The organism is Streptomyces sp. NPDC051452, assembly GCF_044454765.1.
Classification (GTDB): domain Bacteria; phylum Actinomycetota; class Actinomycetes; order Streptomycetales; family Streptomycetaceae; genus Streptomyces.
The window spans coordinates 1-111,182 of record NZ_JBITEB010000015.1; the positions used below are offsets into that span (position 1 = coordinate 1).

The following is a 111,182-nucleotide window of genomic DNA, read 5'->3' on the forward strand; positions in this document are numbered from 1 at the left end:
GCGCCTCACGGTGCCCGGCCGGCCCCCCCCGTCCCCCCCTCCCGGCGGCCCCCGGTGACTGGGCCCGGCCCCGCCGTCCACCCCGTGGTGCCCCGCCCCGGGGGGGCGCCCCCCCGGGGGGGGCCGCTCCACCCGGGCCGGGACACGGGCCTCCCGCAGGACCCGCTCCCGTGGCCTCCGCGCGGCGTCCGGGTCGTACTCGGCAGGGTCCGGATCGGGCGGCCGGACCCCCTTCACGGCCACACCGCGGGAGCTTGGTCGCGGCCACCGACAGCGACCGCACGGCCCCGCCTGCCGGGCGTCCACCGGGCATCCGGTGCGCCGCACGCGCGGTCACCGACCGGCCGGAGTCGTGCCCGCGGACCGACCGGAATGAGGCCTCGCGGTCTCTTGACGGCTCACACCGACTCTCGTACGTTGCACCCGCACTGACGTATTGAATCGTTTCAATCGAGGCCGCTCCACTGCCTTCCTGCTTCGCCCCCCGCGTGAAGGAGTACTCCGTTGGCCAGTCAGCCCCCTCCCGCCGCGTCCGGCTCGCCCGCGCCCGAAGACCGCGCCCCGCTCAGCCGCCGGCACTTCCTCGGCGCGGGTTCGGCGCTGGCCGCGGGCGCCCTCGCGGCGGGAGCCGTCGGCGCGCTCGCGGGCCGCGCCCAGGCCGCCGGCGGCACACCGCACGCCGCTCCCGTCGGTCTGTCGCCGGCCCGCTGGATCTGGTATCCGGAAGGCGATCCGCGCACCGACGCCCCCGCCGGACACCGGTACTTCCGCCGCGGACTCACCGTCGCCGCGGGCGAGGTGACGGACGCGCAGCTCGTCGTCACGGGTGACGACACGGTCGACGTCTGGCTCAACGGAAAACCTCTCGCGGCATCCCCCAGGGCCGCCCACTCCTGGCGCCAGGCCCTCTACGTGGACCTGCGCCCCGCCCTGGCGGCGGGCGCCAACACCCTCGCGCTGGCGAGCCGGAACCAGGGCGGCCCGGCCGGTGTCATCGCGCGCGTGCGGATCGTCACCTCGGGCGGCACGACCGAGGTCGTCACCGACGACGGCTGGTCGACGGCCAAAACGGTGTCCGACGGCTGGGAGCAGCCCGGCTCCGGCGACGACGGCTGGTCCGCCGCCCGGGACCTCGGCGCCTACGGAACGGCCCCCTGGGGCACCGATGTCGCCGCCCCCGACCTCGCGGCGGCATCGCCGCTGAGCGTGGCCGCCGGCACCGTGGAGCGCCGCACCGCTCCGCTGGGCGTCGGCTCCGCGCGGCCGCGGTTCGGCTGGAGACTGGACTCGACGGCACCGCAACAGCGGCAGGCCGGCTACCAGATCCAGGTCTCGTCGACCCCGGGCGGCACCGGGGACCTGTGGGACAGCGGCCGCGTCCCGTCCGACCGGCAGCTCGACGTCGCCTACGCCGGCGCCCGGCTGGCAAGCCTGACCCGCTACTTCTGGCGCGTGCGCGTCTGGGACACCCAGGGCCGGACGGGCTCGTGGAGCGCACCGGCCTGGTTCGAGACCGGGCTGCTGTCGGCGGACGACGAGTGGCGGGCCGCGTTCATCGGCCGGCCGCAGGGCCCGGACCTGTCGGGGGCGGCATGGATCTGGTACCCCGAGGGCGATCCGGCGGGCGGGCGTCCCGTCGAGACCCGCTACTTCCGGCGCACCTTCGCACTGAGCGGTGCGCCCGCCGGTGCGGCCCTGGTGGTCTCCGGGGACGACACGGCGGACGTCTGGGTCAACGGGACGTTGGTGAGCGCCTCGCCCCGGGTGACCGACTCGTGGAAGAGCGCCGCCCTGGTCGACGTCACGGCCCAGCTCACCGACGGCGCCAACACGATCGCGATCGCGAGCCGGAACTCCAGTCCGTCCCCGGCCGGGATGGTCGCCAAGCTGACGGTGGCGGGCGGCCCGACCGTGGTCAGCGACGCCTCGTGGAAGGCGTACCAGGACGCGCCGGCCGGCTGGCAGGCTCCCGGGTACGACGACGGGGACTGGCCGGCGGCGCGCGCGGTGGCGTCGTACGGTGCCGGCCCGTGGGGGTCCGGTGTGCGCGTCGTCCGGCCCGCGCCGCTGCTGCGCAAGGGCTTCACCGTGCGCGGGCCGGTGGCCTCGGCCCGGCTGCTCACGACCGCGCTCGGCCTCCACGAGACCCGGCTCAACGGCGCCAAGGTCGACGATCACGTGCTGGCCCCCGGCTGGACCGACTACACCAAACGCGTGCAGTACCAGGTCTTCGACGTCACCGCCCGGATCCGGCAGGGAGCCAACGCGCTCGGCGCCTGGCTGGGCAACGGCTGGTACTCGGGCAGTCTTGGCTTCGCCGGCAGCCGGCGCTACGGCACCCAGCCCTGGTACGCCGCCCAGCTGGTCATCACCTTCACCGACGGGACCACCCAGCGGATCCTGACGGACGGGGGCTGGAAGAGCGCGACGGGCGCGATCACGGCGGACGACCTGTACCAAGGCGAGACGTATGACGCCCGGCTGCACGTGGCCGGCTGGGACGGCGCCGACTTCGACGACGCCGGCTGGTCCGCCGCGGTCGTCCGCGACGGCGCCGCGCCCCACCTGGTGGCCCAGGTCGACGCGGGCGTGAGTGTCCAGCAGGAGTTCACTCCGGTGCGGATCACCCAGCCCGATCCCGGGGTGTGGATCTTCGACCTGGGGCAGAACTTCACCGGCTGGAACCGGATCGCGGTCCGTGGCGACGCCGGGACCACGGTCACCGTGCGGCACGGCGAGGTCCTCGACGCCGACGGCCGCCTCTACACCGCGAACCTGCGGTCCGCCCAGGCGACCGACCGGTTCACGCTCGCCGGCACCGGGGACGTGGAGACGTACGAGCCCCGGTTCACCGTCCACGGCTACCGCTATGTCGAACTCGGCGGTCTACCGGCCGACTTCAAGCCGGACGGCGGCACGGTGACCGGGCGCGCGGTGTGGACCGACGTCGCCCGGCCCGGCACGTTCCGCACCTCCGACGCGCTGGTCAACCAGCTTCAGTACAACATCGTGTGGGGTGAACGCGGCAACATGCTGTCGATCCCGACCGACTGCCCGCAGCGGGACGAGCGGCTGGGCTGGACCGGTGACATCGCCGCGTTCTGCGCGACGTCCACCTTCAATCTGGACACCCACGCCTTCCTCGCCAAGTTCGTCGACGATCTCACGGACGCCCAGCGGGCCGACGGCGCGTTCACCGACGTCGCGCCCGCGGTGATCGACGGTGCCGGGACGGCCGGCTGGGGCGACGCCGGAGCGATCGTCCCGTACACGCTGTGGCAGCGCTTCGGCGATCTCACGGTCGCCGACCGGCACTTCCCGGCGCTGGCGACATGGGTGGACTACCTGCGCGGCACCGCCGGCGGCGACCTCATCCGCGACCGGCAGACCTTCGGCGACTGGCTCAACGTCGCCGACGACACCGCGCGGGACATCGTCTGCACGGCCTACTTCGCCTGGTCCGCACGCCTGGTCTCGCGCATGGCCGCGGCCACGGGCCGTACGGCCGAGGCCACTTCGTACGGGCGGCTCGCCGACCAGGTGGCGGCGGCCTTCACCGCGCGCTTCGTCACGGGCGACGGCACCGTGCGCGGCGACACCCAGACCGGCTATGTGCTGGCCCTGGCCTTCGGGCTGCTCCCTGCCTCTCTCGTCCAGCCGGCCGCGGACAGGCTGGCCGCTCGGGTCGCCGCGGCCGACGGGCACCTCAGCGTGGGCTTCCTCGGCGTGGAGAACCTGCTGTCCGTGCTGGTCGAGCACGGCCACACCGACACCGCCTACCGCGTCCTGCTGCAACGCGGGTTCCCCGGCTGGGGTTACATGATCGACCACGGTGCCACCACGATCTGGGAGCGCTGGGACGGCATACGTGCCGACGGCTCGTTCAACGACCCGGGCATGAACTCCTTCAACCACTACGGGCTCGGTTCGGTCGGCGACTTCCTCTACCGGCACGTCGGCGGGCTCGCCCCGGCGAGCCCCGGCTATGCCTCGCTGCGCGTCGCGCCGCGGCCCGGCGGCGGCCTGACCTCGGCCGACACCACGTACGACACCCCCTACGGCACGGCGGCGAGCAGCTGGTCGATCGCCGGCACGCGCCTGACACTGCGGGTCACCGTGCCGGTCGGCACCTACGCCACCGTCACCGTGCCCACCTCGCGGGCGGAGTCGGTCGTCGCCCCCGAACAGGCCGTTCCCGCGGGCTCGGCGAGCTACCACCTGCCCGCCGGGAACCACACCTTCACGGCGGCACTCTGACGGCGCCCCGCCGCGCGTCCGCTCCGGGGGGGCACGGCTCCGGGGCCACGGCGGCGGTGTGTCAGGGCGCCGGGAGGAGCACTCCGGGGTTGAGGACACCGGCCGGGTCCAGGGCCGACTTGGCGGCGGCCAGCGCGGCGGCGAAGGGCGCGGGGCGCTGGCGGTCGTACCAGGGGCGGTGATCGCGTCCGACCGCGTGGTGGTGGGTGATGGTGCCGCCGTGCGCCTCGATCGCCTCCGACACGGCTGCCTTGATGTGATCCCACTGGGCCACGGTGCTCCCCCAGCGGCCGGGGGCGTACACGCCGAAGTAGGGTGCGGGGCCGTCGGGGTAGACATGGGTGAAACGGCAGGTGACCACCCCGGTTCCGGTGACCTCGCGGATGGCCGAGTGCGCCGCCTCGGTGACGGCCCGGTGGAGCGTCTCGAACCTGTCCCAGGTGCAGGCCGTCTCGAAGGTCTCGGCGATGACGGAGTGCCGGGCCAGGGCGTCGCGCTGGTAGGGCATCCGCAGGAACGACGAGCGCCAGGCGTCCGCTGCGGACACCCCGGCCGTCTCCCCACCGGGGTCACCGGCCAGGCCCCGGCCGGCCGGGGCGCGGTCGCCACCCTCGGCCCGGGTCTCGGAGGGCACGGCGGAGGGTCTTCCGCCGTGGTCGCGGCAGAGCTCCAGGGCCTGCTCCAGGCTGTGGCGCACCGGGTGGTCGGCCGACTCGAAGGCGAGGACGAGCATCCCGCCGCGCACGTCGACGCCCGCGTTGAGCAGGGACTCGGCCGCGTCGAGCAGCCGGCAGTTCGCCGGGTTCAGGCCGCTCTGCGCGACGGCCCGGGTGGCCGCCACCGCCGCCGCGTAGTCGTCGAACAGCACGGAGGCTCCGGCGCGCCGGCGGGGCCGCTCGCGCAGCCGCATCCATGCCTCGGTGATGATGCCGAGCGTTCCCTCGCTGCCCAGGAAGAGGCGGTCCGGTGACGGTCCGGCACCGGAGCCCGGCAGCCGGCGCGAGGCGCTCACCCCGCTCGGGGTGACCACGCGCATCGACTCGACGAGGTCGTCGATGTGGGTGTACAGCGTCGCGTAGTGGCCGCCCGCGCGTGTGGCGAGCCAGCCGCCGAGCGTGGAGAACTCGAAGGACTGCGGGAAGTGACGCAGGGTCAGTCCGTGGGGCTTGAGCTGGTTCTCCAGATGCGGGCCGAACACACCGGCCTGGATGCGCGCGGCGCGGCTGGTGTGGTCGATCTCCAGGACCTGGTCCATGCGCCCAAGGTCGACGGTGACCACGCCGGGGTGATCGTCGCACCGCGGTTCGACGCCGCCCACCACCGAGCTGCCGCCGCCGAACGGGACGACGGCGATGCCCTCGCGGGTGCACCAGTCGAGGAGGTCGGTCACCTCGCTCTCGTCGCGGGGCCGTGCGACGAGGTCCGGCACATGGCGCAGTTCCCCGCGCAGGTTGCGCACCACGTCCCGGAACGCCTTGCCGTGCGCGTGCGCGGCACGGTCGGCCGGGTCGGCGGAGCACAGTACGGCGAGCGAGGCGGGCGCGGCCACCCGGGGCCGGGGCAGGTCCAGCGCGGCGATGTCCGGGGGCTCGTGGTCGGTGAGGTCACCCGGCGCCAGCAGCCGTACGCGTGCCAACAGCGCCTGGAGTTCGGCCCCGCGCACCGCGTCCTCGACATTGCCCCATCCCCACCACGACCGCGTCATGACTTCGCGCCCCCTCATTTGACCGCCGGGTAACTTACCGCTCGGTCACATCGTGGGCTAGAGTGCGCCCATGGGCAAGGCCGGCACCAAAGGAGTCTCCCGGGCGGACCGGGAGCGTCAGATCGTCGACGTGGCCGTGGAGGAGTTCGGCAGAGACGGCTACGCGGGTGTCTCCGTCACCGCCGTGGCGCGGCGCGCGGGCATCTCCAAGCCGCTGATCTACAGCTACTTCGACTCCAAGGACGGGCTCTACCTGGCCTGCGTCCACCGGGTCGGCGGGCTGCTGGTGGACGCCGTGGCCGCCGCCGGGTCGCACAGCGGCTCACCCGATCACGCGCTGGACACCCTCGAGGCGATCTTCACGGCGGTCGAGCGGTGCCGGCACGCCTGGTCCGTCCTGTACGACCCGGCCCTGCCGCCGACCGGTGAGGCGCGCGACGCCGTCCACCTCTATCGCGGGCGCCTGGCCGCCATGGGTGCCGCGGGCGCCACCGGGCTGCTGGCCGGGACGGGGGACGGCGACCCGCTCGACCACCAACTCCTCAACCACGTCTGGCAGTACGCCGTCACCGCGGTGATGCGCTGGTGGTCGGAACACCCGGACCAGAGCGCGGCCGAGATGACGGCACGCTGTGGCCGCCTGCTGACCGCGCTGGGGCGCGGGATGACGAACGGGTACGACGCTCAGCGGACGCGCGCGACACCCGCGTAGAGACCGCTGCCCTCGGGGGCGGGAGCCGGGGTGCCCTTGAACCACTCGGTGGCGGTCACCAGGCCCGGCTCGACCAGGTCGAGGCCGTCGAAGAAGCGCAGGACACCGGCGCGGGTCCGGAAGCCCAGCTGTATGCCGCCCTTGGCGTACTCGGCCGTGACCCGTTCCGCCAGCTCCGGGTACAGGTCGGACGCGGCGTGCGACAGCACCAGGTAGCTGCCCGACGGCAGTTCGGCCAGCATGTTCCGCACCAGCTCGTGGGGGTTCTGGTCGTCGCCGATGAAGTGCATGAGCGCGATCAGGGACAGCGCGACCGGCCGGCTGAAGTCGAGGGTCTGCCGCGCGTGCGCGATGATCGCGGCCGGGTCGCGTACGTCCCCCTCGACGTAGTCCGTGACACCCTCCGGACGGCCCACGAGCAGGGCTTCCGCGTGCCGCAGCACGATGGGGTCGTTGTCGGTGTAGACGACCCGGGCCGTCGGCACGATCCCCTGGACGATCTGATGCAGGTTCGGTTCCGTGGGTATGCCCGTGCCGATGTCGAGGAACTGGTCGATGCCCTGTCCGGCGAGCCAGGCCACCGCACGGTGCATGAAGGCACGATTCTGCCGCGCGGCGGCACGGGCTTCCGCGGGGAGTCGCTCCCCGACCGCCTCGTCCACCGGGTAGTTGTCCTTGCCGCCGAGCAGCCAGTCGTAGACACGGGCGGGGTGGGCCGTGCTCGTGTCGATCTGCCGGGTGGTGGGCGTGCCAGACGTCATGGCGGGCTCCGTCGCGCGTCGTGTGACCGGTGAATTGCTGACGATCATCGAGTGTGGCACACCGATATCCCTCCACCGCAAGGCCGTTGGCGAATGCGTTCGCCGGCTCGCGACGGCACCGGCCCGGCGGGCGTCCGGCACGAGACCGAAGGTCGGCAGCGGCCGGCTCGGCCATTCGGATGGGACGCGCAGGGCCGGGGACGTGCCGGGTAAATACCTTCACGTGTACCTATGTACGGGTGCTGTTCGATGAACCCTAGCCGCGGATGACGTCTTCAACGCGGGCCACGACAACACGGTGGGCTCCAACGACTGACGCCGTCACCGGTCCGCGGCGCGGGTCGCCCCCCGCGCCGCGGGCCGTCGGCGCCGCGCACCGGTGGTGCCCGCCCGGTGACCGGGGCCGTGTTTGGCAAGCTGTGCCGCATGAACAGTGCTGGTGAGCGGGCGAGGGCGGCAAGGATCCTGGTCGTCGACGACGAACCCGAGGTGCGCTACGCCGTACAGGACGGCCTCGCGGTGGAGGGCTACGACGTGCGCGGGACGGAGGACGGACTCGGCGCGCTGGCCGCCGTCGCCGACTGGGAACCCGACGCCATGGTGCTCGACGTGATGCTGCCCGGCCTGGACGGGCTGGCGGTGTGCCGACGGCTCCGGGAACTGGGCGACCGCACACCGGTACTGGTCCTGACTGCCCTCGGTTCGGTGCGTGAACGGGTGGACGGCCTCGACGCGGGCGCCGACGACTACCTGGTCAAACCCTTCGCCCTGGACGAACTGGTGGCCCGCGTACGGGCATTGCTGCGCCGCTCCGGGTCCGCCGAACCCTCGGCCGGGACGGAGCTGTCCTTCGCCGATCTCGTCGTCGATCCGGTCACCCGCACCGGGCGGCGCGGCTCACGTGCCGTCGAGTTCAGCCGCACCGAGTTCTCGTTGCTGCAACTGCTGCTCCGCCATCCCGGTCAGGTGCTGCCGAGGAGCGTGATCCAGGAGCGCGTGTGGGGCTGCGACTTCGGCCCCGAGTCCAATTCGCTCGCCGTGTACGTCGGCTATCTGCGCCGCAAGCTGGAGGCCGGGGGCGAGCCCCGGCTGGTGCACACCGTGCACGGCGTCGGCTACCGGCTGGACCTGCCATGAGGCACGTGCCGTGGCGCCGGAGCGCCCGGTCCGGCCGGCGGCCGGAAGGCCGGTGGCCGCGCCGTCGGCTGCGCACCCGGCTGACTCTCGCGGCCTCGGCCGCCGTGGCGGTGGTCGTGGTCGGCGTCTGTGCCGCCGCGTTCCTGGTCATCCGTCACCAGCTGCTGCACCAGCTCGACCTGCACCTGACCCAGTCCGCGCGGCTGGCCGCCCAGCAGTACCGGCGGGATCCGCCGGGCGTCGTCCAGGGAGAGTGCCGGTACCTCGCCGCCCCGGCCTGCACCCAACTGGTCCCCGTCCGGCCCGGCGACGATCCCGCCCAGCCCTATCTGCTGCCCGTCACCGGCGCCACCCGCCAGGTCGCGGCCGGCACGCGCGGCCCGTACTACAGCGAACTCCGCCTCGCCGATCACCGCGCCCGTATGCTCACCACCCCACTGAACGCAGGCCGCGCCCTCCAGGTCGCGGTGCGCGCCGACACCGTCGACCAGGGGGTACGGCAGGCCGCCGGGCTGCTCGCCGCCGTCGGTGCGGCCGGCGTGATCCTGGCCGGTGTGCTGGGTTCGTGGGTCTCCCGCACGGGCCTCGCCCCCGTCGCCCGGCTGACCGCGACCGCCGAACGCATCACCGCCACCCGCGACGCCCGCCACCGCATCGAGCTGCCCACGGGACGAGCGCGTGGCGACGACGAGATCACCAGGCTCGCCGCCTCCTTCAACACGATGCTCGGGGAGCTGGAGAAGTCCGTGACCGCCCAACGCCGTCTGGTCGCCGACGCCTCCCATGAACTGCGCACCCCGCTCACCGCGCTGCGCACCAACGCCGACCTCCTCATCCGCTCCGGCCGGCTGACCGAGGCGCAGCGCGAGCGGGCGGCCACCGCGCTCGGCCGCCAGCTGCGTGAGGTCACCGTGCTGGTCAACGACCTGATCGAGCTGGCCCGCGAGGAGGAGCCGGACCCGCTCGTCGAGGAGGTCCACCTGGCGTCGGTCGTCGCCCACGGGGTGGACTCGGCCCGCGGCCACTGGCCTAACGTGTCCTTCCGCCTGCGGATCGCCCCCGACGCGCACACCGGGACGGTCTCCGGCGTACCCGCGCGGCTGTCCCGGCTGCTGTCGAGCCTCCTCGACAACGCGGCCAAGTTCAGTCCGCCGGACCGCCCCGTCGAGGTCACGCTGGAGCGTGCGGCGGGCTGTCTGGTCCTCGTGATCCGCGACCACGGGCCGGGTATCGCCGCGGAGGACCTGCCCTATGTCTTCGACCGCTTCTACCGTGCCCGCACGGCCCGCGCCCTGCCGGGCTCCGGACTGGGCCTGGCCATGGCCCGTCAGATCGCCCGCGCGCACGACGCCGACCTCACCGCGGAGCACGCGCCCGGCGGCGGAGCGCTCCTGCGGCTGCGCGTACCGGATTCCGCCGCACCCGACGGTCTCTCACAAGTCTCTTATCCCGGGTGACGACAGTGACGGACCATGAAGGCGAGGAAGATCAGGAAAACCAGGAAGAAGATCATCGCGGTGAGCGGAGCCCTCGCGGTGATCGGCGTGGTCGGCACGGCCACCGCGTTCGGCAGCGGCACCGGTGACCGTCAGCGCGTCGAGGCGCGCGCAGGCCGGGTGACCGTCCCCGTGGCCGGCGGACGCGCGGTGGTGGACACCGCGTCCCTGGCCGTACGTGCCCAGGCCGACGACGGCCGCGGCTGGCAGCTGTCCGCGCCCGCCGCCGACAGCCTCGGCCCCGCCGGGGAGGTGTCGGTGCGCGGGGCCGAGGCCATCTGGCGCTACCCGGCGACGGGGTTCACCGTCACGGCGTCCGCGCGCGACGGGCGGCTGGCGGTGTCGGTGCGCTCCGACCGCGAGGCCACCTTGAACTGGCCGGTGACCGGCGGCGACCCGGCCACCCGGGAGCTGCAGATACCGCGGGGCGAGGGCCTGTCGGTGCCGGTCGCCGACCGGTGGTGGAACTCGTCGAGGGCCGGGCTCGCCGGCTCGGAGGCGGGCATGACCGACGGTCTGACCATGCCGTTCTGGGGCACCACCCTCTCGGGACGGCATGGTTCGAGCTACATCGCCGAGTCCGACATCGGCAGCACGCTGAAGTTCGTCTCCGCCGGCGGCCGCCTGCGCACCGAGGCGCGGCACGCGTTCTCGCCGCGGGAGGACACCGAGGAATACAAGATCACCTTCGCGCTGACCGACGGCTCGCCGGTGGCCGCCGCGCGCGACTACCGTGGCTGGCTGACCGGCCACGGCGGCATCACCACCCTGCGCGAGAAGATCGCCCGGAACCCCGGGGTCGGCAAGCTGGTGGGCGCCTTCCACGCCTACACCTGGGGCCAGGCGCGGACCGTCGAGGGTGTACGCCGGCTGCGGGAACTCGGCATCGACCGGATGTGGCTCGGCTACGACGCCGACGATTCCCCCATGGACGCCGAGGCCACGAGCCTCGCCGAACGCTCCGGCTACCTCGTCGGGCCCTACGACTCCTGGGCCAACGCGCAGGATCCGGACTCGGCCGACTCACCGGTGTCGAAGTGGCCGGCCCCGGTGTGGCCGGACGCCTGTGTGCGGGACGCCGACGGCAAGCCGGTCACCGGTTTCGGCGGCCGTGGCTGCTATGTCAGTTCCGAGGCGCTGAGGCGGGCCGAGCCCTCGAAGCACTATCTCGCCGACCGTACCCGGCAGATGACCGCGAACGGTGCCGACAGCTACTTCCTCGACGTCGACGCCGCCGGCGAACTGTTCACCGACCACTCCCCCGCGCATCCGACGACCCAGGCGCGGGACCGCCGCAACCGGCTGGAGCGCATGGCACGGCTGTCCGGCGACCGGAAGCTGGTGCTCGGGTCGGAGAGCGCCGGTTCCTGGGCGAACCGCGTCGTGTCCTTCAGCCACGGTTCCGGCACCCCGGTCGCCGACGGACTGTGGAAGCTGGAGCGGGACCGGGCCACCTGGGGCGGTTACGCGCCCTACGGCGCGCCCGCGATCTACTTCAAGCCCGTCCACCTCCCGGACGACCTCGCCAAGGCGATGTACGACCCGGAGTACCGGGTGCCGCTCTACCAGACGGTGCTGCACGACTCGGTGATCAGCACCGAGCGCTGGGAGCTGTCGTGGTCGAAGCTGCCGGACCAGAGCCGCACCCGCGCTCTGCTGGCGATGCTGTACAACGTGCCGCTCAATCTGGTGCTCGACCAGTCCGAACTGGACCGGCACGGCAAGCGGATCGCCGGGTTGCAGAAGTACTTCGAGCCTTTGCACAAGGCGGCCGCCACCCTGCCGATGACCGACTTCCGCCGGCTGACGCGAGACCACCTGGTGCAGCGGACGACGTTCGGCGACGGCGCCCTGACCATGACCGCCAACTTCTCCACCGCGACGCACGACGGCCTGCCCGGCGGGTGTGTCGACGCGGTGGTCAAGGGCGGCAAGGCCCAGCGGCTGTGTCCGTCCGGTCTGTGAGGCCCCGGTCCGCCGCTCCCGGTGTGGTCCGGCGCGACCGGGGTGTCTGCCTGCCGACGCTCAGGGGCCGCGGCCATGGCGCCGGTACCGGGATGTGTCCCGGTACCGGCTCCGGGTGCGGGTGCGTGGGCGCGGGCCGGTAGGTCCCGGGCGGGGCGGCGCCCGGCGCGTCCCGTACGCGCGTCCGCTCCAGCCACTCCCGGTAGGCGGGTGCCTCCCGGGCCACCGCACCGTAGGCCTGCTCCAACTCGGGGTAGACGTCGTCCAGTTCGGCCTCGGTGCGGGCCGCCAGCAGCAGCCGTACGCCTATCGGGTCGCCCTCCAGGGGGCGGATCGCGAGGTCGGGCCGGGGATGGGCGGTGGGCTGGCTGACGGTGACCACCTCGCCCGTGGCGGCCAGCGAGTAGGCGGTGAGGTAGTCGCCGTGCAGCATCTCGGCCTCCAGGCCCGCCGCCCGCAGCACCCGGCACAGGGCGTCCCACTCGCCGTCGACGGTGGAGTCGACCATCCAGCGTTCCCCGGCCAGGTCGGCGAGCCGCACCTGCCGCCGGGAGGCCGCCGGGTGATCGGCGGCGAGCGTGACGAACTGCGGTTCCCGCTCCACGAGTACGCGCAGGCACAGGCCGGCCGGGATGCGCAGCGGACTGCCCTCGACCTCGTGCACGAAGGCCATGTCGAGCCGGCCCGCGGCCACCATGTCCAGCAGGGCGTTGGCGGACACGTTCATCTGCAACGTCGGTTCGACGCGCGGTATCCGGGTCCGCAGCAGACGCAGCCAGCCCGGGATGGCCCGGCTGGCCGTGGCGCCGATGCGCAGCTGGAACCCGTCGGCGGCCCGGGCGGCCGCCGCCCTGGTCTCGGTGACGATCGCCGCGAACTCCGCCATCATCGGCCTGGCCCGGCTCAGCACCGCCAGGCCCAGCGGGGTGGGCCGGCAGCCCGTGCGGCCGCGCACGAAGAGCTGGGCACCGAGCGCGTGCTCGATGCGCCGCAGCTGGGTGCTCAACGAGGGCTGCGCCAGGCCGAGTTCCCGTGCCGCCTTGTGCAGACTGCCGGTGTCGGCGATGGCGCAGAGGACGCGCAGATGCCTCACCTCGAGCTCCATGGGGGGAGCGTAGGGCGGCGGGCGGCACATCACCAGATGTTCAAGTTCCAACGAAAGTGGACGAGTCGGCCGCCGATAGCCCCGAGCTATCCCCGATTGCCATCATCCGCGGGCCCGTTGCCTGTCCGAGACTCACTGGCAACCGATCGTTCAACCCCACAGGACGAGCAGGAGCCCCCACATGACGCAGTTCCGTACGAGCAGCCGGCCGAAGAACCCCCGGAGACTTCTGGCCCTCGCGCTCGGCCTCGGTCTGGCCACCGCCGCGCTCGGCACCGCGAGCCCGGCGAGCGCCCGGAGCACCGACCAGGCCTACGCCCCCACGAGCGCCGTCGGTTACGTCGGCTCGGCCGCCAAGAGCGGCGACAAGGCGTTCTTCGACGCCGTGCTGAAGTCGGTCGCGAAGCGGCAGGCCGCCCAGCCCTCCCTGAAGGTGGTGACCGTCTACTACAACGCCTCCCAGGCGCCGAGCTTCCGCTCCCAGATATCGAGTGCGGCCTCGATCTGGAACAGCTCCGTGTCGAACGTCAAGCTCGCGGCGACGTCGGGTGGCGGCGACTTCTCCTACTACGAGGGCAGCGACCCGAGCGGGTCGTACGCGTCCACGAACGGCCACGGCAGCGGCTACATCTTCCTGGACTACGCGCAGAACCAGCAGTACGACTCGGTCCGGGTCGCCGCCCACGAGACCGGCCACGTGCTGGGACTGCCCGACCACTACAGCGGCCCGTGCAGCGAGCTGATGTCGGGCGGCGGACCCGGCCCGTCGTGCACCAACCGGTACCCGAACGCAACCGAGCGCTCCCGGGTCAACCAGCTGTGGGCGAACGGTCTCGCCAAGGCCGTCGCGCAGCTGAACAAGAAGGGCTGACCCCACGGGCGTGACGGGCTGACCTCCCCACAGCCCAGCCCGTCCGCACGGTACGGACCGCGGCGCCGACCCGCGGTCCGTACCGTTTCGCATAGTACTGACAGACTGTCAGATACGGCCCTGGGTAAGGCGGGTGAGCGGCCCGTACGTGTGCCGCTCGGCACGGCGGCCCATGGCGTACGACGCGGCGGTCAGCGCGGTCAGGCCCGCGCCCACACCGGCGGTGACCAGCTTGCGGTGGGCGACCACCGTCCAGGCCGTCTTCGCGGTGGAGGCGACCTGGCCCGAGGCCGTGATCACGGCACGGCGGCCCGATTCGACGCCCCGGGCCGCCGTGCGGGCGGCCGAACTCGCCGCCCCGGCCGCCCGCTCGGTGCCGGCCTTCGCGGCCGACATGGCGTCGTCGGTGGTCGTCACGGCCTCCTTCGCCGCACGGCCGGCCGGTGCCGTCGCCTTGCCCGCGGACCGCCGGGCCTTCGCCGCGGTCTCCTGTGCCGGTGCGGACTTCTGCCTCGTGTTGTTGTTGGACTCAGTCATGGAGTTCGCGTTGCCCGCACCCGACCGGGCAAACGTGCCGTTCCCCGCGCGGTCCGCCGGACGCCGGTCGCCCTCGGCTACGACCCTTACCGCCAGGCCGTGGTGACAGCCCGTCAGTAGCCCCCATGACCGGTGACGTCGACCAGGATTGAGCGCCGGCCGAGCCGAGCCGGCCGGGCGGCCGGGCTTCGCCTCACAGGCCCAGATCGACGGCCAGACAGGAGAAGGTCGACCAGGCCCCCTCCGCGTGGAAGGCATCCCTCGTCGGATCGCGCGGTGCGGACATCTTCTCCTCGACCAGATCCTCGTACCGGACGCGCTCGGGCAACGTGCCGAACCGCGCGCGACGCCCGGCCGCGGCGATGTCGTTGACGCTCTGACTCTCCATGCCCGCCAGATTCCCAAGTGGGTGCGTCACCTGTCAAGGCGGTGACGCGACAGTTCTCACACAGAGAAGCGGCCCCGGCGCCGGATCGGGGTCCGGACGGGGCCGCTTCATGTGCCGCGCGCGGCGTGCGAGTGGGGGCGGGGGACGCGCACCGGGTCAATCCTGGTCGACGTGTTCCCGCGTGATCTTGCGGTTGACCGCGTCGATGCCGAAGGTCGTCTTCTTCCAGTCGCCGTTCGTCACGACATCGACGGACCACTCGGGTGTGCCCCCGTGAGTGCCCTGGAGTTCGAGGGCCGTCACCGTGCCCTTGGTCTTGTCGGTGGCGGTCTGGGCGGCCTGCTGGGCGGTCACCGTGGCCTTCTTCAGCCGGTCCGCCAGCTTGGCCCTGTCGTCGTTGTCCTGCTCCGTCTCGGCCTGCGCCTGATCGGCCTTGCCGGTGACCGCGTCGACCCGGACGGTGTGGGCGGTCCCGTCCGCGGTGGCCACCTCGGCCTCCCAGCGGGGACCCTTGCTCCCGCCCTTCAGCTCGATCGAGACCAGCTTCGACGCCGACACCTTCGCCACGGCGGCGCTCAGCGCGTCCCCGTAGCCGACCTTGACCTTCTCGAGCAACGCCTTGCGCTCGGCCTGGTCCCGGGCGAGATTGCCCCCGCTCGCCGAAGCGGACGGGGGCATCGACATCGACATCGAGGCGGACGCGGAGGTCGGCGCCGAGGCGGACGGCGACATCGGTGCCAGCTCGGCCGCCTGGACCGCGGTGGCGCCCGCCGCATTGTCGTCCGCCCGGCCGCAGCCGGTGAGCAGGGCGCCCGCCGCGGTCGCGACACATATCAGGCCGACGCATCGCGCTACGGGAAGTGCGCACTCTGAAGTCGAATCGTCCCTTTTTGTGAGCATACGGACACGTTAAGTGAGGCGCATAGCCTCGGCCACTTGGACCAAGATCCGGCCGCGCGAGAGTGGTTCAGAGCTTGGCCGTGGCCTGCCGCGTCTGCACCAGCTCCGCGGCCTCCTCCTCCGTCTCCACGGAAGGCGGCGAGCCGGCCAGCGGCTTGTTGGCGGTCTCCTTCATGCACAGCACGGCGACGACTCCGACCACCGCCGCGGCCGTGGCGTAGTAGGCCGGCACGAGGTTGGTACCGAAGACGCTGATCAGGGCGGTGATCACCAGAGGTGTCGTCCCACCGAAGACCGAGGTGGAGAGGTTGTAGGCGACCGAGAGCGAGCCGTAGCGGACATGGGTGGGGAAGATCGCCGGCAGCGCCGCCGACATCGTGCCCAGCATCATCACCAGCGAGAGGCCCATCAGGAGGAGGCCGACGGTGATGAGGACGACACCGCCCTGGCGGATGAGGAGGAAGGACGGCAGCGAGAGGAAGAGGAAGCCGAGCATGCCCGCCATCAGCAGCGGCTTGCGCCCGAAGCGGTCCGAGAGCCGTCCGACCTGGTTGATGACGCACATCTGCACGACCATCACCACGAGCAGGATCAGCAGCCCGTGGTTGGTGCCGTAGCCCAGTTCGTCGGACAGATACGTCGGCATGTACGAGAGCAGCATGTAGTCGGTGATGTTGTACGCCGCGACGAGCGCGAGGCACAGCACCAGCGGCCGCCAGTAGTGGGTGAAGATCTTGCCGAGGTCGCCGGTGGCCGATGTCTCCACGGCGTCGGCGGCCTCGGTCGCCTTGGCCTGGCCGCCCTCCAGCTTCTGGAAGGCGGGCGTCTCGTCCAGCTTGAGCCGCAGATAGAGGCCGATCAGACCGAGCGGAGCCGCGACCAGGAACGGGATGCGCCAGCCCCACTGGAGCATCTGGTCCTCGCTGAAGACACTGGTGAGGACGACGACGAGGCCGGAGGCTCCGACATAGCCGGCGAGCGTGCCGATCTCCAGGAAGCTGCCGAAGAACCCGCGCCGCTTGTCCGGCGCGTACTCGGCGATGAAGGTCGAGGCGCCCCCGTATTCACCGCCGGTCGAGAAGCCCTGCACCAGCCGGAAGAAGATCAGCAGGGCCGGGGCCCACAGACCGATGGCGGAGTGCGACGGGATGAGGCCGATGGCGAAGGTGCCCACCGCCATCATGATCATGGTGATGGAGAGGATGCGCTTGCGGCCGACCTTGTCGCCGAGCGGCCCGAAGACCATGCCTCCCACGGGGCGCACCAGGAATGCCACCGCGAAGGTCGCGAAGGAGCTGAGCAGCTGGGCGGTGTCGTTCCCCGACGGGAAGAAGACCTTGCCGATCGTCGCCGCGAGATAGCTGTAGATGCCGAAGTCGTACCACTCCATCGCGTTACCGAGGGCGGCCGCCTTCGTGGCGCGCTTGACCGCCGCCTCGTCGGTCACGGTGATGTCGCTGCGGCGCAGCTTCGGGTTGCGTCGTCTCTCGTTCGCGCGGAACAGCACCCGATGGCGCTTGACTGCGGCGAGATCCAGCGACTCGTCGTTGTCGGTCGCCGCCATGATGAAGTTCCTTTCGCCGATCATTGTCTCGCTGCACACCTGCACAGTTCCGGCCACTCCAAACGGCCCCCTTCGCACGGCGTCGGTACGACTACCCGGGGTGACGACGACCGGCCCTCCACCGGTATCGGACGCCGCCGCGGTGTGTGTCCGCACCCCGTGGGGGAACTTGAGGACTCCGCCAGGTGAACCGTTCGGCGGACCGGCGGGCTGGAGGACCGGCGAACTGGCGGTCCGGGCCGGCGGTTTGGGCTGGCGGTCTGGTTGGGCGGCCTGGCGAAGGGAGCGCGGTGACAGCGTCGGCGGCAGCGGCGGGCGGGCGGAACACGGGCGGTCAGGAGGCCGGGTACGAGCCGGATCCGCAGCGGTGGCGGGCACTGTGGGTCACGCTGGTGGCCGGCTTCATGAGCCTGCTGGACGTGACGATCGTGGCGGTGGCCCTGCCGACCATCCAGCGCGACCTGCACGCCTCCCCGGCCCAGGTGCAGTGGGTGGTGTCCGGGTACGCCCTGACCTTCGCCCTCGCCCTGGTCACCGCCGGGCGCCTCGGCGACGCCCTGGACCGGCGCCGCATCTTCCTGCTGGCCCTCAGCGGTTTCGTGATTTTCAGCGCGGCCTGCGGAGCGGCCCCCGACATCACGCTGCTGGCGGTGGCCCGGCTCGCCCAGGGCCTGGCGGCGGGCTTCATGGCCCCCCAGAACTCGGCACTGATCCAGCAGATGTTCCGCGGCGCCGAGCGTGCCCGCGCCTTCGGCTTCTTCGGCGCGACCGTCGGTATCTCCTCGGCCGCCGGTCCCATCACCGGCGGCGCCATCCTCGCCCTGGCCTCCGGTCCCCAGGGCTGGCGGTGGATCTTCTACGTCAATGTCCCCATCGGCATCCTCGCCGTCCTCCTCGGCCGCCGGCTGCTCCCCCGCACCCGGCGCTCCGGCCGGGGGCAGGTGGACGTGCCCGGCATCCTGCTCCTCGGACTCGGTGTGCTGGCGATCATGTACCCGCTGGTCCAGGCGGACTCCGGCGGGATACGGCGGCTGTGGTGGCTGTTCCTCGTCGGCGCGGCGCTCCTCGTCGTCTTCGCCTGGTGGCAGCGCCGCCTGGTGGCCCGGGGGAGCCAGCCGCTGCTCGACCCGCGGCTGTTCAGCACCGTACGCGGCTATGCCGTGGGCGCTGGTGTGGGCACGCTGTACTTCATCGGCTTCAGCGGGGTCTGGCTGGTCTTCGCGCTCTTCTACCAACGCGGCCTCGGCTTCTCCCCGCTCCGGTCCGGCCTGGCCGTGACGCCGTTCGCGGTGGGTTCGGCCATCGCCGCCGTGGTCTCCGGACGGCTGGTGGAGCGCTTCGGCCGTCTGCTCACCGTGTGCGGTCTGACGGGCGTCATCCTGGGGCTGGGCGGTACCGCGCTGCTGCTGCGTCTGGCACCCCTGGGCATGGCGCCCTGGGTCGCCGCCCCGCTGTTGTTCCTCGGCGGCATCGGCGGTGGCTTCGTGGTCTCCCCCAACATCACCATGACCCTGCGGGACGTACCTGTGCACATGGCGGGCGCGGCGGGCGGTGCCCTGCAGACGGGGCAGCGGCTCGGGGCGGCGGTGGGCACAGCCGCGCTGCCCGGCCTGTTCTATGTGACCCTCGGCAGGAGCGACTATCGGGGGGCGCTCGTCACCGCGATCGGTGCCGGACTCGTCGGCATGGTGGCGTCCCTGGCCCTCGCCACGTTCGACTGGCAGCGTGACCGGCTGAAGCGCGGGCCGCACCAGAAGTGCCCGGACGAGGTCGCCAACAACCCGGTGCACGCCCGACACCCCTGACCGCCCCTCCGCGGGCCGCGCCGGCGGACGATCCACTGGACGGTCTCCTCGCCGTGCGGACCGCACCGGCCACGCGCGACGACGACCCGGAGGAGTCCTGGCCCCATGGGACTGCTCCCGGGACGCTGAGGCCGCCCCTCGGTTCGCGCCGGTGGCGGAATGCTCGCTTCTGCTTCGATGCCAGGCGGGGGTGTTGTCGGCCAAAGTGGATGAGGCGTCCTCGCCGCCCCGGGGGCGTGTGTCCGTGGGGACCGCGCTCGCCCTCGGCCCGCTCCGCGGCCCGGGCGGACGTCCGACGGCTCCCACATCCGGGCGTTGAAGGGGGCCCAAGACGGGACGAAGCCCCGTCGATCGGGGCCGGACTGGCAGCAAGCACCACCTGATTACGGACGCCACCGGCATCCCCCTCACCCGCCCGGCCCCGGCCCTCTCTCCGCGCCGTGCGCCCGCCCCTCCTGACCTTCCCGAGGCACACGCGCCACCGGTTGCCTGGCAGGCGCGTACCTGGGCACTCGGTGCCGGTGCGCGTCACATGGACGCGCGGCGGACGGGAGGCACGAGATGTCTGCGGAATCGGTCGGAAGCATCACACTCCCCTCCGGTGAGGAGATCACGGCGCCCGGGCAGGCACCTGGTACCCAGGCCAGTGCCACCTGGGCCGGCGTGACTCCGAGGCCCCGGACCACGGCACCCGGGATCCCGCGTTCCGGATCACCCGACCACGTTCGGGAGAACCGTGACGCGGCGGATCTCCACCTTCCCACCGAGGCGCTCGACGCCCTCGACCGGGCCTTTCCGCCGCCCAGCGGACCCACGTCCCCGGGCATGCTCTGAAGGAGTTGACAAGATGGCGCGCCCTCCGCTCGTCGTCGGAATGGGGGGTTCACTGCGCACCCCGTCGACCAGCCTCACCGCACTGTGTGTGGCGGTCGAGGGGGCGGCCGAAGCGGGCGCCCACACCCAGGTGATCGACCTCAAGCGGCTGGATCTTCCGTTCTACACGTCCGAGTACGGGATCCCTCCGTCCGCCCGCCGGCTCGCGGACACCGTTCAGGCCGCCGACGCCCTGCTGTGGAGCAGCCCGACGTACCACGGGTCGGTCAGCGGCGCGTTCAAGAACGCGGTGGACTGGCTCGCCCTCCTGGCCGACCACGACCCGCCCTACCTGAGCAACAAACCCGTGGGGCTGCTGACGACCGCCGGTGGAGTGCAGGGTCTGCAGGCGATCAACGCGATGGAGTTCATCGTCCGGTCGCTGCGCGGGTGGGCCGTACCGCTGGTGTTTGCGGTGCCGCGGTCCTCCCGGGCCTTCGATCACGACGGACACCTCACCGACCAGGCGGTTACGGACCAATTGCGCGGCCTCGGCGCGGAGGTGACCAGAGCGGCCCTGCAGTTCCGGGCGGAGGGAACGTGCGACTACGCGCAGGAGCGGCCGTCCGGGGCCGCGCGGGGCTGAGCCCGGCCCTCTCACGCAGGGACCGCCGGGGGGGGTGTCCTTCCTCAGGGCCCGGTCCGCTCCACGGTCCGCTCACCGCGCGCCACGGAGCGCCCGGGCGGGAAGTGCGGCAGCACGTGTTCGGCCAGTTCGTCGATCACGTCGGCGACCGGGCGGCGGCTGTGCTTGAAGTTGATCATCAGCTGGTCGATGCCGATGTCCTGCCATGCCCGCATCATCGCCAGGAACGACACCCGGCCCACCGAGAAGCCCTGGTGGATGCGCCGGGGCAGGGCCAGCGGGTCTTCGGTCAGGTCCAGATAGGTGGCCTGGGCATAGGGCTTGAACCCACCGCCGTCACCGCGGGTCAGCTCCCGCCACCGCTCGATGTTCTCGGCCTGCTGCTGGAGCGGCGGGGTGTAGTACAGCCAGCCGTCCGTGTTGTCGGCGATCCACCGGACGTCCTGCCTGCCCCGTCCCGTCATGAGTACGGGGATCCGCCGGTACACCGGCTTGGGCAGCAGATCGGTGCCGCGCATCCGGCCGAGCGGCGACTCCACGTGCGGGAAACGGTGCTCGAGGACGGCATGGAAGTACGCCAGCGACTGCCGGAACCTCTCGGCCCGGCCGTCCAGGTCCTGACCGAAGGCCGGAAACTCCAAGGGCCGGTCACCGGTGGCCACCCCAAGCAGGAGCCGCCCCCCTGACAGCTGGTCCACCGAGGCGGCCGCCTTGGCTGTGTGCAATGGGTGGCGCAGCGGCATGACGATGCTGGCGGTCCCCAGGGTGATCGAGGTGGTGCGGGCGCTGAGCTGCCCCAGGTACACCCACGGGTCGAAGACCTGCCCGGCGTCCCCGAAGCTCGGATCCAGCAGCGGCACGTCACGGACCCACACGGAGGCGAAGCCGGCCCGCTCGGCCTGCTGGATCCGCTCGATGTGCCCGGCCAGGGACGGTACGGGCCCGTCGAAGCCCTCCAGGGGCGTGATGGCGCCCACCGTCATCCTGCCGCCGGGATACGCTCTGGCCATGGCCGCGTGCTCGGAGAACGGCCGCTGGGCCCCGCCTTCGACGTCCACGGGTGCGCCAGCTGAGGGAACTGTCGGTTGTGCCATGCGATCCTCCGGCGATTTCATGCCGTGTCCGGGTCCGCATCGGACGCGTGCTGAGGTTGCGTAACCGGGGCCCCGTGCATCCTCTCGTCGACGCGGGGTCGGTAGTGCGGCCGGTGAACCGTCCACCCGGATCTGCCGGTCGGAGATGACCCTGGTAGTGGCTCCTTCTAGCCCGGGGCGCCGACGAGAGCCTCGAAGTCCTGGGGCAGCTGGGACATCACGTGGCGGAACTCTCCGTCACTGACCGCGTCCCTCAGGGTGCTGAGCTCGGCCCGTACGCCCTCGCGGGCCTCGTCCGGGCTCACCTCGGCTCGCCTGCTCACCCGGTTGATGAACTCGTCGAGTCCGAAGGGCTCGGCCTCCGGAGTGGGAGAGACCAGCGGTTCCTGCAGCGGCTTGGGCAGTTCGGACGCGAGATCCTCCGCCTCACCCCTGGTGAGCCGCTCGGCCAGGGTTTCCAGAGTGGCGCGGGTGAGGGGCTCCGCCTTCTCCGGGGGCACAGGGGCGCGCCGGGTGATGGTGTCGAGGAAGGTTTTATAGTCCATGAGCGGTCCTTCTCTGAAGCGCTGCAACTGCCTGGCGGTGGGGGTGGGGGGCCGAGTGAAGTAGGCCATTTCCATGCTCCGGATGGGAGCCACACCCTGCCTGCTCCCGGCGGGAGGAAAGGCAGCGGGCTCGATAGACCTCCGAGTACAAGTGCGGACGGCCGACCTCCGCCACCGCGAAGGCGACGGCCGAGCCCTGCACTGGGGCACTCACGGGGCGGTGCCAGACGCCGGCCTCGGTCCACTCGCCCAGGCGACGCCAACACGTCATGCCCGAGCCGAACCCAGATCCTGCGGGGTCGGCCGAGTCACCCCTCCAAGAGGGGTCCTAGGCGTCCGGGGCCTCGTCGCCGGGGTGGACGGTGAAGATCTGGTCGAGGCCGACGATGGACAGTACGCGCAGCAGCGCGGGCGGGACGGCGGTCAGAACGACGTCGGCGCCGGCGGCCTGGGCGTGCTGCCGGGCGGCCAGCAGCGCGGTGATGCCGGTGGAGTCGCAGAACTCCAGGCCGGCCAGATCGAGCGTCAGCCGCTGGCCGGGTGCCAGGTCCAGCAGTTGCGCCTGCCGGCGCAGGGCGGCGGCCTGGTCGTAGTCGAGTTCGCCGGCCACGTGCAGAACCGGTCCGGTGGCGGCGTCGCGGTGCGTGATGTTCAACGGGGTCATCGTGTGTGATTCGTTCCCGGGCGGATGGGGGCGGGCGTGGCGGGCACGCCCAGGGCGAGCAGGGCGGTGTCGTCGTCCAGGCCCTCGCCGAAACCGTCCAGCAGTCCGGTGAGCGCCTTGATCACCTCGCGGGGTGTCGCGGGTGCCCGGGCGGCGGCGAAGGCGAGCAGGGCCTCCTCGCCGTACAGGCTTTCCCGGGCGGGGCCCGTGCGGGCCTCGGTGAGCCCGTCGGTGTAGAGCAGGAGTGTGTCGCCGGGGGCCAGGGTGGTCCCGGCGGCGGTGAAGGGCGCGTCGGCCAGGACGCCGACGAGCAGTCCGCCGGGGGTGGTGAGGAAGTCGGCGCGGCCGTCGGCGCGCAGGATGAGAGCCGGGGGATGGCCACCGGACGCGAGACGCACCGTCGTACGTCCGTCGGGGCCGGGCTGCAGGATGCCGAAGACGCAGGTGCAGTACCGGGGATCGCCTCCGGCGGTGTACCGCTCGTGCAGGACGGCGTTCAGCGTGGTCAGCGCGGCGACGGGTTCGGGGTCGTGGTGGGCGGCGGCGCGCAGGGTGTAGCGGGTCAGCGAGGTGAGCGCGGCCGCCTGCGGGCCTTTGCCGCACACGTCGCCGAGGAAGAACGCCCAGGTGTTCGCGCCGACGGGGAACAGGTCGTAGAAGTCGCCTCCGAGCCGGTCCGGGGAAGCCGTGTGGTAGTGGACGGCCGCCTCCATCCCGGGCAGGTCCGGGAGGATGTCGGGGAGCAGGGACTTCTGCAGGACGGCGAGCGCGTCGGCGAGCCGCTTCCGGTCGGCCTCCGCCGTCCGGCGCGCCTCCTCGGCCGCGGCTCGCTCCCGTTCGGCCGCCGCCCGCTCCCGTTCGGCCTCGGCGCGGGCGCGTTCGGCCTGCTGACGGCGGCGCAGCAGTTCCATCTCGTAGGCGCGGCGGTCGGAGGCGTCCGACACCGTGGTCCGGATCAGCAGGGGCTGGCCCGCGCCGCCGTACTTGACCTGGGAGGAGAGCAGCACCGGCAGCCGTCCGCCCTCGGCGGTCCGCAGCTCCAGGGCGATGCCCCGCACCTCCCCTTGCATGCGCAGCAGCGGCGCGAAGTGGGTCTCGTGGTACAGCTTGCCGCCGACGGTCAGCAGGTCGGCGAAGCGCGTCCGTCCGACGACGCTCTCGCGTTCGAGGCCGAGCCAGTCCAGCAGCGTTTTGTTGATCTTGGCGATGGTGCCGTCCATCAGCGTGGAGAGGTAGCCGCAGGGAGCCGAGTCGTACAGGTCCTCGGCGCTGTCCTCCAGCATGGCGGTGAAGACTGCGTCCGTACCCGCCTCGTCACCGGTGCCGGTCGGCTCGGGGGTGCCGCCGGGACTGCTCATCATGACCGGTTCGCGAGGAAGTCCAGGATCTCCCGGGCCGTGGCCTCGGGAGCGCTCAGCTGGGGGCAGTGCCCGGTGGCGTCGAGGGTGACCAGACGGGAGTCGGGCACCGCGGCGTGCACGAAGGCGCCGACCTCACGAGGGGCGATGACGTCCTGGGCGCACTCCAGGATCAGCGTCGGCACGGCGACGCTCTTCAGATCGTCCCGGCTGTCGGTCAGGAAGGTGGTGCGGGCGAAGACGCGGGCGATGTCCGGGTCGGTGGCGCAGAAGCTGTTGGTGAGTTCCTGCCCCAGCTCGGGCCGGTCGGGGTTGCCCATGATGACCGGGGCCATCACGGAGGACCAGCCGAGGTAGTTCGACTCCAGCGAGGCCAGCAGTTCGTCGACGTCCTCCGCGCTGAAACCGCCGCGGTAGCCGTCGTCGTCGATGTAGCGGGGCGAGGGGCCCACCATCACCAGGGCGCCGATCCGCTCCGGCACGGCCCGCGCCGCCAGCACCCCGACCATGGCGCTGACCGAGTGCCCGACGAAGACCGCCCGTTCGAGGTCCAACTCCTCGCACACCTCGGCCGCGTCCCGGGCGTAGCCCTCCAGCGACGAGTACCGCTCCCTGCTCCAGGCCGACAGGTCCGAGCCGCCGGAGCCGACGTAGTCGAACAGCACGACGCGATGGCGCTCGGCCAACGCCGGCACGATCAGGCGCCACATGTTCTGGTCGCACCCGAACCCGTGCGCGAGCACCACCGCCGGGGCGTCCGCGGGGCCTGTGAGGGTGACGTTGTTCCGGCGCCGGATATCCATGACCGCCATGGTGCCATCGAGCGCGGGTCGGCCGGACACCGATCTCGATCATCGTCCTCGGGGCACGGCCGTTCCCCTCACGCCCGGGACGTCGTCGTCGCCTCCGCTCATGGTCCGGCGGACACGCCGTCGCTCTCCCGGTCCGAGCGCGGCCAGACGTAGGGCAGGTCGTCGGGCACACCGGGGAACTCGTCGCCGTAGGCGTCACGGTCCTTGCGGACGAGCGCCGACTGGTGGCTGCGGTGGAACGCCTCGTCACCGAGCCAGGGCGGCAGTTCCCCGGCCGCCGAGAGGGCCGGCTGGTCCCGGACCGGGGCCCCGGGGCGGCAGCCGGCGTAACCGGCGACCAGGGACGCCGCGCAGCTGTCCTGACGGCCCTGCTCCCGCCAGACCCGGCAGATCTCCAGGCCGTAGCGCACGAGGGCCTCCTCGTAACCGCGCCACATGCGTACGGCGGGATGGTGGCGCCAGCCGTAACCGGGGACGGTCAGACCGCGCAGGACCTGCAACGCCTCGACGCGTTGTTTTCCCAGGCGCCGGCGATCCAGGAGGAGGGCGCTGCGGCGGAAGTCGGGATCGGGCAGGAAGGTCTGCATGGTCGCGTTCCTCGGGTGGCGTGCCCCGTGTTCACTTCTTGCGCAGGGCGGACGGCTTGTGGACGGCCGTCCTGCCGGACTTGGCGCTGCGGACCTCGTACTGCGGCTCCTCGGGAGAGGCGTCCACCGTGCGGCCTGCGGCCTCCGTCCGGCGGGTGATCTTGCGCTCGACCTCTCCCTCGGTGGTCGATCCGTGGCTCTTCCAGGCCACCTCGTCGCCCTTCGCCAGCTTCTCGTCGGAGCTCTTGCGCTTCTTGTCGGCCATGGCTGTGTTCCTTTCGCGGATGCCGGCCGGCGGGATCCGGCCGGCGGGCCTCAGCTGTCGCCTCCCGTCGCCGCGCGGTCGGCCTCGCCCCCGGCGCCGAGCAGCCCAGTGGAGACGAGGGGTTCCTCGGCCTCCATCCGGCGCAGATCACGGCGTGAGACGCGCAGCACGACCGGGGGCAGAGCCGCGCGGACGGGCTGGACCAGCCGCAGCCAGGGCGGCGCGTAGACGGCCGTGCGGCGCCGCTCGACGCCGTCCACGAGCCGGGCGGCGACCGTGTCCGGCCGCGCCACCCGGCGGGCGGGCGCGGGCATGCCGGCGCGCAGTTCGCGCAGTACCGCGTGCCGGTCGGCGTCGCGCACCATGTCGGTGTCGGTCCAGTTGAGGTAGCCGATGCCCACGGCGACGCCTCGGTGGGCCACTTCGGCACGCAGGGAGTGCGCGAAGGCCTCCGCACCGGCCTTGGAGGCGCAGTAGGCGCTCATCAGGGGCGCTGCGCCGAGGGAGGCGAGGGAGGCGATCTGCAGGTAGTAGCCCGCCGTCGCGTACAGATCGGGCAGGAAGACCCGTGCCGTCAGGGCGCTGCCGGTGACGTTCACGTCGATCACCCGCCGCCAGTCGGCCGGGGCGGTGGCGTCGAGGGGGCCGCCCAGCGCCAGGCCCGCGTTGGCGATCACCACGGACGGGCTGCCGAGCCGTCGGCGCACCTCGTGCGCCGCCGCCCGCAGGGCCGGCAGGTCGGTCACGTCGACCTCGACGGCCAGGGCCGGCGTGGGCATCCGGGCGGCGGCGTCCTCCAGCAGGTCCTTCTCGTGGCCGAGCAGCGCCGGTCTGGCACCTCGCCGGGCGACCTCCCGGGCGAGCGCGGCGCCCAGCCCGCGGGCGGCACCGGTCACCACGACCGTACGGTTCCTCAAGGGGCTGCTGCCGGTCACGGGTGCGCCCTTTCTGCTCTTGCCCGCCGTTCCCGCCGCGGGACGGGGGTCTGGCCCGCCGTTCCCGCTGCGGGGCGTGAGCCGGGAGCGGCGAGTCGGGAGCCGGAGGCCGCCGATCCGGCGTGGCGCGCCCGCCACCCGGGGGTGGTCAGTCCTCCGTGGCGGGTGGGCGGGCGGTGTGGTCGGGGTGGGCGGCGGTGCGGCGGGCCTCCTTCATCTCCGCCTCGTAGAGGTGGCCCCGGCCCTGGGCGAGCGCGTCCACCACGCCACGCTCCAGCTCCTGGAACGGCCGGTAGTAGGTGTCGTCGTAGGCCTCGACGATCTGGAACGTCCAGTGGCCCGGGATGACGTTGCGGCCGAGGATCTCGCGCTCCACCTCGTCCGCCCACCGGGCGTGCCCGGCCTCGCGCAGGAGCCGCACCGTGCGATCCAGCTCCAGGTCGGCGCCGCCGGTGAGCTGGTGGAAGCTGTAGAGGTGCCCGCGGGCGCGTTCGGTGGTCTCCAGTGCCTTCGACAGCGACCCGAGGGCTTCGACGGTCTTGTCGTCGACACCGGGTGGGCGCCGGTGCCGGTGGTCGGGACCGTCCTGGTACTCACTCATGCCGCTCTCCGCTGTAGGCCCGGATGCCGGCCTTCGCGGGCCGGTGGACGTCGTCCGTACCCTTCTGTTCCCCGGAGGCAGGGCGCCCGGATGCGGCGTCGCCCGAACGGGTGACCTTGCGGCCGGTGCGGTCCCTGCGCGTCAGCAGGCGCTGGGCGCGGGCCAGCGCGGGCGCCCGGTGCGCGCGCAGTGCGGCGCGGGCGGCATTGGCCCCGGGGCCGCCGTGCACGCCACCGCCGGGGTGCGCCCCGGCGGAGGCGAGGAAGAGGCCGGCGACGGGGGTCTCCGGGCGCCCGGTGCCGGGTACCGGCCGGAAGACGAGCTGCTGGTGGATGTTGGTCGTGCCCCCGTTGATGGCACCCTCCAGGAGGTTCGCGTCCAGTGCCTGGAGGGTGGGCGGGGCGAGCACGCGGCGGGCGCGGACCCGGTCGCGGAAGCCCGGCGCGAACCGCTCGACCTGCCGCTCCACCCGGTCGGCCATGCGTTCCTGGTCCGCCGGGCCCCAGTCGCCGGTGATGCCCTCGTCGCCCGCGTCTCCCCGGATCTCACGCGGCACGTGTGTGTACGCCCAGGCCGACTCGGTGCCCCTGGGCGAGCGCGTGGGGTCCGAGGTGGTCATCTGCCCGAACAGCGCGAAGGGACGGTCGGGCACCTGGCGCATGGCGATCTGCGCGGCGAACCGGGTGAGCTCGTCCACGCCGTCGGCCAGGTGTACGGTGCCGGCCGTGCGGGCGGCCTCGGCCCGCCAGGGCACCGGGCCGTCGAGCGCCCAGTCGACCTTGAAGGTGGCGAAGTCCCACTGGAAACGCCGCAGGTCGTCCAGCAGCTGCGCGGGCAGGTGCTCGGCGCCGACGAGTTCGCGGTAGAGGGCGGGCACGGCCACGTCGGCCAGCACGGCCCGCGCCGCCGGAACCGTCTCCCCGCCGGCGGTCCGTACGCCCACGGCCCGCCCGTCGCGTACGGCGATCCGCTCCACCCGCTCGCCGCAGCGCAGCTCTCCGCCATGCGCCCGCAGGCGCCGTACCAGTGCCTCGGTCAGCGCGCCGGAGCCGCCGACGGGCACGGGGAAGCCGTACGTCTGTCCCAGCATCGACATCAGCCAGCCGAAGCCTCCGCTGCCCGCCGCCTCGGGGGCGAGGTCCGCGTGCAGGGCGTTGCCGGCCAGCAGCAGCCGGCCGCCCTCGCCGCGGAACTCCTCCTCCCCCATCCGGCGCACCGGAAGGATCAGGGTCCGTGCGGTCCGCAGACCGCCCGCGGCCCGCAGTGTCCGGGCCAGCCGGGCGGTGGCCCGGACCGGCGGGAAGGGGGTGAACAGGGCGTCGAGCAGATCCGGGCGCAGGGTCTGCCACAGGGCGAACAGGCGCCGCCAGGCCGCCCCGTCGCCGGGTGCGAACTCCTCCAGGGACGCGGCGGTGGCGTCGATACGCCGGTCCAGCACGGCGCACCGTCCGTCGCTCAGCGGATGCGCCAGCACCTGCGGGGCGTGGCTCCAGGCCAGCCCGTGGTCCCCCAGACGGAGGGCGGAGAGCACCGGGGAAGCGGCGGCCAGGGGGTAGAACGAGCTGAAGAGGTCGCTGACGAAGTCGGGGTCCACCCCCTGGTCGTGGCGGACGGCGCCCCCCGGTTCGGGCTGTTCCTCCAGCACCTGGACGCTCCATCCCGCGTCGGCGAGGATGTTGGCGGCGACCAGCCCGTTGGGTCCCGCGCCGATCACCACGGCGTCAGGCATGACCGGCCGCCTCCTCGCCTCGCGGCTGCCGGGCCCTGTCGCGCTCACCGTCCTCGCATAGCCTGGCGAGCCGGGCGAGCATGGTGCGGTGGCGCAGCTGGATCAGCACCTCGAATCCGCTGTTGTGCAGGGTGCCCCCGGCACCCTGGAGCGGGTGTTCGTCGACGATGACGAGACAGTGCCGGCCCCACTCCCGCAGCTCGATCGCGATACGGGCGGTGCCGAGGAATCCCGCGCGTGCCTCCAGTTCGAGGACGGACTTCTCCCGGCAACGCCGTACGACCGTCTCGTTTCCGAGGCTGAAGGGGCCCAGCCGGATCTCGTAGCCGATGGACGACCCCTCCTGCGGCCACTGGCCGCGCTTGGGCTCGGAGGACGCGGTTCCCACCACCCAGTCCCCGTAACGGGTGCCGTCGGCGAGGACGTCCCACACCACGTCGGGACTGGCTTTGATCAGTCGATGACGTACGGCCACCCGTACCTCCCGGTTGGTCGATCGGACGCGGAGCCCACGACGAGTGCCCTGGTCGCGGCGGCCCAACCATCCGGCACGCCCCGCCCGCGGCGGGTGCCGGGCGGGGCTGCGCGGCGGTGGGCGGCACGGTGGCGCACGGTGGCCGATCAGGACCGTGCGCGGCCGCAGGACTTCTCGTCCCGCCACCTCAGAACGCCGCCCGGACCTCCCCCACTTCCCGTCCCCCGCCCAGCAACGGCACGCGACCGACCCGGGTCACCACGGGTGCCGTCACTCCCATCAGACCGAGCGCGCGTGCCACCACGGGCCGCAGGGCTCGCGCGACACCGTCGTCGACCTTGAGGGCCAGGGCACGGCCGTCGGGCAGGGCGAGGGCCTGGACGGCTTCGGCGCCCACCTTCGACAGGACACCGGGCAGCTCGCGCATCAGCCAGGTGTCGTGGCGGCGGGTGCCCGCGACGTACTCGGGGTGGGCGCGCATGGCGTCGGCGACCCGTCGCTCGGGGGTGCCGGGCCCGGCCAGGACGAAACGGCGGAAGGCACGGGCGAGTCCGGTGAGGCTAATGGCCATCAGCGGCGCCCCGCATCCGTCCGTCCCGACGGCGGCCACCGGCTCGTCCGCCGCCGACTCCACCTCCTCGCGGACGAGTCGCTGGAGCGGATGGTCCGGATCGAGGTACGTCTCCAGCGGCCAGCCACGCGACGCGGCGGCCGCCAGCATCGCCGTGTGCTTGCCGGAGCAGTTCATGACCACCCGGTCGCGTCGGCCGCCCGCCGCCACATAGGCCTCCAGCTCCTCCTCGTCCAGTGGGAAGGCGGGCGGGCACCGCAAGTGCCGTGCGCTCAGCCCGTGCTCGGCGAGCATGGTGCGCACAAGGTCGCGATGGAACTCCTCGCCGGAGTGGCTTCCGGCCGCGAGGGCCAGTCGTCGCCCCTCCAACGAGCCGCCGGCCCGCAGCACTGCGGCCGCCTGCATGGGCTTGTTGGCGGAGCGCGGGAAGACGGGGCGCGTCGCGTCGCCGAGCGCCAGTTCCACCGAGCCGTCGGCGGCGAGCAACACCAGACTGCCGCGGTGCCGTCCCTCGACGAACCCCGAACGGACGACCTCGGCGAGAACCGGGCCGGCTTCGGCTTCGGCTTCGAGCGGTTGCGGCATCGGCGGTGACCTCCGAACGAGTCGCCGCCACCGTACTGCGCGCCCCCACCGGAGCCGACAGTCCCTTCCCGGACAAGCCGGAGAAGGGGGCGAGGGAGCGAGGGAGCGAGGACCGGCTACCGGCCGATACGTTCCGTCATGCTCCTTGACGGGTGTCGACGGGTGCGAGCTTCGCGGTGACATGGCCGGGCCCGGCACCGCATGGCGCGGGACCGGGCCGGGACGTCTCCCCGCCGTCGTGTCTCAGCCCTGGCGGGCCTTGAGGCGGGGGTTCTTCTTGTTCACGACGAAGACCACGCCGCGGCGGCGCACCACCTGGGCGCCGGGCTTGGACTTCAGCGAACGCAGGGACTTGCGCACCTTCATGGCCGGGTTCTCCTCGCGGTCGGAGTGGGGAAGGCCGCCGTCAGTGGCGGGACACGGCCGGGCGGCCGTAGCGGCGCTCGAAGCGCTCCACACGGCCGGCGGTGTCCATCACCCTCGCGGTGCCGGTGTAGAAGGGGTGGCTGGCCGAGGAGATCTCGACGTCGATCAGCGGGTAGGTGTTCCCGTCCTCCCACTCGATCGACTGCGCTGCCGTCGCCGTCGAACGGGTCAGGAAGAGGGCGTCGGCCGCGCGGTCGCGGAAGACGACCGGCCGGGACTCGGGGTGGATACCGGACCTCATGGGTGTGCCTCCTTGCTCGTGGTGCTCTCGGACGGCGTGCGTGGTGCTCTCGGACGTCGGCCGCTGGGTCAGCGTTCCTCGCGGAAGGTGACGTGCCTGCCGACCACCGGGTCGTACTTGCGGAGCACGAGCCGGTCCGGATCGCTCAGACGGTTCTTTCGCGTCACGTAGGTGACGCCGGTTCCCGCCGTCGACTTCAGCCTGACGACGGGACGCACGGTCTCGCGTGCCATGAGGTTTCTCCCTTCACACACCCAGACTTGCCGTGGGCATGTCACTTCTGTCCAACACCGCGGAAGTCCGCGCTATTCCCGATTCCGCCGCACCCGGCCCGCCACGGGCGGCCGACCCGGCCGCTCCGCCAGGGGCCGTTGCCCCTTGTCGCGGCTCCCGTACGGCGACGCGGGCTATAACCAGCCGAGCCCCTCACGCATTCCCGCCCTCGAACCGGGAGGGAGCGCCGAGGTGTGGCGCGGTCCGGACGCGCGCTTCGAGCGGCTCGAAGCCTGCCCCGGGGGCGCCTCGCGGTACCGCCGTACGGGTGACGGCTCACCGGGTGAACTCCACCGAGGGACGGACCTGGCCTGCCACCCGTCAGCCCGGGCCGGCACCCTCGCCGACAGGCGGGCGCGCCGGTAGCGGCAGCGGTCGGGCGGGTTGTCAACGCGGCCGAGCGCGGCCGACGGGCGCGGCGGGCGGGAGCGGGGAGGCACCGCTATAGCAGAGGTATGAGACGGTCCCGAATAGTGTCGTGCGCGTCCGCCTTCCTGGTCGCGGTCGCAGCCAGTGCGTTCACCGGCCCCGCCACGGCGCCCGCGGCGCCGAGAGCAACCGCGCTGGACTACGTGGCCCTCGGCGACTCCTACTCGGCCGGTGTGGGTGCCGGTGACTACGTCACCTCCGACGCCGCCTGTTTCCGCAGCAGCCGGGCGTACCCCGTGCTGTGGGCCGCGACCCACGCCTCCTCGTTCAGCTTCACCGCGTGCAACGGCGCCCGGACCACCGATGTCCTGGCCGAGCAGCTGGGACCCCTCGACGCCCGTACCGACCTGGTCAGCATCAGCGTCGGGGGCAGTGACTCGGGATACGGCCGCGTCATGGCGACCTGCGTGCTGCCCGGCACCTCCGCCTGTCTGTCAGCGGTCACCCGTGCGCGCTCCTACATGGACGGGGTCCTCCCGGCCAACCTGGACCGGCTCTACTCGGCCATCAGGGCGAAGGCTCCCGGCGCCCATGTCGTGGTGCTCGGCTATCCGCACTTCTACCAGGTGCGGGGCACCTGCCAGGGCGGCCTGCACAGCGAGGAGAGATCCGCGCTCAACGCGGCCGTGGACCACCTCAACGGCGTGATCGCCGGGCGCGCCACCGCGCACGGCTTCACCTTCGCCGACGTCCGGACCGTCTTCACCGGCCACGAGATCTGCTCGTCCAGCCCTTGGCTGCGCAGCGTGGAGTGGCTGAACCTCACCGAGTCCTACCACCCCACGGCCTCCGGACAGGCCCTGGGCTACCTCCCCCTCCTCACCAGCGCGGCCTGACACCGCGTACCAGCGCGGGGGCCCGGGGTTGAATCGCCGGGGCGCCGCCGCGACCGCGGCGCCCGGGCCGCCCCCGGTCCACCGAGGAGTTCGGCACGCGAGGCCGACGAGGGCAGGTCCGTCACCCGGCGGCATCGCGCCTGACGGGGCGCTGCCCGGTGCCTGACGAGACGCTGCCCGGAGTCCGAGGGGGCGTCCCACTGTGATCCCTTTCATTGCGGTCGTCGCCCGGTGCGACGACCCTCTCGTAGAACACGCCTCCGAATAACTGTTATTCGGGGCGCGCCGAGCGGTCTCCCAGGTGTCGGACAGCACCGTCCGGCATCGAGGACAGGGACGCTTTCTGATGAGCACACAGCACACGGTGGACACGACGGCACTGGTGACCGCCGCCCGAGCAGGCGATGCCGCGGCTCAGGACGCACTGGTCGGCGCCTATCTGCCGTTGGTCTACAACGTCGTGGGCCGCGCGTTGAACGGCTCGGTCGATGTCGACGACGTGGTGCAGGAGACCATGCTCCGCGCTCTGGACGGGCTGGGTGAACTGCGTGCTCCGGAGAGCTTCCGCTCCTGGATCGTGGCGATCGCGATGAACCAGGTCCGCACGCACTGGCAGGCCCGGCAGTCCGTGCCGGGCGGTGTGGAGGAGGCCGAGGAACTCGCGGACCCCGGCGCCGACTTCGTGGACCTGACGATGGTGCGGTTGCAGTTGTCCGGTCAGCGCCTGGAGACCGCGCGGGCCACACGCTGGCTGGAGCCCGAGGACCGTGGGCTGTTGTCGCTGTGGTGGCTGGAGTGCGCCGGCGAGCTGACCCGCGGCGAGGTGGCGGCCGCCCTGGAGCTCTCGCCGCAGCACACCGCGGTCCGGGTGCAGCGCATGAAGGCACAACTGGAGGCGGCGCGCGTGGTGGTGCGGGCGCTGGAGGCGCAGCCGCCGTGCGAGGAACTGCGGGGTGTGCTGGCCTCTTGGGACGGCCGGCCCTCCGCGTTGTGGCGCAAGCGAATAGCCCGGCACGCCCGTGGCTGCGTGCGGTGTTCCGGTCTGTGGAGCGGGTTGATGCCCGCGGAGGGACTGTTGGCCGGTCTCGCGCTGGTCGCTGTCTCCCCCGCCCTGCTCGCGAAGTGGGGTCCCCTGGCGGACCGGATGGACCTGGCCGGCTCGGCGTCCGCGGCCGGCCCGTCCGCCGGGTCCGCCGGCACCGGTCCGGCGGGCGGGAACCGAGCGGTTCTCGGTCAGAGGGGTTCCCGGGGCGCGGCGCGCCGGCGCCGGCGCATCCGTCGCCGGGCGGTGGGCGGCGCGGTGGTGGCGGCCTGTGTGGCGTGCGGCGGCCTCTGGTACTTCGGGACCGACGACGGTGCGGGCGGCGACGCCACGATCACCGCGCGCGCCACCGGTGCTCCCGCCGTGGACCTCTCCGCGCCCAGTGCGTCCGAGTCCTCTTCCTCTCCGTCGGCCGGTACGGCGTCACCCAAGCCGACCTCGTCGCCGAGCAAGAAGGCGAGCAAGAAGGCGAGCAGCCCCGCGAAGACACCGCGCCCGGCGAAAAAGACCGCCGCCTCTCCCACGCGGACCCCGCACCCCTCCCGGCCCGCGTCCCCGCCCGCGCCGTCGGATCCGGTTCCCTCGGGCACCGTGGCCCAGGTGATCGCGCTGGTGAACAAGGAGCGTGCGACGGCGGGTTGCGGACCGGTCACCGAGGACGCGCAGCTGGACAGGGCCGCGCAGGGCCACTCCGACGACATGGCCGCCCGGAACTTCTTCGACCACACCAACCCGGACGGGGCCGACCCCGGACAGCGCATCACCGCCGCGGGCTACCGCTGGTCGACGTACGGGGAGAACATCGCCGAGGGGCAGCAGACCCCGCAGGCCGTGATGGACTCGTGGATGAACAGCCCCGGCCACCGCGCCAACATCCTCAACTGCTCCTTCAAGAACCTCGGCGTCGGTGTGCACAAGGGCGGCGGCGGCCCGTGGTGGACTCAGGACTTCGGGTCCAGGCTCTGACCCTTCCCGGCCGGTCGGCCGGCCGGCCGCGCGTCGCCTTCAGTGCCGTGACCGGGGCGGCCCGGCGATCGCCGGAAGGCGGTCACTGGCCCGCCATCGCTCTGCGCTGCCCCTGGTCGAACTCGGTCACGGGATCTCCACCGGCGCGCCAGGGCCACTCGGTGACGGTGCCGCCCAGCGCCTCGAACACCGGTCGTGCCTCGCGGCGCCGGTCGGCGGCCAGCAGCGCGTAGGCGAGCAGGTTGAGGTCGGCGAGTGCCCTGGCGTGCTGGAGGAATCCCGGTTGCGCCCAGGTGTGGGCGACGCGGTCGAGCGCCTGGGCGGCCATCGTCTGGGACCAGTGGTTGCGCGCCACCAGTGCCTCGAAGCCACCCCGGTCGAGGACCGCCTGGTATTGGACGACCTGTGCGGTGAGTTCGGTCGCGGCGCAGGGCGCGTTCGCCGGCATGCGTGCGCCCAGCGCGTCCACGAAGTCCAGGACCTGCATCCGTGAGCCCGCCTCGTCCGGCGAGAGGTAGCCCAGCATGTTCAGATAGGCCTCCCGGTTCCAGCGGTCACGGGCGAGCACCTCGTTCCACACCCCGAACGCCTGGGACTGCTCCCAGCGTTCCAGGCGGGCCACGCCCAGCAGGATCACCCATGGGGTGGGGTCCTGCGGGAGGATCTCCGCGGCCCGCAGACAGCTCTCGACGACGGCGTCCGCGCTCTCCAGCCGACCCTGGGAGCGTCCGACCGCGAGCTGCGTCCACGAGTGCAGGAGAAGCGCGTTCGCGTTGCGCGGCTCGCGCGCGGTCCAGGACCGCGCGAGGTGGGACGCGGCGAGGTAGTCCGCCAGCACGGAGATGCGGTGACCCTTGCGGTCCCAGTCGCCCTCCTCCTGGTCGAGGAGTCGGGAGATCTGGGCCACGCACAGGTCCGTCGTCGCGATCGTGCCCGTCCTGGTGGTGGCCAGCAGCGACTTCAGGAGTCTGCCGAGCTCCTGATCGTCGAGTTCCGGGGCAAGTCGCGCTTTTTTGCGGCGGCTCGAAAGAAATGCCATGCCGGGAGGCTAGATCGGACCTGGATTCGCACAAGGGATGAGTCAAGATCGTTACTGGTTACACGACTCAGCTGCGATTACCCGCCCGTATGGCGAGACGGGCGTACGGCAGGCGGCCGGATCAGGAGGCCGTTCACGGCACCGCGGCGGCGGCTCAGACGGTGCCGAGGAAACGCGCGAGGTGCGCGGCGACCTCGTCCGGGGCCTCGATCTGGGGATAGTGCCCGACGGCGGGCGGGTCCGCGAGTTCGACCACGGTCGCGGACGGCACGCGTCGCCGGATCCGCGCCAGCACATGGGCGCCGCTGATCGGATCGGCCGGCCCCCAGAGGAACAGTGTGGGACCGCCGTAGCCTTCCAGCGCGGGAATCCAGCGCTCCTGGTGCGTGCGCCGCTCGTCGATGTAGCGCAGCAGCCGGGGAGCCAGCAGACGGCCGCCGTCATGGCACACGTTCTCCCACATCTCGTGCAGGTCGCCGTCGGGGACGGATCTGCCCAGGATTCGGCGCATCGTCGCGCGGAAGCCGCGTTCGGTGACGGCATGCGTGAGCAGCGGGCCGAGCGGCCCGTGCAGCAGGCGCTGGACCCGGACAGGCCGGTGCAGGTCGGGGTAGAGGCCTCCGTTGAGCCAGACCATGCGGGTGATCCGCGCGGGATCGCGGGCGAGCAGCTCCTGTGCCACGCTCACGCCGTAGTCGTGGGCGACCAGCGCGGTGTCGCCGACGCCGAGGACGCGCCAGACGTCCTCCACCAGATCGGCCTGCTCCAGCACCGAGTAGGCGTGCCGGCGCGGTTTGTCGCTGTGTCCGAAGCCGAGCAGGTCGAAGGTCGTGACCCGGTGCCCCCGCGCCGCCAGCCGGGGCACGGTCGGCGACCAGTCGTGGGAGGAGGTGGGAAAACCGTGCACCAGCGTCACCGGTGGACCGTCGGCGGGGCCGTCCTGGCGGACGAAGAGCCTGTGCGGGCCGGTGCGCCCCCGCACGGTGATCCTGTTTCCCCCCTCGGCCCATCGCGCGCCGGTGGGCATGGCGGTCCGTGGCATCAGCGAGCCTTCCGTGTTTCGGCGATGCCGTCCAGCAGGCACCGCAGGCCGAAAGCGAACTCCTCGTCGGCGTCCACCGCGCCGAGCAGCGCGGAGTGGGTGGTGACCAGCGGATGCGCCCCGGGCGGCAGCGAGGCGAACAGGCCGGTCACGGCGGTACGTTCGCCCGGCGTGCGGACCGCTCCCCCGGCGTCCAGGAGCACCGCGCCGACCACGTGGTGGGTGACCGTGAGGTGGATCCGTACCGCGTTCCCGGGCGGACCAGCCCACCCCGGTCAGCAGCCCGAGTCCGCGTTCCCGGGCGCGCATGGCGTGGGGGCCAAGCAGCTGCCCGCGGGCCGGCAGGGGCACCAGCGCGCGGTGCGCCAACAGCACACGGCGGTACTCCCGTGCCCCCGCCTCGGTGCCGACGCGCCAGTCCTCGCCGGGCGTGGGCAGGGAGATCTCTCCCAGCACGTGGTCGACGAGTTCCACGAGCAGTGCCCCGCGGCTCGGGACGTGCCGGTACAGCGAGGTGTGCCGTAGGCCCGTCCGGTCGGCCACGGCTCGCATCGTCAGGGCGTCCAGGCCCTGTTCGTCGGCGATCCGGAGCGAGGCGTCCATGATGGGGTCGAGGGTGATGCCGCCGGGCCGGGAACGCCGGTGCACCCGGGCGGCGTGGCGCCCGCTCCACCAGGCGGCCGTGCCGACCTCGGCGCCGTGCTCGTCCGACGGCTCGTGCCGGGTGGTGGCGGGCTGGTTCATGGGTGGGCTCACCGTTCGGCGGGGCGGGGGCGTGGAGCGGTGGCGGGCCGGAGGCGCGACGGTCGACGGGATGGCCTCGGGTGGCGTGAACGCCGCGTCCACCGGCCGCACTTTATGCGTCCGGCCGACACGTCACAAGACGCGGGATCACCGCTCCTCGTAGCCGCTGATGACATACAGGGCCTCGTCGTCGACGGTGTTCGCGTCCCAGTCCAGCTTGATCAGCGTGGGGTGCCCGTCGGCCGCGTACTCGGCTCGCGCCGTGTGCGCGTCGGCACCGCGAGCGTGTTCCAGCTTCGCCAACAGCTGTCCGAGCGTGGGCACTTCGACGTGCCCCTCCCGCACCTGCCGTCGGCTGTCCGCGTCGAGCCCGGCCACCTTCGTCGCCGTACCGCCGCGGACCTCGACCCGGAAGGTTCCCGCCAGGACCTGGGTGGTCGAGGTCAGGGTGTAGGCGTAGGAGTCGGGCTCCCGCCAGCGGCTCGAGCCTTCACTCCGGGCGCCGTGGCGCCCCTGGGCGGCTTTGGACGACGTGGAACCTTCGGCGTCACACGCGGTGGCAAGCCACAGCAGGGCTCCGGCCAGCGCGGCAGCGGACAGGGTGCGGATCCGGTAATGCCCGGCGGTCATGGTGCTCCCCCTCGCGATCGGTCCCTCCCGTGACGCCGGGGAGCCGGTGAAGGTTCACCCGGCGAAGGACCAACCGGCACCGGGTCAGGGGGCTAGGCGTCCTTGTCGGCCTTGAGTTTCCGCCAGACCCTGCCGAGTGCCCGCAGGTCGTCCTCGTCGAGGAGGTCCGTGAAGACGGGGGCGAGACAGGCCCGGCGGGTGGCGTCGGCCGCCTCGAAGAGCCGGTGGCCGTCGGGGGTGAGCGAGACCTCGACGGAGCGGGCGTCGCGCGGTGAGGGGGTGCGGGTGACCAGGCCGCGGCTCTGGAGGGCGTCGACGACACGCGAGACCTGGCTCCGGCTGAGCATGGTGCTGTTGCCCAGGACGGAGGCCGGGACCGGGTCGGGGCTGGCGGCCAGCCAGAGCAGCACCTCGAACCAGGAGACCGGCAGGTCGTGTGCCTTGATCAGGGCCCGGTCCACGCGGTCCGTCAGGACGGTGCCCGCCCAGACCAGCCCGTAGAAGGCGTAGTCGGCGGCCGGCATCTCCGCCTGGGTGAGCTTCTTCTTCGGCACGTCGTTCGGCATGCCACCAGATTAGCGGTTGTGTGCACACGCACGGAAAGTCGAGTATGGTGTGTGTACACGCACTCAAATGCGTCGACCTCCGCCACCGAAAGGCCTCCTCATGTCCTCCCAGTCCCCCAAGGTCGTCCTGATCACCGGCACCTCCTCCGGTATCGGCCTCGCCGCCGCCGTCTCCGCCGCGCGCGCCGGCTGGACGACGGTGGCCACCCTGCGTGACCCGAGCCGCTCCGACGCCCTGCGCAAGGCAGCCGACGAGGCGGGGGTGGAACTCGACATCCGCCGGCTCGACGTCACCGACGAGGCCTCGATCACCGCCGCGATCGACGGCGTCATCGCCGACCACGGGCGCCTGGACGCCGTGGTCAACAACGCGGGCGCCGGGCACCTCGGCACCCTGGAGAACGAGTCCGTGGCCGAGGTCCGCAAGGTCATGGAGGTCAACTTCTTCGGCGTGCTCAACGTCTCGAAGGCCGCCATGCCCCATCTGCGCGCGTCCGGCGGCCGGCTGATCACCGTGACCAGCGTCGGCGGTGTGATCGGACAGCCGTTCAACGAGGCTTACTGCGCGGCCAAGTTCGCCGTCGAGGGGTACATGGAGAGCCTGGCCCCGGTGGCCGCGGCGCACGGCATGTCCGTCTGCGTGATCGAGCCGGGCGCCGTGGCCACCGAGTTCGTGGCCAACGCCGGCGTCGACCTGGAGGGGGCGGCCGCCGCTGCCGGGGTGTACGGGCCCCAGCTGGACACCTATCTCAACCGCACCGTCGGACAGTTCCTCGACGGCGCCCAGTCCGCCGAGGGAGCCGCCGAGTCGGTGCTGGAGGCGCTGACCGCGGCCGAGCCCGCCTTCCGGCTCCAGACCTCCGACTGGGCCCGCGACTTCGTCGGCACCAAGCTCACCGACCTGGACGGCTCCGCGGTCCTCGGCATGACCAACGGCTGGGTCGCCTGACCTGCCCCCACCCGCCGAGGGGCCACTCGTGCCGCTACGGCGCCCGGCCTTCGGTGCCGTGCGGGTTCGGCGGATAGGGTCGGTGTCGTGAGTGCGACATCGAAGCCCGGACAGGGGGGCCCGACCCCCGAGACTGCGGCCACCGCGGCCTTCCTCGAGGGCCAGGAGATCACGACGACGGGTTGCGGACGCTGCGGCACCGAGATCTCCGGCGTGAACGGCCGGTACGCGTGCGGCGTGTGCGGGTGGGTGAACTCGTGGACCGAGGGCCATTCCCCACTGCCCACCGCGGAAGACGACGTCACCGGCCATGGTCTGACCACACCGTCCGGGAATCGCGCCATGGGCAGGACCGACCGCGCCGGCCGGGTGATCGCGGCACCACCGGCCACCGTCTACGGCGCTCTCCTCGACCGCGAGTCCGTCGAGGCCTGGCTGCCGCCTGACGGCATGCGTGGGCGGATCGAGCGGTGGGACCCCCGGCCCGGGGGCGGGTTCCGGATGGTCCTCACCTATCTCGACCCCACGGGCGACCCCGGCAAGACATCGACCGCGACGGATGTCGTCGACGTCGCCTTCACCGCCCTGGTTCCGGCCGAACGCGTCGTACAGCGGGCGGTGTTCGAGGCCGACGACCCCGCGTACGCGGGCGTCATGACGATGACCTGGCAGCTCACGGCCACCACGGCGGGGACCGAGGTGTCCGTCACGGCCACCGACGTGCCCCCCGGCATCGACCAGACGGCCCACGAGGCCGGGATCGCCTCCTCACTTGCGAACCTGGCGTCGCACGTCGAAACGGCCGGCCGACGGGGTGCGGACGGCGGCGGACCCCGCTGAACGCGAAGGTGCGAGTAGCGACGGGCAGGCCGCGTCCGGCCGTCGCCGCCGTGACCCGCACGTGCGGGTCCTGACCCCGGCCGGGCGCGGAAAGGGCGTACCGGTCCGACGGCTACGGTCGGGGCGGGGCGGCCGTGGTGCTGCCGCGCACGAGGCGGCAGCCTTTCCGGACGGGCGTCGAAGGCCCGTGCGGCGCCGGCAGGCTGCCAGGTTCGGCGACAGGGAGCGCTGTTTCCGCTTCGCGGGCAAGGGGTGCTCTCGATCCCCACGGAACCAGACGCGGCCGTCCTCCAGCGGCCGACGCGAGCGATCCGACGTGGCCGCGTTCGTCCGTGCGGGGGTGAACGCTCCTGTGCGGGAGATCGCCGCCGAGTCCGGCCTCGGCATGACCGGAGCAGGCGCCGACGTCCGCCGCCGGCCACACCCGTGCGGACGTACTGGCCCGGCAACCTGTGCGTCGGCAACCTGTGCGTCGGCGTCGGCACCTTCCCCGACTACCGGGCCCGCCGGACGATCGGCCTACTGCTCGCCGGCCTCGCGCGGCCCTGGACGGATTCCCTGGCGGACCGCGGCCTCGGGGGGCCGTTCCCGTCGGGCGCCGTAGGCGATGAAGTACGCGGGCAGACGGCGCGTCCAGCGTGCGCCCCCGGCCAGGCGTGCGACACGTCCGGCGCCCCGTAGGCCACCGAGGGGCGGGCGGCCCTGGAGGACGGGCGCGATCAGGCGGGCGTGGGCCATCCGCTGGAGTGTCTGCGTGGCGACCGTCGTCGGGCCGCGACGCCGCTGGACACCGCGCACGTCCCGCAGGCGCACGGTCCCGACGCGCAGCGGCTCGGTCAGCCGGCGGGCGGCGGCCACGGCGTCCTGGACCGCCAGGTTGATGCCGATGCCGAACACCGGTGACATGGCGTGTGCCGCGTCGCCGATGCACAACAGGCCGGGACGGTGCCAGCGGCGCAGCCGGTCCAGGCGTACGTCGAGGAGTTTGACGTCGTCCCAGGAGTCCAGGGCGTCGGCGCGGTCGGCCATCCAGGGGACGGCGGTGGTGAAGTCGGCCAGGAAGCGGTCGAGGCCCGCGGCGCGGCGCCGATGGTCGGTGCCCTTGGGGATGAGGGCGGCACACTGCCAGTAGTCGCCGCGGTCGATCATGGCGGTCAGGAACCGGTCGCCGGCGCTGCCGAACAGGCCGCGCGGGTCGTCCTCCCGGCGGGGCAGACGGAACCACCAGGCGTCCATCGGGCAGGCGAAGTCGCGCAGCCCCAGTTCCGGCCGGGAGCGGGCCAGTGATCCGCGGCCGTCACAGGCGACGGTCAGCAGGGCGCGCAGCTCGCCGGTACGGCCGTCGGAGGTGCGGTAGCGCACACCGGTCACGCGGCCGGACTCCACCAGCAGGGACGTCGCCTCGGTGTTCATCCGCAGCTGGAAGCACGGCTCGCGCCGGGCCTCGTCCGCGAGCAGTTCCAGCAGGTCCCACTGGGGCACCATCGCCACGTAGTTGTAAGGGCCGTCGAGCACCGAGAGGTCCGCGACCGTGATCGTCGAGCGGCCGGCCCCCACAGGCATCTGCACGGTGTCCACCCGGCGTTGCGGCAGCCGGGCGAAGCGCTCGGCGAGGCCCAGGTCGTCCAGCAGTGCGAGGGTGGAGGGATGGACGGTGTCGCCGCGGAAGTCCCGCAGGAAGTCGGCGTGCTTCTCCAGCACCGTCACCTGGACGCCGGCCCTGGCCAGCAGCAGGGCGAGCACCATGCCCGCCGGGCCGCCACCCACCACACAGCACGTGGTCCGTTCCATCGCGGTCCCGCCCTTCCGAGGAGGAGAGGGGTGGGTGTGGCCACCCCTCTAATTCATCGACCGATGAATAGTCTACGCGCGTGCCCGGACAGGCGGCGTAACATGCCGCTGAGTGGAGCAATCGCCGGTGTGCCGCGTCGGGGCACAGCAGGCTGGAGATCTTGTCGGGGCCGTTTGACAGGAGTCCGGTGTGCGAAGGCCGCGTAAGCCCAACCGTCAGGCGTGGTGCCCCTCTGTCCGCGGGGCCTCGCGGGTCGCGGCACGCGGGCGCGCCGGGTGAGGCATCCGCGTACCGGACGGCGGCCAGCGATCGGCACGGCCGGCCGGATCGGACTGCCCGCGCCCCCGGGCTGGATGCGCTGGCTGCCGGTCCTGTACGTCGTGGTTCTCCTCCTGATCGAACCCCTGACGCCCGCGGACTGGCCGGTGAGCTTCGCGCTGATCGCCGTACCGCTGCTGGCCGCCTTCACCCAGGGGCCCGTCATGGTCGCCGCGACGACGATGTTCGCGGTGCTCTTCGAAGGCGTGCTGGCCGGCACTCCCTGCTGCGCGGGCCGGTCCGTCGGCTATCTCTGGGACCGGCACTACGTGGCCTCGTACATCTGCACCGCTCTGGTGGGCGCTCTCGGCACGGTCCTGGCGGCGCACCGGATCCGCCGTGAGCGCACACTCGCCGACGTGCGCTTCGTGGCCGAGATCGCTCAGCGTGTGCTGCTCCGGCCGGTCCCCCACCGGATCGGCAACCTGCTCCTGGAGAGCCTCTACCTCTCCGCCGCCGCCGAGGCGCGCATCGGCGGCGATCTCTACGAGGCCGTCCCCACCACCCACGGAGTGCGGCTGCTCATCGGTGACGTGCGCGGCAAGGGCCTGCTCGCGGTCGAGACAGCCGCCGCCCTGCTCGGCGCCTTCCGCGAGGTCGCGCACGACGAACCCGACCTGGCCGCGCTGGCCGGGCGTGTGGAGAAGAGCATGAACCGCAGGGCGGCACAGCTCGGCGGGGGCGAGACGGACGAGCGCTTCGTCACCGCCGTCTTCGCCGAGATCCCCACGGACGGACAGCTCGTCCGCATCGTCAACTGCGGCCACCCTCCCCCGGTGCTCATGCGCCCCGGCGAGGTCAGCGAGCTGGACCGCGGGCGCTCGGCGCCGCCGCTCAACCTCGGCATGCTGGTCGACGAGCCCTACCGGGTCGACGTGTACCCGTTCGGTCCCGGCGACCAGCTCCTGCTGTACACGGACGGCATCACCGAGACCCGGAATCCGTCCGGTGCCTTCTACCCGCTCCTGGAGCGGCTGCGTTCCTGGGGGTCGATGCCGCCCCACGACCTGCTGGAGCGGCTCCACGACGACCTGCTGGACTACAGCCGCGACCGTCTGCAGGACGACACCGCGGCGCTCGCCGTCTGCATGCCCGCCGAGGATCCCGCGGCGGGACACGCGTCCTCCGCCGGATGAGCGGCCCGTCCGGGCGGGTGCCCCCGCGCCCTGCGGTCCGGGAAGGGCCGGGAGCGCCTGACAGGCGGCAGGGCCGGGAGGCGCGGGAGGACGGGAGGGGTCGGCGGGCCGGGGTGGTGTCAGCCCGGTGGTGTCAGAAGGCCGTTCGGGCGCGCCAGCGGTCGAGGAGCGCGGTCGACCCCGAGACGTCGTAGGCGGGCTCCTCGTGGGAGCGACGGCCGTAGAGCAGCAGCAGGAGGTCCTCGGCGCGTCCTCGTACCACCACCGTGGGTGGCGCGGCCTCCGGGCCCGCGCCGCTCTCGCGCGGCAGGAGACGGAAGCCGTCCGGGTCCAGTCGTACCCGCCACTCCTCGTCGGCCTCGCCACCGAAGTCCGTGCACCCGAAGGCGATGGTCTCGCCCTCTCCGCGCAGCTCGGTCACCCCGGGGGCGAAGAGACCCGCGTAGGGCAGGTTGACGAGGAACTCGTCGATGCCGTCCGCCGCCAGGACGGGGTCGATGTGCGGCTCCCGGCCGACGGCGCGCTCGGCGTCCATCCGGTGCACCAGTGTCTCGAAGAGCATCCGGCGGGCCCAGAACCGCGCGTGCTGGTCCTCGCCCCACGCCCACATCGGCGCCAGGGGCTCGGTGGCCCGCAGCACGGCCGCCACCTCGGGGACTCCCGCCGCCACCCAGTCGGCGTGCTCCCGCGGATCGTCCGGAAGCCCCAGCTCCACCTCGCGGCTGCGCGGCGGCTCCTGCACCAGCCCGGTCAGCAGGGTGGCGAACCAGCGCTGCAGGGCTCCCACGTGCCGGGTGAGGTCACCCAGGGTCCAGTCCGGGCATCCGGGCACCGCGCCTTCGGGGTCGGCTCCCCTGACCGCCTCGGCGAAACGCAGGGTCTCCCGTGCGATCGCCTCGCGGTAGGTGTCGTAGGGCAGGGGGTGGCCCGCCCCGCTTGTCGCTGCCATCAGCTGCCGCCGTTCTGTCCTGGGCGTGTGTGTCCGTCGCGATCCGTGTGGACGCCTGGGTCCGCTCGAAGTCCATCACAGGGCCGGCGCGGTGATCGCCCCGCCCCCGCCTCAGGGCAGTTCCTGCTCGGCCCAGATGATCTTTCCATCGCCTGTGTACCGGACGCCCCACCGGTGGGCGAGCTGGGCCACCAGGAAGAGGCCACGCCCTCCTTCGTCCGTGCTCCGGGCGTGTCTGAGCCGGGGAGCGGTACTGCTGGCGTCGGCGACCTCGCAGGTCAGGCGGGCGTCACGGAGGAGTCGTAGCCGGATGGGCGGGGTGGCGTAGCGGACCGCGTTGGTGACGAGTTCGCTCACGATGAGTTCCGTCGTGATGGCCAGTGCCTCCAGGCCCCACTCCTCCAGCCGGCGCGTGGCGCGGGCCCGCATGTCGCCGACGGCGGCCGGGTCGACGGGTACCTCCCAGGAGGCGACCTGATCGGGGTCGAGGACGCGGGTGCGGGTCAGGAGCAGCGCGATGTCGTCGGGCTGGGGCACCGGCACGAGTTCCCCCACGGCGGCCGCGCACAGCGCGCCGAGCTCTTCCCCGGTCCGGCACAGCACGCCCGCGAGCCGGGACATGCCCCGTTCCATGTCGTGGTCGCACCCCTGGATGAGGCCGTCGGTGAAGAGGCCGAAGAGGCTGTGCTCGGCCAGCTCGACTTCCGCGGACTCGAACGCCATGCCGCCCAGTCCGAGCGGTGGCCCGGCGGGGATCTCCGGGAAGTAGGCGTGGCCGTCGGGGGTGACGACGACGGGTGGCGGGTGGCCGGCCCGGGCCATCCGGCACCGCCGGGTGACCGGGTCGTACACGGCGTAGAGACAGGTCGCCCCGATGAACGTGGCCGTGCTGTGGGGGGCCGTGCCGGCGGCCGCCTCCTCGTCGCTCAGCCGCAGCACGAGGTCGTCGAGGTGGGCGAGCAGCTCGTCGGGGGGCATCTCCATGTCGGCCAGGGTCTGCACGGCCGTGCGCAGTCGTCCCATGCTCGCCGCCGCGGCGATGCCGTGTCCCACCACGTCTCCGACGACGAGGCCCACCCGGGCGCCGGACAGCGGGATCACGTCGAACCAGTCGCCGCCGACGCCGCCCGCCGGGTCCGCCGGGCGGTAGGAGGAGGCCACCTCCAGCGCGGTACCGCCCGTCAGGGCCGGGGGCAGGAGGCTGCGCTGCAGGGTGACCGCCGCCGTGTGCTCCCTGCTGTAGCGGCGGGCGTTGTCCACGCACATCGCCGCCCGGGCCACCAGCTCCCGGGCGAGCAGGACGTCGTCGGAGCCGAAGGAGACCGGGTTGCTCGACCGGGCGAAGGTGGCCAGGCCCAGGACGGTGTTCCGTGCTCGCATCGGTGCGGCGATGAGCGAATGCAGGCCGAACTCGCGCATCCGCTCGGTCCGCGCGGGCTCCTGGGTGGCCCACGCCTGGTCGGCCGGATCGAGGACCGGGACGAGGAGTGGATCGCCGTTGACGAGCAGGTCCACATCGTGGGGCGGCGGCAGGAAGCGGACCGGGTCGCCGATGCGCGCCACGGCTTCGGGGCAGCCGTCCCGTACCGAGCACAGCCCGGCGCGGCGCATCGCCGGAGGGGCGGATGCCAACGCGGCGTCCGGGGGCCACGGCCCCTGCCCCCCGCCGCCGGTTCCCCGGATGCCGCCGGTTCCGTCGGTTGCGTCGGCTCCTCCGGCTGCGTCGGTCGCGTCGGTGCCGAGCACGGTCTCCAGCAGGTCGACGACGACGAAGTCCGCGAAGCGGGGGACGGCGAAGTCGGCCAGCTCCTGAGCCGTACGCAGCACGTCGAGCGTCGTGCCGATGCTGGTGCCCGCCTCGTTGACCATCGACAGCAGCTGGCGGGCGTCCCAGCGCTCGGTGATGTCCATGACCATGTAGCAGACGCCGGTGATGGTGTCCGCGCCGTCCACGAGGGGGAAGAACGACGTCGAGTAGGCGCGGGGGCGGTGCGGGTCGGCCCAGCTCCATCCGCCGTACTCGTAGTCGGTCACCGGCACCCCCGTGGCGAGCACCTTGCGCATCAACCCCTCCAGGCTCTCCGCCTGCAACCCGGGCAGCAGCTCGCTCAGCCGCCGTCCCAGCCGCTGCTCGCGGGGCACCCCGCCAAAGCGTTCCAGGGTGTCGTTCAGCCACACGTACCGCAGCTCGGAGTCCATGACGGCCATGCCGAGGGGCGAGCGGGTCAGGAACCCGTCGAGGACGGACTGGCCCATGGTCCACTGACGACTCGGCTCACGCGCCGAGACCAGGAAGCACTCGTCGTCGCCGACACGGAAGGACGCCGAGACCCGCAAGTGCACGTCGACAAGGCGGCCGTCGCGGTGCCGTACGGTGATCAGCCCGCTCCAGCCGTTGCCGGCACGGCAGCGCCGCCTGATGCCCGCGATCCGTACCGGGTCGTCGGGCATGGCCGGCAGCCGGGCCACGGAGGCGCCGACCATCTCCGACGGCGGATAGCCGAGCAGGGCTTCGGCGCCGTGGGTCCAGCCGATCACGACGCCGTCCACCGAGACCACGGCCGCCGCGTCGCTGGACGCGTCGAAGAGATCGCCCGGTCCCCTGGACGGGGATGAGGCGACAGCTTCTGGATCTTCCGGCACATGTTCCATCAGATGAACCCATACACCACTATGAAGTCTTTTATACCTTTGTCATGTCTCTGGGCTGCCTGGTGCCAGAGAGTGCGCCGGACGGGCACACGGCGGAGGATGTTCCGTGAGCGGCCCGCGACGGCACATGCACACGGCGGGCGCGCGGGGCCGTGGGTACCGGCGCCCACGGGTTGGGTCCGCGCGGTGCCGGGGGCAGCATGGAAGAAGCCGGACCCGGGCCGCACGGACGCGTGGCCGGGGCGACGTCGACAGCCGGGTCGGCCGACCGGCCGGTGGAGGTGGATCCCGGATGGCAGTGGACTCCTCGGGGACCGGCCCCGACGCGCAGCGCCCCGAGCTGCCCCGGCCGACCGGCCTGCTGGACGTGCTGAGCGTCGCCGCGGTGGCCCTGGACACCCGTGGCCGCGTGGTCTTCTGGACCCCGCAGGCCGAGGAGTTGTTCGGCTACTCGGCGGAGGAGGCCCTCGGCAAGCACGCGGCACGCCTGCTCATCCACCCCGAGCATCTGCAGGCCGTGATGAGCCTGTTCTCCGACGTCCTGCAGAGCGGCCGGGGCTGGGCCGGCGCCTTTCCCGTGCGGCACAAGGACGGCAGCAGCCGCCTGACGGAGTTCCGCACCATGCGGCTGCTGGACGACCTCGGGGACGTCTACGCGCTGGGGATCGCGGCCGACCACAACCTGCTCCAGCGCGTCGAGACCGACCTGGCCCTGTGCGAGCAGCTGATCAACCAGTCGCCCATCGGGCTGGCCCTCCTCGACCCCGACCTGCGGTATCTGCTCGCCAACCCGGCGCTGGAACGCATCGACGGCATCCCGGCCGAGGACCACGTCGGCCGGCACCTCCGCGAGACCCTGCCCTTCCCGGACGTCGACAGCGTCGAGTCCGCCCTGCGTCAGGTGCTCACCACCGGCACTCCGCTCCTCGACCAGTTCCACGTGGGCCGGCCCGAGGCCGATCCCGACCACGAGCACGCCTGGTCGCTGTCCTTCTACCGCCTGGAGGATCCCGGCGGCCGGGTGCTGGGCGCCGCCGCCTCCGTCGTCGACGTCACCGAACGGCATCGCGCGGCCGGCGAGGCCGACCGGGCGCGCCGGCGCCTGGCGCTCGTGGCCGAGGCGTCCACGCGGGTCGGCACCACGCTGGACGTGCACGAGACCGCCCACGAGCTCGCCGAGATCGCCGCCCCGGCGCTGGCCGACGTGGTGGCGGTCGACGTGCTCGACGCCGCGCTGTCCTGTCGGCGTATGCGCAAGCCCGACAACGGCCCGGAAATCTTCCGGGCGCTCGCGCTGAAAGCCACCCATCCCACGGACGCCGTGCGCGCCGCCGACCCGCCGGGTGACCTCGCCGCCTACGACGGCGACCGGCTGGTCACCCTGTGCGTGCACACCGGCCGGCCGGTCCTGATCCCCCACGTCGAGGCGCAGGACCTGCCCCGCATCGCCCGGGACGCGCAGGCCGGTGCGCTGCTGGCCAAGGCCGGCGTCCACTCGTACCTGGCGGTGCCGCTGATCGCCCACGGCGAGGTGATCGGCGCCCTCGATCTCAAGCGCACCCGCAATCCGGCGCCGTTCGACGAGGACGACGTGGTCCTGGCGAGCGAGCTGGCCGGGCGGGCCGCCGTGGCCATCGACAACGCCCGGTGGTTCCAGAGCGTCCGCAACACCGCGCTCACCCTCCAGCGCAGCCTGCTGCCCGACCACTCGCCCCACCACACCGGTCTCGAGGTCGCCTCCCGCTACCAGCCGGCGCAGGCCACCAGCGAGGTCGGCGGCGACTGGTACGACGTCATCTCGCTGGCGGACGACAAGACGGCCCTCGTGGTCGGGGACGTCATGGGCAACGGCATCGACGCCGCCGCGACCATGGGCCGGCTGCGCACCGCCACCTGTGCCTACGCCGAACTCGACCTGGCCCCGGGCGAGGTGCTCCAGCACCTGGACAAGGTCACCTGCGATCTGGAGCACTACATCGTCACCTGCCTCTACGCCGTGTACGACCCCCGCACCAGGCGGTGCACCATCGCCAACGCCGGACACATGCCGCCCGCTCTCGCGCGGCCGGGCGGCGCCGCGGCCCTCCTCGACCTGCCGACCGGGGCCCCACTGGGCGTCGGGGGTGTCCCGTTCGAGTCGGCCACGGTCGAACTGCGCCCCAGCGATCTGCTGGTCCTCTACACCGACGGCCTCGTGGAGACCCGTCAGCACGCCATCGACGACCGCCTGAACGCGCTGCTGGGCTTCCTGGACGAGCCGCACCGGCCGCTGGAGGAGACCTGCGATCTCCTGCTGTACGGCCTGCGCAACCTCGACGACCACGACGACGTGGCCCTGCTCATCGCGCGGGCTCTCTGACAGGCGGACGGGCGGGCCGCCCTGGCGGCAACCACGGCCGCACGAGGGGTGGTTGACTACGCCCATGCGTGTCGGCGGTGGACCCGAGGGTGTCGGTGGCGCGCCCTCGCGGCCCGGTCCTGGCCCCTCCCCCGCCCCGGTGCCCCTGGCCGCTCCCCCACTGGATCCCGAACTGGCCGGTGTCTTGGCGACGTTGGGCGACTCGGTGCGGGAGCCGTTCACCCGGGAGAACCTCGCGGCGCGGCAGAGACGGGATGCCACGGCCCGGCCGCGGCCCACGGTCAGGGACCTCCAGGCCGACGGCCGTTTCGAGGTGGCCGAGTCGTGTGTGCCGCGGGCGGCGGGCGAGCGGGACGTCACGCTGGTGATCGCGCGTCCCGCCGGGATCACCGGGCCGCTGCCCTTGCTGTACTACCTGCACGGCGGCGGCATGATCATGGGCAACGCGTGGTCCGTACTCCCGCGTCTGCTGCGCGAATGGGCGCTCCCCCTGGGGCTGGCCGTCGCGTCGGTCGAGTACCCGTTGGCACCGCGGGCGCGCTATCCGCAACCACTGGAGGCCTGTTACGCAGGGCTCGCGTACGTCGCCGAGCAGGCGGCCGGCCTGGGCATCGACGCGGACCGTGTCGTCGTCGGGGGGAAGAGCGCCGGCGGTGGGCTCGCGACGGCACTCGCCCTCCTCGGCCGCGACCGGGGCGGCCCCGTACCGATCGGGCAACTGCTTCTGTCCCCGATGCTCGACGAGCGCGCCGACACCTGCTCCAGTCGCCAGATGGCCGGCGTCGACACCTGGGACCGCACCTCCAACGCCACCGCGTGGCAGGCGGTGTTGGGCGACCGGTACGGCACCGCCGATGTGCCGCCATACGCGGCCCCCGCGCGCGCCACGGATCTGTCCGGGCTGCCCCCGGCCTATATCGAGGTGGGCTCGGCCGAGACCTTCCGGGACGAGTGCGTGGCGTACGCCGACGCGATCTGGCGGGCCGGCGGCCAGCCCGAGCTGCACGTGTGGACCGGTGCCTGTCACGGCTTCGACACCTTCGCGCCCGGGGCGACCGTCAGCCAGGACGCCCACCACGCCCGCTCGCGCTGGCTCCGACGCGCACTGGGGCGACCCGAGGGAGACGACGGGCCTGCCGGCGCCACCCGTTCACGGACATGAACTCCGCCCATGTGGGTGTACGCCGGGGTGCCGGTCATGCCAGACTCCCTCAACGTCCTTGCGGCACCGCTTGATTGGAGGGCATCCATGAGCATTTCCCGGCGTACCGTGCTGGCTGTGACGGCCGGCGCCACGGTCACCGCCACCGCCGCCGCACCCGCGCACGCCGCGACCCCGTCCGCGGACCAGGAGCCGGCGTCGGCCGCGCGTGTGCTGCGCGACGCGGCGGACTACGCGGTGGAGAAGTTGCGGGCGATCGCGCCGAGGGTGAGCGGCTATCCCGTCGGGACGAAGTTCGAGAAGTGGACGTTCTCCCGGAACGGTGACTGGGTGGGAGGGTTCTGGCCGGGGACACTGTGGATGGCGTACCTCTACAGCGAGGACGACACCTTCCGCACGCTGGCACTCGACTCGGCGCGGGGACTCGCCCCCCGCCAGTACGACACCTCCACCCACGACCTCGGCTTCCTCTTCTACCCGTCCTGGGTCACCGCCTGGCGGCTGACGGGCGACGACAGCTGGCGCGACGGTGCCGTGCAGGCGGCCAGGTCGCTGGTCCGGCGGTACAACCCGCGCGGTCGCTTCATCCGTGCCTGGGGGGCACTCGACGACACCGGCAACGCGGGCCGGGTGATCATGGACACGATGATGAACCTCGATCTGCTGGCCTTCGCCAGCCGGCAGACCGGCGACGGGGAGTATCTGGGCGTCGCCGTGGAGCATGCCAGGACGGTGCAACGGTTCTTTCCCCGCCCGGACGGTTCGACCCCGCACGTGTACGACTTCGACCCCGACAGCGGCGCACCGATCGGCCCGAACACGGTCCAGGGCTACAGCGCCGACTCCTGCTGGTCGCGTGGACAGGCCTGGGGCGTCTACGGCTTCACCACCATGTACCGAAGGACCGGTGACCCAAGGTTCCTGGCCACGGCACGCAGACTGGCCGACTACGCGGTGGAAGCGCTGGGCACGGACCACATACCCGTGTGGGACTACCGGGCGCCACAGCAACCCCACGACGTCAAGGACGCTTCGGCGGGCGCCATCATGGCGTGCGGACTGCTCGACCTGGCCACGGCGACCGGCCGGCACACCTACCGCCAGGTCGCGGTGCGCATCCTCACCGCGTTGTCGCAGACCTGCCTGACGAGGAAGTCGGCCCGCGCCGAGGCGGTCGTGGCCCGCTGCACCCGCAACCGGCCGGCCGAGGACGGCATCGAGATCTCCCTGCCCTACGCCGACTACTACCTGCTCGAAGGGATCCTGCGCGTGCTGCGGCCGCGGGCCGTCGACCGGGCCGTCGACCTGTCGACACTCTGACCCCTGCCACACCTCCCGCCCCCGTCCTCCCGCCCCCGCCCCGTCCGTCCTGTCCGCTTTCTTTCCTTTCGTCCTGACTCTTGTGCGTGTTGCCGCACGGGTTCCGGCGATCTCGCCGGTATTCATGAAAGTCACTCGGCGGACGGAGACAGTGATGAAGATCGTGGTCATCGGCGGTACGGGACTCATCGGCTCGCAGCTGGTCGCCGTGTTGCGCGACCGTGGTCACGAGGCCGTGGCGGCCTCCCCTTCCACGGGTGTGGACGCCCTCACCGGTGAGGGACTGGCGCCGGCTCTCGAAGGCGCGGACGTCGTCGTGGACGTGTCGAACTCGCCGTCCTTCGACGCGGAGCCGGCGCTGGACTTCTTCACGCGGTCGGCCCGGCACATGATCGAGGCGGAACGGGCAGCGGGCGTCCGCCATCACGTCACGCTCTCGATCGTCGGTGCGGACCAGGTGCCCGACTACGGCTACTACCGGGCCAAGGTCGCCCAGGAGGAGGCCGTGCGGAGCGGCGGAGTGCCCTACAGCATCGTGCGCGCCACCCAGTTCTTCGAGTTCATCGCCCCGGTTATGGACATGTCCACGCAGGGAGGGCAGGTGCACCTGCCCTCCCTGCGACTGCGTCCGATCGCCTCGGCCGATGTGGTCGCCGCCGTCGCGGAGGCGGCTCAGGGCGAGCCGTCGAACGGCGTGCGCGGCATCGCGGGCCCCGAGATCGAGCGGCTCGACCGACTCGGTGAGATCACCCTCGCCGTCAAGCCGGACGGCCGCACGGTCGTCACCGACGAGACCGTCGGCCCGTTCGCGGGCATGCCCGACGGGGTGCTCGTCGGCGACGACACGACGCACATCGCCTCCACCCGCTACGAGGCCTGGCTCGAGCGGCGCTGACCCGTGCCGGTCGGGACACCGGCGCGGGGCGCGCCCTCCCGGTCAGGCGAACCGGCCGGGCCGGTAGTCACCGGCGGGCTGCTGGACCATGACGTTCCCGCGGTTGAAGGCGTTGATCAGGGATATGGTGCACACCAGGGCGGCGAGCTGCTCCTCGTCGTAGTACTTGGCGGCCTGGGCCCAGGCCTCGTCCGTGACGCCGCCGGCCGCGTCGGCGATGCGGGTGCCCTGCTCGGCCAGTTCCAGGGCGGCACGCTCGGCCTCGGTGAACACCGTGGCCTCCCGCCAGGCCGCGACCAGGTGGAGGCGCTCGGCGCTCTCCCCGGCGTGGGCGGCGTCCTTGCTGTGCATGTCCACGCAGAATCCGCAACCGTTGATCTGGCTGGCGCGGAGCTTCACCAGTTCCCCTGTCGCGGCCGGCAGCGTCGAGGCGGCGAGCACCTTGCCCGCGGCGACGAGGTGCTTGCCGAACTCGGCGGTGACGGCGTCGGCGAAGAGGTTAAGACGGGCTGCCATGGTGCGCTCCTGATGTCGTCGTAGGTGCCTGCACCGTCTTGACGAGATGGCTTCGCCGGCTGTGACATGACCGAAAGTGACGCCCATTACATCACCGCTGCCGGTGACGTTCAGTGACGGTCGGTGCACGTCCCGGTGCGCCGTGGACCCTCGGGGAGCGGACCGCCGTACTCGCCGTCTCGGCTCCCAACGCCGCGCGTCATAACGGTGGTTGGAGCCGCAGGAGGACGTCGCCCCACACCCCGCCGTCCGGTCGGGTCACGCATGAGATCGTCCGCGGTCACCGATCCGCGCCCACACGCGCACACCGTGCCCGGATCCTCGGCGGGCCCGGGCCGCCGGTGGGCCGAGATGCTGGCTCGTCGGTGGGCGGTTAGCGTGATGAGAGAGGGCCGCGTTACGGGGGGTACGACGCCGGTGCAGCGAGGTCCCTGGTCACAGGGCATCTCGCCCACATCGCGCGACGTATCTCTCCCGACGCGGCAACACCCATGGCCGCACCGTGTCATCCCACGGCGGCCCGGCCATCCCCTCGGTCCAGAACCCTCTCGAGGGGCGGAAAGAAGGTAGGCCCATGAAAGGACAGCGCGCGAGGCGTCTCTTCGCAGCGTCGGCGGTCAGTGTTCTCATGGCCGGTGGCGCCGCCGTCGGCCTGTCGGGCACGGCTTCGGCAGCCACGCCGACACACGTACCCACCCACTACGGCTGCTACGGCGGTGGCTTCTACAACGGCTTCTGCAACGGCTACGGCGACCGCGGCGGCTACTTCCGCAGTGGTCTGCTCAACGGGGGCGGCGTCGTGGTGATCGTCCTGGGCTGAAAGCGTTAGGAACGAACAGCGACACGAACGCGACCGTCGCGCGCCGGACGACAGAACCTGAGGCCAGGGCCACGCCGCAGGTTGGCGAACCGTCCGGCGGGCGACATCGCGACCCATAGGCGGCCAGGACGGTGATGTGCGCGTAGGCGCATGTCACCGTTCTGGCCGCTCGGGCACTCGGGCACTCGGGCACTCGGGCACTCGGGGGCCATGCTCTCGGACATGCGGGTGGCCGTGGGCGGGGCACTCGGACGGCATCGCGGGCAGGACCGCGCTCAGTTCGTACCACTTCCACGGTCCAGCAGCCGACCTCGGCGGACGGGGCGCCCCGCGTGACGTCCTTGAAGGCTGCGTGCTCCGGGCAACAGCCCCTCCTCCTGCCCGGCTTGGCGTTCGGCGGCGAAGGCCAAGCGGTCACCGGCGCAGCACACCGGGGCAGTCGCGCTGGATGCGCATGCCGGTCAGCCAGTGGGCAGGCCGATCTGGTCGCGTTCGAGTACAGAGCGCAACTCCGCGACGATCTGTGCGGCGCCCGGTCCTGAGGGACCGCCCAGGACGTCTGCGGTCAGCTCGGCCAGCGTGTTGGTGAAGGTCGCCTCCGCCGCCTCGACGAGTTGCAGGCCTCCGGCGGTCAGGTCCAGCAGTGATGAGCGGCGATCCGATGGATTGGTTCGCCGTATGACCCAGGCCTGCTTCTCCAGGCGGTCGATGCCCTTGCTGGTCGCGCCGATCCCGATGGCGAATTCGGTGGCGAGGTCCGCGACCCGGGACCCGGGGTGGTCGCGCAAGAAGCGCAGGAACTCGAACTGCGAGGTGACGATCCCGTGCCGCTCGCGAAGGCGGTCGTTCAGCGCGTTGTAGAGGCGTGTCTCGCAGCGGACGAGATCGGCGAAGAAGCCCGGGAGGTCGATCGGGGCACGGCTTGACTTGGATGCCATGGCATATATTCTAGCCTAGATGCCTAGGCATATAATTCTTTGGCATGTACTTGCGATGGAGGCGACAATGAGCAGGCAGCAGCGCGCGGAAATCGACGCGATGGTCCGACAGCCTCGACCGGAGAACCCTCGGTCGGTGGAGGAGCTCCGCGCCGGGTTCAGGGCGATGATGGGGCAAATGATCGTCCGGGCCGGGATCCGCACCCGGGCTGCGACGCTCGGCGATCGGCCCGCGCTGCTCGTCGAGCCGACCGACACTCCCAAGGTCGGGACGATCCTCTACTTTCACGGCGGCTCCTACGTGGTCGGTTCACCGGAGACGGCGATGTCACTGACGGGGAACCTGGTGACGAAAACAGGGTTCAGGGCGTTCTCCCTGGATTACCGGCTTGCCCCTGATCATCCGTTCCCGGCCGCGATCGAGGACGGACTGAGCGCCTACCGCGCACTTATCGACAGCGGCGAAGACCCTTCGGCGATCGCGTTCGCCGGGGACTCCGCCGGTGGCGGCCTCACCGTCACCACCTGCCTCGCCGCCCGCGACGCGGGCCTGCCCATGCCCGCCGCAATCGTGGCGTTCTCCCCCGGACTCGACATGACCCGGACAGGCGAGAGCATGGACACCAAGGCGGGCATCGACCCGTTCTTCACGCGTGAAAGCCTGGAAAACACCGGGGCCATGTACCTTGCGGGACAGGATCCGCATCAGCCCATGCTCAGCCCCGCCACCCTCGCCGACCTGACCGGCTTCCCTCCGATGCTTCTGCAGGCGGGCACCAACGAAATACTCCTGGACGACTCCACACGCATGGCCACGCGCGCGAGGGAAGCCGGAGTGGACGTCATCCTGGACATCACCGCTGACGTTCCACATGTCTTCCAGGCGTTCGCCGGCGTCCTGGACGAAGCCGACGAGGCACTGGACCGCGCCGCCCTCTTCCTCAGTCAGCACCTCCGCACCAGGGGCACGGCACGCACACCGGCAGGCTAAAGCCCGCAGGCGGCCACATACGGACCCCGGTCCGAACTCCGGGCCCCGGCTCGCCGTTCCGATTCCTGGCGGCCGACACGCCACCTCGCTCCGAGGGCCGTTCAACACCCCGGCGGCGCGTTCTCCGTGGGCAGTGACTCACGGAAGCTAGATCGTCTTACGTGACGCGAGTGCAACTGACCGACAAAGGATGGGAGTTCATCGAACCGTATCTGCCGATCGGCGGGTACGGCCCGTACCCCGAGCGGCTGCGGCAGCAGTTCGAGGGCGTGATCCGGCGGTTCAAGACGGGCGGGCAGTGGCGGGAGATGCGGACCGAGCCCGGCGTACGGCAACTGGCGAGGCGTCTACAACCGGCTGCGGATGTGGGCCGTGGACGGAACCTGGGAGCGGGTGTTCACCGCTTTGGTCGCCCAGGCCGACGCGGACGAGGACCTGAGCTGGGCCGTGTCGGTGGACTCCACGATCGTGCGGGCTCACCAGCACGCGGCCGGGGCGCGCAAAAAGGGGCCCCGGCCGGCGCCCGGGCTGCCCTCTGGGCGTCGTTCAAGCCGCCGCCCTGCGCGTACCTCACAGTGACAGCAATACAGCGCAGCGAGCTCAAGGCTCAGCAAGCTCGGGAAAGTGCCGGGTTGGGGCGGCTCGGTCAGCGAAGGCGAGTCCCTCGAATTGGCCGCCCCGACTCAGAAGCAGTTGCGGATGTAGTAAACCTCGTCCCACCTCTGATCGAAGATTGCATCTCCGGTCGGCCAGAAGCGATTTACGATGTTGTAGCCCTGGTCGTAGTAGCGCGATTCAACGCCGCCAGTCTGATTGTCGACGTACTGGCCCCAGTCGTTCCAGTAGAACACCTTGTACAGGGCACAGCGGGACAGGTTGAAGACCTTCCACTTCGCCGTCGTGGGATCCCACACGGCAGGGCAAAGCACCCCCGAGTGGCAAGGGACAATGTCGCCCGGATCGTTCTCCGTTGTGTTGACGGATGGGTCGATCCACGGAGAAGTCGCGTCTGGCGCCAGTGCTGCCGCTGAGTGGGCACCACGAGGTGCCGGAGGCAGCTTTATGAAGTAGGTTCCCACCTGATGATTCGATGGAGCGGCGGCCTGGGCCTGAGTCGATCCGACGGCAAGATTAGCCGCCAGTAGCCAGACCACGGCGCTGATCACGGCGAAGACTGAGCTCTTGACACGCATTCTGCGATATCCCCCTACTGTGACGACAATACGCATGAGCTTTGTCGTGCACCTCAGGGCGTGCCAGGACATTCAACGTGCGCGTTGCGCACCCCTGAATGACAGCGCGGGCCCAGTAAATACCTGGGCCAGCCCAAGCACGCCCGAGGGCGCTGCAGGTGACGAGCTTATGTGCCGCCCGAGAGGCGCAAGCACCATGACGTGCACCGTGACTCCCCAGTTCGTGCAAACGCGACTGTAGAATGCCCGCGCAGACGGGCGATCTGGGAGTGCACCGGCATGACGGACAGCAACGATTCTCGTTTAAGCGGAACAGAGTCCTTCGAGGCAGCGGCCTCGTCCTTGTTCGCCCCGCTGCGGGTGACCGATCCCGAGCCCCCGGAGTTCCAGGCCACGGTCGACCACACGGCCATCGGGCCTGTGATCGTGGCCCGCATCCACGCCACCGCCGCGACGGTGACGCGGGACAGCCACAACATCACCTCCACCGACCGGGAGTTGATGCACCTTACTCTGCACCATCGGGGCCGGCTCATCGTGACCCAGGACGACCGGACCACCGTGCTGAAACCCGGTGAACTGTTCGCCTGTGATAACACTCGGCCCTACCGGCTCGTCGGCGTCACCCCCAGCGACATGACCGTGCTCTGTGTGCCCCGCCCAAGCCTCGGCTGGCACGCGGACTCCATAGGCCGCCGCACTGCACTGCCCATATCCACCCAATCCAAGCCCGGAAGACTCCTCAGCTGCGCGTTGTCCGGACTGGACGAAGACCTCCCCAGCCAAGCGCCAGCACGCATGCACCTGGTCGACGCCGTCATCTCGCTACTGCTCGCCGCTTTCACCGACACCAGCCCCGAGCGGGCCACCGTCGCCAGCGCCCTCGCCGACCGCATCCGCGCCTATGCACTGGCGAACCTCGACGACGACCAGCTCAGCGCCGAACAGGTCGCACGCCGGCATCAGATCTCCGTCCGACACCTCCACACACTCTTCCAGCGCGGTGACCTGACCTTCGCTGCCTGGATCCGGCATGAACGTCTGCTGCGGATCCGACGCGACCTACTCAACCCCGCCTACGCCGACCGGTCCACCGCCGCGATCGCGTCACAGTGGGGCGTACTCGACACCAAGCACCTCGGCAGAGCACTGAAAACCGAGTTCGGCGAAACCGTCAGAGACCTACGCCGCGCACACAAAGAGTAAGCCCACCGCTTGCGCTGCTGCAGGGCGAGCGAGGGTGCGAGGTGGTCGATGATGCGGCCAGCCGCAGACTGGACACCTCGAACTGCGGCGCCAGTTGACGCAGGGGGAGGTTGGTCCGCTGGTACGCGGCGACCAGCAGCACCCGGTCCTCCAGCGGCAGGCTCCAGGGCCGACCCTTGCGCACCGGCGGTTGGTTCAGACCTTCCACTTCCCAGGGGGCCCTCACAGGGTCTTTACTCAAGCCTTGAGTTAACAGTAAAGCCGCTCGCCCCCCACCTCCGTACGACAGGAGCACACGTGCGCACTGGCAGCGCCTCCTCCCCCGTCCCGTCCTTGCTTCCCAGACTGTTGCTCCTGCTGGCCCTCCTGCTCGGCCTGGCCCAAGCGCCGGCGCAGGCCGCGCCCCGGGCCGCCGCCCCCTTCAAGGTGCTGGCCCTGTACAACGGCACCTGGGACGCGGCACACATCAGCTTCGCCAAAGAGGCGAACGAGTGGTTCCCCCGGCAGGCCGAGGCCAACGGGTTCACCTATACCGCCAGCAACGACTGGGACCTGCTCGCCAACGGCGGGGTGAAGGCGTACCAGGTGGTGCTCTTCCTCGACGATCTGCCCCAGACGGCGGCCCAACGCACCGGTTTCGAGCAGTACATGCGCTCCGGCGGTGGCTGGCTGGGCTTCCACGTCTCGGCGTTCACCACGAACGCCTCGGGCTGGTCCTGGTACCACGACCAGTTCCTGGGGTCGGGCAACTTCCGGTCCAACACCTGGGGGCCGACCTCGGCCGTACTGCGGGTGGAGGACCGCACCCACCCGGCGACCAGGAACCTGCCGGCCACCTTCGCCTCGTCGGTGAGCGAGTGGTACAGCTGGTCCAACGACCTGCGACAGAACCCCGACATCAAGATCCTGGCCTCGATCGACCCCAGCAGCTTCCCGGTCGGCACCGACCCCGACCAGACCTGGTACGGCGGTTACTACCCGATCCTGTGGACGAACACCAAGTACAGGATGCTGTACGCCAATTTCGGCCACAACGCCATGGACTACTCCACCAACACCCCGCTGTCCTCGACCTTCGCCAGCGAGACGCAGAACAGGTTCGTCCTCGACGGACTGAAGTGGCTGGGCGGGGCGACGCAGACCCAGCCCCCGTCCGGGCCCATCTCGGAGTCGGCCTGGTACACGCTCCGCAACAGCGGCAACGGCACCTGCGTCGACGCCCGGGCCGCCGCCACCGCGAACGGCACCGCGGTGCAGCAGTACACCTGCAACAACACCACCGCCCAGCAGTACCAGTTCCGCTCCACGGACAGCGGATACCTGCGGATCACCAACCGGGGCAATCCCCAGCAGGTCGTCGACGTCACCGACCGCTCCACCGCCGACGATGCCCCGCTCCAGCTCTGGTCGTACGGCAACGGCCGGAACCAGCAGTGGCGTGCCGACCAACAGCCGGACGGCGCCTACCACTTCGTCGCCCGGCACAGTGGCAAGTGCCTCAGCGCGGCGGCCACGGCCGGCACCGGCGTCCAGCTCACCCAACGCACCTGCGACAACTCCGCCGCGCAGGCCTTCGCGCTGACGGCCCAGCCCTGACGGACGTCCGCCGCGCCCCAACGCGGGGCGGGGACTTCTGACATGATCCACAGCGTCTGACATGATCCACAGCGGCCTGTTCCGACGCGCCGCTGGAGTCACCGATGGACGAGACCGAACTGCCGCCGCCCGCCCGCGTGTCCGCGTACGCGGCCGTGGGCGCGCGACTCTCCCTGCTCAGCGACCGCAGGCTCGGCGAAGTGGTGGCCGCCGCGCCGGCTCACGGATCGGGCATCGGCGGCCGCAGGACGGAGATCGAGGTGGAGGGGGTGCCCGTGTTCGTCAAACGGGTCCCACTGACGGACCTCGAGACGCGTCCGGAACACGTACGCTCCACCGCCAACCTGTTCGAGCTGCCTCTCTTCTACCAATACGGGGTGGGCTCGGCGGGTTTCGGGGCCTGGCGGGAACTCGCCGCACACATCATGACGACCGCCTGGGTCCTGCGGAACGAGTACGCGGGCTTCCCGCTGCTCTATCACTGGCGTGTCCTGCCCGACCGGCCTCCGGCCGACTTCGCCGACGCGTTCGGCGGCGTGGACGGGGCCGTCGCGCACTGGGAGGGCTCGCCTGCCGTGCGCCGCCGGCTGGAGGCCATCGGCGCCTGCTCCTTCAGCCTGGTGCTCTTCCTGGAGCATGTGCCACAGACGCTCGGGGCCTGGCTCGGCGACGCCCGCGAGGCGGCCCTGACCGAGCCGGGAGGCGACGCGCCCTACGGCTGGGCAGAGGCCGCGGTGCGGCGCGGGGTCGAGTTCATGAGCGCACGCGGGCTGGTCCACTTCGACACCCACTTCGCCAATGTGCTCACCGACGGCCGGCAGGTCTACTTCGCGGACTTCGGGCTCGCCCTGAGCCGCGACTTCCGGCTCTCCGCACCGGAGGCCGCCTTCCTCACCGACCACCTGGTGTACGACCGCAGCTACGCGCCCGGGCACCTGCTGCGCCACCATCTCCCCGAGGCCGTGCGCGACGGCAGGGACCACAGCACCTTCCTCGGCGAATGGGCCGACGGCCACCGCCCCGGCGGCGTCCCCGCCGCCATCGGCGCGATACTCGACCGCCACGCCCCGCACGCCGTCGTCCTGGACGACTTCCACCGCCGCCTGCTCACCGAGAGCAAACGCACACCGTTTCCGGCGGCAGCGATCCGCGCCGCGTTGGCCACCGCCTCGGCGACCGAAGCGGACCAGGGTTCGACAGGCACACTCGGCCCGGATTCGCCCGGCGCGCTCGCCTAGTGATCGGCAACGCCCTCGGCCAGGGCTTCAGTCGGCCGGCCAGGCTCCGCCGAGCTGGCTCAGCCTGGCGGCCGCCGTGATGGTGGCGTAGATGTAGTGCTGCGGGGCTTCGGGCATGACGTCCATGGGCTTGAGCAGCAGCACCGCGCCCCAGATCGCGCCGTCCCAGATGACGGGGGCGGCGACGGAGTTCCACTTCGCCATGCACTCCTGGTGTCCCAGGGCGTAACCCTGGTCGCGGATGTCGGCGAGAGAGGCGAGCAGCTCACCACCGTCGCGGATGACGCCGGGTCCGGCTTCCTCCGGGACGGGGTCGGCGGCCACCCGCTGCTGGGTCTGTTCGGGCAGATAGGCGAGGATCGTCCGGCCCGAGGCGCCGGTGCGCAGCGACCGCGTGACCGAGAGGACGTCGCGCGGTGTCATCCCGAGTTCGACGAGGTCGGAGTCCCCCACCGCCATGTCCAGGCACTGCCTGCCCGCTATGCCGAACGGCGCCCTCATGTACAGGAAGACCAGGCCGTTGTCGGTCGCCCTGCGCAGGCCCTGGAGGACCTGGGTGGCCTCGCTGCCGGAGAGGTTGTCCTCGGCGAGTGCGTGAAGCCCCAGGTCGGCGACCGTACTGCCGAGCTGGTACAGCCCTCGGTCGATGCGCACGAAGGTGTTGTTGTAGGTCCCGGCGGTGAGCATGCGGCCGGTGGTGGAGTCGTCGAGATCGGCGACTCTGGCGATCTCGGACAGCCGGTGGGCACCGGGACCCAGGGTGATGAACGCCTGCTGCACCCGCATGAAGCGGTCGGCATAGCTGGTCCCGGTTCCGCGCTGTCCACTCATCGGCCGTACCCCCTTCGGTGCGCCCGCGCCCCTCCGACGGGGCGCGGTGGTACGCGGTGCGGGTGCTGCCGCGTACGGTGGGGCACAAGATTATTACGTGGTGGTATCGAGACTGAACTTGCCCATGCCGGTTCGGCTGTTGAGCACGCGATGCGCTTCGGCCGCGTCGGCGAGCGGGTAGGTTCCGCCGGTCACGACCTTGAGCGTGCCGTGGGCGACGGCGTCGAAGAGCTGCCTCATGGACGCCGTCAGCGGCAGCGTCCGGTCGGCGTACAGACGCGGGAGCCAGAAGCCGGAGACGGTGACGGACTTCTGCAGCAACGTGTGCACGGGGATGTCGGCCAGCTCCCCGCCGGCGAAGCCGTATACGGCGAGTGTGCCGCGCGGTCCGACGGCGTCGAGGGTCTGTCGCAGGGTCTTGCCGCCGGTCATCTCCAGCGCGGCGTGCACGGGGCCGCCCGCCGCGTCGAGGATCCGCTCCGTCAGGCCGTCCTCGTCCGAGGAGTCGACGGCCGCCGCCGCCCCGAGCTCCAGGGCCAGCCGGCGCTTCTCGTCCGTGCCGGCGAGGGCGATGACCCGTGCGCCCGCCTGGTGTGCCAACTGGACGGCGAGCGAGCCGACACCGCCGGCCGCGGCGGGGATGACGACGGTCTGCCCCTTGGTGATCTGAGCGACCGTGAAGAGGAGGTGGTACGCGCTGTTGCCCTGCAGGGCGAGAGGCACCGCTTGTTCGTCGGAGACCTCGTCGGGGATCTCCCACTGCAGCCGCCGGTGAACGGCCACCTTCTGCGCATAGCCGCCGCCTTGGGTCAGCGCCACGACCCGCTTGCCGTCCTCGGTGGTGCCGACGACCTCGTTACCAGGGATATAGGGCAATTCGACCGGTGCGAGATAGGTATTTCCCCGGACGTGCACATCCGCGTAGTTGACACCCGCCAACCGCACATCCAGCACTTGGTGTCCGCGCGCGGGCTCGGGGTCGGGAACGTCCTCCAACCGCAACACCTCGGGACCACCGAATTCCCTCATGACAATGGCGCGCACAGTACTCCGATCAACATGGGCAGGACGTGTGTACCACGACAGGCTAGGACATCGGCGCAAGGCCTCCGACCTGGGCACATTGCTACATACATCTTTCTCGCGTGGTGAGAAAGCATGCCTCCTTTCTCGCCAGACGAGAAAGTTGAGCTTCGAACTTCTCGTGAGATGAGAAGTCAAATGGGCAGGTTGCATTTGCTCTTGGGGAGAGACATAGTGATGCCGCCTCGCTTGCCGGGCACTTCTCTCACTGTCGGCCGCCACGGGGGTGCGGCCGGCAGTGCGGGAGACGGGGATCGTGTCATCGCCCCACGCCAGGACCCGGCAAGGAACCGAGGGAGGCAAACCTCGGGGCGGAGCCCAAGGGCTCCAGGAGGCGCACGGGGACGGGTGGAGGACGCCACATGAAGGACCGAGTGCCGCCGTTGATGCCGAGCCGGGCCGAGCAGGGGCGAAGCGGCTCCTGAGCCGGGCCGAAGACGCCTCGCCGCTTGTCGCGGTCCACGGTCGACGCCGCCCTGCCGACGCGGGTGCGCCCGCACGAGCGGCTCGACGCGAGAGGCGAGAGTCGAGACGCGCAGCCCGCGTCGATCGGCCGCCGCCGCGTCCGCACCGCGATCCACCCGATTCCCCGGCACCTCACACAGGAGGCTGCTGTGCCCCTTCGCCTCTTTCCGCTCCCGCCCCTCCCTCACCTTCCTCCCCTTCCTCCCTCTCCGTGTCCCGCACGGCGGCACGGTCCTTGCCCGGCCACACCTGGGAGCAACTGGCGCGGCAGAGCCCGCATCTGGTCCTCGCAACCGGCCGACACCCGGCCACACGGGCACCCGTCACCCGCCCCCCCCCCGTCCCTATCCCGCGTCCGCCGCCGTCTCTTCCGCCTGCCGCAACTTCCGCCCTGGAGCTCGTTCGCATGGCCATCGCCTCCACCGCACCCGTCGTCGCGTCCCCGTGCGCAACCACCACCGGCACCGTCGCGCTCGTCGCCCCCTGCGACGGCTCCTCCCACGCGGAGGCGTTCGAGCGCCGGGGCTGGCACACCGTGGCCGTCGGCTGTGAGGCATCGGCGCTCGGGAGAGCCGCCTACGGGGATTCGGTGGAGCATCGTGGATCCCTGCGGCAGACGGTCAAGGCGCTGCGAGGGCTGGGTGTTTCGGCGGTCGTCGCCGGGAGCGCGGCGGGGGTCGGGCTGGCGGACCGGATCGCCTGGCATCTGGGGATGCCGCTGGGCGATCCCGAGACATCGCGGTGGCGCCACGACCGTGGTGTCCAGGCGCCCGTCCTGGCCCGGGCCGGGATACCGGTCGACGACCCCTGCCAGGGCCCGACCGAACGGCCGCCCGCGCGGCGGTTCGTCGTCAACAGTGTCAGCCGGCCCGGCGCGGACGGGCATCCGGTCCACGTCGTCACCGACGTATGGGCCGAGACCCGCTCCGGCGATCAACTGCTGCTCCGCACTGACCTGTTGGACCGGCACGAGCCGCTGACGCGGGTGCTGTCGGCGTTCATGCCGGCTGTCCTCGACGCCCTGGGCGTGATGCGCGGTCCGGTCACCGCGCGCGTCGCCCACGACGAGCTCCGGGGTCCACGCCTCGTCTCGGCTCTGGCGGTGCCCGGTTCCTCCCCGGCCGACGAGGCGCTGCGCGTGGCGACCGGCTACGACCGGGCGGCGGACGTACTGGACACCTGGACTCCCCCCACGCCCGCACGGCGCGTGCCCGGTCCGGACGGTCACCGGGTCGTCCGGGTCCACCTGCGCCGCGGCGGCGGTGCCGCCGGCGGCCCCCGTCTCGGACACGTCCTGCGCCGACTGCCGACGGTGGTCGCCGTCAGCCCGGACCTCCTGGGACGCACTCCCCCCGGTGACGACGCGCGGTACCGCGAGGTCGTCCTCAGTGACGGCGATCCGGCGGCCATCGAGGCGGACTACCGCACCGTCCGGGACGTGGCGCTCGGAGGCGTTCACGGGGAACAACGCCACTGAGCCCGCCACCGTGCCGGGCGGGGTGTCCTGAGCGGAAGTGAGGGAGAACGAAGGCGAGACCGGGGAGACAAGGTGGGTGCCGCGAATGGAGAACGAGAACAGGAGAACACGGGCATGACCCCACCGAGCGCCGCCGCGTCCGCGCACCGCACCCCGGAGGGCCTCCTCTGGGAGCCCAGCGAACGCTGGGTCCGCGGCCGCAAGGGCGAGACCACGGTCGTCGACAGCCGTCACCCGGTCCTCGTCTGGGAGCCGGGCGTCCCGGTGCCGACGTACGCCTTCCCCCGCGAGGAGGTCCGCGTGGACCTGCTGCGCCCGGCCGGGAACCCGCCCGACGGCACACACACCGGGTCGACGGTCTTCTACGACCTGGAGATCGACGGCGAGCTGCTGGAGAACGCGGCCTGGACGTTTCCGGCCGCCGACCTGGCCGGGCACATCGCCTTCGAGTGGTTCCAGCGCACCGGCAGGGGGCTCGAGCACTGGTACGAGGAGGAAGAGGAGATCTTCGTCCACCCGCGTGACCCGTACAAGCGGGTCGACGCCATCGCCAGCAGCCGGCATGTGCGGGTCGAGCTGGGCGGGACGGTCGTCGCCGACACGCATCGCCCGGTGCTCCTCTTCGAGACGGGCCTGCCCACCCGCTACTACATCCCGCGCGAGGACGTCCGTCTCGATCTGTTCACGCCGACCGATCATCGGACCGGCTGCCCGTACAAGGGCACGGCGCGGTACTGGTCCTGGCGGGGTGAGGGGGATGTGCCCGCCGATGTCCTATGGAGCTACCCCGATCCGCTGCCCGCCGCGGCCGCCGTGAGCGAGCTGGTCGCCTTCTACAACGAGGCGGTCGACATCTGCGTCGACGGCGAACGCCTCGTACGCCCGGTCACCCACTTCACCCGCGCGCTCTCCACGGGTCCCCGGTGACCGGTCCCTGCTCCGTCCACCGCTCACGCCCCGGGGGACGGCCGGTGGTCTTCCGTGCCGGTCGCGAGATCGCCGAGGCCGCGTAGGTAGGACAGACCGGGACGGCCGCCGAGCCGTGTCTCGCCGACCACGGTGAACCCCGTTCGGGTCAGGACGGTTTGTGACGCCGCGTTGTCGAGGGTCGTCGCGGCCCGCAGGACGCTCAGCCCGTAGCGGTCGGCGGCGAGCCGGCACAGCTCCCGCACGGCCCCGGTGGCCAGCCCCCGGCCCGCGGCACGCCGTGCGACGCGGTAACCGAGGTCGGCACCACCATCCGCCAGGTCCATGAGGTTGAACCGCCCCAGCACCTCGCCTTCGGCACCGACCAGCAGATGGAAGCGGCACACCCCCGCCTCCTGCTCGGCGAGCAGGGCCCGATGCCGCTCGTCGAACCGGGCGAAGTAGTCGTCGCCCCGGTCCGGGACGGTCGCGGCGAAGTAGGCCCGGTTCTCCCGCTCGAAGGCGAGGAGCGCGGGGGCGTGATCCGGTCGGAGCAGCTGCAACTCGGGCATGGGAAGAGCCTATGCGGCGGCCCGACGCCCGCCCCTCGCACGCCGGCCGCACCCGGACGCCGGGTGGTGTGATCCGGACGGCGAACGGCCCGGGCCCTTCCCCTCACAGCGCGCCGTGGTGGACACTCCGCTGAGCCGGGGCCGCGTCTCCTCTCCAGTCGCTCCGGGAACAGTGCTCTCTCCCACCCCCACACCCGAGGGATGCCACATGCCGATCGCATCCGCCGTTCCGCGTCTGGCCGTCGTGGCCGCGGGGCTGCTGCTCATGGCCGCCACCTCCACGGGAGCCGGCGCCGCCACACCACCCCGGACGCCGGCCCCGCCCTCCGGTGGGGTCACCGCTGTCGCCGGGGCCGCGGACCCGGCTGCCTGGTCTCCACCGCTGTCCACCCAGGGCCGTTACATCGTCGACGGCCACGGCGACCGCTTCCGGCTGAAGGGCGCCAACTGGGACGGCGCCCAGGGGTCCTGGACGGGCAGCGGCAGCCCCGACGACCCCGCCAACCATCACGCCGGCCAGGACTCGCACGGCATACCCCTCGGACTCGATCGCGTACCTCTGGATCAACTCCTGGCCGACTTCCACCAATTGGGGATCAACACCATCCGGCTCCCGTTCTCCAACGAGATGATCCACAGCACGACCCCCGTTCCTGACGAGGCCGTCGCCGCCAACCCCCGGCTGCGCGGCAGGACACCACTGCGGGTGTACGACGCCGTGGTCGACGCGCTCAGCGACAGCGGGTTCGCCGTCATCCTCAACGACCACACCAACACCTCCCGCTGGTGCTGCGGCATCGACGGCAACGAACGCTGGAACAGCGCGCAGTCCACGCGGCAGTGGGCGGACGACTGGGTGTTCATGGCCCGCCGGTACGCCGACGTCCCCCGCGTCGTCGGCGCCGATCTGTACAACGAGGTCCGGCGCGACGTCCTGGACGATCCGAACTGGGGCCTGGGCGACGACCACGACTGGTACACGGCGGCCCAGACGGCCGCCGACCGCATCCTCACCGAGGCCGATCCCCGACTGCTCATCGTCGTCGAAGGCATCAACTGGACCGGCGTACCCGTGGACGGACTCCCGCACGGCCGCCCCGTGCTCACGCCCGCCCGCACCCTGTCCCACACGCTCGTCGACAGCCACAAGCTGGTCTACTCCGCCCACTTCTACGGCTACACCGGCCCCCGCCACAGCGGCGCCACCGGCATCGGGGAGACCCACGACGCCCGCTACCAGGACCTGTCGCGGGAGCAGTTGTACGCGGCGCTGGAAGACGAGGCGTTCTTCGCCGAGGAATCCGGTCGGCACTTCACCGCACCCGTCTGGGTCAGCGAGTTCGGCGTCGGCGCCGGTGAGACGAATCCGGCCGCCCGCGCCTGGTTCGCCGCCTTCACCGACTATCTCGCGGACCACGACGCCGACTTCGCCTTCTGGCCGCTCGTCGGCCACGCCGGGCACGACGACTGGGCGCTGCTGCGCTACGACGGCACAGGGCACCGAACCGGGATCCTCGACGCGGACGACTGGCGCGGTACGGCATGGCGGCACCTCATGAGCGCGCCGAGCGGGACCGGTCCGGTGGCGGCCGTTCCGGTCTGGCGGATGCTCTCCATCGACCATGGCGACGCCGTGGAGTCGGTACGCGTACGCGCGGCGGGCGACTTCGATTCCGGGGCGCGCAAGGCCGTCTGCCCCGACGGGCTGCGGCTCGTCGGGCTCGGACACACCGGCGGCCGGGGGCTGTGCACCGACAGCACGGCAGGCGATCTGCGCGCCGGCACGGGCGGCCAGACGGTCGTCACCGACGAGCGGTACGTCCCGGCCGGCGGGGACTGGGCCTCCGGCTACACCAAGTTGCAGTGCCCGGCGGGCGGCTTCCTGATCGGATACAGCGAACGGGGAGAGCGCGTGTCGGCGGCGCTGTGCGTGCCCGGGCGCAGCGCCCTCGGGGGTGTCGGGCGGACCGTCTGGTTCGACGGCTCCGACAACCGCCCCGCCGGCTCGGAGGGCGGGGACTTCGCCTCCGGCGCGTACAAGGGGCAGTGTGCGGCCGACGAGTACGCCGCCGGTATCGCCTTCACCACGCGGCTCGCGGCCCGTCCGGGCCCGGCGGCACTGCTCTGCCGCCGGCTGCCCTGACCCTGGGGAACCGGCAACGGAGCCCTGTGCGAAAACCTGTTGGCGGGCCACGGCGAGCACTGTTAGCCTCCCGGAGACCGTGCGAGAGAACGAGGAGGTGGTACCCGTGAACGCAGTAACCACATGGGTGCTCCCCTCCGGGGTCACGGTCGGGCGATAGGTCGTCCGGGAGCGCCGTCCAAGCGCACTCCCGAAAGGCACGACCATGCACTTCACTTCCGAACAGCGTCTCGACGACGGCGTCCTCGAGCGCGAATTCACCCTCGGCGAGATCCCCGGCACCCTGTGGACGCCCGCGTCCGCCGAACCGGTACCGCTGATCCTGATGGCCCCCAACAACGGCCTGTCCAGGCGGCACTCCCGGCCGGTGGCACGGGCCCGGCAGTCCGCGGCGTACGGCTACGCGGTGGCCGCCATCGACGCCCCCGGGTGCGGTGACCGGCCCCGTTCCGCCGCGGACGAACAGGCCCGCGCCGACCTCCGCCGGGCGATGGGGGCCGGCGAGCCGGTCGACGAGATCTTCGAGTCGTTCATCGGCCCGCTGGTCGAGAAGGCGGTCCCGGAGTGGCGGGCCACCTTGGACGCCCTCCTCTCGCTGCCCGGGATCGGCGGCCCGGTGGGGTACTCGGGGTGGACCGCCGTCGGCATTCGGCTGGCGGTGACCGAGCCGCGCATCGCGGCCGCCGGGTTCTTCGCCGGGGGTTACGTGCCCCGCGCCCAGCGCGAGGAGGCCCGGCAGGTCTCCATTCCGCTGCTGTTCCTGCTGCAGTGGGACGACGAAGGCAACCCCCGGCAGCGTGCCCTGGACCTGTTCGACGCCTTCGGCACCCAGGAGAAGACGTTGCACGCGAATCTGGGCGGGCACACCGGCACCCCGTGGTTCGAGGTGGAGGACGGGGACCGGTTCTTCGGCCGGCACCTGAAGTAAGGCCGGCTCGCCGGACCGGCGGCAGCCGGTAGGCACCGGCGGACACGACCGCCCCGATCGCGCCGGTACCGGCCGGTCGGGGCGGCGGTCGGGCCCGGCGTCGGCGCGGTTGTCCATTCCGGCGGTGCCCTCTGATGAGTGCCTCGCTCACGCCGGTTCTGCGGCACGCGCTCCGGCCGTGCGAAGCGGTCGGGGCTCGCGTCTCGACACTGTGCTTGCCCTGAGGCGTCCCCGGAGGGTCACCGTCGTGCGGGGACGGCGGGTTGCTCCCCGGTCGTCAGGATCTTGCTGTAGACCGTGGCGCTGCGTCGCACCGTCATGCCGATGCCCTCGTAGAACGACAGCGCGCCGGTGTCGGTGTGCGTCCACAGGGTGCAGGCCCGCTTGCCCCGGTCGTAGAAGGTGCGGAAGGTCTGCCGCAGCAGCATGCGGGCGATTCCGCGGGTGCGGTGGTCGTGTCGTACCGCGACCCGCTCGACGTATCCCTCGTCGCTGCCGGGAACATCGACGGACAGCACCACCCCCACCATCCGGTCGCCGGCGAACGCGACGGGCGAGGCGCCGGGTTCGAACGAGGGGCGTTCGACGGTACGGCGGGCCCACTCCTCGTACGTCTGGCGCCGCGACTGCCACTCGTCGAACGCGTCCTCGGTGACCTCGTAGGCCGCTCGCTCGTCACCGGGGCGGAACGGGCGCACCCGGATCCCGCTCGGCGGCTTCGGCACCTCCGGTTCCACGGGCATCGCGATCGCCAGCAGCCACTCGGTGACGAGCGGGAAGTATCCGCTGGACCGCAGGAGCGACCTCGCCGCCTCGTCGCTGTCGGACACCGACTGGGACAGCCGGTCGGCTCCCGAACGGCCGGCCCGCGCCTCGGCCCAGTCGAGGAGCGAACGGCCGAGGCCTCTCCCCCGGTGTTCGGGGTGGACATGGACCCTGGCCCGGCGACCTTTCACCCAAGCCCAGCCGACCGGGCGGCCCTTGGAGTCCCGCACGAGGACCGTGTCGGGTGCCGGTTCCCCGGCCGGTGCGCCGAGATCGGCTGCGACGCGATCGAAGCCGGTCACCGCGCGGCCGAGCAACTCGTGCTCGCACACGGTGACGAGGCGGTGCACCGCCTGCGCGTCGGCCTTCGTCACCGCCTGGCTCCGGTAGCCGGCCGGCATCGGCTCGGGAAGATCGGACATGTGGTGAACCCTGCGGCATCGACGCCGCCTTGTCGACCCGGCGCACACCACCGGCGCGCGAGTGCCGCCGCGTCGCGGGGCTGCCGCTCCCGCCGCCGATACCTAACCCCTTACTTACGCTTGACAGGTTAGACCGCGCATGCTGGACTGGAGCGACAACCACTGAAATGCGCGAGAAGGGTTATAGATATGACCCCGGCAGTCCACCACCGCACCGCCACCGTCAACGGTCTCGACGTCTTCTACCGGGAGGCCGGCGCCCCGGACGCGCCCACCGTGCTCCTCCTCCACGGCTTCCCGACCAGCTCGCACATGTTCCGCCACCTGATCCCGGCGCTCTGCGACCGCTATCACGTGATCGCCCCGGACCACATCGGGTTCGGGCAGTCGGCCATGCCGTCCCCGCAGGACTTCCCGTACACCTTCGACGCCCTCACCGAGGTCACCGAGGGCCTGCTCCGGCGGCTGGGCGTCCGCCGGTTCGCCATGTACGTCCAGGACTACGGCGCCCCGATCGGCTGGCGGCTGGCGCTGCGCGACCCCGAGCGCGTCACCGCGATCGTCACCCAGAACGGCAACGCCTACGAGGAAGGGTTCGTCAGGCCCTTCTGGGACGGCGTCTTCGCCTATGCCGAAGCTCCGGGACCCGACACCGAGGCTCCCCTGCGCGGCGCACTGACCCTGGAGGCCACTCGGTGGCAGTACGTCAACGGGGTGGCCGACCCCAGCATGGTGAGCCCGGACAACTGGGTCCACGACCAGGCGCTGCTGGACCGCCCCGGAAACGCCGAGATCCAGCTCGCGCTCTTCCGCGACTACCCCGCCAACGTGGACCTCTACCCGAGGGTGCACCGGTACTTCCGCGATTCCCGGGTCCCCCTGCTGGCGGTCTGGGGAGCGGGCGACGAGATCTTCGGCCCCGAGGGCGCCAAGGCGTTCGGCCGGGACCTTCCCGACGCCGAGATCCACCTCGTCGAGTCCGGCCACTTCGCCCTGGAGAGCCACCTGGGGACCATCACCGAGCACATCCGCGACTTCCTGGGCCGCGTCCTCACCTGAGGGTGTGGTTTCGCCTCAGGCGCCGGACTCCACCGGGGGGACCGGCCGCAGCCGATAGGCGTCCCCGTGAGTGACCACATGTCCGGCGGTGGGCGGCGCGAAGTGGGTGCCGAGGACGAGGGTGCCCGTGTCGGCGAGGGAACCGAGCAGTGCACGACGCGAAGCCTCGGACAGCCGCGGGTCGATGTCGACGCAGGCGCCGATGGCGGGGTGGGCGAGCTGGACCGGGTGATGGACGCAGTCACCGGTGATCACGGCCGTCTCGCCCCGGCTGGTCAGCTCGACGGCGACGTGTCCGGGCGTGTGACCCGGCGTGGGCGTCAGACGCAGACCCGGGGCGATCTCGACGCCCTCGGCCGGGACGTGGACGCCGTCCAGCAGACCGGCCCGCTCGACGGGGACCACGGAATCGTCGAACATCTGCCGCCGCGCCTCGTCTATGTCGTACGCGGCCCAGAACTCCCGCTCCGTACGGGACGTCACGTAGCGGGCGTTGGGGAAGGTGGGGACCCAGTCGCCGTCCACCTCACGGGTGTTCCAGCCGACGTGGTCTGCGTGCAGATGAGTGAGGATCACCAGGTCGACGGAGTCCGGGGGGAAACCGCCCGCGGTGAGGCGCTCCAGATAGTCCGTCCGCAGGTCGTGCCAGGCCGGGTTGGCCCGCCGCTTGCCGTTGCCGACTCCGGTGTCCACGAGTACACGCAGCCCGTCCACGACGAACGCGAAACTGTGGCTGTCGATGTGCGGGGTGCCCTGCCGGTCGGCAAAGTGCGGGTGGAGCCACTCCTGGCCGCCCACCACCTCGGGCGTGGCATCGGGCAGCAGCCACGCTCCGGTCCCGGGCGGCAGCAGGATCTCGTCCACGCGGTGCACGGTGACGTCGCCAAGGATCCAGTGGGGCAAGGGGGTTGCGGGAGAGGACTGCATGGTCCGTCGCTTCCTTCGCTCTCGTCGTGCTTCGACGCCGGCCGTTGAACGCAAGGCCTTGCCCTCAAGGGAGCCTACTGCCGCCCCCCTCTTAAAGCAAACGATTAGCCTTTATTAACGCGACTACTGTGCTTTAAGGTGGGCTCATGAGCCGTAGGCAGATGGTGCGTCCCGGCGGTCGCAGCGCCCGCGTCCAGGAGTCGGTCCACACCGCCGTACGCGAACTCCTCTCCGAGGTGGGCCGCGACGCGCTGACCGTGCCCATGGTCGCCCGACGCGCGGGAGTCACACCGTCGACCGTCTACCGCCGCTGGGGCGATCTGCGGGAACTGCTGTCCGATGTCGCGGTGGAGCGCCTGCGGCCCGACACGGCCCCGCGGGACCACGGTGATCTGCGCGCCGATCTGACGGCGTGGGCCGAACAGTTCCTCGACGAGATGGCCTCCCCCGCGGGCCGCGCCTACCTCCGCGACGCGCTGCTCGGCGACCCGGACGGCGCCAACGCCGGCCGGTGCTCGGAGTACGCGGCCGAACAGATCGACGCCGTACTCGCCCGCGCGGCCGACCGCGACGAGGACGTTCCGGGCCTGGAAACGGTCATGGACCACGTCGTCGCCCCCCTGATGTACCGCGTCCTGTTCCGCCCGGCCGGGCTCGACACCGCGTACGCGCGCCGCCTCGTGGCCGAACTGCCGGGCGCGGGCGGCGACCGGCCGATGAGCCGATGAAGGTCCGCGAGGCTTCGCGTCGGTACGGTCGCGGCCCCGGCGGGCCGTAGGGTGAGGCCGTGAGCGGTGAGACCGAACTGCGTGTACTCCTCGGCGGCATGCGTCCGGCGCTGAACCCGGGGCGCTATGTCTTCACCGTGGCCGAGGGCGTCGTACCGGCCGGTGTCACGCCCGTGGTGACGGTCGCCGAGCAGGAGGGTCTCACGCTCGTGGTCCCGCAGGCCGAGGCGGACGCGGCGGCGCTGGCGTACGACTACGTGGCCGGCTGGATCACCTTGCGTGTCCACTCCGCGCTGGACGCGGTGGGACTGACCGCGGCGGTCTCACGCGCCCTCGCCGACGCGGGCCTGAGCTGCAACGTCGTGGCGGGTTTCCACCACGACCATCTCTTCGTCCCCCACGAACGGGCCGAGCAGGCGCTCGACGTGCTCCGGCGGCTGGCGGACGCCTCCGCCTGAGGACCGGCCGGCAGCCTCCACCCACGCACGCCGAACCGGCCCGTGCGGCCGTACGGCCATGCGCCCAAGCGCCCTTACACCTTTCCCTTCTTTACCTCCGTTTCATCGGCCGTTATGGACTTCGACGATCACCCCGTGCACCGTGGCGCGCGGTGTGCCGCTGGGGCACCCAGGGATGAGGACGGTCGAATGACTCCGATCAGCCGAAGAGGCTTCGTGGGGCTCGGCGCATCCGTGGCGGCGGGGGTGGCGCTGGGCGCCGGCACCCGTACCGCGGCGGCCGCGACGGCCACGGCGACCGGCACGATCAAGGACGTGAAGCACGTGGTGATCCTCATGCAGGAGAACCGCAGCTTCGACCACTACTTCGGCCGCCTGAAGGGCGTCCGTGGTTTCGACGACCGCAGCGGCATCACCCTCGCCGGCGGTCACCCGGTCTTCAACCAGCCCAACGGATTGGGTCGCCAGTACCCGTGGAAGCTCAGCGCGACGCCGGCCGCCGGCGGCAAGGACGGCGAGACGCTGGCCCAGTGCAGCGGCGACCTGCCCCACTCGTGGTCGTCGCAGCACTCCGCGTGGAACAAGGGCCGCCTGGACAACTGGGTCCTGGGCGTGGGCAATGTCCGCTCGCTCGGCTACCTGGACCGCTCCGACATACCCTTCCACTACGCGCTCGCCGACAACTACACCGTCTGCGACGCCTACTTCTGCTCCACCCTCAGCGCCACCGGCCCCAACCGCACCTACCTGTGGAGCGGCAAGGTCGACTCCGCCAGCTACGACGGCGGTGACGAGTCCGGCCTGACCTGGCAGAACTACGCCGAGGCGCTACAGGCGGCCGGAGTGGGCTGGAAGGTCTACCAGAACGCCGCGGACAACTACGGCGACAACGGCTGCGCCTACTTCAAGTCCTTCGCCGGCGCCAAACCGGGCGACCCGCTGTACGACCGGGGCATGTCCTCCGTGCCGAAGGCCACCGGCTCGACGCCGGACGACATCGCCGCCGCCATCAAGGCCGACGTCCTCGCGGGCACCCTGCCCCAGGTCTCCTGGGTCGTCCCCAACCAGGCGTTCTCCGAGCACCCCTACGCGCCGCCCGGCGACGGCGCCCACTTCATCGACCTCGTCTACCAGGCTCTGGCGGCCGACCAGGACGTCTTCGACTCCACCGTCCTGTTCCTCAACTACGACGAGAACGACGGCTACTTCGATCACGTGCCGCCGCCCGCACCGCCCGCAGGTACGGCGGGCGAGTTCCTCAACGGGGTGCCGTTCGGCCTCGGCTTCCGTGTCCCGATGATCGTCGTCTCTCCCTGGACACGCGGCGGCTGGGTCTCCTCGGAGGTGTTCGAACACACCTCGGTGCTGCGCTTCCTGGAGACCTGGACGGCCGCCCTGGGCAAGCCCGCCAAGTGCCCCAACATCAGCGACTGGCGGCGGAAGGTGAGCGGCGACCTCACCGGTGTCTTCGACTTCGCCAACCCGGTCTTCGGCCCGGTGTCCCTGCCCGCGACCAGCGTCATCGGCATCGGCACCTGCGGCCCGCTGCCCAATCCGGCGCCCACCGACAACGCCCTGCCTACCCAGGAGTCAGGGACGCGTCCGGCACGCGCACTGCCGTACCAGCCGAACGGGTATCTGGACCGCCTGGAGTTCGGTACCGCCGGCCGGATCCTCGCCTGGTTCACCATGGCCAACCAGGGTTCGCCCGCCTCCCGGGCCGCCCACTTCTCGATCCATCCCAACGCCTACCGCGACACCACACCCTGGCAGTACACCGTCGACGCGGGCGGTACCGCCTCGGACTCGTTCAACATCGGTACGGGCTACGGCGGCGGCGCCTACGACTTCACCATGATCGGCCCCAACCGCTTCCTGCGGCGCTTCAAGGGCGACGCGACCAAGGCGGGCAAGTCGGCGGAGGTGAGCACTCGTTACGCCGTCGAGCCCGGCACCGGCAAGCCGGCCGTCTACTTCAAGATGAGCAACTCGGGCTCCGGCGCGGTGACGTTCACCATCACCTCCAACCACTACCGCGGCGACGGCCCGTGGAGCTACTCCGTGGCGGCGGGCGCCTCGAAGGAGGACTTCTTCAACGCCGTCGCCTACCAGAACGGCTGGTACGACTTCACGGTGACCGTCAGCTCCGACACCACCTGGTCGCGCCGGTTCACCGGCCACCTGGAGACCGGCGCCGCCAGCGTCAGCGGCTGACGCGCCGGCCCGGCCACGGCGTCCCGCTCTCCCGGTCCACGCCGGAGAGCGGACGCCATGCCCCTCGATGTCAGGCGAGGCAGATCACACCTGCCGGTGCTCCGCCGACGGGGAGTAGGGCTCACCGACCGCGCTCGCCGCCTCCTGCCGGGAGGCCAGCGCCCAGATGATGAAGACGTCGATGGCCATGACGATCACGGACCACAGCGGCGAGTACGGCAGGAACAGGAACTGCGCGATCAGACTGAGCGAGACGAGGACGAGCCCGGCGAACCGCGCCCAGACCATGTCCTTGAGCAGCCCGAAACCGGTCACGAGGATCAGGACACCGAGGATGATGTGGATCGTGCCCCAGCCGGTGAGGTTTATCTGGTAGATGTAGGTGCCGAAACGGGCGTAGACGTTGTCCTGGGACACGGCGGCGATCCCCTGCAGGATGGCCAGGATGCCGGTGCACACCATCAGGACTCCGGCGAAGGTGACGCCCCCGACCACCCAGCCGTCGCGGGCGGCCGAGTGCGGCGGCTGCGGGCCGCCCGTGGGGTTCGGTCCGGTCGGGCTCGCTGCCTGCTGGCTCATGGGCGTGTTCCTTTCCACTTCCCCCTTGGGTCCCCCGGCCCGGCGCGGGCCGAGGCACAACTCATTCCGAGCCTCCGCGCGGCCGCGTCCGCCCGCCATGCGGCGTACTCCATTCGGGTGAACCCCGAGAGGCCCCGAGAGGCCTGACCGGCGGCTCCGCTCAGGTGCCACGGCCGACGCGGCGGGTACCCGGACCGGAGTCGAGTACGCGTCCGCGGATACGAAGGAGGTCCCGGGGTGACCATCGTCGTCACGACACCGACAGGACACGTGGGCTCGCGGGTGGTACGGGTGCTGATCCAGGCGGGCGTGCGTCCGCGGGTGCTGGTTCGGGATCCGGCCCGACTGGACGCCCAGACCAGTGACCGGGTGGAGGTGCGCGTGGGCGATCTCACCGACGCCGGCTTCGTGAGGGACGCCACCGCCGGCGCGCGTACCGTCTTCTGGGTCGATCCCACGCCGCACACGGCCGAGGAGCCGGTCGAGACGTCGCGCCGCACCGCTGTTCCGCTGGCCGCCGCCGCACGGGACGGCGAGGTGGCACGGATCGTGTTCCTGAGCAGTGTGGGCGCGGAGCGACGGCACGGCGTGGGCCACATCGACGGGCTGGCCCGGGTCGAGGAGCTGTTCGACGCAAGCGGCGCCGACGTGCTGCATCTTCGGTGCGGCTACTTCTTCACCAACCTGCTGCTCGGCCTGGACGATCTGCGCCGGGGAGTGCTGACGACGACGGCCGGCCCGGACCAGCCCCTCGCCTGGGTCGATCCGCGCGACATCGGCGAGGTCGCGGCGGCCCGTCTGCTGAACGACGGGTGGAGCGGACGTCGGGTCCAGGCCGTGCACGGCCCCGAGGATCTGACGTTCAGGCAGGTCGCCGCGGTACTCACCGAGGTGCTGGAGCGGCCGGTGCGGCTGCGGACCGTCGGCGACGACGACCTGCGCGCCACGCTCGGCTCGGCGGGACTGCCGGCGAAGGCGGTGGAGGGCATCGTCGGCATGATGGCCGGAACGCGCGATCTCGTGCCGGAGCAGTCCCGCGAGGTGACCACCACGACTCCGACCCCGCTGAGCGCCTGGGCGTACGCCTGTCTGCGCCCCCTGCTCGCGGTGTGACACCGCCGCCTGTGGACCGCCCGGCGGCGCGCGTGAGCCCGCCGCTCGTGCGGCGGGCTCATCGGCTGGGTGCGGCTCAGTGGTTGGTCAGCAGGCCTTCGCGGAGCCGCTTGAGCGTGCGGGAGACCAGCCGGGAGACGTGCATCTGGGAGACGCCCAGGCGGTCGCCGATCTCGGCCTGGGTGAGTTCCTCGACGAAGCGGAGGTGCAGGATCAGCCGGTCACGCTCCCCCAGTTGGGCGATCATCGGCGCCAGCGCGTGGAAGTCCTCCACCAGCTCCAGCGCCGTGTCCTCGGCCCCGAGGAAGTCCTGCAGCGCGCTCTCGCCGTCCTCGCTGCTGTTGATCGCCGCGTCCAGGGAGGCCGAGTTGTAGCCGTTCGCGGCCAGCCGGGCCTCGATGACCTCGTCCTCCGACAGGCACATCAGTTCCGACAGCTCGCGGACCGTGGGCGTACGGCCCAGCCGGCTGCGCAGTTCCTCCGTCGCCCGCGCCAGCTGCACCCGGGCCTCCTGCAGACGCCGCGGGACGTGCACCGCCCACGAGGTGTCACGGAAGAACCGCTTGATCTCCCCCACGATGTAGGGCACCGCGAACGAGGTGAACTCCACCTCGCGCGTCAGCTCGAACCGGTCGATCGCCTTGATCAGGCCGATCATGCCGACCTGGACGATGTCCTCCATCTCCTCCGGCCCCCGGCTGCGGAACCGGGCCGCGGCGAAGCGGACGAGGGACATGTTCATCTCGATCAGCGTGTTCCGGGCGTACTGGTGCTCGGGCGTGCCCTCCTCCAGCACCGCCAGCTGGTCGAAGAACACCTTCGACAACTCCCGCGCGTCCCTCGGGGCCACGCTGGAAGGATCGGCCACCTCCGGCAACTCGGTCGCCGTACGCGTCTCCTGGGCCGCCACGATCTGCGCCGTCATGGTGTTCCCCTCCCGGATCGATCCGTGTCCATCACTGTCGTCAACGACACGCCGGATACCCGGAGACCCGGCATACATGCCTGCCCCTTCCGTGGATTTTTCGTGGGCATGTACTCGACATGGAAGGGTCCGGATCGGGCAACCGGTCGGTCAAGCAAAACCCAAACAGAGTGGGGGCCGTTCGGCCCGAATACCGTCGACACTGGAGTCGTCATGACGAGTTACGGCAATTCCCCGGCCGCTTCCTCCCGTTCGCGCACCAATGGGCTGGCGGTGGCGAGCCTGTGCTGCGGCATCATCGGTCTGTTCATCCTGAACATCGTCCTGGGACCGCTGGCCATCATCTTCGGTGCGGTGGCCCGGCGTCAGGCGGCGGTCAAGAACGGCGCCGGCATGGCGAAGGCGGGCATCATCCTGGGCGTCGTCGACGTGGTGCTCTGGCTGGTGCTCTTCGCCGTGGCCGCGCACAACGGCGGGTTCAGCTGGCACGTGGGTGGCTGACCGAGCGGCAAGGTCTCCCCGGGGCGCGGCCCGCGAGACGCGGGCCGCGCCCCGGCGTGCGCGTGCCCAAGAGCGCCGCCGCATGCGGGGCGGAGCCGGGCGCGGGACCATGGTCGCGGGAGACCACGGACGAAGGAGGGTGCCGTGTGCCGGCTTTTCGGGCTGACCAGCGCTCCGCGACGCACCTACGCCACGTTCTGGCTGCTGGACGCACCCGACAGCCTCAGCGCCCAGAGTCACCGTGAACCCGACGGCACCGGGCTCGGCTACTTCGACGCGGACGGCACTCCCGAGGTGCACAAGGCGCCGCTCGCCGCGTACGAGGACCGGGCCTTCGCGCGGGAGGCCCGGGACGTGGAGTCGGCCACCTTCCTCGCCCACATCCGCTACGCCTCGACCGGCGGCCTGGATGTGCGCAACACACACCCCTTCGAGCAGGAGGGCCGGCTGTTCGCACACAACGGGGTGATCGAGGGCCTGGACGAACTCGACCGCCACCTCGGCGAGGACCGTTCGCTGGTGCACGGCGACACCGACTCCGAACGCTTCTTCGCCCTGGTGACCCGGGAGACGGCGGCGCTCGACGGCAACGTGTCCGCCAGCCTCATCTCCGCGGCCCGCTGGATCGCCGACCACCTGCCCCTGTACGCCCTCAACATCGTCCTGATCACCGCCGACGAGCTGTGGGCCCTGCGGTATCCCGCCACCCACGAGCTGTACGTCCTGCAGCGTCCCGCCGGCGGTCATCACGGATCGCGGCATCTCGACGGCACCGGCCGTTACGGCCGGCTGCGCGTGCGCTCGGCGGACCTGGGGGACCGTGCCTCCGTCGTGGTGGCCAGCGAGCCCCTGGACGAGAACCCGCACTGGCGGCTCATGGAGCCCGGTGAGCTGCTGCACGCGGACCGTCGCCTGCACACCACCTCGCGCCTGGTGCTGCCCGACCCTCCGGTCCATCCCCTCACCCTCGCCGACCTGCGCCCCACCGCCGCCGCCTCGCAACGCACCGGGTAGCGCGCGGAGACCGGCCGGGGCCGCCGGGCAAGGTGTCGGATCGGGAGGCCGGGGCAAGGGCGAAGTATGGGCACACAGTCATCGGTACTTCACGGAAGATTCCGGGCCCGCCGCGCCGCCGACAGCGCTGCGATGGCCGTCGCGGCCCGGGCCGGTTTCGCCGCCCGTGGGCTGATCTACGTACTCGTGAGCGTCATCGCGCTACAGATCGCCTTCGGCGACGACAGCGGCGGACAGCAGGCCGACCGCGGCGGTGCCCTCGGCGAGCTGGCCGGCAAGCCGTTCGGGTCGGTGATGCTGTGGATCGTCGGGATCGCGCTCGCCGGGATGGCTCTGTGGCGGCTGTCGGAGGCGGTCTTCGGCGCACCGGGGCCGAACGGCACCAAACTCACCAAGCGCGCGTCGAACGCGGGTCGTTTCGTCTTCTACATCTTCGTGTCGTACTCGGTGCTGTCCTACGCCGCCGGGGACCGGGGCAGCGGCAGCGGTTCCTCCGACCGGAAGACCGACGACGTCACCGCGCTGATACTCAAATGGCCCGGCGGTCAGTGGCTCGTCGGGACGGCGGGGGTGGTCGTCGTGATCGCCGGGCTGTGGATCGCGGTCCAGGCGGTGCGCAAGAAGTTCCGCGATGAGCTGCGGACCTCGGCCATGTCGCGGCGAGCGCAGCAGTTCACCGACTTCTTCGGTGTGACGGGCGGGGCGGCGCGCGGGATCGTCTTCGCGGTCGCCGGCGTGTTCGCCCTGATCGCGGCCGTCCAGCATCAGCCCGGCAAGGCCAAGGGCATGGACGACACCCTGCGCTCGTTCCGGGATCTGCCCGCCGGCCCGTGGCTGCTCGCGCTGATCGCGCTCGGCCTGGCGGCGTTCGGCGTCTTCTCGTGGTGCAACGCCCGCTGGCGTGAGGTCTGAGAGCCCGGACCCGCGCGGGCGGGTCGCCGGGCCCCTGATGTGAACCGGGTCACCCCCCGACGCCGTCGGCGCGGGGGGTGACCCGGTTCACATCAGGGCGAAACTTGCGCGGCCTAAACTGTGGCCGTGGAGACGACCCGGGCGCCCGACACGGCCGACATGATCGAAACGGTCGACGTGACCGAGGCGGCCGCGGTGACCGTGCCGACTTCGGTGGTGTCCGGTTGGGAGGTCGCGGTGCTCGACGGAGGGCCCGCGGCCGGACTGCGGATGCGGGTCTGTGACCGGCCGCGCGTGATCCAGGTGACGTATCCGTGCCGGCTGGCGGCCGGCTCACCCGACGGCGTGCGCGCCGAGGCGGTGTACCTCTACCGCCGCGACTACACCGTCACCGGCGGGCCGCTGCGCTACGGCTACGACATCGCCAGCCCCTGATCATCCGTCGGAGTCGGGCGTGCTCCGCGCCGCCGCGTAGGCCTGGGACGGTGTCATGGGGACGCCGTTGATCTCGACCGTCTTGTAGGGGCTGACCTTGGCGCAGGTCTTGGCCTGGTCGGCGGTCGAGGCGTGGGCGTCGGAGACCGCGGCCTTGGTGTCGGCCGGTGCGGGCGCGGAGCCCCCGCCGGGGTAGCCGCTGCCGCTGGTCCAGTCGCTGCCGAGGACCAGGGTCAGGCCCGTGCCGGTGCCCTGCTTCAGATGGGAGGCGGGCAGGCCGAGCGCCTCGGCCACCGTCCGGGCCTCCGCCTTCTGGCCGGTGCCATAGGTGAGCGTGGTCGTCGCCGCGGGGCTCGGGGCGTTGGCCGTGGTCGTGCCCGAGCTGAAGCCCCGCCCGGTGAGAGCGGTGGCGACCGCGGAGGCGCGGCCGGTGATGGGGGTGCCGTTCTCCACCGTCACGGCGATCCGCGAGGCGGGCACCGCCGGGGCGGTCGCCTTCGCGGTCGCGGAGGCCGCCTTGGACTTCTTGCCGGATCCGGTGCTCAGGGACTGGTCGTCGGCGATCGTGGAGAACAGGGACTTCGCTCCGGCGCCCACGACCACCCGCTCCTTGTTGGCCGGGTCGGGGGCGGTCTGCATCGTGGCGAAGGTGATCCGCCGGGTGGGCACCTTGTTGACGTCGGCCGCGAGCGCGATCAGCTTCTTCACACTGCCCAGGCCGTCGTCCACGGTCAGCGCCTTGGTGGCGGCGTCGGCGAGGCCGTAGACGGCGGACGGGTCGGTGAGGGTGCCCGCACTCTTGAACTTGCGGATCATCGCGCTGAGGAAGATGTGCTGCGAGATGGTCCGGCCCAGGTCGCTGCCGTCGCCGAAGCCGTGCCGGGAGCGGACGAACTCCAGGGCCGCGACGCCCTTGAGGGTGTGGGTGCCCTGGGAGAGCTTCAGATGTGAGTAGGTGTCGTAGACGTCGTCGCTCACACACACGGGGACGCCGCCGACCGCGTCGGACATCTTGACCACGCCGGAGAAGTCGAGCTTCACGAAGTGGTCGATGGGGATGCCGGTGAGCTGGTGGACGGTGGCCACCTGGCAGGCGGGACCATACTGCAGCGCGCTGTTAATCTGCCCGTAGTAGCCGTTCGTCGACTGGCCCGACGCACTGTTCCTGCACGCCGGGACCCGGGTCATGGTGTCGCGGGGGATGCTCATGACGGTGGCGTTGGAGCGGTCGGCCGATATGTGCATCACCATCTGCACGTCCGCGTTGCTGCCGCTCTGCACTCCGGTCTTCGAGCAGCCGCCGCCGAGCTTGCAGTCCGTCGCACTGGTACGGCCGTCCGACCCCATCACGAGGATGTTGATCGGCGTGCGACCGAAGGCGTCGGCCTTCTCCGTGCCGCCCTTGCCGTCGAGCGAGACGCTGTGGATGTTGCCGTTCAGATGCTGGTAGAACCACCAGCCGGCGCCGGAGGTGACCACGATGAGCACGGACAGGCATATCCCGAGGATCCGCAGCACCCGCCTGCCGCGTCCCACGGGACGGCCGGCGCGCACTCCCCGGCCGCCGCGTGCGCGGGCGGCGGCCCGGGTGGCCGCCCGCCCGCCGGGCGATCGAGTCCCGTCGGTGGCGGCCCTACGCTGTCCGGGCACCCGCGCGTCGGGACTGCGCGTGGCCTGACGCGGGGGGCCGTCCCACGGGTCGCTCATCTCCCACTCCCATGAACGGTCGGCCCCGTCAGGCCGGGCATCGGGAGGACGGCCAGGCTCGCGCGGCGGTGTACAGGCGGACGGGGTGGTGGTTCACCTCGGCCGCGTAGTTGCGCAATCTAACAAATCCATGGCCCGAACAGTACAGATCCCTACGTGATCCACAGGTGAGGCATCTCATGGGAACCGCCACCGGCCTGCTCTCGTCCGCCGCTCCGGCGAGGGGCGCCGCGGCCTGACGGATCGTCACCGGGCCCCCGTGGAAGCCGACGGCGCGGAGCTGGTCCCGGCAGGCGTGGCGCGGGGATGAAGGGGCACTTGTAAGCCACCAACGACGAAGGGGTGGCCAACCAGCCATGGAGATATCCGGGATCATCAGCGCGCTCGTCATCGGCATCGTGATCGGCGTCCTCGGACGGCTGGTCGTCCCCGGCCGACAGCACATCGGCATCCTGTGGACGATCCTGATCGGTATCGTCGCCGCCTTCATCGGCACCGCCGTCGCCGCCGGACTCGGGGTCGCGAACACCAAGGGCGTCGATTGGATCGAGTGGCTCATTCAGATCGCCCTCGCGGCACTCGGCGTGGCCGCGCTGAGCCGGGTGAAGGTGCGGCACTGAGGACGCCGGGCGGCACCACCCCGCCCGGTGACAGTCCACAGCTCCGTGTGCCGCGCCCCCACCGGAATATCTGTTCCGGTGGGGGCGCGGCACGTGGATGGACGGAGGCGGGCGAGGGCAGCCGGGGCGGGATCCGCGAGGATGCTCCCCTGAGTCCGGGTGCGTGGGAAGCGGGCAGGTGTCCACCGGGATATCCGGGGCAACCACCCGGTGGGAAAGCTCTGGGCAAGGATCGTCGAGTGTTGACGAGGGACACGTGACAGACATCGCAGAAATCAAGGAACCGGCGGAACCGGACCGGCTGGCCGTGGGCCGTACCGTCGTCGACGGCACCACCGTCGTCACGGTGACCGGGGAGATCGACCACCACACCTGCGGTGTGCTCCGCCACGCCCTGGTCCCGACGGAGCCCACGGCGGCCCGCACCGTCGCGGAGTTCTCCGGGGTGGCCTTCATGGACTCCAGCGGCATCAACGCCCTCATCGCCGCCCACCAGGCGCACGGCCCGGCCGGTTCCCTGCGGCTGGCGGGAGTGCGCGGGCCCGTCCTGCGCACCCTGGAGATCGTCGGCCTCACCACCCTCATCGGCTGTTACCCGAGCGTCCGCGACGCCCTGGAGAGCTGAGCGACCGGACTCATCCGGCCGCGTCGTCCACGGCGGCCGTCTCCTCGGTCCCGGCGGCCGTCTCCTCGGTCCCGGCGGCCGCCCGCCGGCCCGGCACTCCCCCGCCCGGACCCGGACGGCGCACCACGAGGGAGCGCACCTCGAACGACATCTCGGTCGTCCGCGGACCGGGAGCCGGGTGGTAACGACCGGCGCACACCGACAGGTTGACGATGAGGTAGGCGTGCCAGCCACGGCCCACGCCCCGCTGGTCCGCGAAGACCCGTGCGCCGTTGACCCACCACACGACGGAGCGGGCCCCGAACTCGGTCCGCAGGTCGACCCAGGCACCGGGGCGGACGGCGTCGTCCCGGAAGTAGGAGCCGGTGTCCCGTACATGATTGCCGAACTCCAGCAGATCCGGGTGGTCCGGGTGGTACTCGAAGACGTCGATCTCCTGGTCGCCGTCGCGCCAGGTCCAGATCGCCGGCCACGCCCCGACCTCGCGGGGCAGCCGTACGCGGGCCTCCAGCACGTCGCCGGAGCGGACCATGAAGCCCTGTTCGCTTCCCTCCGTGGTCAGCAGGCCCGTGTTCCACCGGCCGTCCGGGCGTCGGACGGCCTTGAAGACGCCGGTGCGCGAATAGGAGGGGTCGGACACGAGGTGGTCGAGTTTGTCGTCGCCCGGGTTCACCGGGCCTCCGTCGGGATAGGCCCATGAGTGGCCCGCCACCCACTGTTCGGGGGAAGCGAAGTCCGCGGTGAGGACGACGTCGGTCGGCGGCGTGGAGGGCTGACGCGGAGCCGGGAGAGAATTGCCCGGGTTCGGTGGTTGCATGCCGGATTTCTCACCGCCTGCGTCCGGGCCATGCGCCGAAGGCCGTCCGGAGCCCCGGAACAACCCCTTCGAGGGACACGACGACGCTCGGAGACCTGGTGTGCCGGTGCTTTCCGTGGTGTGCTGGTAGTGGCGGGAAGGACCCGAGTCAGACGCGGGGAAGCGGTCGGGAACCGCGCACCGCGCAATCAGGATCCGCGAGAAGTGGATGGCGCCCTTCCCGCCCTCGCCTGCCGCCAGCGGGCCGCCGCGCGCCGCAGGCGGCCACGCCGGAGCACGACAAGGCGCCCACCCCGGGAGCAGCAGCCCCGAAGGGAGTGTTCGAGGAGCGGCGGGCGCCGACCGCTTCCGGAGTTCGAGGAGCGGCGGGCGCCGACCGCTTCCGGATCGTGCGCACCGGCTCGGTCGCCCTGGACCTGCGCGCGCCAGGCCGCTCCCCGTCGTCGTCGAGACGCCGGGACACGGCGAACTCGTCTGTCGCTGTTGGCACTTCCCGGGCCGGCGCGACAAGGGCCGGACGCGTGGTCGCGCGGCGGCTGCACGCCACCCGGGTCCGGCTGCTCGACCTGTACGGCCCCTGCGGCAGCGGCGAGCGGGTCTGAGCGGGCGGACGGATCGGATCCCGAGCCCACCGGCCCCCGAGCCGCCGGCCACCGGTGTCCCCCGGCGGCAGAGTGGCCGCTCAGGTGCCGCTGAAGTTTCCCCACCGGGGCCCGATGTGCTTCCACTCCTCGTCCCACTCGGCCATCCGCCGCCGGATGAGCCGGCTGCGGACGACCCAGCCCACGCCCCAGACGGCCGCGCCGGCCGAGGGGCCCACCAGGACACCGGTGAGCGCCGCCTGCAGGCTGGCCGAGGCGCCGGTGACGGGCGGCGGGACCACGCGGTGCGTCTGGTTCGTCCACACGGTCAACCGGCTTCCGGCGGGGGCACCGGGATAGACCTTCGTCCGGTCCGTGTGCCCGGAACCGTCCGCGTCCGTCCACCGCACGGAGGCCCACACCCGGCCGTCGTCGTATCCGGTCACGTCGCGCGGGGACTTCGCCGCGTCGGCGGTGAGGACGGCGGTCACGGTGTGCAGGTGGGCCCGGCGCGCCGAGAACGCGGAGTCGGAGGCCTGGGTCGCGACGACACCGACGACGGCCGCGCAGAGGAGCGCGAGCACCCAGGTGGCCAGGACGATCCAGCCCTCGACGACATCGCTGTGCCGGCGCAGCGAGTTGCGCCGCCACCGCCACAGTCGTACCGGGGTGACCGTGCTGGGAGGTGTCGTCCGGGTCATGGTCACCGCCTCCTTCCGGATGCCGGGCACCTGGGAGGCCATGCGCACCGTACGCCCGTCACGCCCGGCGCGAGTGGGCGCGGGGCGGCCGGCGAGCGGCGCCGGGCCGGTCTCCCGGGCTCCGGCCACCGAGGGTCACACCACCATCGTGCACCTCGGGCCGGATCGCGGCTGTCCGAGGACCGAATCGCGCCCGGTGGCGATCGCGAGTCCTCCACGCCGAGCAGCGGGGCCGGTTGGCGGACGCCGGGTAGCGGGCTCGTGAGGCGCCGAGGAAGGTCCCGCGAAGGCACCGAGGAAGGCCGCCGTGAAGGCACCGAAGAGGGGCCCCTGAGCCGTCGAGGAAGGACACGTCAGCCCGAAGAGGGAACCCCCGTGAGCCGTCGAGGAACGGACCTCAGCCGCCGGGGAGCGGTCCCCCTGGCCTCCGGAACCTCCGGGCAGCCGGAACCGTCAACCGTCAGGTGGCGGACCCGCTCGCCCCCCGGTCAGGCGAACCCTCCGGCCGTCACGCGGCGGAACCGTCACAAGCCGGGCAGTGGGACCCGCCATTCCACCGTCGACGGCGCGCAGCACGCGTTGGGCGGCCTGCGGGGGCTCGATGAAGCGGCCCGCGTTCTGCGGGGTCATCCCGGACGCCGCGCGCGGGTACGCCCGGTGAGGCGGCGGGCGGGGCGGACGGCATGCGGGTCAGGACGGCCGTAGGGGCAGGTCGTCGGTGAAGGCGTTCACCGGTTGCGCGATGGAGTGCGCGTTCGCGACGTCGAGCGCCGCCTCCGCGGTCTTCGTGCCGAGGGTGCCGTGGGGGTGCCAGGTCCCGGTCACCGCCAGCCAGGTGTCGGCGGGCGGCGCCTCGGTGCCGTACATCCGCACCTTGACCGTCTGGGAGTCCGCGGCGCAGCAGGTGAAGATGATCCGGGTCAGGAACCAGCTGTCGTCATCCTGCGACGGGGTGACGAATCCGGTCAGCTGGACGGTACGGCCTTTGATGGCCAGGCCGCGGTCCTGCTGGACGCGCTTGGTGAAGTCCGTGAGCGTCAGTGGCAGCGGTGAAGCCGCGGGCAGCGGAGCGAATCCCTTCTGCACGGTGACCGGCTTGGGGTTGGAGCGCGCCGCCGTGTAGGCGCCCAGCGCGGGCGGGGCGTACCAGAGCAGGCTCACCGCCGGGAGGAACATCAGCCAGGCGATGCGTGGGGTGCTGGTGTGGTCGTGACCGTGCTGGTGGCCGGCACTTGTGTGGTGGGGGTCTGTGTGACCGGCGCCTGTGTGGTCAGCTCCCACATGGTCGGCGGCAGTGTGACTGGCGACTGTGTGGCCGACGCCTGTGTGGTCAGAACCCATGCCGCCGACGCGCACGTGGCTTGCCCCCACACCGCCGGCCCCCACACCACTGGTGCCCATGTGGCCAGGGCCTGTGTGGCCGGGGCCTGTGTAGTCGGCGCCCGTGTCGCCGTCCCGTCTGCCGAGGGTGGCCGCTCCCGCCAGGCCGAGCAGCAGCAGGACGACGCCGGAGACGATCAGCGGGGCGTGTAGTCCGGCCTTGACGTAGCGCAGGTAGGTGTCGGTGAAGACGGTCGTCTGCAGCAGGCCGAGGCCGGTCAGGGTGAGCAGCAGGATCTGGGCGGGACGTTTCACAGCAGCGCGCCTCCGATCAGGACGCTGGCGGTGACGGCGACGACCGTGGTCGCCGTGGAGAACCGCCAGGCGAAGGCGCGTCCGAAGGTACCCGCCTGCAGGGCGATGAGCTTCAGGTCGACCATGGGGCCGACGACCAGGAACGCGAGCCGGGCGGTAGGCGAGAACCCGGTGAGCGAGGCCGCGACGAAGGCGTCCGCCTCCGAGCAGACCGCCAGCAGGACGGCGAGCGCGGCGAGGAAGAGCACCGACAGCCAGGGCGAGCCGGAGAAGGTGTCGAGGACGGAGCGCGGCACGGTGACGTTGAACGTGGCGGCGGCCATGGCGCCGAACACGAGGAAGCCGCCGGCGTGCAGGAAGTCGTGCTGACAGCCGAGGCGGAACTCGGTCCAGCGGCTGTGGCCGTGCTCGTGTCCGGTGTGCCGTTGGCGCAGGGCGGGTCGCAGCCACCTCTCCTTGCCCAGCCAGAGCCACAGCCAGCCCATCACGGCCGCCGTCGCGAGCGAGGCGATCAGCCGGGCGGCCACCATGGCCGGGTCGCCCGGGAAGGCGACGGCGGTGGCCGTCAGCACGACGGGGTTGATGGCGGGTGCGGAGAGCAGGAACGCGAACGCGGCGGCCGGGGTGACACCCCTGCGGATCAGGCTGTTGGCGACGGGTACGGAGGCGCACTCGCAGCCCGGCAGCACCGCGCCCGCGACGCCGGCGACGGGCACCGCGAGGGCGGCCCGGTCGGGCAGCACCCGGGTGAAGAGGTCGGCCGGCACGAACGCGTTGATGGCGCCGGACAGGACGGTGCCGAGAAGGAGGAAGGGGAGCGCCTGGACGGTGATCGCGAGGCAGACGGTGCGCCAGGCCTGGACGGCCGGCTGGTTGAGCCACTGGGTGTCCGCGAGGAGGAGTACGGCCGTGACACCGACCGCGATCGCGAGTGCGGCACCGAGCGGCCACGGCCGGTTGCGGCGCAGGGGCGGAGCGACGGGAACGACCGCCACACCCTCGGCCACACCAACCAATTCCTCCGATTTTTCCATTATCACTCCGGATGTCGGTATCGGGCCGACGATAAGCGAGGACGACGATCCCGCCGCGCGTACACGCCGCCGGTCGCACGACCGGGCCACCCAATGCGCCCCAACGGTGGCTCTTCTCACAATTCGGACGGAATGGGGCTCCAAGTGACGGGAGCCACGTCGCGGGGCGGCGATTTTGTCTACCTTCAGGCCCCATGTCGTCCCTCTCCTCCCCTACAGCGCGCGCCAAGGCCGCCGCCCTGGCGGCCTCGGCGGCGGCCCTGCTCTCCCTCGGCCTGCTCTCGCCGACACCGGCGGCCGCCGCCGACGCCGCTCCCGCCCCCGCCGGGGCGCGGCCGGCGCAAGCGACGGTGGCCGCGCTCGACCTGGACGGCGGCGACAGCGCGTCCGTGATCCACGGTGCGGACACGGCGTACGACACCGCCAGCATCGTGAAGGTCGACATCCTCGCGGCGGTGCTGTTGAAGGCGCAGGACGCGAGGCGCCCCCTCACCGCGCGGGAACGCGCCCTGGCCGAGCCGATGATCCGGCGCAGTGACAACGCCGCCGCGAACGCCCTGTGGCGGGAGATCGGCCGGGCCCCGGGGCTGGCCGCCGCCAACAAGCGGCTGGGGCTGACGCGGACCACCGGCGGGCCCGGCGGCAAGTGGGGGCTGACACGCACCACCGCGAGCGACCAGATACGGCTGCTGCGCGCGGTGTTCGACGAGGGTGGGGCGGCGCATGCGGCCCCCGCGCTGAACGCGGCGTCCCGCGCCTACGTCCGGACCCTGATGAGCCAGGTCGTACCCGAGCAGTCCTGGGGCGTCACGGCGGTCTCGGGCTCCGGCTCCGCCGCCCAGCGGGCCCTGAAGAACGGCTGGCTGCAGCGCAGCACGTCCGGCCTGTGGGACGTCAACAGCATCGGGCAGATCACCGTGAAGGGGCACCGGTATCTGGTCGCGGCCCTGTCGAACGGCAGCGCCTCCATGGACGAGGGCGTCGCCCTCGTGGAGCAGACCGCTCGCGACACCGTGGTGTGAGGGCGAAGCCGTGGAGCACGGAGCCGCTCACTGCGGGCGGTGGCTTTTCGGCCGTCCGCATCGGGGCACGCGGTCGGGGCACGGCTTGTCGACAGGAAGGGCGAGACGACCATGGCCGAGTACGAACGTTCCCGCACGATGCCCGCGCAGCCCGAGCAGGTCTTCGACCAGGCGGCCAACGCCACCCAGTTCGACGCCTGGCTCCCGGGTGAACTGCACGTCGATGTGCAGGACCCGCCCGCCGTCACCGTGCACGAGGACCGGTCGGACCAGGACGTGCCCGCCCTCCTGCGGGCGGAGCCGGACCAGATGCGTCTGGAATGGGGCACCCGGGGTCAGGGCAGCTACGCCGGCTGGCTCCAGGTGGCCGGAATCGGCAGTGGCGCCAGCGAGGTGACCGTGCACCTGTCCTTCTTCGACGAGGGTCACGACCCCGGCGAGCGCGAGGTGAACGACGCCCTCGACGGCAGCCTGCGGCGCCTGGAGGAACAGGTGCGGATCCGCGTCGACAACACGGCCGGCTGAGCCGACGTCGCGCGGCCGGGCTCGGGCGTGCGCGCCGCACGGGTCAAGCGGCGTCATCCGCAGACCGCACCAGGCGGGTCACGTGGCGTTCCGAGGCGACCGCACCAGCCGGGTCACGGGGCGCGCTCTCCGGCGACCGCACCGGGCCCCGGCACTCCGGTCGACCAGGCAGCGCGGCGGCCAGGCAGTGCGGCGGCCGGTCCGCCGGCCTGCGTGCGCAACCGGGTCGACGGTCGACTTGAACCGCGGGGCGTTGAACGCGACCGAGCGGGGTGTCGCCGAAGTGCCCGTCGGCGGCGAACACGACGCCGACCGACGCCGACCGTGCGGGCCGCCGCGTACGACTCCTCGACCCGGTCCACTACCGCATCCAGCGCATCAAGCACTTCACCGGCCGCGATCTGTCCCGCCTTCGTGCGGACCGGCCTGGATCTCCACCCGGGCCACGACTCCCTCCAGCGCCGGTGCCAGCGCCGGTGCCGTCACGATCCCGGCGAGAGGCGAAGCGGGGGTCGGAGGCGGCTCCGGGCACTGATCACGTACGAACGCACATGCGAGCCCAGCCGTTCGGATAGTCGGCTCATGCGATGCGACAGGAGACTTTCTCCTCGCATCTGCGGCATTATCATCAGCGCATGCCCACCTGCCGGGTCGGGGACGCGGCCGCCCTGCCCGGCGTCGGCGCCGACACCGTGAGGAGACCGTGGAGAGGTCCGTTCAGGACCAGAGGGAGTGGACCCGTGATGACCCGTTCCGCCCGCCGGACCCGCCGGATGCTTCAGGCGACCGGCGCAGGCGCCGCCGCCCTGCTGGCCTTGAGTGCCTGTTCCTCGTCCGGCTCGGACGACTCCGGGAAGTCGGGCCCCTCCGCGTCGGCCTCGTCTTCCTCGGGCTCGTCCTCCGGCAAGGTCTCCGGCGAGGTGACGGTGTTCGCCGCCGCCTCGCTGAAGGAGAGCTTCACGACCCTGGGCAAGGAGTTCGAGAAGGCGCACCCCGGCACCAAGGTGACGTTCAACTTCGGCGGCAGCGACACCCTCGCGGCCGGCATCACCGGCGGCGCCCCCGCCGACGTGTTCGCCGCCGCCAGTCCGAAGACGATGAAGATCGTCACGGACAAGGGCGACGCCACCGGCGTCCAGCACACCTTCGCCCGCAACCAGCTGGAGATCGCCACCCTCCCGGGCAACCCCGACAAGCTCTCCTCCCTCAAGGACCTCACCAGGTCAGGCCTGAAAGTCGTCCTGTGCGACAAGAGCGTGCCCTGCGGCGCCGCCGCCCAGAAGGCCCTGGACGCCGCCAACCTCAAGCTGACGCCCGCCTCCTACGAACAGGACGTCAAGGGCGCCCTCAACAAGGTCGTGCTCAAGGAGGCCGACGCCGCGGTGGTCTACAAGACCGACATCAAGGCGGCAGGCGGCAAGGTGGACGGCGTGCAGTTCCCCGAATCCGCCAAGGCCGTCAACGACTACCCCATCACCCTCCTCAAGGACGCCAGGAACACCCAGGCCGCCCAGGCGTTCCTCACCCTCGTCGAGTCCCCCGAGGGCCAGAAGGTGCTGAACCAGGCCGGGTTCCTCAAGCCGTGACCCGGCCCCACCCACCCGGCACCGCGGCCGGCCCCCGCACAGGCCGCCCGCGGTCCCGCCGCGTCCGGGGAGGCGCGCCGCTGCCCCTGCTGCTCCCCGCGCTGATCGGTCTGGTGTTCCTGGCCCTGCCGCTGGTCGCCCTGCTGGTCAGGGCCCCCTGGCGCAGCATGCCCGACCTGCTGACCAGCGCCGAGGTATGGCAGGCGCTCCGGCTGTCCCTGGTCTGCGCGACGGCGGCGACCGCCGTGAGCCTGGTGGTCGGCGTTCCGCTGGCCTGGCTGCTGGCGCGGGTGGAGTTTCCCGGGCGCGGGATCGTCCGCGCGCTGGTGACGCTGCCCCTCGTGCTGCCTCCGGTGGTGGGCGGTGTGGCCCTGCTCATGGCGCTGGGCCGCAACGGCGTGGTCGGCAAGTGGCTGGACAGCTGGTTCGGGGTCACCCTGCCGTTCACCACGACCGGGGTGATCATCGCGGAGGCGTTCGTCGCGATGCCGTTCCTGGTCATCAGCGTGGAGGGCACGTTGCGCGCGGCCGATCCGCGCTACGAGGAGGCGGCCACCACGCTGGGCGCCTCCCGCTTCACCGCGTTCCGCCGGATCACCCTGCCGCTGATCGCGCCCGGCATCGCCGCGGGCGCGGTCCTGGCCTGGGCCCGTGCGCTGGGCGAGTTCGGCGCCACGATCACCTTCGCCGGCAACTTCCCCGGCCGCACCCAGACCATGCCACTCGCCGTCTACCTCGCCCTCCAGGACGACCCTGAGGCGGCGATCGCGCTCAGCCTGGTCCTGCTCGCCGTGTCGATCGCGGTGCTGGCGGGCTTGCGGGACCGATGGATGACCGTCTCATGACCGGCACTCGCAAGGCCGTGCGGGACGCCGTCGACGCGCAGCGCCCGGCCGGCGCCGGGCTGGACGCCCGGCTGGTCGTCGAGCGCGGCGCCTTTCGCCTCGACGTACGACTGGCGGCGGCCCCCGGTGACGTCGTCGCCCTGCTCGGCCCCAACGGCGCCGGGAAGTCCACGGCGCTGCGCGCACTCGCCGGACTGATGCCCCTGACAGGTGGTCACCTCCGGCTGGATGGCGCCGAGTTGGACCGTACGCCTCCGCATGCGCGCCCGGTGGGGGTCGTCTTCCAGGACTATCTGCTCTTCCCGCACCTGTCCGCCGTCGACAACGTGGCCTTCGGGCCGCGCTGTCACGGTGTGCCGAAGGCCGAGGCGCGGGCGCAGGCCGCCGCGTGGCTGGAGCGCATGGGTCTGGCCGGGTACGGCTCGGCGAAACCCCGACGGCTCTCCGGTGGCCAGGCCCAGCGCGTCGCCCTCGCCCGCGCCCTGGCCACACACCCCCGGCTGCTGCTCCTGGACGAGCCGCTCGCCGCCCTCGACGCCCGCACCCGTCTCGAGGTCCGCGCCCGGCTCCGCCGGCATCTCGCCGACTTCGAGGCGGTCGCGGTGCTCGTCACCCACGATCCGCTGGACGCCATGGTCCTGGCCGACCATCTCGTGGTCATAGAGGACGGCGGTATCGTCCAGGAAGGCGCCCCCGCCGACATCGCCCGTCACCCGCGCACCGACTACATCGCGCATCTGGTCGGCCTCAACCTCTACCGGGGGCAGGCCGGGGGGCGCACGGTCCGCGTCGAGGGCGGCGCCGGGATCACCGTCACCGACAAGCTCACCGGCCCGGTGTTCGTCGCGTTCCCGCCGAGCGCCGTGACCCTGCACCGGGATCGCCCGGACGGCTCCGCCGTCAATCTGTGGCCGTGCGAGGTGGCCGGTCTGGAGACCCACGGCGACCGGATCCGCGCCGATCTCACCGGTGAGCTGCCTCTGGCCGCCGATCTGGCCACGGTCGCCGCCGCCGAGCTGGACCTGCGCCCCGGGGCGACGGTCTGGGCGGCGGTCGCCGCGGAGAAGACGCACGCGTATCCCGCCTGAGGCGTCCGGGGCGGCGGCAGGAGTGGTGGAGCCGGCCGCCCGGGCCGTCGCGCCGTATCCGCGAGGCGTTGATCGACTATCGCCTCGCGGCTGCGGCGGTGTCCGCACGGGGGTGTCCGAGCCGGACTACGGTGGGCCACGCGCCGACCGGGAAGCCGGTACGTCACCCTATTTCACGAGGTGTTCCACCATGACTCTGAGCATCCGCAACCAGCTCCCCGGCACCGTCACCTCCCTCACCCCGGGCGAGGCGATGGCGACGGTCAAGGTTCGTCTCGACGGCGGTCAGGACGTCACCGCCGCCATCACCCTCGACGCCGTCGAGGACCTCGGGCTCGCGGAGGGCTCCGCGGTGCGCACCCTGGTCAAGGCCACGGAGGTCGCGCTGGCCACCGGGCCGGTCACGGGACTGTCCATCCGCAACCGGCTGTCCGGCACCGTCCGTGACGTCGCGGCGGGCGCCGCCATGGCCACGGTCCGGGTGGCGGTGGAGGGCGGCGAACTGACGGCCGCCATCACCAAGGACGCGGCCACCGACCTCGGCCTGGCCGAGGGCTCCGCCGTCACCGTCCTGTTCAAGTCGACCGAGGTCTCGCTCTTCGCCGTGTGACGGCCGGTCAGTAGCCGGAGCCCAGGGTCCGGGTCGTGTAGGCGCACTCCGTGTACAGGTAGCCGGAGCGGAGCCTGGCGGTGTCCGAGGCCGGGGTGGCGCTGCCGGCGCCGTGCGGCTTGTGCACGAAGTACGTGGTGCCGGCGGGCAGTTCGATGGTGCGCTGCGGATAGTTCCGGCTGCTGTCGTTGCACGGTTTGAATCCGACGATCAGCGTGGTGGCCAGTGAGTACGACGTGCAGCTGCCACAGCCCTTGAGGGTGAAACTGCCGGTGACCGGGCCGGTGTAGAGGACGGTGATGTCGTCGGGGCTGTCGTTCTTGACGGTCACGGAGATGCTGCCGCCGGAGGCGGTGCCGGGCAGCTTCCTACCGGCGGCCGGGAGCGTCTGGGCGACCTCGGCCGCTATGGCGATCTTCCGCGCGCGGGCCCGTCGCGCGTCGTGCTTGTTGTCCGAGACGAACTGTTCCATGGTCTTGCGCGCGGCGTCGAAGTCACCGTCCTTGTACTGGTCGACGCCGCACGAGTACTCCCCCGCGTCGCCGCTCTTCCCCGCGCGCCCGGCGGCCTTCGCCAAGCCGGCGGCCGCGTCGCCGGAGGAGGTCGCCAACTCGCCGATGCGGGTGTTCAGGTCCCGCAACCGCCCGACGGCTGCGCAGGGTTCGCCGCCGCCGACCGCCTTCCCCGCCCGGGAGACCGCGGCGTCGACGGCGGGTACCACCTTGGCGGCCGGACCGGATCCCGGGAAGGTGTCGAGCAAATCACCGAAGCGGGTGACCCAGTCCGCCTCGCCGGCCGCCAGGCGCCGCGCCCCGCACTCGTACAGTGAATCGGCCAGGCGGTCGTCCGGCCACCGGGCCAGCGATCCGAGCCGCTCCTTCGGCATGGTGCGGGGCACCGAGCGCAGATACGTGAGGGGCGCCACGGCCGCGCAGTAGTCCCGGTGTGCGTAGGCCGAACCGACGGTCTCGTAGTAGGTCCGCATGCGGTCGGGGACCTGCCGGGCCGCGCGGGAGCCGGAGTGCTCCACGGCGAGGTCGCGGTAGACGTCGAGGGCGGTCCGGTAGTCCGCGGACACGGCGGTGAACGACTGCCCGCCGCTCTTGGCCACCAGCCGGTCGGCCTGGTGCAGACGGTCCAGCAGGGCCTGTTCCACGGCCTCGTCGTGGGCGTCCTGGTACCAGAGCGCGCCACCGGCCGGCACGGCGAGCAGCAGCACGCCCAGCAGGGCGGCCAGCGGCGCGTTGCCCGGCCGGGCGAGGCGGGTGCGCAGTCCGACGAGACCGCCGTGGACGGCCGCGAGCAGCAGGAACACCCCGTATCCGACGACCACGCCGACCGGGGCGCCATCGGCGTCCGCGGGCAGCACCGCGAACAGCAGGACGCCGGTGGCCAGCCAGCAGAGGACCATCGGCAGCCGGCGCCGCAGGGCCGCGTACCCGAGCCCCAGGCCGCTCAGGTTGAGCAGCGCGACCGCCACGGCCCGCAGCGCGTCCGGCGGTGCGGGCGGCGGGCTCGACGGCATCGGCGGCAGCGGTGGGCCGGCGAATCCCTGATCCGGACCGTACGGGCCTGCGGACATGACGACTCCCCCCGTCGACCGCGCGTCCCCCATGACCGCGGACTCGCAGTGTACGGGCGCGTGCACCCACTCGACAGAGGGCGAACGACCCGCGACCGCAGGGACCGGTTCCACGACCCCGCCGCGCGGGTACGCGCCCACGCCGACCGTCCGCCGGAGGCGCTGGTGGCGGCGCTGCCCCATGACCTCCTGCGCCATGTCCACGGCGACCTGGAAGACGACGGGGCCTTGGTGGCGCTGGAACGCCTGCCCGTGGCGCAGCCGTCACCGGACGGTCGCGCACGAGCCACCCGGCCCGGCCAAGGACCGCGCCGCCTCGGCCGACCGGCGTCCGGTGGTCCGGCGGCGAGCGGACTGCCCGGTTCGGACCGACGTTCGCCCCCAGGGGCCGCGTGTCGGCCCCTCCCCCCGGGGAACCCGGGGCGGACACGCCGCATGGCGGTGCACGCGATACCCGTACCGGGGCCTGGGAGGTCTGATGACGACGGACGCCACACACTACGACGAACAGGGCGAAGTCCCACTGGGCGGCTATGCCGTGCTCGCCTCCGTGTTCGTGGCGAGCGCCGGTACGTTCGCACTGGTCGCCCGGCGGCGCGGTGTACGGCTGCCGCAGGAGGTGCCGCCGTGGGACGTGGCGCTCATGGGCGTGGCGACGTACAAGGCGTCACGTCTGCTGACCCGCGACAAGATCACGAGCTTTCTCCGGGCGCCGTTCACGCGCCGCGCGGGCCAGGGCGAGGCCGCTGAGGTCATGGACGAGCCCCGAGGCAGCGGGGTCCGGCGGGCGGTCGGCGACCGGCTGTGCTGCCCGTTCTGCGTCTCCGCCTGGGCGGCCGGGGCGCTGGTGGGCACGTATGCGACGAATCCCCGGCTCACCCGGCTGGTCTGCGGTGGCTTCGGGGCGCTGACCGTCGCGGACTGGATGCAGTACGCCTGGACGTGGACCCAGCAGACGACCGAGAGCTGAGCGGCCCTCGCGCCCCCGCTGGCTCGGGATCGGTCGTCCGGCGTGCGGCCGTGCGCCCGCCTTCGGCTATGGGGCTTTGGGGCTATGGGACTATTCGTCGTCCGCCGCCGTGCTCATCTCGACGTCGAGTACGCCCTGCTCCTGGAACAGGTCCGACGTCAGCCGCACGGGGTCCGCGGTGCCCTCCAGCTCCAGCAGCACCCGGGCGGCGTCGTCCGCACGGCCCGGCAGGTGTTCCACCTTGACCTGAAGGATGCGGAAGCCGCGCCGGGTGCAGGTCTGCATCAGGCGCGGCAGCAGCGCGGAGCCGGTCCGGTAGGTCAGCCGTGCCTCGAAGGTGGCGGCGGCCGTACCGGGTATCAGGCGGGAGGAGAACCGGGGGTAGCCGCGCGCCACCAGGAAGTGCAGCGCCGTCACCACCAGCGCGAGGATGGGCAGCCCGCCACCGCAGGCCATTCCGACCGCGCAGGTCAGCCAGATGGTGGCCGCCGTCGTCAGACCTCGCACCGCGTCCCTGCGTACGAAGATCAGCCCGCCGCCGATGAACCCGATGCCGGAGACGATCTGCGCGGCGACCCGGGAGGGGTCGAAGGACACGTTCTCCAGCCCGAGCACCGCGCTGAAGCCGTGCTGGGAGACCTCCATCATGAGCGCGCTCGCGATGCCGACCAGCGTGTGCGTGCGCAGGCCGGCACTCTTCTGCTGCGCCGCGCGCTCCCAGCCGATCAGGGTCGACAGCAGGAGTGCCAGCCCCAGCTCTGCCAGCTGCCGTGGTCCCTGGCCGTTGTGGATGTCCCACAACGGTGCCGCCAGCCCAGCTCCTGCCATGTACACCTCGCACGTCGCTCTTGCGATCGATGGTCCGCCGCGACGCCTACCCCGTGCCGGGACGACGACGCTCCGGCCCGGGCCTCCGCCACGGCGCCGGCTCATCGGCCGCGCCGGCCGCTGTTCAGGGGGTACTCGCAAGGACCCGCGGGCGGGACGACGGACGTACCGCGCGCAGAGGGCCTCCCGACGAGAGACGGACGTGGCACACGGATACAGCTTCCCGACGAGGGGACGGTCGCACCACCCGAAGGAAGCTTCCGGGCGGGAGAGGAAACGTGCGGGAGAGGAAACGTCTCGTGTCGAGCGGTCCTCCTGACGAAGGGACCGGTCCCATGCATCACGACGAGCTGATCGGCAAGGTGCAGTCGCTCGCCCACCTGCCCGACCGGGATTGCGCCGAGCGGGCCGCGCACGCGGTTGTGAGCACGCTGTCGGAGCGGTTGCCGGCCGGACTGGCCCGGCATGTGGCCGCCCAGTTGCCGCCCGGCATGGCGGCGGCGATGCGGGAGGCGGCCGACGCGTCCGGGGCGGACGCCGGTACGGCGGGTGAGAAATTCGGTCTGATCGCCTTCGCCGGACGCGTCGCCGTGCGGACGGGCACCGACGAGGACGCCGCGCTGCGGGAGACCGCCGCCGTCCTGGAGGTGCTCGACGCCGCGCTCGCTCCGGAGCTGATGGAGCGGATGGCCGACGCGCTGCCCTCGGACATCCGCGAGCTGCTGCCCGTGGGCCGCGCGGCCGAGGGCGCCGGGCAGGAACCCGGCTGAGCACGACCGGCGGGCCGGCGGTTCAGTGACGGCCCGCCCTCACCCGACGATGTCGGTGGGGGCGCGCGGGACGTGCACTCGCGGGTCTGGCGACCCACAGGTCCTCGACCCGGTCCAGCCCGTACAGCAGGATGCTGAGGACGGGAAGCAGCAGAATCGCGATGATGATCACTGGAGGTGCCCCCTCCGAGGCGACGACACCCGCCGAGTGCCCTTCCCGGACGCGCCCACCCCCGACGGTTGTGAAGGTCCTGTGACCGCCCCGCCCACGGTTGGCGGCGACCGACGGGCGCGTTGCCCGGCTCGCTCCCCGCCCGGCGCTTACGGTTCTGTCGAGCTGACCGGCGGTTGTGACCGGCCGTCGGCGATCAGGGCGCGGAGCAGGCGGGAGCAGTGGTGGGCGATGCGCGTCGACGAGTGACCTGGCCCGCGGGGCGGCGCCGGACGGAAGCCGTGATCCTGGGCAGCCGGCCCGCGTACTCCGTTCGCCTCCCGGCGTCCGCGCGCGCCGGGGCCGAGGTGCCGGTGGCCGAACGGACGGTGCCGTGGTTGCGGATCACCGCGGCCTACGCCTGGCGGCTCATCCTCGTCGGCATCGTCGTCTACGGCGTCTTCAGCATCCTCGGCAGCTTTCAGCTCATCGCCGTCGCCCTCTTCCTCGCGCTGGTCGTGACGTCCGTGCTGCGCCCGGTGGCCGATCTGCTGAGCCGGGTGCTGCCGAGGCCGCTGAGCGTGGCGGTGGCCCTCGTGGGCAGCCTGTTGCTCCTGCTGGCGCTGCTCGCCCTGGTCGGCAACACGGTGGCGGACGAGTGGCCCCGGCTGGTGGACGACTTCCGGGGCGGTGTGCACCGGATCCAGGACTGGCTGCAGCGGCCGCCGTTCCGCCTCGGTCCCGGCAAGCTGTCCGACCTGCAGAACCAGCTGACGCGCTATGTCACCGCACACCGGTCGGCCCTGCTGAGCAGCGCCGTCAACGAGTTCGGCCGGGTGGTGGAGGTGGTCACGGGCGGCGCCCTGGCGCTGTTCGCCTCGGTGTTCTTCATCCATTCCGGCGAGCATCTGTGGGCCTGGGCGCGCGACCAGTTGTTGCCGAGCGGTGCCCGCGGGTCCTGGGACCGGGTGGGGCGGGCGGCCTGGCGGACCTTCGCCGGGTACACGCGCGGCATCATCATCGTCGCCGCCACCAACGCCGTGCTGGTCGGTGTCGCCCTGCTGGTGCTGCGGGTGCCGCTCGCGCTGCCGCTGGCGCTGCTGGAGTTCTTCGCCGCGTTCGTGCCGCTGGTGGGTTCGCCGGTCGCGCTCGGGGTCGCCACGATCGTCGCGCTCGCCGGACGCGGGCCCATCACGGCCGCCGCCGTGCTGGTGCTCATCGTCGTGATCGGCCAACTGGAAGGGCATGTGCTGCATCCGCTGGTGCTGAGCTGGGCGGTGCGGCTGCATCCGCTGGTCGTCGCGGTGTCCGTCATCGCGGGCAGCATCGTCTCGGGGGTGATCGGCGCCGTGGTGGCGGTCCCGCTCGTCTCCGTGGTCTGGTCGGTGCTGAAGGCCCTGCGCGCGACACCACGGTGACAAGCCCGACTGTGACAAGCCCGAACATGCGATCAAGGAGCAGGACGACCGCGGAGTCGCCGTCGTCGCGGCGCGGGCGGTCGCGACGGATGTGACGTGCGCCTGGTTCCGGGTTCTCGCGGCATGGAGCGGCGCCCGTGGTGGCACCCGGAGCGGCGTGCGTGGGATACGAATGACGTGGCAGGGGCTGTGCCGTGATGTGGCCGGCGCGGCGAACGCGGCCCGCCGGGCCTGGGCGGGGCCGTGCCGGGAGCGTGACCTGGGTGTCCAGGCGTTGAAGGCGGCGCTGGCCGCGTGGGTGGCATGGGCGGTGTCCGGCTGGTGGCTGCACGCGCCGGTGGCGTTCGTGGCGCCATGGGTCGCGGTGGTACTGGTGGAGTCGACCGTGTACCGGTCGATCGCCCACGGGTTGCAGCAGTTGGCGGCGATCGCGGCCGGCACGGTCGTGGCCACCGCGGTCGCGCTGGTGCTGCACGACACGGTCGTCGCCATGGCGGTGGTCCTGCCCCTCGTGCTGCTGCTCGGCCAGTGGGCGCGCCTGGGCAGTCAGGGCATCTACGCGGCCACCGGTGCCCTCTTCGTCCTGACCAACGGGTCCGTATCCGTCGCCACCTCCGCGGCCCGCCTCGGCGAGGCGCTGTTCGGGGCGGCGGTCGGCATCGCCGTCAACGCACTCGTCCTGCCGCCGTTGTATCTGCGCGACAGCCGTACCGTGCTCAAGGACGCCACCGAGGAGGCCCACGACATCCTGCGGGACGTGGCGGACGGCCTGGCCGAGGGAGACTGGGACACCGAGCGGGCCGGTTCCTGGCACGAGCGGGCCCTGCGACTGCACCGGCTCGTGGAACAGGCCCACTCGTCGGTCGAGTGGGGCCGGGAGAGCATGCGCGGAAACCTGCGCCACCGCCGGGTCGGCACCGGAGCGCCCGGGGGCAAGCAGTACGACGACGCGATCACGGTCCTGGACTACGCGGCCGTCCACACCGCGGGAGTGACCCGGACGGTGCTGGAGGCCGCCGACGAGGACCGCTCGGCGCCCCGGCCCGACCCCGAACTCGCACGCCGCTACGCCACGTTCCTGAACCAGACCGCCCACGCCCTGCGGCTCTACAGCCACAGCCGGTTCGCCGACGAGGGCGAGGACGAACTGCGCGACGCCGTGGCGGAGCTGCGCGGCACCCTCCAGGACCTGCGCCGCGGTCTGGCCCGCCCCCTGACGGACGACCCGGACCAGCTCGCCACGTACGGCACACTCCTCGCACAGGCCCGCCGACTGGCCGACCAGCTGGTCATCTCGGGAGGCTGACCGACACGGGGCGCGGACGGTCCGGATCGGGTGAAGGTCTGCCCGGCCGGCCGGTCCGCGTTGATCAGGCTCACCGCGAACAGTGCGGCCGGCACCACGGCCGGCGGCGGCACGAGGGTACGGGCCTCCTGCCGGCCGGTGGCGCGGGAGAGCCCGGACAGCACCGGCGCGGTACCCGGCATGGCGGCGCCGAGCAGCCTGGGGCTCGGCGGCCCCGGTGACGGCCAGGCGCTCTGGTCGTGCCCGGTGCGGGCGAGGGCCGTGAGCGCCCCGCCGCCCAGCGCCTTACCAGCGGGCCGGCCCTTGTCGGCCGGGGTCGCCGTGCCGGCCGTCGTGGTCGCGGGCAGGTCAGCCGCCCGTCAGCCATGCCGCCGAGCGCGCCGCCACCCGTTCCCCGGGCGACCCGGCCGGGGAACGAAGGATGGAAGCGGCGGCTCGGCGGGGCGGCTCAACAGGCCCGCTGCCACTCGAACATCAGGATCGTGGCGTCGTCGCGGAGCCGGCTGTCCCCGGAGTCCAGCAGCGAGTGGATCAGGCGCCTCAGCGTCTCGGGGGCCAGCTCGCCGGTGGCACTGGCACGGATGACGTAGTCGGCGAAGCGTTCCAGGCCGAGCAGCCTCCCGTCGGCCGTACGCGCCTCGATGACACCGTCGGTGTAGAGCAGTACCCGGTCCCCCGGCTGGAGCCGTGTCTCGTGCACCCGGCGGTCCCGCGAGGCAAGCAGCGAGCGCAGCCCCATGGGTGGATCGGCCTCGCGGACCAGCGCGTCGGCCATCAGCCGCTGGTCGCGGATGAGAAGCGGCGCGGGGTGACCGCAGTTGCTCCACTTCAGGACGCCGGTGGTGAAGTCGAGCTGGGCGAGGATCCCGGTGCAGAACTGCTCCGGCAGCCACCGGCCGAGCGCCTCGTCCACACTGTCCATGAGGGTGCCCAGGTCGGCGCCGCTGCGCCGGGCGTTTCGGCAGGCCGCCAGGGCCACCGCGCTGGTCAGTCCGGACAGGAGGTTGTGCCCCATGGCGTCCAGCACGACCGTGTGCAGGACGGTGTCGGTCAGGGAGTGGTCGAAGGCGTCGCCGCCGATGTCGTAGGCGGGTTCGAGGACGGCGGTGGAGACGACATGGGTGTTGCCGATCGTGCGCGGCGGCAGGAAGGCACGCAGCATCTCCGTCGGCAGGCTCATGGCCTCGGTGCGGGTCCGCCGTACGAAGGAATCCTTGTAGGCACGCTTGGTGGTGATCATCATCGCCAGGAGAGAGGCGAGGGCCCGGCCCTGACGCAGCGAGACCGGGGTCAGCTCCGCCGCGTGGACGGCGAGCACGCCGAGCCGTTCGGCGCCGTCCAGCAGGGGGAACCAGGCCGTCATTCCGTGCCGGTCGGACTCCTCCACGCGCAGCGACTGCGTGCGGTAGCACCATCCGGCGAGCGAGTCGTCGATGGACATGCCGGGGGCGACCTCGGTGAGCGGCACGAGATGACGCTGTTGCAGGTCGGCCAGGTAGACCACGGCGTGCCGCAGGCCCAGCGCCTTGGTGCAGTGGGCCACGGCACTCGCCAGACTGACGGTGCAGTGAGCGGGGTCGGCGAGGAAGTCCTCGAGCGGCGCGCCGCCCGGCCGTGCCGTCACCTCACCATCACCGCCCCTGGACCGGTCGACTTCCCAGCAGTCTCACATCCGCGACGACCTTCCGCACCCCGCGGGCCGGGGGCGGGTCAGCCGGTGGCGAAGTCCTTGAGCTGGGACAGGCCGCCGTTGAAGCGGTCGTGGTCCCCCACCGTCTTCCCGGTGGAGGTGTACTGCCACATCGTGTACGACGACCAGCCCGAAGGGAGGGTTCCCGCGGTGGAGGCGTAGCGGGCGATCCAGAGCGGGTTGGTCGCGGCGAAGCCCGCGTAGTTTCCGGTGCAGTCGGTCCACCAGCTGGTGGCCGTGTAGATGACGGCGGCGCGGCCGGTGCGGGACTTGTAGCGGTTGAGGAAGTCGCGCACCCAGGTGACCATCGCGCTCTTGGACTTGCCGTAGCAGGCGTCGCCGTAGGGGTTCCACTCGATGTCGAGGACACCGGGAAGCGTCTTGCCGTCCTTGGACCAGCCGCCGCCGTGATCCACGAAGTAGTCGGCCTGAGTGGCGCCGCCCGTGGTGTCCGGGGTGGCGAAGTGATAGGCGCCGCGGACCATGCCGACGTCGTACGAGCCGTTGTACTGCTGGGTGAAGTAGGGGTTCTTGTAGTACGTCCCCTCCGTGCCCTTCGTGTAGGCCCACTTCGTGCCGGCGCTCCACAGGGTCGGCCAGGCGACGTTGCCCTGGTAGCTGGAGACGTCCACGCCTTCCGTCTGGGTCACTCGGTTTCCGGTGGTCGAGGAGTCGTCGGGAGGGGCGCTCCCGTCGTGGGCGAGGACGCCCATGCCCATGTAGGCGCTGCCCCGGGCGGGGGTGCCCGGCGCCGTCGCTGCGGGCGCCGCCGGGACGGACAGGGTGAGGAGGAGGCCGGTCAGGGCGGCCGTGAGGGCCGGGCGTGAGCGGCTGCGGTGAGGGCTTATGGGACTTTCCACGAGGTCCATCTGACCCGCGGTCGGGCGGCACCGCACTCCGGGTGCCGCCCAACTGGGCCATCCCGGCCCGCGTTTGGTCCATACGGGTGGCTCCGGCCGGCCGGGGGCGGCGCCCGCGGCCGGCCGGCTCCGGGTCAGCCGTCGATGCGGTGCTGGGTCCAGAAGGAGGTGAGGTCCGTGCTCGTGGCGGCCTGGGCCGCCGCCTTGAACTCGGCCGTGGTGGAGACGCCGTACCAGTGGGCGCTCGCGTAGTCCTTCAGCAGCTTGGTCATGGCCGTGTCGCCGATGAGCCGCCGCAGGTCGTGCAGGGCGCACTTGCCGTAGCCGTAGACGACGGTGGAGTAGCGCGAGGAGTGGGCGTCCCAGTACGCCATCGAATTGGTGATCTTCTCGGCGCTGGAGGCCCAGGAGACGCCGCTCCAGCAGTTGCCGCCGGTGCTGCCGAGGGCGAGGTCGGTGGAGTAGTCGGCGAAGGCCTCGTCGAGCCAGGGGCTGTTGTACTCGTCGTCGCCGACGATGCCGTACCACCACTGGTGGCCGATCTCGTGGGTGAGGGCGGTGGTGCTGACCAGGTCCAGGACGAACCCGGGGTACTCCATGCCGCCGAACCAGTAGTTGTTGTCGATGACGGCGTCCAGCTCGCCGTAGGGGTAGGCGCCGAAGCGGGCCCCGTGTGCGTCCACGGCGGTCTTGGCGGTGCTGAGCATGGACTGGGCGCTGGAGGAGCTGATGCCCGAGACGGAGTAGACGTTCACCGGGACACCGGCGGCCGAGGTGCCGGAGATCTTGCTGAAGGGGCCGGCCGCCCAGGCGAAGTCGCGGACCTTGGCGGCGGTGGCCGTGGTGATCGTGCGGCCGCTGGAGCCGGGGGTGTCGGTGGAGGTGCCGGTGGCCGGGACGAGCAGGGTGCTGGGGTGGTCGAGGGTCACCTTGAAGTCGGCGGCCAGGGAGTAGAAGGACTCACCGTTGTTGGTATACGGGTCCAGGTGCCAGCCGGCGGCGTCGCGGATCGCGAGGACGGGCAGGGCGTTGCCGATGAAGCTGAAGGCACCGTCGTGACCGAAGCGGTCGGCGCCGCTGGGCACGGTGATGCCGAGGTCGAAGCCGACCGTGGCGCTCTGGCCCTGGGCGAGCGGTGACGGCAGGGTGATCTTCAGGGCGGTGCAGGCCACGGAGGGACTGCCGGCAGTGCCGCCGGTGACGTTGGTGACCTTGATCGGCATCGCGTCGCAGGTGCCGTGGTAGTTGTCCCACAGCCGCAGGTAGACCTCGCCGAGCGCGGTGGCGGAGGCGTTGGTGAAGGTGGCGCTCTCGTGCCCGTTCCAGACGGTGCCGCTCGTGTCGCTGCTGAGACTGACGGTGTACGAGGGTGCCGCCGGGGTGCGGGTGGAGTCGGCGGGCGGTGGTGTGGTGCCGCCGGAGGTGTCCAGGGCGATGTCGTCGAGGACGAAGCTGGTCTGGAGGCTCGAGTCCTCGGTGCCGGTGAAGGACAGGTCGACGGTCTGACCCGCGAACGAGGACACGTCGACCGACTTCTGTACGTAGCCGGTGTTCTTGTCGAGGTTCGAGTAGGTGGCCAGCGTCGTGCCGCCGATCTTGGCCGTCAGCTTGTCGTACGCGGTGGACGACGTCGTCTCGGCGGTGTCGATGTGCAGCCAGTAGGTGAGGGTGGCGCCGGCGCACCCGGACGGGATGGTGACGCTCTGGGTGAGGGTGTCGGTGTGGGTGCGGCCGACGCCGTCGAGCCAGGCGTAGGAGGCGCCGCCGTGGGCGCTCTGTCCGGAGCGGCTGGTGATCACCGTGGACGAGGAGGCGGTCCACGGTGATGTGCCGCTCTCGAAACCGCCGTTGTTCACCACCTGGGCCGGAGTACAGGAGGCGGGGGCCGTGGCCGGTCGGGCCGCGGCGGGTGTGCCGGGGAGCACGAGGGCGGCGACCGCGGCGACGGCGAGCACGCCGGTGCCGAGGGCCTTGTGGGGGGTCGGTCTCACACGCTACTCCTTTGCGGCGGCCGGGGTCCCGGCCTGCTCGAAGACCGCCCGGCCGGCTGGGGTACGCCGGGGCGGCCGTGGACGCACTTGCGCGTTCGGGTACGGAGGAGCCCGTCGCGCCCTTCTGGGGTCAGGGCGGCGACTGCCGAAAGAGTGACAGATTTGACCGGTCCATGCCAGAGAGGGGGTGAGCGCACCCGCCTCCCCACGCCACCGCGGGATGGGACGGCGCGCAGGGGATCGAAGACGGCCCGCGGGCGGCCAGGACGCGGGGCGCCTCAGTCCTCCGCACCCGCCCCGCCGGTCAGGGCCGGGCTCAACGCGGCCCAGGGGTTGGGTGGTTCGCCCGAGACCGGCCCGCACACCGCCGCGCACCGCTCGTGTGCGGTGCGCACGGCGAGCGGGACGAGCGCCTCGGGGACGCCGTACACGAGGTGGCACAACCGCTCGGGCGGGTGGCGGGTGGTCCAGCCGGGCCGGGTGAACGCCGAGACGTACGTGGCCCAGTGGCCCTCGAAGGTGACGGTCAGGTCGGCGAGACGGGCGTAGCCCGGCGCCGGGTGGACGCCCGGGTTGAGGGCGACGGTCCCGGCGCCGAGCCGGCGCATGTCCCGGACCAGGCGCCGGCAGGCCGGCAGGCCCGCCGGGTCGGCGGTGACGCGGTCGAGGAAGCAACCCTCGACCGCGTACCACTCCCGGTGCCGGCGCATGTCCTCGACGATCTCCGCCCGGTCCCGTACGCCGTAGTCGGTGTCGACGTACCCGAGCAGACGGGCGCCGGCCGCCGCCAGGGCCCGGGCGGCCGCGGTGAACGCCGGGTCCGGGGCCTCACCCGGTCCGCTCGCGGGGTTGAGGACCACCGCGTAGGTGCGGGCGGCCGACAGGATCAGCCGGTGCCAGGCACCGGGATCCTCGGCCGGATGCACGTACAGCGGTATCAGCAGACTCACGGCCGCGATCCGCTCTCCTCGGTGGCCGCCCACAACGCGTCCAGCGCGTCGTCCAGGTCGTGGGCGGGACGCCAGCCGAGGGCCCGGTCGGCGGCGGTGATGTCGGAGCACTGCCACGACACCCGGGCCGAGCGCGCCGATCCGCCGGTGTTCTCCTGCAACCTCCCCCGGAATCCGGACCGCCGGGCCAGCCCGTGCACCAACTGCCGTACGGGCACGGCCGTTCCGCCACCGACGTTGAGCACCGGCGGCAGTCGGCCGGAGGTGGTGACCGCGACGGTCACCGCGCCGGCGACGTCCCGTACGTCGACGAAGTCGCGGTACGCCGACAGGTCCCCCAGCCGCAGCACCGCCTCGGGATCGCGGCCGGCAGAGCGGAGCAGGTCGACCATCCGGCCGGGCAGACCGGCCAGGGGCGCGCCGGGACCGACCGGGTTGCCGACGCGCAGCACCACCGCGTCCAGGGCGGCGGAGGCCACCGCCAGGGTGCCGGCGAGTTTCGTCGCGCCGTAGGGGGTGACCGGGCAGGCGGGTGTCGACTCGGTGACCGGGACGTCCGGGATGCCGATCCCGTACTCGGCGGCCGAACCGAGGTGCACCAGGCGGGCCGTGGGGGCCGCCTCGCGCAGCGCGGCGCACAGCGCGGCGGGGCCGCGGGTGTTGACCTCGGCCAGGGTCACCGGGTCTCCGCCGATGGCGCCCGCGCAGTTGACCACGGCGTCGGGCGCGGCCGCCGCCAGGGTCTTCGCGAGCCGCTCCGGCCGGTCGGTGGCGAGGTCGATCCGGAACTCGGCCCTCTGGGAACGGCCGGTGGCGAGGATCTGCGCGCCCGGGAGGGCGCGCAGCCGCTCGGCCACATGGCGGCCCAGATATCCGGTGCCGCCAAGGACGAGAATGCGCATGTGGTACTCAGGCTCCCTTGAGCAGCAGGGACTTGCGGCTGGTGAACTCGGCGTTGGCCCGGTCGTAGTCGTCGGGGCGGCCGATGTCCAGCCAGTAGCCGTCGAACTCGTAGGCGTGCGGCGGGGTCTGGACCCTCAGGAGGTCCAGGACCAGTTCGTCGAAGCCGAGCGGCAGGCCGGGGGTGTAGCCGTCCAGGGTGTCCCGGCTGAGGCCGTAGACGCCCATGGAGACCCGGTAGTCCATGCTGGGCTTCTCGGTGAACGCGACCACCCTGCTCGCGTCGGTGGTGAGGACGCCGAAGTCGATGTGCACCTTGCGGGCGTAGGTGGCGATCGTCAGGGGCGCGCCCGACTGCACGTGCCGGCCCAGTACGTCGGCGTAGTCGAGGTCGGTGAGGACGTCGCCGTTCATCACGAGGAACGTCTCGGGCAGCCGGTCTCTCAGATTGAGCAGTGGCCCCATGGTGCCCAGTGGGCTCTCCTCGGTGGCGTAGTCGATGCTCATGCCCCACTGCGAGCCGTCGCCGACGTATGCGCGGATGATCTCGCCGAGGTGGCCTATGGCGATGGTGCAGCGGGTGAAGCCCGCCGTCGACAGCTGGCGCAGCACGATCTCCAGGATGGCGTGCTGGTCGCCGATGGGGACGAGCGGCTTGGGCAGCGCGGTGGTGTAGGGCCGCAGCCGGACACCCTTGCCTCCGGCCAGAATCACTGCGTGCATGGGGCTCCTCTTTCGGGGACGTGAGGACGGTGACGTAGGGACACGACGGATGTGCCGGACCGGCTCAGATGTTGTAGATGCCGGTCTTGTAGCGGGCGAGGTTCGCCGGGTCACGGAAGAACTCCACGGTGTGCGCGAGACCCTGCTCCAGGGTGTGGGCGGGCTGCCAGCCGGTGGCCTCGGCGAGCCGGGTGGCGTCGGCCACTAGCCGCATGACCTCGGAGGCCGCCGGACGGATGCGCTCGGCGGCCTCACGGACGTCGAGGGCGGTGTCCATCACCTTCCCGATCAGTGCGACGAGGTCGCCGACGGAGATCTCGCCGCCCGTACCGGCGTTGAAGGTGCGGCCGACGACCTTCTCGGCCGGCGCGGTGCCGACGGCGAGGAAGGCGCGCGCGGTGTCCTTGACGAAGGTGAAGTCGCGTGTGGGCCGCAGATCGCCGAGGGTGATGGTGCGCTCCCCCGCCGCCACCTGACCGATGACGGTCGGGATGACCGCGCGCATGGACTGGCGCGGGCCGAAGGTGTTGAACGGCCTCAGGGTGACGACCTGGGTGCCGAAGCTCGCGTTGTAGCTGTCGGCCAGCCGGTCCCCGCCGGCCTTCGAAGCGGCGTACGGGGACTGGGTGTTGATGGGGTGGTCCTCGGTGATGGGCACGGTGCGCGCGGTGCCGTAGGTCTCGCTGGTGGAGGTGTGCACCAGCCGTGGTGTGCCCAGGGCGCGCACAGCTTCGAGCACGTTCAGGGTGCCGGTGACGTTCGTCTCCACATAGCTGTGCGGGGCCTGGTAGGAGTACGGGATCGCGATCAGGGCGGCCAGGTGATAGGCGGCGTCGGCGCCCTCGAGCAGACCGCGGACCGAGCCGGGGTCGCGGACGTCACCGAGGACGATCTCCACCTGGTCGAGGACGTCCGGGGAGAGGGTCTCCAGCCAGCCGTAGGAGGAGAAGGAGTTGTACTGGGCCATGGCCCGGACCCGGTGACCGGAGGCGACCAGGGCCTCGGTGAGGTGGGAGCCGATGAAACCCTCGGCTCCGGTGACGGCGGCGAGCGGTGCGGAGGTCAACTGCGGTGTCCTTCCGGTGGAGATCGGTTGGTTCGGGGATGGTCGTCAGGCGTGCCGGGAGGGGCGGCCGAGCAGCCGCAGCACGCACGCCGTGAGGCTGAGGGCCGCGGCGCCACAGCACAGCGGCAGTGCCACCG

General features: G+C 72.0%; 103 protein-coding genes and 3 pseudogenes (1 of these 106 running past the window's edge). 49 read left to right on the plus strand and 57 right to left on the minus strand.

What is annotated here, in order from left to right; genetic code table 11:
- The first annotated feature begins 504 nt into the window (after window positions 1–504).
- Window positions 505–4,257 carry a family 78 glycoside hydrolase catalytic domain gene (locus tag ACIBA9_RS28560; RefSeq protein ID WP_399367386.1) on the plus strand — a complete coding sequence of 1,251 codons (3,753 nt, stop codon included), beginning with the start codon at window positions 505–507 and terminating at the stop codon, window positions 4,255–4,257.
- A 61-nt stretch (window positions 4,258–4,318) separates the two neighbouring features.
- Here the strand turns inward: ACIBA9_RS28560 and ACIBA9_RS28565 are convergent, their stop codons facing one another.
- A complete protein-coding gene (locus tag ACIBA9_RS28565; protein ID WP_399367388.1) occupies window positions 4,319–5,962 on the minus strand; it encodes an FAD-binding oxidoreductase in 1,644 nt (547 codons plus the stop codon).
- Window positions 5,963–6,032: 70 nt separating this feature from the next.
- Between ACIBA9_RS28565 and ACIBA9_RS28570 the strand changes: the two genes are divergently transcribed.
- Entirely contained in the window at window positions 6,033–6,674 is a 642-nt protein-coding gene (locus ACIBA9_RS28570) for a TetR/AcrR family transcriptional regulator (protein WP_399367390.1), read from the plus strand.
- On the opposite strand, the gene ACIBA9_RS28575 is transcribed toward ACIBA9_RS28570, so the two are convergent.
- A complete protein-coding gene (locus tag ACIBA9_RS28575) occupies window positions 6,647–7,435 on the minus strand; it encodes an SAM-dependent methyltransferase (RefSeq protein WP_399367392.1) in 789 nt (262 codons plus the stop codon). The two genes, ACIBA9_RS28570 and ACIBA9_RS28575, sit on opposite strands and share 28 nt — an antisense overlap.
- A gap of 426 nt (window positions 7,436–7,861) precedes the next feature.
- On the opposite strand from ACIBA9_RS28575, the gene ACIBA9_RS28580 reads away from it, so the two are divergent.
- From ACIBA9_RS28580 to ACIBA9_RS28590, 3 genes are read left to right on the plus strand one after another with little or no spacing between them, the layout of a single operon-like run.
- On the plus strand, window positions 7,862–8,572 hold the full coding sequence (locus tag ACIBA9_RS28580; protein ID WP_399367394.1) for a response regulator transcription factor: 711 nt from the start codon (window positions 7,862–7,864) through the stop codon (window positions 8,570–8,572).
- Window positions 8,569–10,029 (plus strand): sensor histidine kinase, encoded by a 1,461-nt coding sequence (locus ACIBA9_RS28585; RefSeq protein ID WP_399367397.1) that lies wholly within the window; start codon window positions 8,569–8,571, stop codon window positions 10,027–10,029. The genes ACIBA9_RS28580 and ACIBA9_RS28585 overlap by 4 nt, the downstream gene beginning before the upstream one ends.
- A gap of 15 nt (window positions 10,030–10,044) precedes the next feature.
- A complete protein-coding gene (locus ACIBA9_RS28590) occupies window positions 10,045–12,033 on the plus strand; it encodes a glycoside hydrolase (protein ID WP_399367399.1) in 1,989 nt (662 codons plus the stop codon).
- On the opposite strand, the gene ACIBA9_RS28595 is transcribed toward ACIBA9_RS28590, so the two are convergent.
- Complete coding sequence (locus ACIBA9_RS28595) at window positions 11,990–13,138, minus strand: LysR family transcriptional regulator (RefSeq protein ID WP_399367401.1); 1,149 nt, start codon at window positions 13,136–13,138, stop codon at window positions 11,990–11,992. The two genes, ACIBA9_RS28590 and ACIBA9_RS28595, sit on opposite strands and share 44 nt — an antisense overlap.
- 181 nt (window positions 13,139–13,319) lie before the next feature.
- Between ACIBA9_RS28595 and snpA the strand changes: the two genes are divergently transcribed.
- Complete coding sequence (gene snpA, locus ACIBA9_RS28600) at window positions 13,320–14,009, plus strand: snapalysin (protein WP_399367403.1); 690 nt, start codon at window positions 13,320–13,322, stop codon at window positions 14,007–14,009.
- Between the two features lie 108 nt (window positions 14,010–14,117).
- Here snpA and ACIBA9_RS28605 read toward each other — a convergent pair whose 3' ends face one another.
- The 4 genes from ACIBA9_RS28605 to proP all read right to left on the minus strand — a co-directional run bounded on the left by ACIBA9_RS28605 (window position 14,118) and on the right by proP (window position 17,398).
- Window positions 14,118–14,546, minus strand: coding sequence for a hypothetical protein (locus ACIBA9_RS28605; protein ID WP_362156190.1), 429 nt, complete (start codon window positions 14,544–14,546; stop codon window positions 14,118–14,120).
- 193 nt (window positions 14,547–14,739) lie between these two features.
- Window positions 14,740–14,934, minus strand: coding sequence for a hypothetical protein (locus tag ACIBA9_RS28610; RefSeq protein WP_399367405.1), 195 nt, complete (start codon window positions 14,932–14,934; stop codon window positions 14,740–14,742).
- A gap of 156 nt (window positions 14,935–15,090) precedes the next feature.
- Window positions 15,091–15,834, minus strand: coding sequence for a PepSY domain-containing protein (locus ACIBA9_RS28615; protein ID WP_399367407.1), 744 nt, complete (start codon window positions 15,832–15,834; stop codon window positions 15,091–15,093).
- Window positions 15,835–15,901: 67 nt separating this feature from the next.
- The gene (gene proP, locus ACIBA9_RS28620) at window positions 15,902–17,398 is read right to left on the minus strand and encodes a glycine betaine/L-proline transporter ProP (RefSeq protein WP_399367409.1); all 1,497 of its coding nucleotides are present in this window, start codon (window positions 17,396–17,398) and stop codon (window positions 15,902–15,904) included.
- Window positions 17,399–17,688: 290 nt separating this feature from the next.
- On the opposite strand from proP, the gene ACIBA9_RS28625 reads away from it, so the two are divergent.
- The 3 genes and pseudogenes from ACIBA9_RS28625 (at window position 17,689) to ACIBA9_RS28635 (ending at window position 20,662) form a co-directional block, all read left to right on the plus strand.
- Window positions 17,689–19,203 carry an MFS transporter gene (locus ACIBA9_RS28625; RefSeq protein ID WP_399367411.1) on the plus strand — a complete coding sequence of 505 codons (1,515 nt, stop codon included), beginning with the start codon at window positions 17,689–17,691 and terminating at the stop codon, window positions 19,201–19,203.
- A gap of 294 nt (window positions 19,204–19,497) precedes the next feature.
- Window positions 19,498–19,612: pseudogene (locus ACIBA9_RS28630) on the plus strand (IS5/IS1182 family transposase); the annotation flags it as partial.
- Between the two features lie 438 nt (window positions 19,613–20,050).
- Window positions 20,051–20,662, plus strand: coding sequence for an NADPH-dependent FMN reductase (locus tag ACIBA9_RS28635; RefSeq protein ID WP_399367413.1), 612 nt, complete (start codon window positions 20,051–20,053; stop codon window positions 20,660–20,662).
- A gap of 44 nt (window positions 20,663–20,706) precedes the next feature.
- Here the strand turns inward: ACIBA9_RS28635 and ACIBA9_RS28640 are convergent, their stop codons facing one another.
- The 15 genes from ACIBA9_RS28640 to rpmG all read right to left on the minus strand — a co-directional run bounded on the left by ACIBA9_RS28640 (window position 20,707) and on the right by rpmG (window position 31,783).
- Window positions 20,707–21,672, minus strand: a complete 966-nt coding sequence (locus ACIBA9_RS28640; protein ID WP_399367415.1) for an LLM class oxidoreductase — start codon at window positions 21,670–21,672, stop codon at window positions 20,707–20,709.
- Between the two features lie 251 nt (window positions 21,673–21,923).
- Window positions 21,924–22,301: a DUF2267 domain-containing protein gene (locus ACIBA9_RS28645; RefSeq protein WP_399367417.1), complete on the minus strand. Its 378-nt coding sequence runs from the start codon at window positions 22,299–22,301 to the stop codon at window positions 21,924–21,926.
- A 328-nt stretch (window positions 22,302–22,629) separates the two neighbouring features.
- A complete protein-coding gene (locus ACIBA9_RS28650) occupies window positions 22,630–22,965 on the minus strand; it encodes an STAS domain-containing protein (protein WP_399367419.1) in 336 nt (111 codons plus the stop codon).
- The gene (locus tag ACIBA9_RS28655; protein WP_399367421.1) at window positions 22,962–24,326 is read right to left on the minus strand and encodes a PP2C family protein-serine/threonine phosphatase; all 1,365 of its coding nucleotides are present in this window, start codon (window positions 24,324–24,326) and stop codon (window positions 22,962–22,964) included. Before ACIBA9_RS28655 ends, ACIBA9_RS28650 begins: the two co-directional genes overlap by 4 nt.
- A complete protein-coding gene (locus tag ACIBA9_RS28660; protein ID WP_399367423.1) occupies window positions 24,323–25,126 on the minus strand; it encodes an alpha/beta fold hydrolase in 804 nt (267 codons plus the stop codon). Before ACIBA9_RS28660 ends, ACIBA9_RS28655 begins: the two co-directional genes overlap by 4 nt.
- 107 nt (window positions 25,127–25,233) lie before the next feature.
- The gene (locus ACIBA9_RS28665) at window positions 25,234–25,722 is read right to left on the minus strand and encodes an MSMEG_6728 family protein (RefSeq protein ID WP_362156161.1); all 489 of its coding nucleotides are present in this window, start codon (window positions 25,720–25,722) and stop codon (window positions 25,234–25,236) included.
- 31 nt (window positions 25,723–25,753) lie between these two features.
- Complete coding sequence (locus ACIBA9_RS28670) at window positions 25,754–25,987, minus strand: DUF2945 domain-containing protein (RefSeq protein WP_362156158.1); 234 nt, start codon at window positions 25,985–25,987, stop codon at window positions 25,754–25,756.
- 50 nt (window positions 25,988–26,037) lie between these two features.
- A complete protein-coding gene (locus tag ACIBA9_RS28675; RefSeq protein ID WP_399367425.1) occupies window positions 26,038–26,922 on the minus strand; it encodes an SDR family oxidoreductase in 885 nt (294 codons plus the stop codon).
- Window positions 26,923–27,070: 148 nt separating this feature from the next.
- Window positions 27,071–27,523, minus strand: coding sequence for a hypothetical protein (locus ACIBA9_RS28680; RefSeq protein WP_399367427.1), 453 nt, complete (start codon window positions 27,521–27,523; stop codon window positions 27,071–27,073).
- The gene (locus ACIBA9_RS28685) at window positions 27,516–29,252 is read right to left on the minus strand and encodes a phytoene desaturase family protein (protein WP_399367429.1); all 1,737 of its coding nucleotides are present in this window, start codon (window positions 29,250–29,252) and stop codon (window positions 27,516–27,518) included. The genes ACIBA9_RS28680 and ACIBA9_RS28685 overlap by 8 nt, the downstream gene beginning before the upstream one ends.
- Window positions 29,245–29,727, minus strand: a complete 483-nt coding sequence (locus ACIBA9_RS28690) for an SRPBCC family protein (protein WP_399367431.1) — start codon at window positions 29,725–29,727, stop codon at window positions 29,245–29,247. Before ACIBA9_RS28690 ends, ACIBA9_RS28685 begins: the two co-directional genes overlap by 8 nt.
- Window positions 29,728–29,914: 187 nt before the next feature.
- Complete coding sequence (locus ACIBA9_RS28695; protein ID WP_399367433.1) at window positions 29,915–30,883, minus strand: asparaginase; 969 nt, start codon at window positions 30,881–30,883, stop codon at window positions 29,915–29,917.
- Window positions 30,884–31,126: 243 nt separating this feature from the next.
- Window positions 31,127–31,249, minus strand: a complete 123-nt coding sequence (gene ykgO, locus ACIBA9_RS28700; RefSeq protein WP_037617513.1) for a type B 50S ribosomal protein L36 — start codon at window positions 31,247–31,249, stop codon at window positions 31,127–31,129.
- 40 nt (window positions 31,250–31,289) lie between these two features.
- Window positions 31,290–31,550, minus strand: coding sequence for a type B 50S ribosomal protein L31 (locus tag ACIBA9_RS28705; RefSeq protein ID WP_362156143.1), 261 nt, complete (start codon window positions 31,548–31,550; stop codon window positions 31,290–31,292).
- Between the two features lie 68 nt (window positions 31,551–31,618).
- Window positions 31,619–31,783, minus strand: a complete 165-nt coding sequence (rpmG, locus tag ACIBA9_RS28710) for a 50S ribosomal protein L33 (RefSeq protein WP_362156140.1) — start codon at window positions 31,781–31,783, stop codon at window positions 31,619–31,621.
- A 495-nt stretch (window positions 31,784–32,278) separates the two neighbouring features.
- On the opposite strand from rpmG, the gene ACIBA9_RS28715 reads away from it, so the two are divergent.
- Window positions 32,279–33,088, plus strand: a complete 810-nt coding sequence (locus ACIBA9_RS28715) for an SGNH/GDSL hydrolase family protein (RefSeq protein WP_399367436.1) — start codon at window positions 32,279–32,281, stop codon at window positions 33,086–33,088.
- 346 nt (window positions 33,089–33,434) lie between these two features.
- Window positions 33,435–35,096, plus strand: a complete 1,662-nt coding sequence (locus tag ACIBA9_RS28720; protein WP_399367438.1) for a sigma-70 family RNA polymerase sigma factor — start codon at window positions 33,435–33,437, stop codon at window positions 35,094–35,096.
- A gap of 82 nt (window positions 35,097–35,178) precedes the next feature.
- Here the strand turns inward: ACIBA9_RS28720 and ACIBA9_RS28725 are convergent, their stop codons facing one another.
- The 6 genes and pseudogenes from ACIBA9_RS28725 to ACIBA9_RS28750 form a co-directional block, all read right to left on the minus strand.
- A complete protein-coding gene (locus ACIBA9_RS28725; RefSeq protein ID WP_399367440.1) occupies window positions 35,179–36,135 on the minus strand; it encodes a hypothetical protein in 957 nt (318 codons plus the stop codon).
- A 154-nt stretch (window positions 36,136–36,289) separates the two neighbouring features.
- A complete protein-coding gene (locus tag ACIBA9_RS28730; protein ID WP_399367726.1) occupies window positions 36,290–37,177 on the minus strand; it encodes an alpha/beta fold hydrolase in 888 nt (295 codons plus the stop codon).
- Window positions 37,177–37,416 (minus strand): TetR/AcrR family transcriptional regulator C-terminal domain-containing protein, encoded by a 240-nt coding sequence (locus ACIBA9_RS28735; RefSeq protein ID WP_399367728.1) that lies wholly within the window; start codon window positions 37,414–37,416, stop codon window positions 37,177–37,179. The genes ACIBA9_RS28730 and ACIBA9_RS28735 overlap by 1 nt, the downstream gene beginning before the upstream one ends.
- Window positions 37,417–37,441: 25 nt before the next feature.
- Window positions 37,442–37,921, minus strand: a pseudogene (locus tag ACIBA9_RS28740) (TetR/AcrR family transcriptional regulator); the annotation flags it as partial.
- A 147-nt stretch (window positions 37,922–38,068) separates the two neighbouring features.
- Complete coding sequence (locus ACIBA9_RS28745) at window positions 38,069–38,551, minus strand: DUF6174 domain-containing protein (protein ID WP_399367442.1); 483 nt, start codon at window positions 38,549–38,551, stop codon at window positions 38,069–38,071.
- A 92-nt stretch (window positions 38,552–38,643) separates the two neighbouring features.
- Entirely contained in the window at window positions 38,644–39,117 is a 474-nt protein-coding gene (locus tag ACIBA9_RS28750; protein WP_399367444.1) for a MarR family winged helix-turn-helix transcriptional regulator, read from the minus strand.
- 100 nt (window positions 39,118–39,217) lie between these two features.
- Between ACIBA9_RS28750 and ACIBA9_RS28755 the strand changes: the two genes are divergently transcribed.
- A complete protein-coding gene (locus ACIBA9_RS28755) occupies window positions 39,218–40,066 on the plus strand; it encodes an SDR family oxidoreductase (RefSeq protein WP_399367446.1) in 849 nt (282 codons plus the stop codon).
- An 87-nt stretch (window positions 40,067–40,153) separates the two neighbouring features.
- Window positions 40,154–40,906, plus strand: coding sequence for an SRPBCC family protein (locus tag ACIBA9_RS28760; RefSeq protein WP_399367448.1), 753 nt, complete (start codon window positions 40,154–40,156; stop codon window positions 40,904–40,906).
- Between the two features lie 519 nt (window positions 40,907–41,425).
- Here the strand turns inward: ACIBA9_RS28760 and ACIBA9_RS28765 are convergent.
- Complete coding sequence (locus ACIBA9_RS28765) at window positions 41,426–42,697, minus strand: FAD-dependent oxidoreductase (RefSeq protein WP_399367450.1); 1,272 nt, start codon at window positions 42,695–42,697, stop codon at window positions 41,426–41,428.
- A 354-nt stretch (window positions 42,698–43,051) separates the two neighbouring features.
- On the opposite strand from ACIBA9_RS28765, the gene ACIBA9_RS28770 reads away from it, so the two are divergent.
- On the plus strand, window positions 43,052–44,152 hold the full coding sequence (locus tag ACIBA9_RS28770; RefSeq protein WP_399367730.1) for a PP2C family protein-serine/threonine phosphatase: 1,101 nt from the start codon (window positions 43,052–43,054) through the stop codon (window positions 44,150–44,152).
- Between the two features lie 133 nt (window positions 44,153–44,285).
- On the opposite strand, the gene ACIBA9_RS28775 is transcribed toward ACIBA9_RS28770, so the two are convergent.
- Window positions 44,286–45,101: a maleylpyruvate isomerase family mycothiol-dependent enzyme gene (locus ACIBA9_RS28775; protein WP_399367452.1), complete on the minus strand. Its 816-nt coding sequence runs from the start codon at window positions 45,099–45,101 to the stop codon at window positions 44,286–44,288.
- Between the two features lie 111 nt (window positions 45,102–45,212).
- On the minus strand, window positions 45,213–47,753 hold the full coding sequence (locus tag ACIBA9_RS28780; protein ID WP_399367454.1) for a SpoIIE family protein phosphatase: 2,541 nt from the start codon (window positions 47,751–47,753) through the stop codon (window positions 45,213–45,215).
- A 292-nt stretch (window positions 47,754–48,045) separates the two neighbouring features.
- Between ACIBA9_RS28780 and ACIBA9_RS28785 the strand changes: the two genes are divergently transcribed.
- The 4 genes from ACIBA9_RS28785 to ACIBA9_RS28800 all read left to right on the plus strand — a co-directional run bounded on the left by ACIBA9_RS28785 (window position 48,046) and on the right by ACIBA9_RS28800 (window position 53,489).
- A complete protein-coding gene (locus ACIBA9_RS28785) occupies window positions 48,046–50,112 on the plus strand; it encodes a SpoIIE family protein phosphatase (protein ID WP_399367456.1) in 2,067 nt (688 codons plus the stop codon).
- Window positions 50,113–50,176: 64 nt separating this feature from the next.
- Window positions 50,177–51,274 (plus strand): alpha/beta hydrolase, encoded by a 1,098-nt coding sequence (locus ACIBA9_RS28790; RefSeq protein ID WP_399367458.1) that lies wholly within the window; start codon window positions 50,177–50,179, stop codon window positions 51,272–51,274.
- Window positions 51,275–51,361: 87 nt separating this feature from the next.
- Window positions 51,362–52,594: a glucuronyl hydrolase gene (locus tag ACIBA9_RS28795; RefSeq protein ID WP_399367460.1), complete on the plus strand. Its 1,233-nt coding sequence runs from the start codon at window positions 51,362–51,364 to the stop codon at window positions 52,592–52,594.
- Between the two features lie 154 nt (window positions 52,595–52,748).
- Entirely contained in the window at window positions 52,749–53,489 is a 741-nt protein-coding gene (locus ACIBA9_RS28800; RefSeq protein ID WP_399367462.1) for an SDR family oxidoreductase, read from the plus strand.
- Window positions 53,490–53,531: 42 nt separating this feature from the next.
- Here ACIBA9_RS28800 and ACIBA9_RS28805 read toward each other — a convergent pair whose 3' ends face one another.
- A complete protein-coding gene (locus ACIBA9_RS28805; protein WP_399367464.1) occupies window positions 53,532–54,005 on the minus strand; it encodes a carboxymuconolactone decarboxylase family protein in 474 nt (157 codons plus the stop codon).
- A gap of 574 nt (window positions 54,006–54,579) precedes the next feature.
- Between ACIBA9_RS28805 and ACIBA9_RS28810 the strand changes: the two genes are divergently transcribed.
- Window positions 54,580–54,825 carry a hypothetical protein gene (locus ACIBA9_RS28810; RefSeq protein WP_399367466.1) on the plus strand — a complete coding sequence of 82 codons (246 nt, stop codon included), beginning with the start codon at window positions 54,580–54,582 and terminating at the stop codon, window positions 54,823–54,825.
- A 461-nt stretch (window positions 54,826–55,286) separates the two neighbouring features.
- Here the strand turns inward: ACIBA9_RS28810 and ACIBA9_RS28815 are convergent, their stop codons facing one another.
- Window positions 55,287–55,763, minus strand: coding sequence for a MarR family winged helix-turn-helix transcriptional regulator (locus ACIBA9_RS28815; protein ID WP_399367468.1), 477 nt, complete (start codon window positions 55,761–55,763; stop codon window positions 55,287–55,289).
- Window positions 55,764–55,830: 67 nt separating this feature from the next.
- On the opposite strand from ACIBA9_RS28815, the gene ACIBA9_RS28820 reads away from it, so the two are divergent.
- Window positions 55,831–56,754 (plus strand): alpha/beta hydrolase, encoded by a 924-nt coding sequence (locus ACIBA9_RS28820; RefSeq protein WP_399367470.1) that lies wholly within the window; start codon window positions 55,831–55,833, stop codon window positions 56,752–56,754.
- Between the two features lie 683 nt (window positions 56,755–57,437).
- On the opposite strand, the gene ACIBA9_RS28825 is transcribed toward ACIBA9_RS28820, so the two are convergent.
- On the minus strand, window positions 57,438–57,983 hold the full coding sequence (locus tag ACIBA9_RS28825) for a hypothetical protein (RefSeq protein ID WP_399367472.1): 546 nt from the start codon (window positions 57,981–57,983) through the stop codon (window positions 57,438–57,440).
- A gap of 243 nt (window positions 57,984–58,226) precedes the next feature.
- Between ACIBA9_RS28825 and ACIBA9_RS28830 the strand changes: the two genes are divergently transcribed.
- A complete protein-coding gene (locus ACIBA9_RS28830) occupies window positions 58,227–59,153 on the plus strand; it encodes a helix-turn-helix domain-containing protein (protein ID WP_399367474.1) in 927 nt (308 codons plus the stop codon).
- Here the strand turns inward: ACIBA9_RS28830 and ACIBA9_RS28835 are convergent.
- Window positions 59,153–59,337, minus strand: a pseudogene (locus ACIBA9_RS28835) (transposase family protein); the annotation flags it as partial. The gene ACIBA9_RS28830 and the pseudogene ACIBA9_RS28835 overlap by 1 nt on opposite strands.
- Before the next feature lie 113 nt (window positions 59,338–59,450).
- On the opposite strand from ACIBA9_RS28835, the gene ACIBA9_RS28840 reads away from it, so the two are divergent.
- Window positions 59,451–60,749 (plus strand): ThuA domain-containing protein, encoded by a 1,299-nt coding sequence (locus tag ACIBA9_RS28840; protein WP_399367476.1) that lies wholly within the window; start codon window positions 59,451–59,453, stop codon window positions 60,747–60,749.
- A 104-nt stretch (window positions 60,750–60,853) separates the two neighbouring features.
- Window positions 60,854–61,987 (plus strand): protein kinase family protein, encoded by a 1,134-nt coding sequence (locus tag ACIBA9_RS28845; RefSeq protein ID WP_399367478.1) that lies wholly within the window; start codon window positions 60,854–60,856, stop codon window positions 61,985–61,987.
- 27 nt (window positions 61,988–62,014) lie between these two features.
- On the opposite strand, the gene ACIBA9_RS28850 is transcribed toward ACIBA9_RS28845, so the two are convergent.
- Entirely contained in the window at window positions 62,015–62,818 is an 804-nt protein-coding gene (locus tag ACIBA9_RS28850; protein ID WP_399367480.1) for an IclR family transcriptional regulator C-terminal domain-containing protein, read from the minus strand.
- 93 nt (window positions 62,819–62,911) lie between these two features.
- A complete protein-coding gene (locus ACIBA9_RS28855; protein ID WP_399367482.1) occupies window positions 62,912–63,847 on the minus strand; it encodes a zinc-binding alcohol dehydrogenase family protein in 936 nt (311 codons plus the stop codon).
- 925 nt (window positions 63,848–64,772) lie between these two features.
- Here ACIBA9_RS28855 and ACIBA9_RS28860 point away from each other — a divergent pair.
- The gene (locus ACIBA9_RS28860) at window positions 64,773–65,843 is read left to right on the plus strand and encodes a hypothetical protein (RefSeq protein WP_399367484.1); all 1,071 of its coding nucleotides are present in this window, start codon (window positions 64,773–64,775) and stop codon (window positions 65,841–65,843) included.
- Window positions 65,844–65,957: 114 nt separating this feature from the next.
- The gene (locus ACIBA9_RS28865) at window positions 65,958–66,770 is read left to right on the plus strand and encodes a DUF427 domain-containing protein (RefSeq protein ID WP_399367486.1); all 813 of its coding nucleotides are present in this window, start codon (window positions 65,958–65,960) and stop codon (window positions 66,768–66,770) included.
- 23 nt (window positions 66,771–66,793) lie between these two features.
- On the opposite strand, the gene ACIBA9_RS28870 is transcribed toward ACIBA9_RS28865, so the two are convergent.
- Window positions 66,794–67,321 (minus strand): GNAT family N-acetyltransferase, encoded by a 528-nt coding sequence (locus tag ACIBA9_RS28870; protein WP_399367488.1) that lies wholly within the window; start codon window positions 67,319–67,321, stop codon window positions 66,794–66,796.
- A gap of 208 nt (window positions 67,322–67,529) precedes the next feature.
- Here ACIBA9_RS28870 and ACIBA9_RS28875 point away from each other — a divergent pair, with 208 nt between their 5' ends.
- Together ACIBA9_RS28875 and ACIBA9_RS28880 are read left to right on the plus strand one after the other, a co-directional pair.
- Window positions 67,530–69,464, plus strand: a complete 1,935-nt coding sequence (locus ACIBA9_RS28875) for a glycoside hydrolase family 5 protein (protein WP_399367490.1) — start codon at window positions 67,530–67,532, stop codon at window positions 69,462–69,464.
- A 205-nt stretch (window positions 69,465–69,669) separates the two neighbouring features.
- Window positions 69,670–70,392 (plus strand): dienelactone hydrolase family protein, encoded by a 723-nt coding sequence (locus ACIBA9_RS28880; protein WP_399367492.1) that lies wholly within the window; start codon window positions 69,670–69,672, stop codon window positions 70,390–70,392.
- Between the two features lie 239 nt (window positions 70,393–70,631).
- Here the strand turns inward: ACIBA9_RS28880 and ACIBA9_RS28885 are convergent, their stop codons facing one another.
- A complete protein-coding gene (locus tag ACIBA9_RS28885; RefSeq protein WP_399367494.1) occupies window positions 70,632–71,579 on the minus strand; it encodes a GNAT family N-acetyltransferase in 948 nt (315 codons plus the stop codon).
- Window positions 71,580–71,768: 189 nt separating this feature from the next.
- Between ACIBA9_RS28885 and ACIBA9_RS28890 the strand changes: the two genes are divergently transcribed.
- The gene (locus ACIBA9_RS28890) at window positions 71,769–72,638 is read left to right on the plus strand and encodes an alpha/beta fold hydrolase (protein WP_399367496.1); all 870 of its coding nucleotides are present in this window, start codon (window positions 71,769–71,771) and stop codon (window positions 72,636–72,638) included.
- A 15-nt stretch (window positions 72,639–72,653) separates the two neighbouring features.
- Here the strand turns inward: ACIBA9_RS28890 and ACIBA9_RS28895 are convergent, their stop codons facing one another.
- Window positions 72,654–73,565 (minus strand): MBL fold metallo-hydrolase, encoded by a 912-nt coding sequence (locus ACIBA9_RS28895; protein ID WP_399367498.1) that lies wholly within the window; start codon window positions 73,563–73,565, stop codon window positions 72,654–72,656.
- Window positions 73,566–73,711: 146 nt separating this feature from the next.
- Here ACIBA9_RS28895 and ACIBA9_RS28900 point away from each other — a divergent pair, with 146 nt between their 5' ends.
- From ACIBA9_RS28900 to ACIBA9_RS28910, 3 genes are all read left to right on the plus strand, one after another.
- Window positions 73,712–74,293, plus strand: a complete 582-nt coding sequence (locus ACIBA9_RS28900; RefSeq protein ID WP_399367500.1) for a TetR/AcrR family transcriptional regulator — start codon at window positions 73,712–73,714, stop codon at window positions 74,291–74,293.
- Window positions 74,294–74,352: 59 nt separating this feature from the next.
- Complete coding sequence (locus tag ACIBA9_RS28905; protein ID WP_362156063.1) at window positions 74,353–74,751, plus strand: ACT domain-containing protein; 399 nt, start codon at window positions 74,353–74,355, stop codon at window positions 74,749–74,751.
- A gap of 189 nt (window positions 74,752–74,940) precedes the next feature.
- Window positions 74,941–76,965, plus strand: a complete 2,025-nt coding sequence (locus ACIBA9_RS28910) for a phosphocholine-specific phospholipase C (RefSeq protein WP_399367502.1) — start codon at window positions 74,941–74,943, stop codon at window positions 76,963–76,965.
- An 84-nt stretch (window positions 76,966–77,049) separates the two neighbouring features.
- Here the strand turns inward: ACIBA9_RS28910 and ACIBA9_RS28915 are convergent, their stop codons facing one another.
- Complete coding sequence (locus ACIBA9_RS28915) at window positions 77,050–77,544, minus strand: hypothetical protein (RefSeq protein ID WP_399367505.1); 495 nt, start codon at window positions 77,542–77,544, stop codon at window positions 77,050–77,052.
- Window positions 77,545–77,781: 237 nt separating this feature from the next.
- Between ACIBA9_RS28915 and ACIBA9_RS28920 the strand changes: the two genes are divergently transcribed.
- Complete coding sequence (locus tag ACIBA9_RS28920) at window positions 77,782–78,657, plus strand: NAD(P)H-binding protein (RefSeq protein ID WP_399367507.1); 876 nt, start codon at window positions 77,782–77,784, stop codon at window positions 78,655–78,657.
- Window positions 78,658–78,733: 76 nt separating this feature from the next.
- Here ACIBA9_RS28920 and ACIBA9_RS28925 read toward each other — a convergent pair whose 3' ends face one another.
- Window positions 78,734–79,582, minus strand: coding sequence for an RNA polymerase sigma factor SigF (locus ACIBA9_RS28925; RefSeq protein ID WP_399367509.1), 849 nt, complete (start codon window positions 79,580–79,582; stop codon window positions 78,734–78,736).
- Between the two features lie 213 nt (window positions 79,583–79,795).
- Here ACIBA9_RS28925 and ACIBA9_RS28930 point away from each other — a divergent pair, with 213 nt between their 5' ends.
- The 4 genes from ACIBA9_RS28930 (at window position 79,796) to ACIBA9_RS28945 (ending at window position 82,444) form a co-directional block, all read left to right on the plus strand.
- Window positions 79,796–80,083 carry a DUF4190 domain-containing protein gene (locus tag ACIBA9_RS28930; RefSeq protein WP_399367732.1) on the plus strand — a complete coding sequence of 96 codons (288 nt, stop codon included), beginning with the start codon at window positions 79,796–79,798 and terminating at the stop codon, window positions 80,081–80,083.
- A gap of 144 nt (window positions 80,084–80,227) precedes the next feature.
- On the plus strand, window positions 80,228–81,097 hold the full coding sequence (locus ACIBA9_RS28935) for a class II glutamine amidotransferase (RefSeq protein ID WP_399367511.1): 870 nt from the start codon (window positions 80,228–80,230) through the stop codon (window positions 81,095–81,097).
- Window positions 81,098–81,229: 132 nt separating this feature from the next.
- A complete protein-coding gene (locus ACIBA9_RS28940; RefSeq protein WP_399367513.1) occupies window positions 81,230–82,009 on the plus strand; it encodes a DUF1206 domain-containing protein in 780 nt (259 codons plus the stop codon).
- A gap of 159 nt (window positions 82,010–82,168) precedes the next feature.
- Entirely contained in the window at window positions 82,169–82,444 is a 276-nt protein-coding gene (locus tag ACIBA9_RS28945; protein ID WP_399367734.1) for a hypothetical protein, read from the plus strand.
- Here ACIBA9_RS28945 and ACIBA9_RS28950 read toward each other — a convergent pair whose 3' ends face one another.
- Entirely contained in the window at window positions 82,445–84,151 is a 1,707-nt protein-coding gene (locus ACIBA9_RS28950) for an LCP family protein (protein WP_399367515.1), read from the minus strand. It lies immediately after the preceding gene.
- Window positions 84,152–84,507: 356 nt separating this feature from the next.
- Here ACIBA9_RS28950 and ACIBA9_RS28955 point away from each other — a divergent pair, with 356 nt between their 5' ends.
- Window positions 84,508–84,771 (plus strand): GlsB/YeaQ/YmgE family stress response membrane protein, encoded by a 264-nt coding sequence (locus ACIBA9_RS28955; RefSeq protein ID WP_393899814.1) that lies wholly within the window; start codon window positions 84,508–84,510, stop codon window positions 84,769–84,771.
- 256 nt (window positions 84,772–85,027) lie between these two features.
- A complete protein-coding gene (locus tag ACIBA9_RS28960; protein WP_399367517.1) occupies window positions 85,028–85,396 on the plus strand; it encodes an STAS domain-containing protein in 369 nt (122 codons plus the stop codon).
- A 10-nt stretch (window positions 85,397–85,406) separates the two neighbouring features.
- Here the strand turns inward: ACIBA9_RS28960 and ACIBA9_RS28965 are convergent, their stop codons facing one another.
- Window positions 85,407–86,213 (minus strand): beta-glucanase, encoded by an 807-nt coding sequence (locus ACIBA9_RS28965; RefSeq protein WP_399367519.1) that lies wholly within the window; start codon window positions 86,211–86,213, stop codon window positions 85,407–85,409.
- 317 nt (window positions 86,214–86,530) lie between these two features.
- Here ACIBA9_RS28965 and ACIBA9_RS28970 point away from each other — a divergent pair, with 317 nt between their 5' ends.
- Window positions 86,531–86,815, plus strand: coding sequence for a hypothetical protein (locus ACIBA9_RS28970; RefSeq protein WP_399367521.1), 285 nt, complete (start codon window positions 86,531–86,533; stop codon window positions 86,813–86,815).
- A gap of 80 nt (window positions 86,816–86,895) precedes the next feature.
- Here ACIBA9_RS28970 and ACIBA9_RS28975 read toward each other — a convergent pair whose 3' ends face one another.
- The 3 genes from ACIBA9_RS28975 to ACIBA9_RS28985 form a co-directional block, all read right to left on the minus strand.
- Window positions 86,896–87,495: a hypothetical protein gene (locus tag ACIBA9_RS28975; RefSeq protein WP_399367523.1), complete on the minus strand. Its 600-nt coding sequence runs from the start codon at window positions 87,493–87,495 to the stop codon at window positions 86,896–86,898.
- A 690-nt stretch (window positions 87,496–88,185) separates the two neighbouring features.
- On the minus strand, window positions 88,186–89,130 hold the full coding sequence (locus ACIBA9_RS28980) for a TIGR03943 family putative permease subunit (RefSeq protein ID WP_399367525.1): 945 nt from the start codon (window positions 89,128–89,130) through the stop codon (window positions 88,186–88,188).
- Window positions 89,127–90,164: a permease gene (locus ACIBA9_RS28985; RefSeq protein ID WP_399367527.1), complete on the minus strand. Its 1,038-nt coding sequence runs from the start codon at window positions 90,162–90,164 to the stop codon at window positions 89,127–89,129. Before ACIBA9_RS28985 ends, ACIBA9_RS28980 begins: the two co-directional genes overlap by 4 nt.
- A gap of 194 nt (window positions 90,165–90,358) precedes the next feature.
- On the opposite strand from ACIBA9_RS28985, the gene ACIBA9_RS28990 reads away from it, so the two are divergent.
- The 6 genes from ACIBA9_RS28990 to ACIBA9_RS29015 all read left to right on the plus strand — a co-directional run bounded on the left by ACIBA9_RS28990 (window position 90,359) and on the right by ACIBA9_RS29015 (window position 95,840).
- Window positions 90,359–91,186, plus strand: a complete 828-nt coding sequence (locus tag ACIBA9_RS28990; protein ID WP_399367529.1) for a serine hydrolase — start codon at window positions 90,359–90,361, stop codon at window positions 91,184–91,186.
- Window positions 91,187–91,297: 111 nt separating this feature from the next.
- Window positions 91,298–91,711 (plus strand): SRPBCC family protein, encoded by a 414-nt coding sequence (locus ACIBA9_RS28995; protein ID WP_393899806.1) that lies wholly within the window; start codon window positions 91,298–91,300, stop codon window positions 91,709–91,711.
- A 743-nt stretch (window positions 91,712–92,454) separates the two neighbouring features.
- Window positions 92,455–93,297 carry a molybdate ABC transporter substrate-binding protein gene (gene modA / locus ACIBA9_RS29000; RefSeq protein WP_399367531.1) on the plus strand — a complete coding sequence of 281 codons (843 nt, stop codon included), beginning with the start codon at window positions 92,455–92,457 and terminating at the stop codon, window positions 93,295–93,297.
- Window positions 93,294–94,142, plus strand: coding sequence for a molybdate ABC transporter permease subunit (gene modB, locus ACIBA9_RS29005; protein WP_399367533.1), 849 nt, complete (start codon window positions 93,294–93,296; stop codon window positions 94,140–94,142). Before modA ends, modB begins: the two co-directional genes overlap by 4 nt.
- Entirely contained in the window at window positions 94,139–95,230 is a 1,092-nt protein-coding gene (locus tag ACIBA9_RS29010) for an ABC transporter ATP-binding protein (protein ID WP_399367535.1), read from the plus strand. Before modB ends, ACIBA9_RS29010 begins: the two co-directional genes overlap by 4 nt.
- A gap of 190 nt (window positions 95,231–95,420) precedes the next feature.
- Entirely contained in the window at window positions 95,421–95,840 is a 420-nt protein-coding gene (locus ACIBA9_RS29015; protein ID WP_399367537.1) for a molybdopterin-binding protein, read from the plus strand.
- A 7-nt stretch (window positions 95,841–95,847) separates the two neighbouring features.
- On the opposite strand, the gene ACIBA9_RS29020 is transcribed toward ACIBA9_RS29015, so the two are convergent.
- Window positions 95,848–97,422 (minus strand): hypothetical protein, encoded by a 1,575-nt coding sequence (locus tag ACIBA9_RS29020; protein WP_399367539.1) that lies wholly within the window; start codon window positions 97,420–97,422, stop codon window positions 95,848–95,850.
- 478 nt (window positions 97,423–97,900) lie between these two features.
- Between ACIBA9_RS29020 and ACIBA9_RS29025 the strand changes: the two genes are divergently transcribed.
- Window positions 97,901–98,392 carry a DUF1360 domain-containing protein gene (locus ACIBA9_RS29025; RefSeq protein WP_399367541.1) on the plus strand — a complete coding sequence of 164 codons (492 nt, stop codon included), beginning with the start codon at window positions 97,901–97,903 and terminating at the stop codon, window positions 98,390–98,392.
- A 90-nt stretch (window positions 98,393–98,482) separates the two neighbouring features.
- On the opposite strand, the gene ACIBA9_RS29030 is transcribed toward ACIBA9_RS29025, so the two are convergent.
- Window positions 98,483–99,220, minus strand: coding sequence for an MgtC/SapB family protein (locus ACIBA9_RS29030; RefSeq protein ID WP_399367543.1), 738 nt, complete (start codon window positions 99,218–99,220; stop codon window positions 98,483–98,485).
- Window positions 99,221–99,555: 335 nt separating this feature from the next.
- On the opposite strand from ACIBA9_RS29030, the gene ACIBA9_RS29035 reads away from it, so the two are divergent.
- The 3 genes from ACIBA9_RS29035 to ACIBA9_RS29045 all read left to right on the plus strand — a co-directional run bounded on the left by ACIBA9_RS29035 (window position 99,556) and on the right by ACIBA9_RS29045 (window position 102,865).
- Window positions 99,556–99,990 carry a DUF2267 domain-containing protein gene (locus ACIBA9_RS29035; protein ID WP_399367545.1) on the plus strand — a complete coding sequence of 145 codons (435 nt, stop codon included), beginning with the start codon at window positions 99,556–99,558 and terminating at the stop codon, window positions 99,988–99,990.
- A gap of 525 nt (window positions 99,991–100,515) precedes the next feature.
- A complete protein-coding gene (locus tag ACIBA9_RS29040) occupies window positions 100,516–101,559 on the plus strand; it encodes an AI-2E family transporter (RefSeq protein ID WP_399367547.1) in 1,044 nt (347 codons plus the stop codon).
- Window positions 101,560–101,731: 172 nt separating this feature from the next.
- On the plus strand, window positions 101,732–102,865 hold the full coding sequence (locus tag ACIBA9_RS29045) for an aromatic acid exporter family protein (RefSeq protein ID WP_399367549.1): 1,134 nt from the start codon (window positions 101,732–101,734) through the stop codon (window positions 102,863–102,865).
- 448 nt (window positions 102,866–103,313) lie between these two features.
- Here the strand turns inward: ACIBA9_RS29045 and ACIBA9_RS29050 are convergent, their stop codons facing one another.
- From ACIBA9_RS29050 to ACIBA9_RS29085, 8 genes are all read right to left on the minus strand, one after another.
- Window positions 103,314–104,489, minus strand: a complete 1,176-nt coding sequence (locus tag ACIBA9_RS29050; RefSeq protein ID WP_399367551.1) for a PP2C family protein-serine/threonine phosphatase — start codon at window positions 104,487–104,489, stop codon at window positions 103,314–103,316.
- A gap of 86 nt (window positions 104,490–104,575) precedes the next feature.
- Complete coding sequence (locus ACIBA9_RS29055) at window positions 104,576–105,424, minus strand: lysozyme (RefSeq protein WP_399367553.1); 849 nt, start codon at window positions 105,422–105,424, stop codon at window positions 104,576–104,578.
- Between the two features lie 125 nt (window positions 105,425–105,549).
- Window positions 105,550–107,406 carry a M1 family aminopeptidase gene (locus ACIBA9_RS29060; protein ID WP_399367555.1) on the minus strand — a complete coding sequence of 619 codons (1,857 nt, stop codon included), beginning with the start codon at window positions 107,404–107,406 and terminating at the stop codon, window positions 105,550–105,552.
- Between the two features lie 278 nt (window positions 107,407–107,684).
- Window positions 107,685–108,356, minus strand: coding sequence for a spherulation-specific family 4 protein (locus ACIBA9_RS29065; RefSeq protein ID WP_399367557.1), 672 nt, complete (start codon window positions 108,354–108,356; stop codon window positions 107,685–107,687).
- Window positions 108,353–109,258 carry an NAD-dependent epimerase/dehydratase family protein gene (locus ACIBA9_RS29070; RefSeq protein ID WP_399367559.1) on the minus strand — a complete coding sequence of 302 codons (906 nt, stop codon included), beginning with the start codon at window positions 109,256–109,258 and terminating at the stop codon, window positions 108,353–108,355. The genes ACIBA9_RS29065 and ACIBA9_RS29070 overlap by 4 nt, the downstream gene beginning before the upstream one ends.
- Before the next feature lie 7 nt (window positions 109,259–109,265).
- On the minus strand, window positions 109,266–109,979 hold the full coding sequence (locus ACIBA9_RS29075; RefSeq protein ID WP_362155985.1) for a sugar phosphate nucleotidyltransferase: 714 nt from the start codon (window positions 109,977–109,979) through the stop codon (window positions 109,266–109,268).
- A gap of 64 nt (window positions 109,980–110,043) precedes the next feature.
- Window positions 110,044–111,045 (minus strand): GDP-mannose 4,6-dehydratase, encoded by a 1,002-nt coding sequence (locus tag ACIBA9_RS29080; protein WP_399367561.1) that lies wholly within the window; start codon window positions 111,043–111,045, stop codon window positions 110,044–110,046.
- 45 nt (window positions 111,046–111,090) lie between these two features.
- Window positions 111,091–111,182, minus strand: the final stretch of a protein-coding gene (locus ACIBA9_RS29085) for a hypothetical protein (RefSeq protein WP_399367563.1). It continues 1,303 nt past the right edge of the window; only the last 92 of its 1,395 coding nucleotides appear in the window; its start codon lies beyond the right edge, outside the window; its stop codon occupies window positions 111,091–111,093.

What these genes read in the sequence shown, in the direction of transcription:
- ACIBA9_RS28565 (WP_399367388.1), bottom strand. Translation starts at nt 5,962, where the DNA reads ATGACGCGGTCGTGGTGGGGATGGGGCAATGTCGAGGACGCGGTGCGC.
- ACIBA9_RS28570 (WP_399367390.1), top strand. Translation starts at nt 6,033, where the DNA reads ATGGGCAAGGCCGGCACCAAAGGAGTCTCCCGGGCGGACCGGGAGCGT.
- ACIBA9_RS28575 (WP_399367392.1), bottom strand. Translation starts at nt 7,435, where the DNA reads ATGACGTCTGGCACGCCCACCACCCGGCAGATCGACACGAGCACGGCC.
- ACIBA9_RS28580 (WP_399367394.1), top strand. Translation starts at nt 7,862, where the DNA reads ATGAACAGTGCTGGTGAGCGGGCGAGGGCGGCAAGGATCCTGGTCGTC.
- ACIBA9_RS28585 (WP_399367397.1), top strand. Translation starts at nt 8,569, where the DNA reads ATGAGGCACGTGCCGTGGCGCCGGAGCGCCCGGTCCGGCCGGCGGCCG.
- ACIBA9_RS28590 (WP_399367399.1), top strand. Translation starts at nt 10,045, where the DNA reads ATGAAGGCGAGGAAGATCAGGAAAACCAGGAAGAAGATCATCGCGGTG.
- ACIBA9_RS28595 (WP_399367401.1), bottom strand. Translation starts at nt 13,138, where the DNA reads ATGGAGCTCGAGGTGAGGCATCTGCGCGTCCTCTGCGCCATCGCCGAC.
- snpA (WP_399367403.1), top strand. Translation starts at nt 13,320, where the DNA reads ATGACGCAGTTCCGTACGAGCAGCCGGCCGAAGAACCCCCGGAGACTT.
- ACIBA9_RS28605 (WP_362156190.1), bottom strand. Translation starts at nt 14,546, where the DNA reads ATGACTGAGTCCAACAACAACACGAGGCAGAAGTCCGCACCGGCACAG.
- ACIBA9_RS28610 (WP_399367405.1), bottom strand. Translation starts at nt 14,934, where the DNA reads ATGGAGAGTCAGAGCGTCAACGACATCGCCGCGGCCGGGCGTCGCGCG.
- ACIBA9_RS28615 (WP_399367407.1), bottom strand. Translation starts at nt 15,834, where the DNA reads ATGCTCACAAAAAGGGACGATTCGACTTCAGAGTGCGCACTTCCCGTA.
- proP (WP_399367409.1), bottom strand. Translation starts at nt 17,398, where the DNA reads ATGGCGGCGACCGACAACGACGAGTCGCTGGATCTCGCCGCAGTCAAG.
- ACIBA9_RS28635 (WP_399367413.1), top strand. Translation starts at nt 20,051, where the DNA reads ATGGCGCGCCCTCCGCTCGTCGTCGGAATGGGGGGTTCACTGCGCACC.
- ACIBA9_RS28640 (WP_399367415.1), bottom strand. Translation starts at nt 21,672, where the DNA reads ATGGCCAGAGCGTATCCCGGCGGCAGGATGACGGTGGGCGCCATCACG.
- ACIBA9_RS28645 (WP_399367417.1), bottom strand. Translation starts at nt 22,301, where the DNA reads ATGGACTATAAAACCTTCCTCGACACCATCACCCGGCGCGCCCCTGTG.
- ACIBA9_RS28650 (WP_399367419.1), bottom strand. Translation starts at nt 22,965, where the DNA reads ATGACCCCGTTGAACATCACGCACCGCGACGCCGCCACCGGACCGGTT.
- ACIBA9_RS28655 (WP_399367421.1), bottom strand. Translation starts at nt 24,326, where the DNA reads ATGATGAGCAGTCCCGGCGGCACCCCCGAGCCGACCGGCACCGGTGAC.
- ACIBA9_RS28660 (WP_399367423.1), bottom strand. Translation starts at nt 25,126, where the DNA reads ATGGATATCCGGCGCCGGAACAACGTCACCCTCACAGGCCCCGCGGAC.
- ACIBA9_RS28665 (WP_362156161.1), bottom strand. Translation starts at nt 25,722, where the DNA reads ATGCAGACCTTCCTGCCCGATCCCGACTTCCGCCGCAGCGCCCTCCTC.
- ACIBA9_RS28670 (WP_362156158.1), bottom strand. Translation starts at nt 25,987, where the DNA reads ATGGCCGACAAGAAGCGCAAGAGCTCCGACGAGAAGCTGGCGAAGGGC.
- ACIBA9_RS28680 (WP_399367427.1), bottom strand. Translation starts at nt 27,523, where the DNA reads ATGAGTGAGTACCAGGACGGTCCCGACCACCGGCACCGGCGCCCACCC.
- ACIBA9_RS28685 (WP_399367429.1), bottom strand. Translation starts at nt 29,252, where the DNA reads ATGCCTGACGCCGTGGTGATCGGCGCGGGACCCAACGGGCTGGTCGCC.
- ACIBA9_RS28695 (WP_399367433.1), bottom strand. Translation starts at nt 30,883, where the DNA reads ATGCCGCAACCGCTCGAAGCCGAAGCCGAAGCCGGCCCGGTTCTCGCC.
- ykgO (WP_037617513.1), bottom strand. Translation starts at nt 31,249, where the DNA reads ATGAAGGTGCGCAAGTCCCTGCGTTCGCTGAAGTCCAAGCCCGGCGCC.
- ACIBA9_RS28705 (WP_362156143.1), bottom strand. Translation starts at nt 31,550, where the DNA reads ATGAGGTCCGGTATCCACCCCGAGTCCCGGCCGGTCGTCTTCCGCGAC.
- rpmG (WP_362156140.1), bottom strand. Translation starts at nt 31,783, where the DNA reads ATGGCACGCGAGACCGTGCGTCCCGTCGTCAGGCTGAAGTCGACGGCG.
- ACIBA9_RS28715 (WP_399367436.1), top strand. Translation starts at nt 32,279, where the DNA reads ATGAGACGGTCCCGAATAGTGTCGTGCGCGTCCGCCTTCCTGGTCGCG.
- ACIBA9_RS28720 (WP_399367438.1), top strand. Translation starts at nt 33,435, where the DNA reads ATGAGCACACAGCACACGGTGGACACGACGGCACTGGTGACCGCCGCC.
- ACIBA9_RS28725 (WP_399367440.1), bottom strand. Translation starts at nt 36,135, where the DNA reads ATGGCATTTCTTTCGAGCCGCCGCAAAAAAGCGCGACTTGCCCCGGAA.
- ACIBA9_RS28730 (WP_399367726.1), bottom strand. Translation starts at nt 37,177, where the DNA reads ATGCCACGGACCGCCATGCCCACCGGCGCGCGATGGGCCGAGGGGGGA.
- ACIBA9_RS28745 (WP_399367442.1), bottom strand. Translation starts at nt 38,551, where the DNA reads ATGACCGCCGGGCATTACCGGATCCGCACCCTGTCCGCTGCCGCGCTG.
- ACIBA9_RS28750 (WP_399367444.1), bottom strand. Translation starts at nt 39,117, where the DNA reads ATGCCGAACGACGTGCCGAAGAAGAAGCTCACCCAGGCGGAGATGCCG.
- ACIBA9_RS28755 (WP_399367446.1), top strand. Translation starts at nt 39,218, where the DNA reads ATGTCCTCCCAGTCCCCCAAGGTCGTCCTGATCACCGGCACCTCCTCC.
- ACIBA9_RS28765 (WP_399367450.1), bottom strand. Translation starts at nt 42,697, where the DNA reads ATGGAACGGACCACGTGCTGTGTGGTGGGTGGCGGCCCGGCGGGCATG.
- ACIBA9_RS28770 (WP_399367730.1), top strand. Translation starts at nt 43,052, where the DNA reads ATGCGCTGGCTGCCGGTCCTGTACGTCGTGGTTCTCCTCCTGATCGAA.
- ACIBA9_RS28775 (WP_399367452.1), bottom strand. Translation starts at nt 45,101, where the DNA reads ATGGCAGCGACAAGCGGGGCGGGCCACCCCCTGCCCTACGACACCTAC.
- ACIBA9_RS28780 (WP_399367454.1), bottom strand. Translation starts at nt 47,753, where the DNA reads ATGGAACATGTGCCGGAAGATCCAGAAGCTGTCGCCTCATCCCCGTCC.
- ACIBA9_RS28785 (WP_399367456.1), top strand. Translation starts at nt 48,046, where the DNA reads ATGGCAGTGGACTCCTCGGGGACCGGCCCCGACGCGCAGCGCCCCGAG.
- ACIBA9_RS28790 (WP_399367458.1), top strand. Translation starts at nt 50,177, where the DNA reads ATGCGTGTCGGCGGTGGACCCGAGGGTGTCGGTGGCGCGCCCTCGCGG.
- ACIBA9_RS28795 (WP_399367460.1), top strand. Translation starts at nt 51,362, where the DNA reads ATGAGCATTTCCCGGCGTACCGTGCTGGCTGTGACGGCCGGCGCCACG.
- ACIBA9_RS28800 (WP_399367462.1), top strand. Translation starts at nt 52,749, where the DNA reads ATGAAGATCGTGGTCATCGGCGGTACGGGACTCATCGGCTCGCAGCTG.
- ACIBA9_RS28805 (WP_399367464.1), bottom strand. Translation starts at nt 54,005, where the DNA reads ATGGCAGCCCGTCTTAACCTCTTCGCCGACGCCGTCACCGCCGAGTTC.
- ACIBA9_RS28810 (WP_399367466.1), top strand. Translation starts at nt 54,580, where the DNA reads ATGAAAGGACAGCGCGCGAGGCGTCTCTTCGCAGCGTCGGCGGTCAGT.
- ACIBA9_RS28815 (WP_399367468.1), bottom strand. Translation starts at nt 55,763, where the DNA reads ATGGCATCCAAGTCAAGCCGTGCCCCGATCGACCTCCCGGGCTTCTTC.
- ACIBA9_RS28820 (WP_399367470.1), top strand. Translation starts at nt 55,831, where the DNA reads ATGAGCAGGCAGCAGCGCGCGGAAATCGACGCGATGGTCCGACAGCCT.
- ACIBA9_RS28825 (WP_399367472.1), bottom strand. Translation starts at nt 57,983, where the DNA reads ATGCGTATTGTCGTCACAGTAGGGGGATATCGCAGAATGCGTGTCAAG.
- ACIBA9_RS28830 (WP_399367474.1), top strand. Translation starts at nt 58,227, where the DNA reads ATGACGGACAGCAACGATTCTCGTTTAAGCGGAACAGAGTCCTTCGAG.
- ACIBA9_RS28845 (WP_399367478.1), top strand. Translation starts at nt 60,854, where the DNA reads ATGGACGAGACCGAACTGCCGCCGCCCGCCCGCGTGTCCGCGTACGCG.
- ACIBA9_RS28850 (WP_399367480.1), bottom strand. Translation starts at nt 62,818, where the DNA reads ATGAGTGGACAGCGCGGAACCGGGACCAGCTATGCCGACCGCTTCATG.
- ACIBA9_RS28855 (WP_399367482.1), bottom strand. Translation starts at nt 63,847, where the DNA reads ATGAGGGAATTCGGTGGTCCCGAGGTGTTGCGGTTGGAGGACGTTCCC.
- ACIBA9_RS28860 (WP_399367484.1), top strand. Translation starts at nt 64,773, where the DNA reads ATGGCCATCGCCTCCACCGCACCCGTCGTCGCGTCCCCGTGCGCAACC.
- ACIBA9_RS28865 (WP_399367486.1), top strand. Translation starts at nt 65,958, where the DNA reads ATGACCCCACCGAGCGCCGCCGCGTCCGCGCACCGCACCCCGGAGGGC.
- ACIBA9_RS28870 (WP_399367488.1), bottom strand. Translation starts at nt 67,321, where the DNA reads ATGCCCGAGTTGCAGCTGCTCCGACCGGATCACGCCCCCGCGCTCCTC.
- ACIBA9_RS28875 (WP_399367490.1), top strand. Translation starts at nt 67,530, where the DNA reads ATGCCGATCGCATCCGCCGTTCCGCGTCTGGCCGTCGTGGCCGCGGGG.
- ACIBA9_RS28880 (WP_399367492.1), top strand. Translation starts at nt 69,670, where the DNA reads ATGCACTTCACTTCCGAACAGCGTCTCGACGACGGCGTCCTCGAGCGC.
- ACIBA9_RS28885 (WP_399367494.1), bottom strand. Translation starts at nt 71,579, where the DNA reads ATGTCCGATCTTCCCGAGCCGATGCCGGCCGGCTACCGGAGCCAGGCG.
- ACIBA9_RS28890 (WP_399367496.1), top strand. Translation starts at nt 71,769, where the DNA reads ATGACCCCGGCAGTCCACCACCGCACCGCCACCGTCAACGGTCTCGAC.
- ACIBA9_RS28895 (WP_399367498.1), bottom strand. Translation starts at nt 73,565, where the DNA reads ATGCAGTCCTCTCCCGCAACCCCCTTGCCCCACTGGATCCTTGGCGAC.
- ACIBA9_RS28900 (WP_399367500.1), top strand. Translation starts at nt 73,712, where the DNA reads ATGAGCCGTAGGCAGATGGTGCGTCCCGGCGGTCGCAGCGCCCGCGTC.
- ACIBA9_RS28910 (WP_399367502.1), top strand. Translation starts at nt 74,941, where the DNA reads ATGACTCCGATCAGCCGAAGAGGCTTCGTGGGGCTCGGCGCATCCGTG.
- ACIBA9_RS28915 (WP_399367505.1), bottom strand. Translation starts at nt 77,544, where the DNA reads ATGAGCCAGCAGGCAGCGAGCCCGACCGGACCGAACCCCACGGGCGGC.
- ACIBA9_RS28925 (WP_399367509.1), bottom strand. Translation starts at nt 79,582, where the DNA reads ATGACGGCGCAGATCGTGGCGGCCCAGGAGACGCGTACGGCGACCGAG.
- ACIBA9_RS28930 (WP_399367732.1), top strand. Translation starts at nt 79,796, where the DNA reads ATGACGAGTTACGGCAATTCCCCGGCCGCTTCCTCCCGTTCGCGCACC.
- ACIBA9_RS28940 (WP_399367513.1), top strand. Translation starts at nt 81,230, where the DNA reads ATGGCCGTCGCGGCCCGGGCCGGTTTCGCCGCCCGTGGGCTGATCTAC.
- ACIBA9_RS28945 (WP_399367734.1), top strand. Translation starts at nt 82,169, where the DNA reads ATGATCGAAACGGTCGACGTGACCGAGGCGGCCGCGGTGACCGTGCCG.
- ACIBA9_RS28950 (WP_399367515.1), bottom strand. Translation starts at nt 84,151, where the DNA reads ATGAGCGACCCGTGGGACGGCCCCCCGCGTCAGGCCACGCGCAGTCCC.
- ACIBA9_RS28955 (WP_393899814.1), top strand. Translation starts at nt 84,508, where the DNA reads ATGGAGATATCCGGGATCATCAGCGCGCTCGTCATCGGCATCGTGATC.
- ACIBA9_RS28965 (WP_399367519.1), bottom strand. Translation starts at nt 86,213, where the DNA reads ATGCAACCACCGAACCCGGGCAATTCTCTCCCGGCTCCGCGTCAGCCC.
- ACIBA9_RS28975 (WP_399367523.1), bottom strand. Translation starts at nt 87,495, where the DNA reads ATGACCCGGACGACACCTCCCAGCACGGTCACCCCGGTACGACTGTGG.
- ACIBA9_RS28985 (WP_399367527.1), bottom strand. Translation starts at nt 90,164, where the DNA reads ATGGAAAAATCGGAGGAATTGGTTGGTGTGGCCGAGGGTGTGGCGGTC.
- ACIBA9_RS28990 (WP_399367529.1), top strand. Translation starts at nt 90,359, where the DNA reads ATGTCGTCCCTCTCCTCCCCTACAGCGCGCGCCAAGGCCGCCGCCCTG.
- ACIBA9_RS28995 (WP_393899806.1), top strand. Translation starts at nt 91,298, where the DNA reads ATGGCCGAGTACGAACGTTCCCGCACGATGCCCGCGCAGCCCGAGCAG.
- modA (WP_399367531.1), top strand. Translation starts at nt 92,455, where the DNA reads ATGACCCGTTCCGCCCGCCGGACCCGCCGGATGCTTCAGGCGACCGGC.
- ACIBA9_RS29010 (WP_399367535.1), top strand. Translation starts at nt 94,139, where the DNA reads ATGACCGGCACTCGCAAGGCCGTGCGGGACGCCGTCGACGCGCAGCGC.
- ACIBA9_RS29015 (WP_399367537.1), top strand. Translation starts at nt 95,421, where the DNA reads ATGACTCTGAGCATCCGCAACCAGCTCCCCGGCACCGTCACCTCCCTC.
- ACIBA9_RS29020 (WP_399367539.1), bottom strand. Translation starts at nt 97,422, where the DNA reads ATGTCCGCAGGCCCGTACGGTCCGGATCAGGGATTCGCCGGCCCACCG.
- ACIBA9_RS29025 (WP_399367541.1), top strand. Translation starts at nt 97,901, where the DNA reads ATGACGACGGACGCCACACACTACGACGAACAGGGCGAAGTCCCACTG.
- ACIBA9_RS29030 (WP_399367543.1), bottom strand. Translation starts at nt 99,220, where the DNA reads ATGGCAGGAGCTGGGCTGGCGGCACCGTTGTGGGACATCCACAACGGC.
- ACIBA9_RS29035 (WP_399367545.1), top strand. Translation starts at nt 99,556, where the DNA reads ATGCATCACGACGAGCTGATCGGCAAGGTGCAGTCGCTCGCCCACCTG.
- ACIBA9_RS29045 (WP_399367549.1), top strand. Translation starts at nt 101,732, where the DNA reads ATGACGTGGCAGGGGCTGTGCCGTGATGTGGCCGGCGCGGCGAACGCG.
- ACIBA9_RS29055 (WP_399367553.1), bottom strand. Translation starts at nt 105,424, where the DNA reads ATGGACCTCGTGGAAAGTCCCATAAGCCCTCACCGCAGCCGCTCACGC.
- ACIBA9_RS29070 (WP_399367559.1), bottom strand. Translation starts at nt 109,258, where the DNA reads ATGCGCATTCTCGTCCTTGGCGGCACCGGATATCTGGGCCGCCATGTG.
- ACIBA9_RS29075 (WP_362155985.1), bottom strand. Translation starts at nt 109,979, where the DNA reads ATGCACGCAGTGATTCTGGCCGGAGGCAAGGGTGTCCGGCTGCGGCCC.